Raw genomic sequence first — 105,033 nt, forward strand, 5'->3', positions numbered from 1 at the left:
ATATTGAGCATGACGGCTCCTGCCATCGCTGCTACATCCTCTACTTCCTCATGTGCAAATGCCATAAATGGCGAGGCGCCCAGCGCCAGCAATCCATTGGCAGTAAAATTCGTAACGACAACATTGGTAATATTGTGAACAAGCGGTTGACGCTCCCGTACCGTTCGCAAAAAAGACATTCTATTTCCTCCTTCAGATGTTTTACAATACAAACAAACGCAAAAAGACCCACCGTTCTCCCGTAAGAGACAGGTGGGTCGTATCCTTTCACTAGAAACCGCCATATCATGATCACAATGGCTGTCTGTTGCATGAACGAATCGATGTTCCACTTCCCTCCGCTGGTATCATCCAGATCAGGTTCCAAGGGTCCGGAACAATATTCCGTCTCAGCCGTCAGGCTCCCCTAGTGAAATGCGTATAACCTATGCAGTTTGATTGTGTCTATGCTAGTTGTTGCACGTTTACCATATCACGCTCATGATCATTTGGCAAAAAAGGAATTGAGTACGATACTCAGATCATCCAGTGCTGCCACTGTGTCTGTGCCGCTTCGCGCTCGGCAAGCCATTGGCGCGTATGATCCAGCAGTTCGCGGCGATGTGGACCGGATGAGTACGTATGATCTGCCTGAAAAATAATCTGCTTATCACAGCGACCTTCCGTCCGTGTCCAGAATTCCTTTTGGTATAGGAACGAATAGTCGACCGGAATCACATCGTCTCCTGTGCCATGCACGACCAGCACATCGCCAGTAAACCGGCGTGCTTCTTGGAACGGTTGGAAGTTGCCCAACGATTCAAAATAAGCCGGCGTGAACGTATAACTCTGATGATCTGCTTCCCCTTGAATGACCGCCTGCTCATACGTTTCGCGACCGACGATTTTGACAATATCGTTAAATGGATGACCGACCGCCGACCAGAGCACCAAATGATTCACGCGGCGATCCCGCACCGCAGTCAGCAGCGCTACCGCACCACCCAGACTGTGACCGAGCAATGTTACACGCGTTGGATCAATATCATTGCAGTTGACGACATAATCCAATACGGTACGCGTCTGCTCAACCATGGACTCAATGCCCTGTTGACCATATTGACCACCACTCTCACCGCAACCCGCATAGTCAAAACGAACAACCATGTATCCGTCTGCTGCCAGTTCGCGCGCACTGCTGACAAACAGGCGATCTGTACCGATCCGATTGCCGATAAACCCGTGGCAGATCACGACCAGCGGTGTTCGCCCTTTACCCTTGCCTTCCGACTTGTGCTCCTGCGCCGGGTAATGAATACTGGCTGCCAGATCTACATCATGATGACGAATCGTAATATTCCGTTCCATGGTAATTCCTCCTTGTCTGTATGGTTGCTGCATGAGGCATGGCTTCATCAGCGCTCCGATATCCATTTCCTCTATTGTTCTATCTGTCCATCTACATGTCAGCTACACAACGCAAAGTGCAAACTAAATGGACAATTTCATTTAAAATTAAATAATTCCGATATGTTTAGTAAGTTTTATTTATATTCCTATAATATCATTTTGCCGAGTGAATTGTCAATCTCGCGAAAGTGTGGCAAAATAGTGGTTTCCGGGTTGATCGGTACATGCGTGCAAGTACGATTGCAAGCGCTATATGTATCAGATGCAGAGCGCCCTGCGCAGGGCATCATAACCTGCGACATATCCCGTGTATTCCGGGTAATAGGGAATATACATATCCTGCATATCAGGTATGATCCGCATGTTCGTCCGTAGCATTCAATGTCAGACGACAGGCGGTTTAACTATCATAAAATTCTAATGAGAAATGGAGGAACAGCTATGAGTACAGTGCGTCATTTGGTCAAAGACATCAATGTGATCCGGGATCAGCTCAATACGGAAAATCTGAACTATTATGATGATGTGATCGTCTATGTTCGAGATGCACGAATCGAGCGCCAATCCGGCGAAGAATTGCTGCTGGAAATGGGACAGCATCTACTGGATGCACAGAAACGGAAGCAGAGCGCCTTACAGCTGTTCGGCAAAGACTCCGACACGTATGCCACTCAGCTGATAGAGAATTTGCCGGAGCGCCGGCAACTCAGCAAACCGATGTATTATATTATGATCGTCTGGATCGCGCTTACGTGGGTATTTCTACTGCAAGCACTTGCCGGCTTTTTCAAAATCAACGTCAGTGGCACGGGTGTCGTCGGCGAGATCAGTCTATCGACGCTTGTACTGGTTGCCGCTGGTGCGATTGTGCTGGTGGAGCTGGTCACGCGTGTAGCGAATCAGCCAGTAGAAAAGAGTGATCTGGATCGTCCGCGTATGCAGATCAACGCGCGTTCTGTATTGACGTATGTGGTCATTCTGGTCGCTATTATCGTGGTCGGCAACTATTTGCGTAATGTGATGCCAGTCGTGGTCATTTCGCCCTGGATTAGCCTGATCCTGTGTATTATCGGTATTCTAGGTCAAAAGTTTATTTTTATGCGCCGCTAACGAATGATCTCTTCCATACTACGAATGATGAAAAGGCACGCTGTCGCTAGATTGTGACAGCGTGCCCTTTTTGATTATGTGCGTGCACGTGCAGGACGGAACTCGCGCCATAACAAATATAGAAAATACGGCGCTCCGATCACCGCCGTTACTAGCCCTGCCGGAAATTCTACCGGTGGTGCCAGAATACGCCCGATCATATCGGCAAGCAGCACAAGCGCTGCACCAACTAGTGCCGTAACTGGAATCAATATGCGGTGTCCCCGGCTGACTAGTCGCCGTGCCATATGTGGACTGACCAGCCCAGCGAATCCGATCATGCCCGCCGCTGCGACCGAACCGCCAGCCAGCGCAATTGCGAATCCGAACAACAATAATCGCACCGGCTCCAAACGCAAACCAAGCCCGCGCGACGTCTCATCCCCTAGCGCCAGTATATCCAGCCGCCGCGCCAGTACCCATGTTACTGGCAACGCTAGCCCGATAATAGGTAGCGACTGTATCACCTGATCCCAAGTGCGCCCCCATAGCGATCCATTTAACCATAACAGCACGGTACTAGCATTTGCCGCAAACCGAGTCACGAGCAGTTGAACAAGTGTACTGCCGCACGCGCTAACCGCAATGCCGACTAACGCCAATCGTACGGGATCAATACCACCGCTATACGACAATCCGTACACTAACATTCCACCGACGAACCCACCAATGAGCGCCGCCAGTGGTGTCACCCATACAGGCTGACCGGGCGGCAATATTAGCACAGTCAGCACCGCACCTAGCGAAGCTCCGGCAGAGATGCCGAGCGTATCCGGTGCTGCAAGCGGATTGCGTAGTAACGCCTGTGTGATCAAGCCCGATACTGCCAATCCGCTGCCAACTAGAATCGCGACGACAATTCGTGGCAAACGGTAATGTAGCACAATATACCTTTGATCCGAATCGCTTCGCCCTGTCAAAGCTTGCAGTATATCCAGCCAGCCGATTGATACCGCCCCTACCTTGATGCTCAGCAGACTTAGTAGCAGAACGAGCAGCGACAACATCGTCAATACCATCACATTACGCTTCATGCCTGCCTCCTGCTCTGGCGCCGTGCCAAATAAACAAAATACGGTGCTCCGATCAATGCGGTCACGATACCAACCGGTGTTTCCGCCGGAAAATTCACAAAGCGCGAGCACACATCTGCCATCGTTAACAGAATGGCGCCAAGCAATGCACTAAGCGGCAATAGACGGCGATAGTCCGTTCCTAACAAATAGCGCGCGATATGCGGTACGATCAAGCCAACAAACCCAATCGGTCCCACAACAGCTACCGCCGAACCTGCCAACAGTACAACAATCAGCGTCCCGATCAACCGCACTGTCCAGATTCGTTGTCCAAGTCCACGCGCCATCTCCTCACCGAGACTGATCAGGGATAACGAACGTCCCAGAAACATCGCTGCCAATAAGCCGATCCCACAGCAGATGGACAGCACATACACCTCATCCCACTGCACCCCCGCCGCCGAACCTGCTAGCCAGAATAATAGACGCGATGCTGATTCTTCGTTGAAGATCAACAGCCCTTGTGTAAATGAAGATAGCAGCGCCTGAATCACTACACCGATCAGCGCCATGCGAATATCAGCACGTCCGCCGCGAATCGCAGCACTCATGCCTACGATCAGCAACACAGTCAGTAATCCACCTGCGAATCCCGCCGCTGATAATCCCAATCCATTGATTGCTGGAAAATGGATCGTACAGAGTACAATTACAAACGACGCACCTGCATGAATACCGAATACACTTGGTGATGCCAGCGGATTACGCGTGAGTGCCTGCATGATGCACCCTGCCACGCCAAGCGCTGCCCCAATGAGCAGCACCGTCAACATACGCGGTACACGTAAAATATGCAGCACAACATGGTCTTTGATCGTTTCCGAATTATTCAACACATATCCGGCAATGCTTGACCAGCCAATCCATGCTGGTCCGATCATCAATGACAATAGGGCAAATATGAACAGCAGCACTCCCGCCGCTGCAAAGCAAAACAATGGCAAGCTGTAGATGCCTGTCCGTTTTGCCTGACTGTCGGTACGATTGCTGCTGCTCATCATGTATAGCTCCTGTTCATTTTAGAAATAACCTGCTGCTTCGTCCATAATGTTGTTCAGTGCAGGCAGACTGCGCTGTCTCGACCATGTTGCCAGCTCCACCTCGTGTGCTTGACCATGTTGTACCGCTTGTAACTGATTCCAGAGCGGATTATCCTTTTGCGCGTCCAATACGGAATCGTTATCTTCATTGATTAAAATAAGCAAATGCTGCGGATCTATCGCCATCAGCTGTTCGGTCGTCATCAACTGGCTAACTTCCGCATCGTCTTTGAGTGCATAATCCAGTCCGGCTGCTGCCAAGAATGAACCGTGAAACGAAGACGTCGTTCGTACTTGGAACGAATTGCTCTCCTCTTCATCCGGTGCGATGATCAGCACGGATTGTCCTTGCTGCACCGCTTGGCGTAGCGTATCCATTTGCTGCTTGTGGTCGTTCAACAGTGTCTGCACATCCTGCTCCTTGCCGAGTGCGAGTCCGATTTGTTCAGTGGACTGTACAATCTCGTCGTAATTAGCAGTGTCATTTTTGAAAACGATCGTCGGTGCAATCTTAGACAACTGATCATATACATTGGTGTGACGGCTTGTATCGGCGATGATCAGATCAGGCTTGAGCGTACGAATCACTTCCAGATTCGGCTCAGAGCGCGTACCTACCGAGGTGTAGCCCTCAATATAAGAAAGGGTATCCTGTGGGAAACGCTCCGGTTTGTTATCGTCCGCTACACCGACAGGCTTGACCTTTAATGCGGCAACCGTCTGGGTAAAACCTTGCTCCAGTACGACGATGCGCTCTGGGTTTTCTTTGACATCGGTGGAACCGAGATCGTGCTGAATTGTGCGCATACCGTTCTCGGCTGTCGCTGTTGCACGTTGTGCCGACTCATTGCCGCTAACGGCACTGCCGGTTGTATTCGGAGCCGCGGATGAACAGGCACCCAGCAACAGACTGAAGCTGAGTAGCAGCATCCATACGGCAGAACGCCGCGAATAGTTATACATCATGTGAGAACCTCCACTGCTTTTTTCTTTTTGAGAATTATTATCAATATAGACATCATTCCCAATCGCAGCAATGGAGAAATCAGACTTACCAGATGGCATATTCGGACGACGCTGCTGCTGACGGTATAACACAGGCGCTAGCCCGCTGTACTTTTTGAACATTCGGCTAAAATGATACACATCATCGTACCCGACACTACGTGCAATCTCCTGTACACTGAGTCGGCTTACTGTCAGCAATTCACAAGCACGCTCCATCCGCAAATGCAGTAAATACGACGATGGACTTTGCCCAATGCCTTGCTTGCGAAATAGACGCGATAGATGACGCGTACTGCATCCGAGACAATCCGCCAGTTCATCCATCGTACATGGCTCTGTATAATGCTCTTCCATATAACGCATCGCCTGTGCAACGGGATCAAGCATATGCTGCTGGTCTTCGTTGCCAAGCTGATGCAGAATCTCGTACATCATTTGCCCGAATAGCGCGTGCACCCGATAGAGATGCAGTGCATCACCAGTACGCAGACTATCGTACATATGCAGGATGCGATCTCGCATTACCAGCGGCTGCTCTGGTTGCAAATGATACCGTGTGCGCAGTAGCGTCAGATCGTCAGGCAACGCTTGCCCCTCTCCCCACTCCCCGTCCGGTCGGTAAAAGATCAAGTAACACGCTATGCCCTCTTCGCCCGCTCCCGGTCTCAGACTCAGCTTCATCCCTTTCCCAGCGTGCAGCAGATGAAACGGCTCAATCCGGCAAACATAATCATCCAGCACCAGTTGACCACTGCCACCGGTTACATAAATGTATCCATGGAGCGGCATCTCATACTTCGATAGCCGCTTGTTCTGTTCCAGCACTGTATATTCTATATGATCCACGCGCATGGAAATCTGATTCCACAGCGCGGTGTAACGCGCAATATCCATCCTCATCACCCCTGTTACCGCAGTCCAAATATCGATCATGCAGGCTACAACACTGCAATCTATCTCTCTTTATTCTAATGATAACCATTCTCAATAACAATGGAAAAGAATAGGAAGTACCGTACCAATTGTCCATATAGCGCAACCTGTTCCTCGATGTACTCGTCAATACAGGTGAAGGATCTTGTCCATGATGTCGCCAATTTCATGCAGTAGGCGAGCCTTTTTTGCTTGGACGTATGATTCAGGCAGCGCCGTTTTCATCATTCGGTGTCAATTTTGTTCCATTCATCGACCGGGAATATGGTTATATAACGAGAGATAATCATGTGAGTTGAATACGCTGTTCGCTGCCGCAAATCACAACCATCAAAGGAGCTGTCATTATGAAAAAAGCAAGTCTTTTGCTGGCGAGCCTGATGCTGATCGCCATTTTGTCCGCCTGTTCGGGTACATCGGAAGCACCTGGTACAACAACACCGGAAGCTACCGAAAATTCGGGCAACACCGCCCCTGAGACAGGCACGACCACCACACCAGAAAGCACGCCATCTGCTGAAGAAGCCAAAATCATCGCCAATAAGCAGCTGGTACTGAATATGTATAACGATATTTTAAACGGTCATCAATTGGACAAAGCCGACCAGTATCTGGCGGAAGATTATATTCAGCATAATCCGTACGCCGCTACTGGACGTGAAGGCTTCGTATCGTTCTTTACGCCATTTATCAAAGAAAACCCGGATTACAAAGTCAATCTGCGCGGTATGATCGGTCAGGGCGATCTAGTCGCTGTGTTCACGACACCGGACACGTCCGCTTCGACTCCATCACCGGGTACGACTGAATCCAACGAATCGTCCAGCAACACGGAATCGGCAGCAAGCACCTCAGCTTCTACAGCTGTCGCACCGGGCGCTGTCGTAGACATTTACCGAATTGCCGATGGTAAAATCGCTGAACATTGGGACGTATCGCAGTCCGCTGGCAGCACTACCGATAACGCATCTCTGCAAAACCTGCTGCCTTCGGCATCAACCGAAGCCAAACTTGCCGACACAGATCGCGCAACGGTAGCTGCAAACGCCAGCTTCGTAAGCAACTTTGTTAACAGCTTCTTCAACGAACACAACACAGACATCGCCAACGAAGCCGTCAGCGAAAACGTCACGCAACACGGCTCCGATATCCAAAACGGTCGCAGCGCCCTGATCAGTCACTATCTGACGCAGTTCCGTTCCAACCCGAATAGCAAAGCAACCGTAAGCAACACGATTGCCGAAGGCGATCTCGTTCTCGTACACAGCCATATGCAAACTAGCGACACCGACCGCGGCAACTCTGTCATCAACATCTTCCGCGTCGATAATGGTCAAATCGCCGAAATGTGGACTCTGTCTCAACCTGTCCCAGAGAAATCCGCTAACGACAACACCATGTTCTAAATAAGCACAGGACACTACTTGAGGCATATGGTTGCATCTTCAGTCTATGCCTTTATATTGCAACACAACAATGCAAAACACCTGCTAGTTTTGAGGCAGGTGTTTTGCGTTGTTATTAGCTCAATCCCAACCATTGCACCAGCTCAAATCCCAATCCTGCCAAAATGATCGAACCTAGCAATCCTGCGACAAATGGACGTAGCCCCATCCGACGAAAAGTAGCCAAATGGACATTTAACCCCAATCCAGCCATAGCCATACCAATCAACAGATAAGCAATATCCACCATATGATCTGCCCAGGCTTCAGGCAAGATGCCTAGCGTATGCACCCCACTTGCCAGCAGAAATCCTACAATAAACCATGGAATCGGAATATCTCTCCAGCTCGCCTGTACTGCTTGTGCATTGACTTTGCGTTCTCTCGCATTCGTCCAAATTCCTATCAAAATCGCTACCGGCACTAGTAACGCTACACGTGTCAATTTTACGATGACTGCCAGATCGACCGATGCCTGTCCGGCAGGTGCCGCTGCTGCAATCACATGAGCAATCTCGTGCAGCGTCGCTCCGGCAAATATACCGTACCCATTAGCGCTCAACCCAAGCCATGGATATAATACAATGTACATCAATGTAAACAACGTACCTAGAATCGCTACTGTAGCAGCGCCAATTGCTGTCTCGTCATCCGTTGCCTTCATTTGGGGAGCAATCGCCACTACTGCCGCGGCTCCACAAATTGCCGTTCCGCAAGCGGTCAGCACGCCTAGCCGATGTTCTACTTTGAAGCAACGAGCAATGCCATAGACGACGGGAATCGTAACCGCAATATTGATAACTGCAATTACCAACACTTTCGGTCCGGCATGAACAATATCCAGCAGATTCAACCGCATCCCCAGCAAAATAATCCCATAACGCAACAATCGTTTGCTTGAAAAGGAAATGCCTTCATGCCATTGATTAGGAATTCCAATCGTACTTCTCCAGATCATACCGATCAAAATAGCAATAACCAGTTGTCCCATTACACTCAAAAAAGGAAAACCAGATATATATTTGGCGATGCCAGCAATGAGTAACGTAATGGCTATACCTAGAATCCATCCTTTATATTGACGCGGTTTCGTGAGATATTGTTCACTTGTATGCATCCTGTTCACTCCTATTCTCAACTTACAATCATGCCTCTGCTTATATTCACTATAAAAGGCACCAGTCAGAAAGAGAAATACGCATCTGCTATTTCAATGATAAGTAAAACTTATGATTACATTGCGATGTAGCACGAAGCGATGTACGATGAACAACATGAGATAACGTTAAGGAGTGATGGCATGATTGTCGAGACATTGCGTGTATTTGTTACCGTAGCTGAACAGTTAAACTTCTCACGGGCAGCAGAATTGCTGAATTTGTCGCAACCGGGTGTGAGTTTGCATATACGGAATTTGGAAAATGAATTCGGAGCAACACTCATGCACCGTTCTCCCAAAATGGTCAAACTCACTGAAGCGGGTGACATTTTATATCGTCGTGCCAAAGAGATTCTACTGCTTCATGAAGCTGCCAAGCAGGATATTATGCGACTGCATGATAAAGTGACCGGTTCCCTACACATCGGTGCAAGTTTTACGATTGGAGAGTATGTCTTGCCACGTATGTTGGCAACGTTTGCGATGAAATATCCGCAGGCAGATATCGAATTAACGATTGGCAATACAGCCGAAATTATTCAAGCGGTTCAGCATCAACGACTGGATCTAGGTCTGGTTGAAGGGGAAGTTTGGCTGTCTTCACTTCATATTCGCCCTTATGCAAAGGATGAGATGATCATTATAGCTGCTGCCAATCATCCACTAGCTGCGTTGCGCGTTGTGGACACCACTAATTTGAACAATCAAGTCTGGGTGTTGCGCGAGCCTGGATCAGGTACACGTGCTTTTAGCGATCGTCTTCTGGATACTACTGGTTGTACGCCGAAGAAAACGTATGTATTCAATAGCAGTCAAGGTGTCAAAGAAGCTGTTCTTGCCGGTTTGGGCATCTCCATGCTATCCAGATGTATTGTGCAAAAGGAGCTTGAACATGGAGAATTGGTAGAACTTGTAGTCAAAGGCATTCAGCAGGAACGGAACTTTTCTTTGATCACGTCTCCAGAAATGGCATCAACACGAGTTCATGAAGTATTCATCGAACAGTTATTTCCCTCATCATTATGATTCTTTAGTAACATAAAAAATGCTCCTTCTTTGTCCGATGTTATATATAGACAACCTTTAACAAAGGATCAACTCACACAAAAAGGAGCTTTCGAAGACATGCAACTGAGACGTATCCGTAATCTAATCATAGTCATGCTCTACATATCGATTGCCTTCGTCGTTGCCTTCTATGTGTTGAGCCTGAAATATCCTCACGCTTCGGCATTCTCGTATGAAACATGCCGGGCGACCTACGATATGCAGGACGACCTGTTCCAGACCTTGAACGGCGATGCACCGGAAGCGGATCAACATATCGCATCCGCCGCTGAACTTCCTGTCGTCAAATCCGTATCTAACGGCAAAGCGAGTCACGTCGCGGTGCTGATGTACCATTATGTCGTACCGGAAAAATACAATGTCGAACCGAACAATGCCCGGATTAATCTGGAAGCATTTGAACAGGGTATGAAATATTTACATGACGAAGGCTATCATACCGCCACACTCAAAGAATTGGAGCAATATGTACGCGGTGAAATCGAACTTCCAGAGAAGACGGTCGTGCTTACCTTTGACGATGGCTATCAGAATAACGTGATTTACGCTTATCCGGTTCTAAAAAAATACGGCTTCCACGCCAACATCTTTATCGTCGGTACCAAATTGACTGCCAAAACGCAAACATTCGTACCAACTGCCAAAACAACCATTTCCCGCGCCGAAATGAAAAAAACCGCAGACGTATTCGATTACCATAGTCATACGTATAATCTGCATTACAAAAGTCTCGTGCAATGCGCTGAATACTATGTGGCTGGCAAAGACGGCAATCGGTTCAACCACGATATTGATCTGATGAAAAGCAAAACCGGGATCGACACACCATATTTCGCCTATCCATATGGCGAATACAACCCACAAATGATCTACGACCTGAAAACACACGGGTATCGCATGGCATTCACCGTTCGCCCCGGCTACGTCCATCCCGGCGACGATCTGATGTATTTGCCAAGATTGAATGTCACCTCTACGACCACGGTCAAGCACTTACTGAGCTTGCCGGATGTGGATGATAAGAGTCTGGTTAAGAAGAAACAGTAAATATATATCCACCACGTCCCGACAGAAACGGTGCTGCTTCCAAGCATCGCTGTCGGGGCTTTTTTCGTATTCTGTATTTTGCAATTTCAGCGGGATTCACTCAAAATAGAAGGAAGCGGGTAATACGTTAATACATGCCACCGACACAGCCGACGAAAGTCTACAGGGACAAGCAGTTCTGCATCACATTGCTTATCGTCCTTGATGTCTCTGTTAATGGTCGGTACGCAACCATTGCCCAGGAGGATTTCCCATGACAATCGGCGAATGCCTGAATATGCTGCACGATAGTGTGATTCTAATCGATCTGACCCGTCCCGGTTATCCAACCTTGACGGTCAAACAATTGAAAAAGACGCTGCCGCTAGATGAGGACGGGTACGAAGTCCGTCTGCGCAGCTTTAATTTTGGTCGGACCCAGAAACGTTCCATCGCCAGAATCGACGGACCTAATTTGTGGAACGAAAGTTAACGCTGGTTTTTACACAGCGTTAACAATAACGGGCTATACTGGCTACATACGATGAAATGTTGCAGCATTCGACATTGCTGGTTCTCTGCTGCACCAACCTCTAGCACTACAACCCGGCAAATTCAGGAATAAAATCATGAACCGGAGGCATTATGGAAAACAAACATGGACATCACCAAGCGCAAGCAACTTATATTAACCGGGATCTCAGCTGGATCGAGTTCAATACCCGCGTTATGGAAGAAGCGCAGGATACCGATACACCGCTGCTGGAACGAATCAAGTTCCTCGGTATCGTTTCCCGCAATCTGGACGAGTTTATGAGTGTACGGGTAGCCGGTATCCGCAACCAGATCAAAGCTGGATATACAAAAAAGGATTTTACCGGTTATGCACCCGCTGGATTATACAAACGATTGACCAAACGCGTCGAGAAAATGGTCGCCCAGCAGTACCGTACATACCGGGATCTGTCGCGTCAACTTGTGAAACAGGGCATTATGCTTACTCACTATAACGATCTGAGTGCCACCCAGCGTAAAGCGGCGGATACGTACTACCATGAAGTGATCTATCCGGTATTAACGCCGATGGCGGTTGACCAGAGTCGTCCGTTTCCCCTTGTACACGGATTAAGCGTCTATCTGTCGGTCGTGCTGGAGCATCCGAATCTCAAGGCATTGGAATCGGAAGAAGGCGAGGCGTATTATTTTGCCATTATTCAGATTCCATCCAATCTGCCGCGCGCCGTCGTGCTTCCGCATCGCCAAAATAGTAAAAAGCAGCAATATATTCTGATTGAAGACTTGATCTGCCAGCATATACAGACGTTATTCGGCGGCTATACGCCGATTGCGGTCGATGCCTTCCGTCTGACGCGGAATGCGGATCTCGATATTAACGAAGAAGATGCCGAAGATTTGATGGAAGAGATCGAGAACCAGCTGCGCAAACGTAGACGCAGTGCGCCGGTTCGATTGGAGATTCAGAAAGATTTCCATCCGTATGCACTTGCCCAGCTGTTAGAAGAATTTGATGTTAGTGAAGCGGTATACGAGATTGACGGTCCGCTGGATCTGGGCTTTTTGTTAAGCTTTTCTGATTCGATTGTTGGACGCGATTCCCTGCGTTACACGCCGGAGATCCAGCGCTATGCGCCAGAGTTTCCAGAAGGCAGTGAAACTGACTTTTTCAGTGTCATCAAGGAACGGGATGTGCTGCTGTACCATCCGTATGAATCGTTTGATGCGATTAGCGATTTTATCGAACAGGCGGCGGATGATCCAGACGTCATGGCGATCAAAATGACGCTGTATCGAGTTAGCGGCAAGTCATCGCTAATCCATTCACTCGCTCGCGCCGCTGAATCCGGCAAGCAAGTCACGGTTGTCGTGGAACTGAAGGCACGTTTTGATGAGGAGCGCAATATCGTATGGGCGCGCATGCTGGAAAAGGCAGGCTGTCACGTCGTTTACGGTCTCGTTGGATTGAAGACGCACGCCAAAGTCATTCTCGTCGTACGCCGCGAAGGTGCCGCGCTGCGTCGGTATATTCATATCGGTACAGGCAACTACAACGCCTCCACCGCCAAGCTGTATACAGATGTCGGTCTGCTCACCGTCAATCCACAGATCGGCGAGGATGCGTCGGAAGTGTTCAATCATATTACCGGCTACACGGAAACGCATGACTGGCAAGCCGTTGCGGTCGCGCCAAGCACGATGATGAACAAATTCGTCGAGCTGATCCGCCGCGAAGCTGATCATGCACGGGCAGGCAAACCGGCACGCATTATCGCCAAGATGAACTCGCTCTCCAATCAGCAGATTATCGACGAGCTGTATATGGCATCACAAGCTGGTGTGCAGATTGATCTGATCGTGCGCGGCGTCTGCTGTCTGCGTCCGGGCGTACCGGGACTCAGTGAGAATGTGCGCGTTCGTAGCATCGTGGATCGTTATCTGGAACATTCCCGCATCTTCGCCTTTGACAACGGCGGTGAGCAGGAAGTATGGCTGGCAAGCGCGGACTGGATGACTCGCAATCTGACCCGCCGGGTCGAGTTAATGTGTCCACTGTTCGATAGAAATGCAAAAGCCGCCGTGCTCAATATTCTGAACCTTATCCTTGGAGATAACGTCAAAGCCAGAATATTGCTGCCCAGCGGCAATTATGAATTTTATAAAAATGGAGAACCGCCGCTGCGCAGCCAGTTCAAGGCATGGGAGATCAGCTCCTGGAAACCGTACGTACCACCAGCCGCACTCGGACATCCCACTCCTTCTCCAAATCTTTAACAGCTTCCGTAATTTCAACAACTTCCATAGAGGCTTCGGTGCGACATTGAATGGTCAGCTCGAAGTCTCTTCCTTTGCGTACGGCTTGCATACGTTCCACCGGCTGTGTTTCGCTCGTGTCCATCGATGCTGCCAGTTGCAACAAGGCGCCCAGACGACGAATACGCTCCTCATCATTCGGATGCAGGATATCGGCATATTCGACCGAAATGCGTCTTTTTTTAATTTTTCCTTTGCTGCCAAAGATCGCGATAAAGGCAACCAGTACCGTTTCCCGGTGATCCAGCCCTGCTAGTGCGCGTGTCGTCAACAGGTAGCGGGTATGCTCCTCGTAATCATGGTAGCTCACCTTCATACCCACCTGATGCAGTAGAGCTGCTGTACGTAGCAATTTGACATTCCACGGATCATCCAGCCCTTCGCCCAGCGCCTGATATAGCTGCACCGACAGATCAGCGACTTGACGCAGATGACGCTGGCGTGGCAACGGCTCGCTGTCCAGTACCGATTCAATCTCGTATTCCAGCACATCGTCCAAGACGGCATGCTCTTTGCCACGTTCCCATTCAAAATACAGACCGTCGCGTAGACCGCTACCACTGATCACATAGTGCGCACACTGCATATGACGGAACAATGTTCGCAAAATGATCGTGCCCGGCACGATAATATCCGTACGGTTTTTGCTCAGACCAGCGATACGTTTGCGTTCTTCATTGGTCATGGACGGCAACTGCTGATAATAATAATCCGTATCTTCTGCTTGCAGCTGGTATTGATGAATCTGCTCCATCGAATATTTGCGTTTGCGCTGATGCATTTTACCAATCGCACGGATCGTACCGCCTAGACCGACCATCGGCAGCCCAGGATGCTGGCTGATCCACGGATGTTCGTTGGCTGCTTTCATCACCATCGTTTCCAGTCCCGATATTGCTTTCTCGTCCCAGCGTCCTTCCTGCTTGCCGCCGAAGCGGACATTCATATTGACCGCACCAAATGGGAATGACACGCTGGAGATGCGTTTACGCTCCTGAAACAGCGTAATCTCTGTACTACCACCACCGATATCGATAATAAAGCCGTCCCGAATATCGATCCGGTTCACAACGCCAAGAAAGCCATAATGACCTTCCATCTCGCCCGGCAGCAATTCGATCGCAAGTCCAGTTTCCTGATTCAAATACTGGATCACTTGCTCGCCATTGACTGCATTGCGAATCGCCGCTGTTGCCACCGCACGAATCTCGCTTACTTCATATGCCCGACTAACTTCAGCAAACTGGCGCAGCACCGGTACGATCTGGCTGACCGACTCCAGTGGCATCACACCTTCCGGTGTAACGATAGCGCTCAGTCGCGCCGATTCCCGGCATTCTTTCAGTACTTTAAAGCCCATACCGCTTCCATTCTCATAAATGACCAGTCGAATCGAGTTAGACCCGATATCCATAATGCCGACACGGCTTTGCTTCGATGAATTGTGCATAGTATCCTCCTGTCTCTGCGGGCTTGGCAGGGTGCCATGTGTGCCTCCTGTCGATAGTCAGGCTGGATGATTCCGTACCGTTCTGCTCATCCCTCATGCTATTGATACCCAAATACTGTCCATGTTCTACAATGAATCACGGTTACAGTCTATCTTAATTGGCGCGGGTATACAATACAATGGCTTACCCCCACTTTCCGATGTGCAAACACTTGCAGTAGCAGTGTATGATAGGAAAACAATCAAATGAGGGTAAATACTATTGTGCAAAAAGTGCCATAATGATGATGTCATTGCATACGGCTCTGTATATGACACTTTATGTATTTGCTTCAACACAGTACCATTCGCGTCAAACCGTCTAACGTACAGCCTAAGACAACCGTAAGTGTTCCTTTCGTCAAGTACGGGATAGACGCGTCAATTCTAACCATGGATACCATACTGGACCGGTTATTTTACAGGAGGATTATAGAAATGAATCTCATATTCGATGTAGATGATACGTTGTACGATCAGCTGGAACCGTTTGGAGAAGCGTACCGGCATACGTTCGGTAGCTACAATTATGGCTGCTCACTGGATGATCTGTTCATTCGCAGTCGATTGTATAGTGATGAGGTGTTTGAGCAGGTCAGTCGTGGCGATATGACCGATCAGCAGATGCATATTTATCGGATTACCCATGCCTTTGCCGATCTCGGAATTGATATTCCAGAAGACGAAGCGATTAGCTTTCAACAGTGTTATGCGGATAATCAGCAGCGACTACGCGTCGATCCACGGATGGAAGAAGCATTGAATTTTGCGCGTGATCAGGGGCTACGGATCGGAATTATTACGAATGGTCCTGCTCAGCATCAGGCGGACAAGGTGCGGCAACTGCGTATGGAGCGCTGGGTACAGCCGCAGGATGTGTTCATTTCTGGCAAAGTCGGCATCGCCAAGCCTGATCCGGGCATTTTCCGTGTCGTCGAGCAGGGCATGCACATTCAGCCGTCCGATACGTATTATCTCGGCGACTCATATACTAACGATGTCGTCGGCGCCAAGCAGTCAGGCTGGTATTCGATCTGGATCAATCGCCATCAGCAGACTATTCCAAGTGATGCGGAGTTCCAGCCGGATTATGTGGTGGATAAGGACGATAGTGTGCTGGATGTGGTGAAGACGATTTGGGCGAAGACGGCAGGGAAATAAGCGTATGTTCCAGTCGTTCCAGCCACCTACAATCACATAGGAACATAAAAAAGAACCGGAACGCATTGTTCCGGTTCTTTTTGCACAGTATGGTCTCTATGCACAATAATTTACCATCTTTACCGTTAAAAGTCTAATTTTTAGAGAAAGTTACTGACACGTACAGTCAGAGATGAGGCATATGCAACGAAATATTCTGCTTCTGTTCTACCTATTATACGATGTCGTAGCTTACGTCTCCATCAGAATCCATTTCTCCAAATCCTGAACAAAACTGCGCATCTTACGCGCATACTGCCGATCGATCTCACCGCTTTCGTACAATTCCTGTACCGTATCACGCTGATTTTGCACCGCGCTAGTGATCAGGTTGAGCTTATTCTCATCCAGGGTAATATCCGGGGCGATCTTTTCGTTAAAATACTGGATGGAGCTCATAATTTTGCGATAACGAGAAATGACTTTCTCCGCTGCTTCCTCATTCTGGTCAGTCATGCGACTGCGAATCGCCTCAATCGCTGCCGGACAGGATTGCAGCTTGAGATGCTTGAGCATGCGGATTTTGTCCAGTTTGCTGATCGGAACGGCTTCGCTATCAGGCTGCTCGTCGTTCTCCGCATCTTTGGCAGGACCAATTGGTACGGGTACGTGCATCGGCAGCATCCCTTTCCATTTGTCCACACATTCGGCAATCCCTGTATCCATCCGATCAGTCAACACATTCTGAATGCGATCCAGCCGGTATTCAAATTCCATCGCCAGCTCTGGCGTAATCTCACCGTTATCCCGCATCTGACGTGCCACTTTACGCTCCGCCTGAATCGCGGTCATGTACATCTCAATCTCCTGCTGATTCAAGTTCGCATCGTGCAGTAGCGTTGCTGGCTGCAAGCTATTCTGCTTGAACATGTACTGCGTAATGTCCGAGATTAGCATTTTGGCAGCATCACGGTTAGAATCATTTGTACTGGATTCGACCGATTGCACAGCCGCAGACAGAATTTTCATCCGAATCTGGTCTTCGGCAAATTTGCGCCGCATCTTGTTCTGCCCTGCAACATCTGCTGGTGTCATCTCCGTCGCCTCTGGTGTAGGAGACAGTAATGGCAGCAGCAGACTTGCCAGCACCAGTGACAGCAAAATCACGCCTGCGGCGATGAACAGAATCAATTCCCGCTGCGGAAATGCCGAATTGTCATCCAGCACATACGGAATCGAAAAGGCAGCCGCCAATGTTAGCGCGCCCCTCACCCCCGATAAGGACGTTAACAAAATCCCGCGTACATCTGGACGTTTATCATCCATCTGACGACTCATGACATAACGAACGTTCCAATAACAATAAATCCAGATAAATCGCAGCACATACAGGAGCAGCGTAATGAGCGCCACATAGCCTAATACCAGCCCATTATTGAACTCTGGATTGGTGAAAATGCTGCCCATCACTTCTGGAATCTGCAACCCGAGAATCATAAATACTAATCCGTTCAGCGTATACACAATGACCGACCATGTACTTGTCGAGACAATCTGCATTTTGAGCTGTACCGATTCGGCGCGATCCTTTTCCATCGCATAGACGATACCACCTGCGACGACTGCCAGGATACCAGATACCCCTACTTCCTCCGCGAGCAAATAAATGACAAACGGAGTCAAAATCTGCCACAGCACATGGACGGTAATATCCTCCATCCCCCATTTACGCACCATCACCTGACAGCGAATGAGCACAAACGATGCCAGCGTTCCAATCGCCAAGCCGCCCAGCGCAACCAGCAGGAAATTCAGAGACGCCTGCCAGAGGGAAAAGGTGCCTGTTACCATAGCGGCAACCGCAAATTTGAACGCAACCAGTCCGGAAGCGTCATTCAGCAGTGATTCGCCCTCCAGCAGCCGATGAATCGAACCCGGCAAATGAATCCGTTTCGCCAATGAGCCGACCGCTACCGCATCCGTCGGCGACAAAATCGCCGCCAGCGCAAATGCAGCCGGAAGCGGAATACTTGGGATCAGATAATGGATCGCATACCCGCCGACAATGACGGTCACAAATACCAAGCCAAACGCCAGCAAAATAATCGGCACCCGCAGATGCCATAGCTCATTGCGCGGCGTCTGACGTGCATCGTTATACAATAGCGGCGCGATAAACAGCACCAAAAATAGCTCCGGGTCCAGCTCCACCTTTAACCCGAATAAGGCAACCCCGATTCCAAGTACAATTTGGAATAGTGGCACCGGTACAAAGGGGACTAGCCGATTCAGCACGTTGGAGATGCCGATAAAAAATAAAATAACAAGCACTGCAATAAAATGCTCCATAGCTCTCCCCTTTCGATAATGGCGGAAGATTGCCCCGCCGATCAACACAGCATTCAGCCGGTTGTCAGGTCTATCTTTATTTTACCATGCTAGGCAAGTAGAGAAACGGATGCTGTATAGGTTTGCTTTTCTATGTATACTATAATTAAATAAGTATCGAAATATGAATGTAATCTCTACTGAAAGGAGCAAGTATTATGACCCTTCATTCCAATATATCCAATGTTGCCGTCATTCTGGGCGAGCCTTCACGTGCCAATATGCTGACCGCGCTGCTCGACGGACGATTTCATACTGCTGGCGAGCTGGCTCATGCCGCCTCGATCACACCGCAAACTGCCAGCTTCCATCTAGCGCGTCTGAACGAGCAAGGCTGGGTCAGTATGGAAAAGCACGGTCGTTATCGCTACTATCGTTTATCCAGCCGTGAGATGGCGCAGACACTAGAGCAATTCCTCGCCATCTGCCCGGTGCCAGAAGTGCGCTCGTTAACACAATCCCAGCAAATGGATCGGCTACGCTACGGACGTACTTGCTACGATCATCTGGCAGGGCAGCTAGGTGTGACGCTGACAACGGCGCTGGTGCAACACGGGCATCTAGTAGCTACAGATGGCGAGTTTGAGATTAGTACGACAGGAGAAGACTTTTTTGCTAGGCTCGGTATGGATGTACCGCAACTGCGACGCAAACGCCGCGCTTTTGCCCATGCTTGTCTCGATTGGAGTGAGCGTCAGCATCATCTGGGCGGTGCACTTGGATTCGGGCTGCTGCATCTGTGTCTGGATCATGGTTGGATTGAACGCGTGCCGGGCATTCGAGCGGTAACGGTGACTGGCGCTGGGCAGGCTGCGTTTGATCGGCATTTCGGCGTGCAGCTAGATGTTCGTTAAGCAAACGTTGGACGGATGATTCGACGCTAATTTTCAACACCAGACATTACAAAAAGAGCAGTACGGCGAATCATTCTCCGTCCTGCTCTTTTCGTCGTTCGTCGCAAATTATCGTTTATCTCGCCAAACTAGTTAACTTTGCATCACGGGTAATCAACGATCCCCTTCTCCTTGCAGCTGAGGTACTTCCCTCGTGCCAAAGCGTCGATTCACCAAATAGATCCCCGCCAGAATACATATGCCGCCTGTAATCAGCGACGGATACAAAGACTCACCCAGCAGCAACCATCCAGTCAATACGCCGAAAAACGGTGCCAAAAACAGAAAGGCACTCGTACGCCCCGGATCACTGTTTTGCAGTACATAATACCAGCCCGCAAACTGTACAATCGAAGACATCAGACTCAGCCATAACAAGATCAAAACCGACGCACCTGTCCAGATGAAAAACGGCTGCTCCAACAACGGACTACACACTAACAAAATCACGCCACCACCCAGCATCTGGTACGCCGATAGCACCCATGTGTTCAACCCGCTACCCCAGCGGTTCACAAGCAGTGTCGCCGTCGCCCAGGATACCGCGGAAGCCAGACCGAACACTAGACCGATCTTCCATTGCAGCTGGGCACCGACCGTAATACTCACCCCGATCAGCCCCAGCAGCACACCGATCCACTGATACCACCGATAGCGCATACCAGCAAACAAGGTGCCAAACACGACCACCAGCAGCGGATTGGTAAATGTCAGAATCGACGATTCCCCTGCCGTAATCGTGCGCAAACTAATAAACACACAGCCCATCACCCCTGCCGTCTGAAAAGCCCCGATCAGCAGCATCTTCCCCCAGTCTGCCGCGTTGTTCGGATGTTGCTGACGCAGCACACGCACCAGCACCGCCATAATAAGCCCAGCAATGAGAAAGCGTACACCTGCCAGCAGCAGTGGCGATGCGTACACCAATCCCATTTTCCCGATAGCAAACGATGACCCCATCAGGAAGGTAGTCAATACAATCAATACCAGCATGTGAATCCGATTCATCTATTTCTCTCCTTTAGTTATGCTTCAGCAGACGCATCATGCAGCTGCCGAATAAGCATCATTCCGCATCACATAGATGGTATGTCATTACCCATTTATATGTTGCAAACGTCATATTTGCTACGCGCTGACATGATTATATCGTGAGACATCTTCAGCGGTGATCGAAATGTGGATTACATTGGGCTAGAAATCGTAAAATACGAGAAATATGTAGCTTTTGCTCTGATACAACGCAGAATAGCTGTATGCTCCGCGTTTTCAAGATTCTATACACACACAGGTATGTCGTATTTGCAGTGTTCTGCGGACTTCAGAGATGACATATTGTGCTGGAATGCTTCCTATGACAATATGATATCGAAGAAACCGTAATGATCTACCTCAACTATTGCATAGGCATACGAATGTATTCACCGATTGAGTAACGGAAATCTACCAATGATCAAGGAGTGAAGGTATGTTTTTGACAGAGCAAAAGATCACATCCCGTCTGCGTGAGCTGGACGGTTATCGTTATCGGGAAGCCATTATATTCTCTTCTTTTCAGGCGTTGGAAGACGAAGGTCAACAGATTCACGGAGCGGCACCGCAGCCGGACGAACAATGGACAACGATGAATCTGGGCGATAGCTGGAGCGGACGCGACCGCTATTTATGGCTCGCAGCCAGTGTAGATGTACCTGCACAATGGCAGGGCAAGCAGATTCTCGGACGTTTTCATTTTGGCAAAACAGGTGGTGGCACCAATTCCGGCTTTGAATCGTTGCTGTATGTGAACGGTCAGCCGTATCAAGGTGTGGATTCCAATCACATGGAGGTCTTTCTACCGGATACCGCTGCCGGACAGACCCAGCAGTTGACCTTTCGTTTGTGGACGGGGCTGGAAGGCGGCGGACAACCACGCTTGCAAACACATGAATTGAAAACAGCCGAACTGTGCTGGCTGGATGAAGCAGCGGACAATCTGTATTATACCGGCATGACGGTCATCGAGACGGTTGCGGTGCTGGATGAACATGCACCAGAGCGCGCCGATCTGCTGCGCGCGTTGGATCGTGCCTTTCGCCTGATCGACTGGACAGAGCCGGGATCAGAAGTATTTTATGAGAGCGTTTCCGAAGCGAGCGAACGATTAGAACAGATGGTTAGCGAAATTGGCAAGCATTCTTCGGTCAAGCTGACGGCGCTTGGTCATACACATATCGATGTCGCTTGGTTATGGCGACTCAAGCATACACGTGAAAAGGCGATTCGTTCCTTCTCTACCGTTATGCGGCTGATGGACAAGTTCCCGGAATATGTCTTTTTGCAAACTCAGCCACAATTGTATGACTATGTGAAGCAGGATGCACCAGAGCTGTATGAACAGATCAAGCAAAAGATTGCCGAAGGTCGCTGGGAAGCAGGCGGTGCTATGTGGCTGGAAGCGGACTGTAACCTGACTAGCGGCGAATCGCTGACTCGTCAGCTGCTGCTCGGTACGCGCTTTTTCCGTGAAGAGTTTGGCGTGGAAAATGACTATCTATGGCTACCTGATGTGTTCGGCTATAGCTGGGCATTGCCGCAGATTTTGAAAAAGTCCGGCATTCATACGTTTATGACGACTAAGATTAGCTGGAATCAGTACAACCGGATGCCGCATGATACCTTTCACTGGCGCGGCATTGACGGTTCCGAAGTGTTGACCCATTTTATTACAACGACTGAGCCATGGTCAGAGCCAGGCTCATGGTTTTACACGTATAATGGTCAACTCGTACCGAAGACGATCAAGGGCAGCTGGGAAGCATATCGTGACAAAGAAATGAACCGTGAGCTGCTCGTCTCATATGGATACGGCGACGGCGGTGGTGGCGTCAATCGAACGATGCTAGAAATGCGCCGACGGATCGACCGGATGCCGGGCTTGCCACATCTGGATACGGGCACCGCAGGCGATTATTTCCGCCGCTTGCAGGATACGGTGAACAATACCGACAGCTATGTGCACACTTGGGATGGCGAGCTGTATTTGGAATACCATCGCGGCACGTATACAAGTCAGGCATACAATAAACGTATGAACCGCAAGCTGGAATTATTGTATCGGGAAGCGGAATGGCTTAACGTCTGGCAAAGTGCTACCAGTACAGATTGGTCATCCTATCCGCAGCAGCAATTGAATGATGGCTGGAAAATCGTGCTGCGCAACCAGTTCCACGATATAATCCCCGGTTCGTCTATTCGCGAGGTGTATGAGGACAGCACCGTGGAATATGCAGAAGCATGGCAGATCGGCACCGATGCGCTTCGGCAGGCACAGCAGACGCTAGTTACAGATCATACCGATGCCGCCCAGTCGTCAGCTTCTTCAACGTATACTGTCTGGAATTCTGCTCCATGGGCAAGCGATGGTGTGCTGGTCATTCCGGCGCATACAGAGGCGCAAACCGGCAGTTGGACAGATGCTAACGGCAATGCACTGTCTGCCCAGCTCAAGCATGATCATTGGGTCGTGCATGTAAAGGAAGTACCTTCCCTTGGCTACACGACGATCACACTGGATTCTGCTACAGACACGCCGGAATACGCGTCTCCATTTACGGTAGAGCAACAGCGCGTTCTGACACCATTTTACGAGTTGGAATGGAATGAATATGGTCAATTAACAAGACTGTATGATCGTCAGGCAGACCGTGAGGTGCTAGCAGATGGAGCCAAAGGCAATGTGCTGCAATTGTTCGAGGATAAGCCGCTGAATTTTGATGCGTGGGATATCGATATTTATTATCAGGAGAAAATGAAGGAAGTACAGCAGCTCACCCATACCGAAGTGCTAGAAACCGGCATGCTGCGCACGGTGATCCAGTTTGTATGGAGCGTAGGACAATCGACGATTCGCCAGCAGATGATTGTATACGCAGATGACCGCCGCATTGACTTTGTGACCGAAGCCGATTGGCAGGAACGTCAGCAATTGTTAAAAGTCGCATTCCCGGTCAATGTGCGTTCTACCGAAGCGACATACGACATTCAGTACGGCAACGTGAAGCGCCCAACCCATTGGAATACGAGCTGGGATACCGCACGCTTCGAATCGGTTGGTCACCAGTGGGCAGACTTGTCCGACCGCGGCTATGGTGTCAGTCTGTTAAACGATTGCAAATACGGCTACGATATCAAACATAATGTGCTGCGTCTGTCGCTGATCAAATGCGCCATCCACCCAGACATAGAAGCCGATCAAGGGCATCATGAATTTACGTATTCCCTACTGCCGCATGAAGGCGACTGGTTGCAAGGTGGTACTGTACCTGCTGCATGGGCGCTAAACAGCCCGCTTCGTTATAGCGAGGGCAGCGCAGCTACTCCCACTCGCTCGTTGTTCACGCTGTCTCATACAACCGCCATGATCTCTGCCGTCAAAAAAGCGGAAGACAGCGGTCATATCATCCTGCGTGTACACGACTACTCTGGCAGTCGTCAACGTCTGCAACTGCATAGCGAGCTCGGTATTACGAGTTATCGCGAGTGCAATCTGATGGAGAAGCCGGAGCAGGAAGATTGGACACAAGCAGACAGTATCCAGTTTGTACTGGAACCATACGAGATCCAGACATTCGAGATTCAGTTGGATGACAAACGCTAGATACTAATAGCATCAGATGTGATCAGCGTTTCGCAATTTGAGTATAACAACAAGCACCGACATTCTTTTCAACAAGGAAAAGAGCGTCGGTGCTTGTTATTTGTTTTGTTATATATATTGCTGCATTCCATACACTGTATCTCTGCTCATACCCACTCCACTTAGCCCAATGGTTAACTCAATTGCATTGTGGATATACAGGTATCGTCATTGGCAAATGTCGAGATGGTCTGCTCCGCCGTTTTGCCGTCTTGTTCTACCTTGACGGTATATGTATCATTACGCGGCAACCATAGATCGATAAATCCGTTATCGCCGGACACCTGCTTCTGTTGATTCATCATGATGGTGCCGGATGAATCTGTAATCGTCAGCACAAACTCCTGATTTGTCAGCTCACCCTGACAGCCAGTCAGACTGTGAATCTGACAATCATGCGTCTGCTGAAGATAGGGCGCAATCGAAACGAAATATTCATCCTGTGGCAAATCATACTGGGTTTGCTGTCCATTTGCCGTAACCTGTAATTGATATGATGTGATCGATGCAGACTCCACTTCCTTGCCTTCTCCTTGCTTGCTGCTAATCTGCTGTACCAGCTGCTTCACTTGCGCAGGAGCAAGGGAAAGCGAACTCACTTTTGTCGGTGTATGCGATGCGGCTGGTGTACCGGAACTGCATGCAGTCACAACCGCTAACAACAGAGCCGCGGGTGCAAACATAACAATAGAATAGCGCTTCATCTTCATGTTCCTCCTTATCATTGAGGTCAAACGAAACTTTTTCGTTTGATTGGCGTTTTACTTATAGCTTACATACAATGTAATTCATTACTATACAAAAAGAAGACTTTATCTATCACATATAGCACGTTTCAGCATCAAGATGCGTGCCGTTTGCTGGCTCCTGTCTACTATAGCGAACAACAACTAGTAAAGGCTGTTACATTTGGCATAGTCTGGTTTATGCCTTCTCACACACTTTTCACATATATTTCTGATATAACTAAAAAACGAAAACCGGTACAATGGCTGCGGCTGTCCGCCGATAAACATGTATGAAACCAAAAGTCAACCGCCATCCTGTTACTATTCTTCAGCCGGAATGTAACTTTTCGCACAATCAATTGTTTTAAGATAAATGAGGATTGGCGCCGCAACGCCGTTTGCTGCCCGTATATTAACATCAAAGGAGACATACCTAAAAGCATGCGTAAGCCTTGGAAAAAGTATATGTTCGCCCTGCTGGCGATGCTGCTCGTCGTCTATGTGCTCGGGGTGAATTTCCCCAAATCTTCGGTTGTAGCCCACAAAATATGCAGTTCATGGGTCGCCGCCAAAAATGAAGCCTTCTATCTGGAGCATCGCGATGTGCTGGATCAACGCAATGTCGCGCTCGCAGCCGATTATGTGGTGCCACAAGGTACTGCTGACAAGGTGCCTGTGCTCATGTATCATTACATCGTTCCGGCAAAATACAACACAGAGCCGAATAACAATTCCATCATCAATCTGGAAGCGTTTGAGAAAGATATGCAGTATCTGCATGACAACCACTACCATACCGCGACCTTGCAAGAACTGGAGCAATACGTCGATGAGCAAAAGACACTGCCGGAGAATACGGTTGTACTTAGCTTTGACGACGGCTACCAGAACAATATGATCTACGCCTATCCGATTATGAAAAAGTACGGCTTTCACGCAACGATGTTTGTCGTCGGCTCCAAAATCCAGTCAACGACGCAAACGTTCAATCCGTCCAAAACGAGCTATGTATCGCGTGCCGAGATGAAAGAGAGCAGCGATGTATTTGAGTTCAACAGCCATACGTACAACCTGCACTTCAAAGCTCCACTTCATTGCGGTGACGATTATGCCGCAGGTATGGATCAGGACAAATTTATGGCAGATGACAAAATCATGCGCGCGCAAGCAGGCATTGACACACCATATTTTGCTTATCCATTCGGTGACTTCCGAATGCAAATGATCTATGCGCTCAAAGAGTCTGGTTACCGGATGGCGTTCACCGTCCACCAGGGCTTTGTTCGCCCCGGCGATGATCCATATCAGTTGAAGCGTCTGACCGTCATTTCCACCACCAACCTGCCGGAACTGCTGCATATGGATCACGATCCTGACGGCTCAGCACCGGTCGCATTTTAGCAAAATATAACACTATACTCATCATATCTCTCATCGCAAAAAGCCTCTTTTCCTGTGCAATTTGGCAACCCTATAGGGTATACCTGTTGCATATGGAAAAGAGGCTTTTTATATTGTATACATCATTTGTATGGAAACAGATACAACTGCATCAACGATTCGCTACCGCCGGAATATCTGACGCATTGGATGCTTCCTGTGGACGATCCAGCAGACCGCCTGCACCGTAATCAACGAAGTTTTTTATAAATTGCAATGCTTCGGCACGAGTCAACGACTGATTTCCTTTAAACGAAGATACCGTCGCCTGCCCGGCATCGCTACCGTTCGCCAGCCCAAATGCCAGCAGATAGCGAATCGCATCGTCGCCACTAAAATTCACACCGTCCGCTGCCGAGATCAGCTCAGCGACTTTGGCACGGGTAATGACTTTGCTGCGGGAGGATAGATCGGTATAGCTGGATACCGGATAACGGAGCGCTTTGGCGCGAACATAATAGGGAGATGCCCAGTTGCCTTTGCTGCTCGCGGTCACTTCCGGTTCATACGAACGGATGAGCATTGCCAGAAATTCAGCTTCTGTTACCGTCTTGCTCGGCTTGAAGGTGCCATCTGCATACCCTTTGACCAGACCGGCGTTGACGCCCCATTCAATCGTATCATGTGCCCAGTAACTGTTCGATACATCGGAAAAGAGCGTTCCGTCCGCCGCCTGTGCTTGCTGAGCTGGCAAGGCAACGGTTATGGTGAGTAACAGGCACAGACTAAGCAGCAATCCTGCCAGTGTTTGTTTATTCATGATTGTACACCTTTCCTCATCTAGCGGCATGCCGTGATGAATGATCTTATCGGGTAGTAAATTGCAGAATGAGCGGGTTGGTCAGTGCATTGGATTGATCGGTATTGGCGGATGCTTTGCCTTTCACGCCTTTTTCCAGTACAACGGTGTACGTCTGACCAGAGCTGAAGCTACCGGTTGTTGGCGTAATGAAGATACGATTGAATTTTACATCCAGCTTCACATTGCCTATGGCGTTGCCGCTGCTGTCCAATACGATGACATTGTCCGTATTGATCGTCGTTGGATCGATATATTTGTACTGACTGTTCTGCGTAGCAACTTGCAAGCTAATGCGGACAGGAACGGTATTCGGCAAGCTACTGCGTGTCGGTAAGTCTTTGATACCGAGACTTTGCTTCAATTGCGACAGTTGCTTATTGAAGCTGGCATCGTTCAATCCACGACCGGCAAAACCGGCTTTGATCACATCTGCGGCTTTGCCAGATGTTTTAGCGTTGCTTAACTGCTGCTGCGCCTTCTGTGTCGGTGTGAGTGATGCGGTTGGTGTCTGAGCGGCAGGTGTAGTTACGGTAGCTGGGCGTGGTGCTGCTGCACCGCCTCCTCCACCACCGCCCCCGCCTCCGCCGCCACCAGCAGCAGGTACAATTGCTACTTGATCTGTCGGTGCTGGGGTAGTTACGACCGGTACAGCTACAACAGGAGTCGGTGTAACGACTGGCGTTGGTGTGACCGTCGGTGTCGGTATTGTATTTACGGATTCAGTCGGGCTATTGCTTGGCGTATTCGCAGATGATTCCAGTGCAGACGTTTTTGCACTTACACTTTTACCTGCGGATTCATTGCCTTTTTGGTCAAATGTTTTCATTGTAAAGCTGTATATAGTATCTGGCGTTAATCCTTGCGCGGTATATACATTGTTTTGTACGGTTTGAACAAGCTGGCTGCTGCTGTCATAGACATGTACACCGGCAAAGTCGCTATCCGCTGGATTTTGCCATTTGAATGTAATCGTGTCGGTGCCGATCTGACTTGCTTGCAGCTGACTAACTTCGCCCGGTGCCGTTGTATCCATTTTCGGACGGAAGGTGACAAAGCCATATCCATATTCGTTATCCCGTCCTGCTGTTCCAAGATCGACAGCGTAATCCTGCAACTTGCTACGCAGTGCCGATGCGGATAAGGATGGATTTTCCTGCTTCAAAATCGCTGCCATCGCAGCGACATGTGGCGCCGCCTGTGATGTACCGCTAGCGATTGCATATCCGTTATTCAAATAGGTGGAGATAATATCTACACCCGGTGCGGCTACTTCTACTTTGGGACCAGTTGAGGAAAAGCTACCGCGTTGCAGATTTTGATCAACCGCTGCAACTGCGATCACGCTGCTGTATTTGGCAGGATAGTTGACCGTATCTGTACCAGAACCGCTGTTGCCTGCTGAGGCGATGACAATGATACCGTCCTGATACGCTTGATCCAGCATATTGTGCAGCAACTGGGAATCATATTCCGTACCAAGCGATAGGTTAATCACATTCATATGATTCTGGATCGCCCAATCGACGCCTTCCAGCACATCCTGTAGATTCCCTTTGCCATCCGAACCCATCGCTTTGATCACATATAGCTGTACGCCCGGTGCCATACCAGTCACCTGACCGTCATTATTGTGAGCGGCGATAATACCGGCGACGTGTGTACCGTGCCCATTATCGTCGGCATAAGAAGTCGTATAATCGACTGTCGATACACCGCCAGCTACCGTCAATTCGGAGTGCGACGCGATACCGGAATCGATAACAGCAACCTTGATGCCGGAACCATTATAGCCTTTTGCCCATTCCAGATTCGGTTGCTCTGCTTGGTAATTCCAACGCGATTGTTCATTGGCATTTACCGGATCGGTGCTTGCCAGCGGCGTAATCTCGTCATCTGTTAATTGAAAGGGAACATTGCGTTCCACATAAGCAATATTCGGGTCATTGACCAGATCGTTCAGGTCAGCCTGCGTCACGGTTGCTGATACAGCAGGCACTGTCTCAAATTCGTGCTGTACTTCTACGCTTTGATCCAGCACGGCTTCTTTGCCGTCCTCGTTTTTGTATACAACGATAACATCCTGCTCCGCACCTGCGGCGAATGCCTGATTCGGTCCGTATGCCGATGTCGTGCCAACGAGGCAGGACACGGTAAATAACGAAGCGATCCACAGAGTCATTGTCTTTTTCCTCATGCTGTTTGTTTCCTCCCATCCGGCTTGAACGCAATACGTATTGCTGCCGGTCTATATAGTGGATGGTGCTGTGGATAGCTGGAATGTCGCCGCCCTGCAAATGGATTCGGTACATAAAGAACTGGTATATAGAAAAGAGGATGCTATCTTTCTCCGTAATCATTCGAGTTTATTCGACAAGCTAACTTAGTGAGATATATCGGACGTGTATCTGGCTTTATGTATAGCAACTATAAAAAAATCCCCCTTTTTCACAAAGGAGGATGGGAATTTCTATTTTGTATACAAACATTATCATATCGGTATTCAAATTACATACATATGACAATTGGGGCGTGCATTAACCGCGTTTTACTTCCGTACCTTCAAATACTTTAACATCCAGTGGTGCTGCCGCAAATTGCTGCATATCCTGAACGAATTTCTGGAAATGAGCAGTACCATTATGCGCTTGAATCGCTTCATTGTCTTTCCATTCTTCTACCATTGTGAACAGGTTATCCTGCTTCACATCGCGTTTCAGTACGTAGCTAATATTGCCTTCTTCGGCTTGGGATGCTGTCAATAGCGCATCCACTTGTGTGAGAAATTCATCTACTTTTTCCGGTTTGATCAGCATATTGGCATGAATAATAAACATAGGGTGGTTCCTCCTCATCGGTTATCAACTGTATGTTGCTTACTTTATATAGTATAGATCATTTCGATCTAAAAACCAAACGCCGCCTTATTCAGCACATTGCAAGCCGTATTCTTCACATGAAAAATAGCCCGGCAGCGGTTGAAGATCAACCATTCTACCGGGCATATCTGCATCAGATCAATAGATTGAACAGATTCGGATCGCGGTTCAACTCTACATAGCGAATGCCGTGATCTTCCATACGCTGAATGAGTGCACCGTAGTCATCCGGCGAACTCAGCTCAATACCGACCAATGCCGGTCCGTTCTCTTTGTTGTGCTTTTTCGTATATTCAAAACGAGCAATATCGTCATTCGGACCAAGTACCTTTTCCAAAAACTCACGCAATGCGCCTGCACGCTGCGGGAAGTTGATCGTGAAGTAGTATTTCAAACCTTCGTAGATCAGGGAGCGTTCCTTAATCTCCTGCATCCGGTCGATATCATTGTTACCGCCACTGATAATACAGACAATCGTCTTGCCTTTGATCTGCTCACGATACATATCGAGCGCAGCAATCGGCAATGCGCCTGCCGGCTCGGCAACAATCGCATTTTCGTTATATAGATCAAGAATCGCGGAGCAGACTTTGCCTTCTGGTACTTTGACCACATCGTCAAGTACTTCGCGGCAAATGTCATACGTCATCTGACCGACCCGCTTCACAGCTGCGCCATCGATAAACTTGTCGATCTCATCCAGCGTAACGACTTGATTTTGTGCAATCGCTTCGCTCATGGATGCCGCACCAAGTGGCTCTACGCCAATCAGACGTGTGGACGGGCTGATCGTATGAATATATTTGCCAACGCCAGCTGCCAGACCGCCGCCGCCGATTGTAATAAACATATAGTCTGCTGGACGATCCAGACTTTCCATAATCTCCATGCCAACTGTACCGTTACCCGCGATAATATGCGGATCATCAAATGGATGGATAAAGCTCATATTGTGCTCGGTGCATGTTTTGATCGCTTCCGCATAAGCATCGTCAAACGTATCACCGATCAGAATCACTTCCACATTGGCACCACCGAACTTTTTCACCATTTTGACTTTTTGGTTCGGGGTTGTGCTTGGCATATATACTTTGCCGCGAATATTGAGCTGACGGCACGAAAAAGCGAAGCCTTGTGCGTGGTTACCCGCACTTGCGCAGACGATTCCTCGTTCCAGCTCGTCAGCGGACAAGCTGCGAATCCGGTTGTACGAGCCACGAATTTTGAATGAGCGTACCATCTGCATATCTTCACGCTTCAAATACACATCACATTCGTACTTCTCGGACAATGTGACATCGCGCTGCAGCGGAGTGCGTACAATAACATCGCGCAGCACATGATGTGCCCGTATAATATCCTCCATGCCGACTGTTTGCGAATTGTGTTCCTCCGTTGCTTTCATTTCTTTTCTCCTCACTCCAGACGCCCATCCCGTCATGTTTCGTTTTATTGTCAACGCTGTGTACCGTTGGACTTAATCTGTACTCATACTACATGCTGTCAGAAACGGATGCAATTGAATATTACGAATTCTGTCATTTTTCTAAAGTACTCCTATGTATGTGTAATTTCAAGTACAGGTTGTGTGTCGGCTATGGAATCAGTCCCGATATGCAAAACGTATACAAAAAAGCCGCCCTGTTCCATCCAGTGCGGCAAAAGACTTCATTCCACTACGATGACGTCTACGCCCATCTCTTCCAGCTCGTGAATCGCCTCTTCTGGAAGCTGATCGTCCGTAATAAAACGATGCAGATCCTCCATGCCCATAAAACGGACAAGCGACTTGCGGCGAAACTTGGAACTATCGGTCAGCAGAATCAATTCGTCGGAAATCTCGATAATTTTCTTTTTTAATTGTACATGTGCTTCAGACGGTTCCGTTAGTCCCCGCGTCAGATCAAAGCCGTGGCACGAAAACAGAAACTTGTCGACATGATAGCTCTCGACCATCTTCTCGGCATGAATGCCCGTATTCGCCATCGAATCCCGATCCAGATAACCGCCGATCAAAATCACATTAATCTCTGTCTTCGGCACCAGTTCATTGGCAATCGCCAGCGAATAGGTGAGTACGGTCAGCGGACGGTTCGGCAGCTGCTTCACCAGATGCAAACAGGTTGTGCTTGCATCCAGAGCGATAACGTCACCCGGCTGAATGAGCGACAGTGCATGTTCCACAATCGCCTTTTTCTCTTGAATATTTTGAGTCTCCCGCTGAACTGCTGGAGATTCGTATTGTTCACGGTTGCGGTTGAACACCGCGCCACCGTGCGTACGCACAACGATTCCTTCGACTTCCAGACGTTCCAGATCACGCCGAATCGTCTCCTCGGTCACATTGAATCGGCGGCTCAGTCCAGATACACGGACTGTTCCTTCCGCTTCAAGAATTCGCAGGGTCTCGAGTTTGCGTTGTGCTGCGGATAATGCATCTTGTCGCCTCGGATTTTTGCTGCTCATTGAGTACACCTGGCCTTACTATATATATTGTCAATCGGGTCTGCAAGCTTCGGATTTTGGTGGAAACATCAGTGTAGAATACAATTGAGGCATGCAACAATGAAATATAGGCTACATGCAGTCGAAAAGGTATTGCGATTCCAGTATCTTGCTTGTATATTCCGTTCTGCCTACAGAAAGATCATTGGGCATGAGAACAGCATGTAAACGCTTATGGTTTTATACCTGTTATGATTGCACGTCTGCAAAATGTTCATATATTTCAATATACCGTATTTGGAGTTTCGTCACAATAAAAAAGGACGTATTCTCTTATTTTGACTTTGGATTTCTTTAATCCATTCCATTTATTACATTAATTGGTTATGAAACGTTTCGATTGACTGCTACAAAGCAAGAGACAATGGGAATCCACTTCGCGATTGTACTCTGACCTTACTTCATACCTCTAACCAACCTATAACAAAGCCGCACTTCTATATATACAGAGTGCGGCTTGTCCGATTCATACTATGACACATGCAATCTTTCTCTTTTGACAACTAATATTTAAACGATCCGACTTAGAAAATGCGCTACAAATCGCTCTGCATCTACATCCAGCGCTACATCAATACGCGGTCCATCGCCAGCATGAACACCAGTCGTTTTGCCCAAAATAGTAGCGTCTCCGCACTCCACATGCACATGATACGATTCCGTCTGCACAAAGCTGGCATCAATCGCGGCCCCCACTGCAAGCGGATCATGGAGTGCACAGCCACGACCGTCGGGAATAAAGCCTTTGTATGCTTCCATATAAAAGTCGGTCATATCCGCGAGAAAATTCGCCACCTTGCTGTTCGTGCTGCGCCATTGCTCCAGATGTGTAGCAGTCAGCAGTGTACGCATCGTGACATCCAAGCCGACCAGCGTTACTTTCAAGCCAGAACCAAACACGAGCGCTGCCGCATCTGGATCGGAATACGTATTCGCTTCTGCATACGGCGTCACATTGCCGGGTACAGTCACTGCGCCGCCCATCATAATCAGTCGCTCCATATGCTCTGCAATACGTGGCTCCAATTGAAGCGCGCGGGCAATATTGGTCAGCGGACCGACTGCAATTACCGTAACTTGACCCGGATTATCCATCACCTGCTGCACGATAAACTCCGGTGCAGACAATACTTCCGCCTGACGTGCAGACGGCTCACGATACTGATTGCCAATCCCATCCTCGCCGTGGATATGACGGGCAAATGGCTTCGTATAATCACGACTCAGCGGCTTCCCTTCGCCTGTATACACTGGCAACGGACGCTCCAGCTGATCCAATACGACCAGTGTATTGCGCGTCGCTTCTTCAACGGTAATGTTACCGAATACCGTCGTCATGCCCAGAATGTCCAGTTCTGGCGAATGGACAGCGTATGCAATAGCGAGCGAGTCGTCGATTCCGGTATCTACATCTAAAATAACTGATTTTTTCATCTGTCGATCTCCTTATCTTTATATATGGTTGTTTCATATAATACGTTGGTCAGCAGTACAATGACAATATCTGAATTTAAAATCGTAGTTGGGCTGCATATTGATAACGCTTCCGGCAGGTTATGTGCCACAATATACAGCATATTCCTCAAATTGCATTCATTCCAGCTTCACAGTACTATAGTCAACCAGCCATTTTTTTTGTAGAATAAGAAGACATGTGATGTGAGACATTTAATGTTACATACGATGTGCATGCAATATTACTCTTCCGTCAGATTGGAAGAACTCCATCGATGATCATCACAATCGAAATTACGGAGCAAACGAAATGGAGGATATTATGAAGAAATCCAGGTTGATGTGGCTATCCATGGCTTTCCTTCTTGTTTTCGGAATCTGTACAGGTAGCTTCAGCCCCAGTGCATCCGCCCAATCCACAGAAGGCAAGACGTATCTAATTGGAACGGATATTACGTTCGCACCGTTCGAGTTCCAGCAGGACGGTAAATATATCGGGATTGATATGGATTTACTTGCTGCAATCGCACAAGATCAAGGGTTTAAATATGAAGTTAGACCTTTAGGGTTTAATGCTGCTTTGCAAGGACTACAATCCAATCAGTTGGACGGTATGATTGCAGGAATGAGTATCACAGATGAACGTAAGCAAACTTTTGATTTTTCCCAGCCTTATTATGAATCAGGCGTTGTTATGGCTGTCGGACAAACTAGTGACATCAAGTCGTACTCTGATTTAAGTGGAAAACGTGTAGCTGTCAAAACAGGTACTGAAGGATATTCATTTGCAAACTCTATCAAAGATAAATACAACTTTACCTTAGTGCCATTTGACGACTCTGTTCAAATGTATCAAGAAGTAACTTCAGGTAATTCGGTAGCTTGCTTTGACGATTATCCTGTTGTTGCCTATGCTATCCAACAAGGTTTACAACTCAAAACTGTTACCGATAAAGAAAAAGGATCTCCGTATGGATTTGCTGTGAACAAAGGTAAAAATCCTGAATTGCTACAAAAATTTGATGCTGGTTTGGCTAATTTAAAAGCCAATGGCGAATACGATCGCATCGTAGCTAAATATTTGGGTGATACTAAACCTGGTCAAGAATCTACAACCGCCCCGCCTGCTAAAAATCAATTACAGATTATGAAAGAAGCTTTACCTGAATTGATCAAAGGTTTGGGTATGACGCTATTATATACAGTTATGTCACTATTCTTTGCTTCTATTTTTGGTCTAGTATTCGGTTTTATGAAAGTCAGTCATAATAAATTAGCTCGTACCATTGCAACGATCTTCGTTGATATTTTCCGTGGTATTCCTCTGCTTGTATTGGGCTTATTCATTTACTTTGGTCTGCCTTATGCATTTGGGTTCCAGATGCCACTGATTGTTGGTGCAGTATTAGCACTCAGTCTGAATGCTGGTGCATACGTAACTGAAATCATACGTGGTGGTATTCAATCAATTGATAAAGGGCAAATGGAAGCAGCCCGCTCACTTGGATTGCCTTATCGCAAAGCCATGATTAAAGTTATCATTCCACAAGCAATCAAAATCATGATTCCTTCGTTTATCAACCAGCTCGTCATTACGCTGAAAGATACGTCGATTATGTCTGTTATCGGTCTAGTTGAACTAACTCAATCCGGTAAAATTATTATTGCTAACAACTACCAGTCGTTTACCATTTATGGCATGGTCGCTATTATGTACTTGATTGTTATCACTATCTTAACCAAAATTGCAGATCGTTTGGAAAGGAGAACACGCCGTGGGTAAAATCGAAGTCACTAACCTCAAAAAGAGCTTTGGCTCCAACGAAGTACTGAAAGACATTAACATGCGCGTCAACGAAGGCGAAGTTGTTTGTGTCATCGGTCCATCTGGTTCTGGTAAAAGTACACTGCTGCGATGTATGAACAAGCTGGAGGAAATTACCGCTGGTCGCGTCGTGGTCGATGATTACGATATTAGCGACAACAAAACAGATATTAACAAAGTTCGCGAAAATATCGGTATGGTGTTTCAGCATTTCAACCTGTTCCCGCATATGAATGTAGTTAAAAATATTACTTTTGCACCAGTCGAATTGAAAAAGCAGTCCGAATCCGAAGCTAGAGCAACTGCACTGAAGCTACTTGATCGTGTCGGATTGTCTGATAAAGCAGAAGCGTTCCCCGGCAGTCTGTCCGGTGGTCAAAAGCAGCGTGTGGCGATTGCACGCGCACTGGCGATGAACCCGGATATTATGCTGTTTGACGAACCAACATCCGCGCTCGACCCAGAAATGGTCGGCGAAGTGCTCGGCGTTATGAAAACTCTCGCTAGTGAGGGCATGACGATGATGATCGTGACGCACGAAATGGGCTTTGCCCGTGAAGTGGCAGATCGCGTGATCTTTATGGATGGCGGGTATATCGTGGAAGAAGGTTCTCCAGAGCAAGTATTTGGCAGTCCGAAGCATGAACGGACGATTAGCTTTTTGGAGAAGGTATTGTAGGATTGTAGATATAGTAGTAGAGTATGTAGCTGTTAAATATTCATTTTGTTCATGTTAATCACGATAAATAAAAGCCTAAGATCAGCATATGATTGTTGATCTCGGGCTTTTATTGTATGTTTGCAGTTTAGTTGCCATGTTCGAAATGCTTGCATAATTTCTTCTAGATACAGGAACCCCCAGCAACATGAAAACTAGCGTGTCCCAGATTAATATATCTATAAGTGAATAAAAATTAATAATATTGAATATTTATTCTAATTAGCGTACACTCTAGTTTATGTATTACATCAACATACTTCCACAACAAAGCAAGCTACATACAGGAGGAGCAACGAATGAATATTAAGATTCGTCAAACAACAGAAGAAGATCTACCCGCAGTCACAACTCTCATGCAGGAATACATCGGCGATTTCTACAAAAAGCCATTACCTGCTACCGAGCAGTTGCATCACTTGATTCGTACTATGGTCGCAGGTCAGCATGGAGTTCAATTCATTCTGGAGCAAGACGGCAAAGCGGCAGGCTTCGCCACGTTATACTTTTTATTCAGCAGCATCAAAGCGTCTCCTGTTACGAACATGAACGATTTGTACGTAGCGGAGCATTTGCGCGATACCGAAGCAGAACAGCAGTTGTTTGATGCGTGTCTCAAGTATACGCGAGATCATCACTTTGCGCATATGGCGTGGGTAGCTACGCCGGATAATGTGCGTGCTCAGCAATTTTTTGAACGGAACGGATGCACCCTTGTACCGTGGGTCGATTATATGATTCAATAACATAAGTGCATACCAAATGGCAGCGATATATGAATATTGTATGCATACATCGCTGCCGTTTATTGTATTCTTTCTTCCAATCAATAATAGGTAACAGGAAAAATATTCAATTGCAGCCTTTCACTTCAGAACGATGGAATCCGAAAATAGTCATTCCAGAAACTATATCAATGATACCGCCAGCGATTCAATCTAGCAAAATTGCCCGATAATTCAGCGCTTCATCCACAATCTGCTCTGCCGTCAAGTCCCGCTCATCCCAGAAGATCAGATTGCTCACCTCTGGATGCGGCACCTGCCGCCGCAAAAGCTCCAACCACTCGTCCTGCTCACCCTCGCTGCCTTCACCATCCATAATACGCTGCACCAGTGCAATAAGCTGCTCCCGATCAAGCTGTTCCATAGTAGCATTCAACCTCCCGCGCCATTCAGTTTGGATACTCTACTGGTTTTGATACTCTCCTATCCCATATTCATAGCGTGTAGTGACTAATGTAACAGAATCGAGAGTTTTTTTTCGTGGCGAATTATTGTCATGCCTTCCCCAACCATTATCATTTCGCTTCCCGTTCCAGCGTAATCAACAGTGCCTGTGTCAAAATATCCACACCCGTAAACATCGCATCACGGTTAAAGCTCATCTTCGGATGGTGTAGCCCGGGACCAAGATCGCAGCCCAGACCAAGCATCGTACCTTTCACATGTGGTTTACGAATCGCTACCTGATGGAAATCGTCTCCACCAGTTGTCAGCAGTGCTGGAGAGGTATTGTCCGCACCGAGTATGGCAGTGATCGCTTCCGCCATATATTGCTGCGCCTGTTCATCCACTTTGGCGGCAGCCAGCCCGTGTGCGATTTCCAGTTCTACATCTGCACCGTATCGCATCGCTACACTGTCTACGACGCGTTGTACATGTTCGGTCAATTCTTCCATCACTTCGTTTGTCTGGGCGCGTGTATCTAGCGAAAATTGAGCATTGCCCGGAATAATATTGCGCATCTCCCCCGCGTGCAGACTCGTCATCTTCACCGAATGCGGAATACGCGGATCCATATGAATACGCCCCAGCTCATTAACGATGGATGCCGCTACTTCAATGGCATTGATACCAAGATGTGGACGTGCACCATGTGCGTCATCGCCGCGAATCGTACCCTTCACACCGCGACTGGCTCCATGGACAATTGCTGGTGCCGCTTTCCCATCCGGCAGCTCCTGAATCGGACGCAAATGTACGCCAAAATAGAAATCCATATCGTCAAAAACACCTTTTTCTACTAGCGCAATCGCCCCCGCACCGATTTCCTCAGCAGGCTGAAAGACAAAGCGAATGGTTCCTTTCGGCAGTTTACCTTTTTCCTTGAGCGCCATCACTGTACCCAGCACCATCGTCATGTGTGCATCATGCCCGCAGGAATGATTCGCGCAATATTCACCGTCGACCTCCTGCCAGAGCGCATCCATATCTGCTCGTAATCCAATCACCGGTTGACCAGAGCCGATCTCGCCAATAATGCCCGGGCAATCGTCAAAAGTAGTCACCCGGCAGCCCAGCTTCTCCAGCCATTGCTTGATATATGCCGCCGTCTTCCATTCCTTCATGCTCAATTCAGGATGAGCGTGTAGATGTTCAAATACTTCCGTCAATGTAGCACGTAACTGTTTATCTGTCGCGACTGTCATACGAGATCATTCCTTTCACTATTCATCTTCATATTCGTATTCAACCAATACATGCTTATCCAGAACATCTCATTTGCTTCAGCAGATCGTTTATGGAATATAAAATTTATTAATATGCTGCTCCTCAATCTGCTTCACATTGCCTTCATTCCGGTTCGCAATCTCCATGATGATCGCATTCAGCAACGAGAAGATCACCGGCGACATCTGGATAATCGAACGTGAAGGCAGATCTAGCGTGAATACAAGATCAGCATGCGGAATCACCGGCGCTGCCTTGTAATCGGTAAAAGCAATCACATATATGCCCTTCTTCTTCGCTTCCTCCGCAATCCATAATGGCTCCATCAGATACCGGTAAAAGGAAAACACAACGACTACACTCTGCTCGTTCAAATAATTCAAATGAATGTTCTCCTCTGGACGATACAACCGACAATTGCCCTTGATCGAATTGAGCGAAAAGGACAACCAGTGTGCCATCGAAAAGCCAAAGTTCAGACCAGTCACCAGCACCTGATCTGCATGATCCAATCGGTCAATCGCCGTCTTCAGCTGTTCTTCCGATAGCGATTTTGCCACCTTATCAATGTTTACCTGATCCAGCCGCATCGCCTGCCGATAATATGGCAACTGTTCATCCTGAGTTTGCCCATCTGTTTGCAGATCATGCACATCGGTATAGATGTTGTATACTGCCTGACGCACATCCTGCTGCAACTCGCTGTACCCCTGATATCCGAGCGAGTAGCAGAGCCGTACGACCATCGTCTCACTGACGCCCAACGCTTCGCCAACCTTTTTGGCAGACTGAGCGGCAAAGATCGTCGGATCATTCAGCAGGGCATCCGCTACTTTTTTCATACCTTTCGTTAATGACGCATATTGTTCAGCGATACGATCCTGATATGATGTCAGCATTTATCACCTCGATTAAAGTTTTTAATTCAAAAAATGATTGAAATGAAGGAAATCCTTTATTATGATATAGCATAACACCAGAACGGTTGTAAGAAAAGTTGGGACATGTGCAAATTACTTTACATGAACCGACGTAAATTACCAGATTGTAATATAGCTATTACCAGATATAGTACATCCCTTGTAAGCTGGCTATGCTATGTAATATAACTGCAATATGACCGCCTACAATTTGTAATTCACTTGCCTGCATCATTCCATGCTTGCTCATACCTTTATGTATGTTCGCGTTTGTTGAAATATACACCTTTATTCCTGAAGGAGGAAATGTTTATGGATACTCCCCGTCACTTGGATACGGCACCACCTGTTGCACCATCACCACAAAAGAATCGGCTCAAAATGCCGGATGCGTACGTCTTGCTGTTTCTGGTAGCACTCGTCTGTGCAATTGCTACGTATATTGTCCCTTCCGGTGCATTCGACCGGGTCACAAACGATGAGATTACGACTACCGTACCGGGCAGTTACCATGCGGTTGAGCGTTCGCCGGTTACATTTGTCGGCTTCTTCTCAGCTATCGCCGAAGGCATGGCAAACGCTGGACCGATCATTTTCCTGATCCTGTTCACCGGTGGAGCAATTGCCGTACTGGAACAAACAGGCGCAATTACTGGCATGGTGCACAGCATCGTTAACAAATTCCGTGAGCGGCAATTTCTATTTATCCTCATCGTAGCTGCCATCTTCTCCATCCTCGGCACCACCGGAATTGTCGTCAATTCCGTGATCGGCTTCATTCCGCTCGGTATCATCGTCGCCCGTGCGCTAAAATGGGATGCGATGCTGGGCGCGGCTGTCATCTATCTCGGTACATATGCAGGCTTTAACTCCACTCTGCTCTCCCCGTCACCGCTGGGCATTTCGCAAACCATCGCCGAGCTGCCGTTGTTTTCAGGTATTGGATTGCGTACAGTCATCTATATCTGCTTTGTCGCAGCGACCATTGTCTACTTGGCATCCTATGCACGCCGATTGAAAAGTGACAAAGGCAGTCTGCTCGGTAGCGACTGGTTTCCCAGCAAAGCGTTGGTAAGCGACAATGAGGATAGTGAGAATGTTGTTTGGACAGGTAAACAGAAGCTGATTATTCTTGTCACCGCACTTTGTCTCGCTGGTTTCTTGGTCGGTACGTTTCAACTCGGTTGGGGCGATAAGGAAATGGCGGGAACCTTTATCCTGATTGCCATCATCGCTGGGCTGATCGGCGGCATGGGCGGCAACGGTATCGCCAAAACATTTATCGGTGGCTGTCAAAAGCTCGTCTACGGTGCATTAATCTGCGGTATGGCACGATGTATCTCAATTATTCTCGACGATGGAAATATTCTGGACACGATTGTCAATGGACTCGCCAACCTGCTGCAAGGGCATGGTCCGATTTTCGTCTCGGTTGGTATGTATCTGGTGAGTGCTCTGCTGCATTTCCTGATCTCCTCCGGCTCTGGCGAATCCGTCGTGTTAATTCCAATTCTAGCGCCGCTCTCCGATCTGCTCGGCGTCACTCGTCAGGTGACCGTGCAGGCAGTAATGATGGGTGAAGGCGTTGTGAACTGTCTCAATCCGACGTCCGGTGTGCTGATGGCGATTCTGGCAGCGACGGGGATTCCGTATACCCGCTGGCTAAAATTCATGTGGCCGCTAGCGCTGACGTGGTTCTTGATCGGACTCGCTTCCATTATCGTCGGCGTGCTGATCAAGTGGGGACCATTTTGATTGCTGGGCGGTTCATCCAAAGATAAACACTCACAATCATAGCAGCCAAGTTCTGAGTTCTGAGTTCTGAGTTCTGAGTTCTGAGTTCTGAGTTCTGAGTTCTGAGTTCTGAGTTCTGAGTTCTGAGTTCTGAGTTCTGAGTTCTGAGTTCTGAGTTCTGAGTTCTGAGTTCTGAGTTCTGAGAAAAGTATACGTAGTTCAATATGAATGGCAATCAAAATGTTGTTATAGACTGAACTGTAAACTTGTTCAGCATTCATATACTAGTGTGCATGATTTAGTAGTTACAGCAAAGAGCCTTCTTACTAGCAGAAGACTCTTTTTGGGATACTGCGCAATTAGCAAGAATTATTCGTTCGGATTGCTGTCACTTTCCCACGTGTAAGTCGTTTCCATCTCGACCTCGGCAGTACTGGTGGTGGACAATACGACTCGATATGGCGTTGGCGGGATATAGATCATGTCCGTCGGAACACGGTAGTATACACGAGCCGAACCGTTGAGCAGTTTCACTTGCAGCGGGTCCCACTTTTTCGTAGAGAAATTGTATTTTTCAATCGATACAATCATCTGACCATTCTGCTTGACGTTCAGACCAACATAGCTATCACCGGATGAGTTGTATTTTGCTGCAACAAAAGCTCCGTCTTTCTTAGTCACTGTAAAATAGTCAAACGTCGTGTCTGATGTGTCCTGCGTCGTGAACCCGCCGCCTCCACCTTTGTTGGCTACATTGCCGGATGGTAAAGTAGATGCTGCATTTGCGGTTTGCGCTGTTGTTGCGATTAACAGTGCACCTGTCAGCAATAAAGTACAATATCGGGATAATTTCATTAATATGTCCACTCCTTTTATTGCCCGAAACCATGTCAATCTCTCGGGTGAATCTGTAGCTATTCGAACAAACCTGAAGTGCTCACCTCCCTTCCAGGCTTGATCGGCAATGATGCAAGGTTCCTTTTTATGTAATATGAAATCGGAATTTCTTTATACTATACTTTGATTTTGCTGCTGTGTATAATTTAGTGTCTTATGTTGTTTTCGTAATAACGCTGGATCTGGATCACTTGGAATTATTTTCATTTATAAAAAAAGCCAGTTCATTTTGCAGCAAGGACGCATCCTTTTGCAAAATGAACTGGCTTTGTGTATATAAAAAGGCAAACATAACAAACTAGTTACAACTAATCAATTGATTTTATACTCAATAAGAATCTCAAAATCTCCATTTGGACAAAATACACCTGGATGTCGACCACTATTTTTGTCAAAGAACATAAGATTTCCACCGCATTTGGGACAACTTACTTTCTCGCCACTCATTGCTTTTTGTCGTATTGTTTGCATTAATTCAATTTCTTTCAATACTTCATCGTGACTTCTTTTCATAGCGCACTCCTTTCTCAACGGTAAGGCAGTTCAGGATAATTATTTTTAACCATTTTGATAATTTCTTTTATCTCACTAATTTTTTGCTCGACAAGAAGCCTAACAGTGTTCCCCCACCAGCTACTATCGATCGGCTACCGACAACTGCTGTCCCGTAATCAGATCGACACCGGTGAAATACTTCCTAAATCCCTTTCACGGTGCCTACTTCCGGTAACGCATCGACTCCGTAGCTAAACCCACTTTGCCACCATGTCGCTCTATCTGCACTGAGTCCAAATGGATCAATATACGATACCGGATTTCCATTCATATGCATCTATAAATTAATCATCGAGTCTTATATGATCATTTAATTAATAAAATAAAGAATAACCTTAAAGACATGTAGTCAATTTAAGGTTATTCTTTGGTAGACTTGCTATTGCTGATTCGATCTTTTATCTAAACCCAAATTTTCAGTTACATTATTTTTCTTGTAGTCAATCATGATTTTAAAATCTTTATTAGGGCAAAAAACACCAGGGTGTTTTCCACTACCTAATTGGTTAACAATAAGCAGTTCACCACACTTGGGACAGTAAACTTCTTCTCCAGCCATAGCTCTATCGGAGATTTGTTGTAGAAGTTTAATCTCTCTTAAAAACTCGTTTTTATCCATATTTCCGCTCCTTATCTGTAAGGAAGTTCCGAATAAAGTCTATTCACCTGATTAATAATATTACGAATCTCTCCAATTGATAAATTGGGATTTACATGTTTAGACTCTCTCATATATACTATAAATTCTTCTCTACGAGTGTGAATTTCTGAGTCGATTTTATTGTGGATAACTTCATGTATAATTGTCTGTGCAGTCTTTTGTAAAGATTGTGTATTGGCCACATAAACAACAGATTTACCACTTCCAAATGCTTCCCCATACAATCCGCTCTTTTTACTATAATCTAATAAGATTCTAATTTTATTTTCTTCAATCAAGTCCAATGTTTGTCTTCCAATTTCCGATCTTCTAAGTTCACGATATAAATTTTTAGGAGCAATTCGTTGACCATTTAAAGCAAAGTCGTTTACAAACATCTCACTAGGTCTAGCATGTTTCGTTTGTATAGCCTGCAGGTCTATCTTTCTGAGATTCCCAATCAACCAGGCTTCGCCATCAATCGTTTCCTTAACAGCCACTTTACCGCCTGGCAAGAAGATTAACAGTGTTCCTCTACCAGCTGCAATCCGATTTGGCTACCGATAATTGCTGTCCCGTAATCAGATCCACACCGGTCAATACTTCCTGAATCCCTTTTACAGTTCCTACTCCCGGTAACGCATCGACTCCGTAGCTAAACCCACTTTGCCACCATGTCGCTCCATCTGCACTGAGTCCAAACGGATCAATATACGACACCAGATTCCCATTCACATACGCATACCGGTTCATCGTCAGTCCATTGTCGATACTTCCTGTCAGCACATCATGGTTTATGGAGCGCTTGATCTCTGGATTGTAGTACCGTGTGTGATTTGGTGCAAACCCTTGAAATCTGGCTAAATCTAGTCATGTATTTTTACAAATAAATATCGGAAGACTCACTATGTGGAACACAGTCCTCGATATACTTTAAAAGAGATTCTACTTCTGAAATATTTTTAAAACGAGCAGAGTCAATCGAACTTAGTAACTCCAACAATTGACTATCATACATTTCGCCAGCTAGAGGGTATATCTACAAAAGGGACAAATAATTCATCACTTTTTAAGCACAGAAATAATTCAAAGTTAAATCAAATAGAAATAAGAAGTCTACCCTAATCAATTATAAAAAAAGTAGATTATAGCTTGATAACTATAATCTACTTTTTTAACAGATAATTGTTTCTATACGATTTTAAAAAAAATTTATAAACGATTACATAATTTATAGAATCACTCAAAAAATTCATTTAATGAAATGCTCTATTGTGTTAAAACTCAATAAACACTTTATATTTACCAATCGATCTCTTCATACAAACGCATAATCATATTTTTATCAAATTCATTTAAATCCTCCAAAGAAATCTTATTATTTATTTCATCAAGTTTGATAAGAGTTGCTAAAGCTAAGTCCCCTATTTTATAATAACCAATCAATTTATCTTGAGGACTTCTTCTTAAAGACAGATCATTTAACCTGTCTAACATGTTTTGCGTATAATATTTACTTTTACCGATATAAGTCATTGTGTGATATAAGATCACAGGGTTATTTTCTTCCAAAAAAACCTCCAATTCTTCAATCGAACAATTGCCTTCATTAATTCTTTTTACAATATCCATGCTATCTCCTTTATTCATTTTAAGTGACTAGTTAGTAAAGCTCTCTCTTGTAGATAATTTTCAAATAATATATTTGCAATATCTTTACGTCCTAAATCTTCAGCTATTTTTATTTCTCTTAAATAAGCATTTAACTCCATCTTAACACGATTAATAGTTTGAAAATGAAAACTCATACCACGAAATCCTTTATTCAAGTCATCAGCATATCGATTCATCGTAAGTCCATTGTCAATACTTCCTGTCAGCACATCGCGGTTAACGAAGCGCTTGATCTCTGGATTATAATAACTGCTCAAAACATTTTTGACATGGAGCTAAAATAGGATTAGTAGATACCCACTAACAATCAGTTTAGATTCGACTGATAAAAAAACCTTGAAAGATATTGCGTCTCTCAAGGTTTCTACACTTATATTTCTTTCTTTTTGAAATGGTTAAACATAACCAAGAGATATTCTTGCAATTTATCTGGTTCATCCCAGAAGTCAGCAATCAATCTCAATCTTCTTTTCTACTTATTGCATAGGCAACATCCCACTTAAGAACTCATTAAAGTGTTCCAATAATGTTCCTGTTTCTAAAAAACAGACAACAACATTCTGCTTAAAAATATTTCTCATTTAATATTTTTAAGCATTGATCCATTTATAAGTACCTCTAGTTGCTCAAAAGCAGCTTTTTCAGTAATTTTTTTAGCTTGATCTAATCAAATCGTTTGTATATGCGTATCCATGATTATCTAATCCCCAATTCTAATTTCAAAGTTGGATTAAATTCAACGATCTTACCTATATATCTGCTTAGACGTTTTATTTATGCAAAGTAAACATAACATCGATAGGATTAGCATTTCCAAAAAAAGAGTGATACAGTTCGTTTGCTTTCACTGGGTTTAAGCAATTATGTTTTTCGAATTCATTTCCTAATTGCTTTAATAAGTCTACTTCTCTAGAATCAAGAATTTTGTCTTGAATTAGAGTATTAGAATCATCAGCATAGTACCATCCTTTGTCCAAGATTGCGGATTGAGCAGAAGAATAAGCAAACTTGATTGCGCCAATTTCTATATATTCATCTAAAAACGGGTGGACAATTAATAAGAATGTCGAAACCAAAAAAGATCGTTTATGGATATGTCTTCGTATTCTCACCTTTTCGTAGATAATTTCACAATCATCAGGGGCTTCCTTTAAACAAATTGTAGATAGAGTCAAAATAAGTAATGCCTGTTCTTCTTCTACATGGTCTACTATTTTTTTGAATATTATTTTCTCTTCTATCCCCATATTACTCATGTTATCTAAACAGCGCACTGCTTCTGCTACATCAGTTTGTTGCATAGAAATCAATCCAATATATTCGTCTAATAAAGATTCTTGAACATAAAAGTAAGGATATTCAACAAGAGTTTCGATATATAATGCTCTATATTCTTCATGAATAGATTCTTTTAACAATAGCAGTTCTTGAAATTGTTCTTCTGTAAATAGATACATCATAGTTTCTTTTATAAGTTTAAGTACACCAGCCATAATATTGTAATTTTGGTTAGCGATACTTTCTCTTAACAGTTGTAAAGTGGAGTGTATCATAAGATTCCTTTCGAGATTTTTTATAAAAGCCTTTCTCCTATAAAACATTCGAAGAAAGGCTTTTATAATCATTTACATTTTCCAGAAAATATAGTTCCGACTATACTTTTATTGCTCCTAGCAATAATGGATTGAAAGATTCCGGCCAAATAGTGTTCTCATCATAAACAGCATTAGTAAATACTGCATCTGAAATTCTTTTACAAAGCATAACCGCTCCTGCAAGATTTGCATCTGTAAAATCAACACTCCAAACATCAGTTTCTTTTAAGGTAGCTTTGGATAAGTTACTACCTTTCAAGTTTGCCGCCGCAAGATTAGCTTTAGTAAGATCACAAGACTCCAAATTGGCAAATTCTAAATCTGAAGTCATTAATAGGGCTGATGTCAAAATTGCTTGGCTTAAATTAGTATTCTTAAGTTGTGCACCTCGTAAATTTGTTCGGGATAGATTAGCTCTCTTTAAACTTTGATTATTTAGAATAGCCCTGTGTAAATTTAAGTCATTCAAATTGGCTGCTTCAAGTGAATCGATATTCAATTCAATAGAATCGTTAGAAACAAAGTTTATAGTAATTATGCTACTCATCCTTTCTAATCTTAATGATTTCCCCAATCAAATGAGTCAATTTTCAAATCTTCCCAATTTATTATATTTTCTTTTTTTCCTCCGGGATATGGAGTTGTTGGGATTTCAATTCCCGCTACCCTACTAGAAATATATCGATGATTACCATCTATTATTATAGTTCCATCAACTTTAACAGGTGGTGGGACCTCACCATCTGCTAATCTATTGACATAGCGATTTATTGCTGGTAAAGACACTGCTTTTTGTTGTGTTTGTAATGTCGCTCCCCGCATTGCATCTTTAATGTGCTGCTCAGTAACTTCCAGACCTTTTTTCCAAGAAGAATCATTATTATCTTTGCTATACAACATAGAACCAATATTATCGCCTGCCATAGGACGATCTAGTCGTGGAGCAATTTCAACAGCCTTCTCAATATTATTAACACGTAATTTACCAATCAACCAGGCTCCGCCATCAATCGTTTTCTTGATCGCTACTTTCCCGAAAATCTTTCCGCCTGGGATGCCGATACTTAGGATTGTTCCTCCACCTGTCGCGATCCGATCCGCTACCGACAACTGATGTCCCGTAATCAGATCCACACCGGTAAAGACTTCCTGAATCCCTTTCACAGTGCCTACTCCCGGTAACGCATCGACTCCGTAGCTAAACCCACTTTGCCACCATGTCGCTCCATCTGCACTGAGTCCAAACGGATCAATATACGACACCGGATTCCCATTTACATACGCATACCGATTCATCGTCAGTCCATTGTCAATACTGCCTGTCAGTACATCGCGATTCACGAAGCGCTTGATCTCTGGATTGTAGTAACGGGCACGCATCTGGTACAAACCATTGGCATCCGTCTGTACACCGTCACGTCCATTGTACTGGAATGGTTGTTCACTTGCACCGGTGTGCTCCAGTTGTTCTCCATAGGTATCGTAGGTGTACGTATCGGTAACTTGACCTTTGTTGTCGGTCAAAGCGATCGTACTACCGCGCATGTCGTACTGATACGTTTGGTAATTGCCACTGGCATCTTCGCGACTGATGAGTCCTTGACCGTAGACGTACCATGCTTGCGGTGTGCCGGAAGCGTCGGTTTCCATCAGCACTTGCGACAGAACGGCATGTGGATTGATGATCTGCTTCGTCGTCACACCGCTCACGGTCATAGAGTTACGGTTGTTTTCGTTATCGTATCCGTAGCTTAAGCCGCCGGCTTGGATCAGACGGTTGCGAGCATCGTAGCGATAGTCTTGCATACTACCATTCAGTGGACCATGCAGCATATTGCCTTCGGCATCGTATTGGACTGCTTGTCCGTTAACGGTAGCCAGACGGTTGTCTGCGGTATACGTCAATTGTAAATCGCCATACAATCCGTAGCTGTCTTCGGTAACAGTTGTTGGTTCTGCTGTATTGGTTTTACCGTTAGCAGGTTGATTCGTATCATTCACAGTATTGCCATTAGCATTTTCAGCATCGGCATAATCCGATTCGGTATTATTGCCGTTTGCTGCGGAATGATTATATACATCCTGCTGGACGCTGGCGTTGTCTTCCGTTTGTGCAGCTGTAGCGGATAATCCGCTTTGGATCATGACGTCTTCCAGTTCTGGTGACAGACCTGGACCGTATACGTCGTAGGTTACGCTATTGAGCGGGCTTTGGACTTCGCCGCCCTCTTCTTGAATGACGTTACCTGCGGCATCGTAGGTATAGCTCGTTTCGACCATAACACTGCCATCTGGGTTCAGCACGGTCAGGCTAGTCAATTGTCCAGCGGCATTGTACGAACGGGTTTCTTTCGTTCCGTCTGCACGTGACGTGGAAGTTAGGCGACCGTTGGCGTCGTAGCTGTATGCCGTTTTGCGTCCGTTCCAATCGGTGACGGTGGACATATGACCGACGGTATCGTACGTGTAGTGTACTTTTTTGCCGTCTGGATAGGTCAAAGTCGTTAATTGTCCAGCCGCATCGTAGCTGTAGCCGATGGTATTGCCGTCGCCGTCAGTATATGTTTCGACGCGGTTGAGGGCATCGAATGTGCGGCGTAGCACCTTGCCGTCGCTGCCTGTGACGGACAGGATGTTTCCATTCTCGTCGTACTGATATGATACGTTGCCTGCTTGGTCGGCAAACTGGATCAGGTTGCCTGCGGCATCGTAGGTGTAGTTCGTATTTCGTCCATTTTTGTCGGTTTCTTTGCTCAACAGCCCGACGGTATTGTATTCATACGTATGACTGCCGCCTGCGGCATCTTTTTCATTCGTCAGACGACCTAGCAGATCGTATTGATATTGTGCCTGATTTCCATTGGCATCCATCATGGTGGTGATCTGTCCGAATGCATCCATTGCTTGTGATGTGTGCCCTTGTATGGCATCGCTGACGTCGGTCAGTTGACCCAATTTGTCGTAGCTGTAGTTGGTTTTACGGTTCAGCGGATCGACGGATTGGGTGAGCTGGTTCAGCTGGTTATATGCACTTTTGTACGTGTTGCCGAGAGCATCGGTCATTTTCACCGGATTGCCAGCGGTGTCGTACTCCACGGTGTACATTTTGTTGTTGAGTGCATCCCGTGCTTCAGTTGGACGACCGAGTTTGTCGTACGCATACCGGATGCTGGCACCCTGCGCATTGGTTTCGCTGAGCAGTTGACCGGCTTTATCGTAGGCAAAGACGGTTTTGCGATTCAGCGGGTCGGTCACACCGGTCATGCGTCCTTCGGCATCGTATTGGATACCGATTTTGCCGCCCAGTGCATTGGTCATGCCTGTCAATTGACCGTTAGCATCGTAGGTGTAGCGGGTCACATTGCCTTTGGCATCTGTCACACTGGTCAGGTTGTCGTGACCGTCGTACGTGTAGCTGTTCTTATGATTCAGCTCGTCGATAACAGACGTCAGTTGATCGTTGTCATTGTAAACGATACTCGCTGTATTGCCTGCGGCATCCGTCTGTGTCGTCATGCGACCAGCCTTGTCGTAGCCGATGAGTGTGGCTTCGCCAGTGGATTGAGTGACTTTGTTCAATCGGAAACCGTCGTAGCTGTACAGCGTTTTGCCGCCACGCGGATCGGTTGCCGAGGTGAGCAGTCCCTGATCGTTGTATGCGTAGGTGATACTTTGACCTTCTGGGTTGGTTGTCGTCAGCAGTCGTCCCTGATTGTCGTAGGTGCTCGTAATGCTGCTGCCATCTGGTCCGGTTGCTTTCAGCAAATTGCCAAGACCGTCGTAGGTCATGGTCATAGATTGACCGGACGGGTCGGTCACTTTGACAACATTGTTTTTGTCATCGTAGACAAAGCGTGCCGTCTGATTCAGCGCATTGGTAATGCTCGTACGGTTGCCCTGATTGTCGTACGTGTACGATGTCTGACCTTCCAGTGCATCCTGTACTTGAAGAAGCTGATAATTGGCATCATGGACACGCTTCTGTACGTTGCCGTTACGGTCAGTAATGGTCGTTGTGAATCCATTATTATCCTGACTGTAGGACAGCGTCGTCTGATGACCATTAATACCGTCGGTTTGTTTCAGGATACGTCCTTTGCTGTCGTAGCTGTTGGCGAACACTTGCTGACCATCCAGCTTGCCAGTCAGAATCTGATGATTTTTGTTATACGTGTATTCATCTTTGATTCCATTGGGAGATGTCAGGGTGATGAGTCGTCCAGTATCGTCGTAGGCAAAGCTTGCCTTGCGTCCCGACTGATCTGCAACAGAGCTGATGCGTCCGGCAGTATCGTAATCCAGTACGAGTTTGGCACCTGTTGCCGGTTCGATCACACCAGAGATTTTGCCGCTGGCATTGTATTGCATATTCAATGTGATGCCGCCAGAATTGCCCATCGATTGCAGCTTGCCATCTTTGGAAAATTGCAAATTCGTACGGTCGTATCGATTTAGGCTATAGCTGCCGTCTTTGTTTTTGAGCAATTGATCATTACGTACCGCCTTCTGGCTGGACACATAACTACCGTCTGCCTGACGGGTAAAGGTATTATACCGGAAATCGTTCCAGTATAGATTGACGCTGCCGTCTTTGGCACTCTCTTGCAGGCGCATCGCATAGTTATGACTCCAACCTTTGCCCATCGCGCCATTGCCTTGCAGTAGAGAATAATATTGTGCCTGGAATGGAATATCCAGACTGCCATGTGCGGACAGCATTGTTTTGTTAATGATCTGTGCGCCAGTCGATGTATCAATCGGATCAGCGTAGAACGTTTGCGGATCATAGCTGCCGGGATCAAGCGAGCTGACCGGCTGACCTGTCGGCGGCGTTGGTGTCGGTGCAGGGATGACCGGATCGGTCGTTTCTTCCCAGCGGAATAGACCGTATGGACTGTATACGTCTACTGTTTTGCCGCTTGTATTGCGTACGATTGCGGTATTGCCACCACCGATAGAAACGGGACCATTGCCCGGTTGCTCGGCTGCTTGTTCAATCCAATAATGGAATGTACCGTTGACTGTCAACGTATGAGCTTTGTTGGTCACATTCAGTGATTTGAGCATATTGGCGGCACCCAGACTGTAGACAGACAACGCTTCATGCTCAGCATCGACAAAAGAGAAATTGTCTTTGTTCGCATTGACTGTTGTTGCTGCGGTCTGGCGTGCAGTCAGAATGGCATAGCCACCAGATGGTACGGTAACGGAAGTTGCGGTACTCAAGCGCTCGTAAGAGGCGTTCGGTTCACCGGAAGCATCGTATACGGCGACATCGTACGTGCCATCTACACTCAGACGAGCCGTTCCACCGGAGTTGTTGACTGCTTTCATACTTTGTCCGTTGTTGAGCGATTTGATCAGCAGATCATTGCCCTGCGTGATGCGAATCGCTTCCGTTGGAGCGTAGACGGTCACTGGTGCAGTATCGACGTTAGTCACGACGATGCGCACGGATGGCTGCAACGTATGCGTACTCACGGTAGTACTGTCGTTGCTGCTAGTCATCGTACCCGCTGCATTATACAACTGGTACGCATGCGTTCCGTTCACCCGCAGATTGAATGCACCTGGCGAAATGTTACGAATTGAATAGCTTTCGCCGGGTTCCAGCGTTTTGACGGTTACTGGTCGCCCTTCCACATTACTGATCTGGAAAGCATCGTAGGAACCGGAAAGCTTCACTTGCTGATCCGCTGCACCCGAGATAACAAAGCGGTCGCCTTTGGATAGTGCATGTACTGTTCCGGTATCGGCAACTGCATAATCTTCTGGATTCCCACTCGCTCTATAGCGAGCATAATCATATGTGCCTTCGGTATACAGATTGGCTGGAGACAGTACATTTTGTACCAATGCAATCGTGCGCTGCGAATCTACATTCATCGTAAAGGTAACCGGATGTTGACGGTCTTTGAATGTAAATGACTCGTACGGTGCATAGACGATCATGTCTTCGGTATCGTTATTTTGAATACCGATGCGTCCACCAGAAGGCAATTCTTGCGTGGACACGCCATTTACCCGATACGTATATGCTGTTAGGCTGCCATCGGCTCCATAACGAGCCAGACTGTATGCGCCTGTCAGACGTACGGATGAATCCAAAGCTTCGATATTGCTGGCATCCATATATTCGCCAACTTGCAGGGTACGCTTGATGAGTGCCGGGTTGGTTCTATTTTGGATATCAAAGGCATCGTAAGGTCCTTCGATGATCGCAGGCTGCGTCGTATCAGAGCCTGTTACTGCCAGCTTATAGCCTGCGGATACGGCTTTGAGCTTACCGTCATTCATCAATTGTAGCTCGTCGACCTCACCACTTGCTTTGCGTTCTACATAATCGTAAACGCCGCCGATGGAATACAGACTGAACGACTTGTCTGTCGTATTGGTCAGATTCAGACTTTGCCCATTAGTCAGCGTTTTGCGGAACGTGACAGGAGTGGTGCGTTGGTTATCGGTAAATAATTCGTATGCCGCGTACACTTCAATTGGTTTCTCGTCCGTATTCATCGCAGCTAATCGCTGACTTGCATCTACGGAACGGTAGCCCGTTGTCGTCTGTCTGATATAACTGTTCGGTTTGCCCGCAGGATCATAATCCATCAGATCGTGACGACCAGTAAAATAAACCTGCTCAGTGCTTGACGCTTTGTTAACAAACTCCAGACTCTGGTTGATGGCAAGCTGCTTGATCAGGAGTGCCGGATTGGCGCTGGATTGTACAGCCGTGACATCATATGGCGTTAACAGCACAAATTGACTATTCCCAGAATTGGTCAATGTGGCACGTTCGCCGCTATAAAATGGCAACGAGATTTGCGTACGGTTATGATCCAGCGAGCGCAGCGAATTGTCCGCTTTGTAGCTAGCCTGATCATAGGTGCCTTCTGTATACAGATTGAAATTGCCTGGACTGTTGTTAGACAGTTTCAAACTTTGCCCAGCGTTCAAATATCCTTTGTACAATGCTGGTTCGGAGCGATTGCTCCAATCGAAAGCATCGGCTGGACCATAGACGGTCAGCGGAGTATTGTCGCTGTTGGTCACAATAGCCTTTTGCTCTTTGGTGACGGTATGCGTATCGGCTTTGATCGGATTGCCAAAGCTAGCGACACGATTGTCAGCCTGATCGTATACGACATAATGATGCTGCCCGTCCGCTGTCACAGGGAACGAATAACGGGAAGTATTGACTGCTTTGATCGTCTGTCCCGATTCCAGCGTACGCTTGAACGTGATCGGCTGGGTACGGAAAGAGAATCGGAATGCTTCATAAGGAGCATAGATCAAATCTGTCGTCGTGCCGACGTTGGTAAACGCGACACGTTCACCGTTAGCCAGTTGGAAGTAACTATTTTGATGATAAGAATCGTATTTGATAATGCCCAAGCTATCATAGAACGCGTAATCATAGCGTCCATTTGCTTGAATGGTTGCGTTATTATGTGTCAGATTGCTTGCTTCCAGTGAACCGCCGGGTGGCAGATTGTAGCGATATAACGCCGGATTGGCGGAATCGGAAATCTGGGTCTGCTCCTTCGGAACCTTGATCGTGATAGATGTGGAGCTGCTCGGATTGGTAAATACAACCGTATTGCCGATTGGCAGCAAATAGTTGGACAGCGTGCTGCCATTATCGTATTCTGCTACATCGCCGGATGCGTCGTATTCGGCATGCTCGTATAGTCCGTTCATCAAGAGCTTGATCTGATCGCTGGAGCTATTTTTCACTTTGATGCTGGCGTTAGGAGCCAGCGTTTTGGTGACCATTGGCGGCTCAACCTGCGTTGTTGTGTCAAAGGCGGGATATGCGCCCGATACCGTGATTGGCGTAGCGGAAACATTAGTCATGACAAAGCGCTGACCCGCTCGGACGAATTTGCTCGTCGTTTTGGTTGTACCCGATGACGATAATGAACCATCTTCATCGTAAATCATAAATTCATACGAGACTCCGCCATCCATATATACATAATAGTTATTGGCAGTTTTGTTGGTCGCTTGTACCGACGTATTTGGAGCCACATTGTATCTAAAATCAGCAGGAGTATATGAATATATAGTACGAATTACTTTTCTCGCACCAAATATATCGTACGTTTTGGAATCACGATTCGTAACAATCATTCTTGTACCTGCATTTAGCGTCTCTACACCACCAGAAGCATTACGTGCAAAAGATGTTGGTACATAGTAGCCGTTACTGTCAAAATGGATATTGGCATTTACTCCGCCAATTCGTATACTCTGGCTTCTCGCCGAATCCATATTCTCAAAAATATAGCTTCCACCCGGCGTTAAAGTAATCCGTTCAAGCGCGTGAAAACTAATTGTGTACACTTGAATTTGTTTACTTTTGGCATCAATGGTCATATTGGAACCAGAAAGGTTCGTGATCTCAATCGTATAATCTTTTGGGAAATTCAGTGTTGTTTTTCCTGTATCTTCGTTGTAAGATGCTACGTCGCCATTTGCCATATAACGAGCATATTCATATGACGTTCCATCCAGATAAATAGACATAGCCGCAGTATAAGAATGTGTAATGGTTACACTTTGCCCTGCACCTAATGTATAAGAATTGACAAGCGCTGCCTCGGCAGATGGTTGTTTGAATATGAATAAGGAAACAACCAATATCGCTGCTAATGCTACTACTTTTAAGCAATTTCTTATATTCATCACTGACTGCCCCCTGCCTTGCTGAAGGTACGGTCAGCAAAACCGGCTTTGGCGTGTCCGTTCGCCTTCAGCAGCACGATTTGCAAATGAACGCGTGCTTTGACAGCGCCAGATGGGGCGGTCAGCTTGGCATTATAGCTAGTCCAGCCAGTATTTTGTCTCAAGTTAAGCAGATTGTCGTAGCGAATCAAGCGTTTGTTGCCATCGTAATAATTGACGATGACCTGCACGACCGCGTCCTTCATCTCATCGGTCTTCACCCAGCCCTCGTACGTATAGCTTGTACTACCCTGAACCGGGATATCGCGGTAAATGTTAGCTCCACCACTACGCTTGGCGTCCAGCGTAATCAGTTGCGCGGTCAGATTGCTATTGCTTGGCTCATACACGTCAGCTGCAACGGTCGACGATGTATCACCATATACATTTTCTACTACAGACGGTGCATAGGTAACGTGAGTATCATTGGAAACATTAGCTGTTGTCGTCTCGTATTGGGCTTTCATGCCTTTGGTCATATACGCAGTCCATCCGGAAACGATATTGCTTTTCTGTACAGCAGGTTTGCTAGTCGACGTCACACTGAGCAGGTTACCACCATGATCGTACGTATACGTCGTTTGTTTACCGTCTTTGTCTACCGAGGTGACCCGGTTCAGATCGTCATAAGTATAATCGGCTGCATAAGCAGACGCGCTGGCGGTAAGAACAGATAGTCCTACGAGTATCGCTGCCAGCGATTTCCATCGTAATCGTGCTAAATTCAAGTGCATTCGCTCCCTTGTCCATTTCTGGCTATTCCAAGGTTACGTGCTAGCTTCTATGGACAGACGTGTCCCTTGCTTGCTTTGGATCCCTCCGTTTCTGCTTGTTTTATCCTTTTCCAGTCTGGTCAAACTTCAATTGGGAAGCTGCGTGAAAAATGATGGGTGACAGCACACTCTGTTGCTGCCTTCGTTAAGAAGCTAGCGTAACAATCTCTATGTATATTGGAAAGCCTAACCCTTTTATCGGTATAATCACCAAAAATTTTAATTTTTAGGTGGGTAAATGAAGAATATGAGCCATTTGTATCATGTTTCGCCGCTTCCCCTTCATGAGGAATCCATAGCAAAAAGCCATTTACATGGATGGCAGAATGGAGCTGCATCATAGAGAGTACTGTGCCACAGTATCTATATGAGCAGAACATTCAACTACACCATGTAAATGGCGATTTCATTATTTATCCAATTACAGCTAATGAGCAATCGGACTCATGACATGACCCCAAAATAATGCTAGCAAACAATAACATCAACCTTGTTCAACCAGTGCTTTGGCAGCGATATCGCTACGCTGATGCTTGCCTTCAAACGTAATCTGCTCCGCCTGTGCGTAAGCGTTGGCACGCGCGGAAGCAATATCGTGACCTAGACCGACAACGCCGAGAACACGACCACCGTTAGTGACGATCTCGCCATTGCTACCTATACCTGTCCCTGCATGAAAAACAAGTGCCTGCTTGGTATCGATCTGATCCAGTCCAGAGATCGGCAAACCCTTCGGATACGATGCCGGGTAACCGCCAGAAGCAAGAATGACGCATACTGCTGCTTCATCACTCCACTCAATCTCGATATCTGCCAGCGTACCGTTCACGGTTGCCAGAAAAATATCTAGTAGATCCGTCTTCAAGCGTGGCAGCACCACCTGCGTTTCTGGATCGCCAAAACGGGCGTTAAACTCGACCGTCTTCGGCTTGCCATCCGGGGTGATCATCAGACCAGCGAACAATACGCCTTGAAATGGACGACCTTCCGAGACCATCGCATTGGCAGTTGGAATGATAATGTCGGCAATCGCTTCGTCGATAATCTGCTGATCAATATGCGGCAATGGTGAATAGGTGCCCATACCGCCAGTATTGGGACCTTGATCATGATCATAGACGGGCTTATGGTCTTGAGCGGCAGGCATCACACGCACGGTTTCACCGTCGACAAAGGCGAGGATCGACATCTCCTGCCCTTCCATAAACTCCTCAATAATGACGCGACTGCCTGCTTCGCCAAATACTTTATCCTGCATAATCGCCTGTAGCGCATCCACGGCTTCATCCATACTGCGTGCGACAGTAACGCCTTTACCAGCTGCCAGACCATCCGCCTTGATAACGATAGGAACGGGCTGCTGCTGCAAATAGTCCAGCGCTACTTCGTATGTGTCGAACTTGGCATACGCGGCGGTAGGGATATTGTATTTGTGCAGCAGGTCTTTCATAAAGGTTTTGCTGCCTTCGATAATAGCGGCATTTTGACGTGGACCGTAGACCGGAATGCCGCGCGCTTCGAATACATCGACGATACCGTCAGCAAGTGGATCGTCTGGACCAACGACAACTAGCCCAACCTGCTTGTCAGCAGCAAAATCAGCTAGTTTTTGAAATTCATGTACAGAAATCGGTACACACTCGGCGATTTGCCCGATACCTGCATTGCCTGGTGCACAATAAATGTTGTCGGTTTGTGGACTTTGGGACAGCGACCATACGATTGTATGTTCACGTCCGCCGCTGCCGATGACGAGAATATCCATAATGTCACACTCCGTTCGTGGAAATAGGGATGCTACTTGATCAGTGTTTAAAATGGCGCACGCTGGTGAACACCATCGCGATGCCATGCTCATTCGCCGCTTTGATCGACTCTTCGTCTTTGACCGAGCCGCCCGGTTGAATGATCGCGGTAATGCCTGCTTGCGCTGCCGCTTCCACTGTATCGCCCATTGGGAAAAAGGCATCCGATGCGAGAATGGCACCTTTCGCTTTGTCGCCAGCTTGCTCGATGGCGATTTTGGCAGCACCGACGCGGTTCATCTGACCTGCACCAACGCCGATTGTCATATCATCAGCTGCGAGGACAATTGCATTCGATTTTACATGCTTAACGACTTTCCAGCCGAACAGTAATTGCTTCATCTCTTCCGCTGACGGTGCGCGCTCAGTGACGATGTTCAGATCAGCTTCGGTAATAGAATGTACATCACTCTCCTGTACGACCATACCGCCTTCCACCTCAGTCACGATCTGTTGCGGTTTGCGATCAGCAGACGAGGAGAATTCGCCCATTTTGAGCAGGCGGATATTTTTCTTCTTCGTCAAAATCTCCAACGCTTCTGGTGTGAAATCGGGTGCCAGCACGATCTCTAAGAAAATCTCGCTCAGCGGCTGCGCCGTGTCCGCATCGATCACGCGGTTGGCTGCTACGATGCCGCCGAAAATGGAAGTTGGATCAGCGCTGTACGCTTTGTTGTATGCTTCGGCAATGGTAGAACCTACGCCTACGCCACATGGATTCATATGCTTGACGGCTACAACCGCCGGTTCGGTAAATTCTTTGACGATCTGGAGTGCAGCATTGGCATCGTTAATATTGTTGTACGACAATTCTTTGCCATGCAGCTGCTCTGCGGTGGTCAGCGTGCCTGCCGGAGCCAGTGGCTTGCGGTAAAAGGCGGCGCTTTGATGCGGATTCTCGCCGTAGCGCAGATCTTGAATTTTCTCATACGTCACGGTATACCGTTCAGGGAACGGCGTTTCCAGCACTTCTGCTAGATAATCGGAGATCAGGGAGTCGTAAGCCGCAGTATGACGGAATACTTTGGCAGCAAGCTGCTTGCGCGTATCCAGCGTCGTATCACCTTCACTGCGTACTTCGTCCAGTACAGTTGCGTAATCGCCTGCATCCACTACAACCGTCACAAAGGCATGGTTTTTGGCAGCACTGCGCAGCATCGTTGGACCGCCGATATCAATATTTTCAATCGCGTCTTCGTAAGCGACATCCGGCTTGGAGACCGTCTCTTGGAATGGATACAGGTTTACAACGACGAGATCGATGTAGCCCAGCTCCAGTTTCTGCATTTGCTGCTGATGCTCTTCACTGTCGCGAATTGCCAGCAGACCGCTATGTACAGCCGGATGCAGTGTTTTCACACGTCCGTCCAGAATTTCGGGGAACCCGGTCACTTCGGAAATACCGATGACGGGCACGCCTGCATCAGCAAGCAGATTTTTGGTGCCACCAGTGGAAATGATCTCTACACCTAGTTGCGATAATTCGCGGCAGAAATCGACTACACCTGTTTTATCGGATACGCTGACAAGCGCACGTTTGATCGTCATGATTGAAAATTCCTCCTTTGTAGTGGAAACAGAAATCGTTCATTGACTAGCTATCAGTTTGGGCAAATATACAGGTATATCTTGCTCCACATAACAAGCCAGTCCCCTATACGTTATCAAAAGCTTCTCGCAATCCTCTATTCACTGCTCTACGATGACATGTCTGCCATCTTCGGCAAGTCGTACTTTACCAGCAGCAATCTGCGAGACGACGCGCGGGTATAGCGTCTGTTCGATCTTGTGAATCCGTTCTGCCAGCGTCTCCGCCGTATCATCCGGGTGAATATGTGCAGGCTGCTGGGCGATGATCGGCCCCGTATCCATACCGTTATCGACAAAATGAACTGTAATTCCGGTCAATTTCACACCATAATCCAGCGCCTGCCCGATCGCATCCTTACCGGCAAAAGCAGGCAACAGTGACGGATGAATATTAATCATCCGTCCCATGTATGGATTCACCATCGTCGGCGTTAGCAAACGCATATAGCCCGCCAGCACGATCAGGTCGATATCTCGCTTCGCCAATTCGCTCAGAATATCCAGTTCGTACGCTTCCCGACTGTCATATTCCTTCGGCTGAAAGACAAACGTATCTATCCCTGCCTGCTGCGCACGCTCTACGACCGGTGCTGCCGGCTTGTCGCATACAAGCAGCTGAACTTCCGCAGACCCCAGCAATCCGCTGCGCTGCGCATGCACAAGCGCCTGAAAATTACTGCCCTGACCGGACGCAAATACCGCGATCTTACATACGTTCATTATATATCCGCTCCGGTAAAGGTGACGATCTTCTGTCCTTCCGTGACGTTACCGATGAGATAAGCTTCTTCGCCCTGTTCTTGTAGCACGCTCAATGCCTGCTCCGCCTGTTCCGCTGGAACGACAATCACCATACCGATCCCCATGTTAAAGGTTGTGAACATATCGCGGTTGCTAATGCCGCCCTTCGCTTGCATCAATTGGAAAATCGGCAGAATCGGCCAGTTTCCATATTCGATATCTACATTTACATCATCCGGCAACATCCGTGGAATATTCTCGATAAAGCCGCCACCTGTAATATGCGCCATGCCTTTGACCTGTACCGCTTGTTGCAGCGCAAGACACGACTTCACATAAATGCGCGTCGGCTCCAATAATACATGTCCCAGCACGGCGTTATCCAGTTCTGCTACCTGTGCTGTCAATTCATAACCGCCGTCTTCCAGCAGCAACTTGCGCACAAGGGAAAATCCGTTACTGTGTACGCCACTTGATGCCAAGCCGATTACGACATCACCTGCTGCGATATCGCTGCCCGTAATGACTTTCGGCTTATCCACGATACCTACTGTGAAACCAGCGATATCGTATTCACCTTCCGAATACATGCCCGGCATCTCCGCTGTCTCGCCGCCGATCAGCGCACAACCGGATTGACGACAACCGTCCGCAATACCGGAGACGATCGCTTCAATCTTTTCGGGAATGACCCGATCACAGGCAAGATAATCGAGGAAAAAGAGCGGTTCTGCCCCTTGCACCACGATGTCGTTTACACACATGGCAACTGCATCGATCCCGATCGTATCGTGCTTATCCATCGCAAAAGCGAGCTTCAGCTTCGTACCAACACCGTCTGTACCGGAAACGAGTACTGGCTCCTCGTACTTATCCTTATTCAGTCCAAACAGCGCACCAAAGCCGCCGAGGTCTGTCATCACTTCCGGGCGAAACGTCGTTTTGACATGCTTTTTCATCCGTTCAACCGCTTCATTGCCTGCCGCGATATCGACACCGGCATTTTTATAAGCTTCTGACACTGTGATCGCACCTTTCGTATGTTGAAATATTTGCGGAGTTGGGGGTGGAGGGGATGGGGTGTTCTGTTGCTACAGCGCTGCGGGAATGGATCGTTCGGGCTTCGCCGTTGCAGACCGGCTTTTTCCGAATGATGACAAGAGTCGTAAAAAGCCGGTCCGCAAATGCTCCGCCCGGAACGATTCCATTCCCTCCGCTACGTGCAACGATCACCTTCCCCCTCCAAACCCAAGCTCCGAACTTTGGGTGGGGTGGTAATGGGAAGAGATTGGTAGAGATTAGAGATTAAAGATTTAGAGAAATAGGATTAGAGAATAAACAGGAAATAGTTAGAGATATAGGACTAGAAATGACTCGTTTGAGAATGGTGGAATTGACTATATCTCTTGGTCGGTTATATTGATGAGTCGGTTTGATTGCTGTGATTGTTTTGGTTATTTTGTTGTTGGAGATTGTGTTGATTCCGTGCTATTTATAGGTTTAGACTCCGTATCCGGTATTCTCTTTGTATTGGTCGTGTTTGGTCAGGATGTTGGTTTTGATTATAATGTATCATCCTTATCTTTCCCTACTGCCCCAACCGATCTAACGAATTCGCTATTGGAATAGGATGGGGAGAGTGTGGAGCGGAGGGGAAGGAAATAGGCTATAGATCGCCTTTGAAATCGGGTGCCTTCCTCTACAAGGGGTTATCCAATCCAAGGCACCCGATTTCAACCCGCGATCGGCAGCCTATATCCTTCCCCGGAGCGGTGCCACACCAATCCCATTCCCTATTCCACTCAGCGTAATTCCATTAGCACCCACATCCGAATTGTTCTTCGCCGCCGAAGTCCACTTGAGTTGGGTAGTCGTTGTCAAAGCACGCCATGCACATGCCACCTTTGTAGTCGCCACGATTATCGCCAGCAACTGCTTCGATCAAGCCGGTATTGCTCAAAAAGGCGAGTGAATCGGCGTTGATCTCCTGACGGATTTCTTCGACGGTTTTGGATGACGCGATCAGGTCGCGGCGATCCGGGGTATCGATGCCGTAGAAGCATGGATTTTTGAAAGGTGGTGAGGTGATTCGCACATGTACCTCGGTCGCTCCTGCATCGCGCAGCATGTTGACGATCCGGCGCGACGTGGTGCCGCGTACGATGGAATCGTCGATCATTACGACGCGCTTGCCTTCCACGACACGGCGGACAGCGCTCAGCTTCATCTTTACACCCTGCTCGCGCAATTCTTGACTAGGCTGGATAAAGGTACGTCCGGTGTATTTGTTTTTGATCATGCCCAGCTCGTATGGAATGCCTGTCTGCTCGGCATAACCGATCGCGGCGGAGATACTGGAATCCGGTACACCGGTCACAAGATCCGCATCGACAAACGATTCGCGCGCCATCACGGAACCCATTCGTTTCCGGGCAGAATGCAGGTTGGAGCCATTCATATCGCTATCCGGGCGGGCAAAATAAATATATTCCATCGAGCAGAGTGCTTTGCGCTGCGGCTGTTCGATATATGTGTCTTCTTGTAATCCGTCTTCGTTCAATACGAGCAATTCGCCCGGCTGTACATCGCGTACCAGTTCAGCACCAATCGTTTCCAGAGCACACGTTTCGGAAGCGAAAATATACGCGTCGCCCAGTCGTCCCATCGTTAGCGGACGCAATCCGTTCGGATCGCTGGCAACGATCAGTTGTCCGTTCGTCATTACCATAAAGGCAAATCCGCCTACGATCCGGCGGAACGCATCCTTCGCCGCTTCCACCAATGGCTTCGGCGAACGAGCGATTAGATGCGCAACCACTTCGGTATCACTGGTCGTTTGGAAAATAGAACCCATTTCCTCCAGCTCGCGCCGAATTTGCGGAGCATTGACGATATTGCCGTTCGTCGCCAGTGCCAATTCGCCTGCACGGTAACGGAATACGAGCGGCTGAGCGTTGCCCAGATGACTGCTACCGCTAGTCGAATAGCGTACATGACCGACAGAGATGTCGCCGGTCAATCCGCTCATAATATCCTTGTCAAACACTTCCTTTACCAGTCCCATTCCGCGATGGTAATTAAACTGGGTGCGGTCGCTGACGCAGATACCGCAGCTTTCCTCGCCACGATGTTGAAGGGCGTGCAAACCATAATAAGACAGGGAAGCGGCCCCCGGGTGTCCGTAGACACCGAAGACGCCGCATTCCTCTTTTAACGTATCAAAAATATCATTGGGTCCGGTTCCCTGATTATAATAGTCGCCGGTCCACAGTTGATGCTGATTTAATTCATCAGACATGGAATCGCATCCTCCCAGACCTGACGAAGTGATTTCACTTCTTCTGTCAGGACTTGTTTGCCGTCCACTTGGATTTGTAGTTGTTGTTCCTGTGTCACCGTACCGATACGAGTGATTGGTACACCAGCAGCTTGCAATTGACTTTGCAGTGCATCTGCTTGCTCCGCGGTTGCCGATAGCAAAATGCGGGATTGGGATTCGCTGAACAGCAGCAGATCATTGCGCAATCCGCCGGATGTCAGTTCAAGCGCAGCGCCCAGTTTGCCGCTAATACATGATTCTGCCAGTGCAACCGCCAAACCGCCTTCAGACAGATCATGTGCAGATTGTACCAGACCAGCTTGAATCGCGCCCAGTACGCCGTCCAGCAGTTGTTTCTCAATAACCAGATCCAGTGCTGGCGGACGACCTTCGGTCTTACCATGCACGATATGCTGGAATTCACTGCCGCCGAGTTCGGCTTTCGTTTCGCCCAGCAAGAAGATGACGTCGCCATTCTGCTTGAAGCCTTGTGTTGTAATATGATCGGTATCGTGAACGAGTCCAACCATGCCGACAACCGGTGTCGGGTAGATGGAGCCGCGTGTATTTTCATTGTATAGACTGACGTTACCGCCAATAACTGGTGTTTCCAGCGCGCGGCAGGCCGTTGCCATCCCATCAACGGATTGTTCCATTTGCCAGAAAATTTCTGGTTTTTCCGGGCTACCAAAGTTCAGGTTGTCCGTGATGGCGAGCGGCTCGGCGCCAGAGCAGACAATATTACGTGCTGCTTCGCTGACCGCGATTTTGCCGCCCACTTCCGGGTCAAGGTAGACAAAACGGGAGTTACAATCGGTCGTCATCGCCAGCGCTTTGCGTGTGCCGTTCACGAGTACAACTGCCGCATCCGAACCAGGGCGTACCGCTGTACTTGTGCGTACCATGTAATCGTACTGGTCATATACCCATGCTTTGCTTGCTACTGTTGGCGAAGCCAGCACGGATCGTAATGCACCGGACAGATCGGTCACTTCGTCATAAGCAGCAGTGTCGATAGATGCCATTTGCTCATAATAAGCCGGAACCGAGGATGGCTTGTTATAGATTGGGCATTCGTCCACCAGTGCATGAACTGGCATGTCGCCAACAAGCTCATCATGATGGAACAGCTTCAGACGACCATCGTCGGTGACTTTGCCGACTTTGGCGCAGATGACACCCCAGCGTTCGAAGATTTCCATCGCCTGTGCTTCGTCCTTCGGCTCAACGACGAACAGCATACGCTCTTGCGATTCGGACAGCATCATTTCGTACGGGGTCATGCCTTCTTCACGCTGCGGCACCTGATCCAGATACAGCTCCAGACCGTTGCCCGCTTTGCTCGCCATTTCCGAACTGGAGCACGTCAGACCAGCTGCACCCATATCCTGAATACCGAGTACGATGCCGGTATCGATCAGTTCGAGACAGGATTCCATCACGAGCTTTTCCATAAATGGATCGCCGACCTGCACTGCTGTTTTGCGCGCTTCGGATTCTTCAGTCAATTCTTCGGAAGCGAATGTGGCACCATGAATGCCGTCGCGTCCGGTTGGTGGACCGACGTAGAAGACCGGATTACCGACGCCCTTGGCTACGCCGCGCTGGATTTTGTCATGATCGATCAGACCGACGCACATTGCATTGACGAGCGGATTGCCTTCATAGCTCTCATCAAACATAACTTCGCCGCCAACCGTCGGAATACCGATACAGTTGCCGTAGCCAGCGATCCCAGCCACAACATGCTCAAATAGATATTTCACGCGTTCGCTCTCCAGCTTACCGAAACGCAGGGAGTTCAGCGAAGCGATCGGGCGCGCGCCCATGGAGAAGATATCGCGGATAATGCCGCCCACGCCAGTAGCAGCGCCTTGATATGGCTCAACGGCGGATGGATGGTTATGACTTTCGATTTTGAAAACGACTGCCTGGTTGTCGCCTATATCGACGATCCCTGCCCCTTCGCCCGGTCCCATCAGGACACGCGGACCATCGGTCGGGAAACGTCTCAGCAGCGGTTTGGAATTTTTGTACGCGCAATGTTCCGACCACATTACACTGAATACGCCGATTTCCGTGTAGTTCGGTTTACGTCCGAGGAAACCGCAGATCAGATCGAATTCGGTGTCCGAGACACCCATTTGTTGATACAGTTTCTGTTCTGCGACTTGCTCCGCCGTCGGTTCCTTAACGGATGTTTGCTGCGTCATGTTGATCCCTCCAGGCTTTCAAAATAGATGTGAACATTTTCTTGCCGTCTGTCGTACCAAGCAGTTCGTTAACCGCGCGCTCTGGATGCGGCATCATGCCGACTACATTGCCACGTTCATTGCTGATGCCCGCAATATCGTGCAAGGAGCCGTTTGGATTCTCGCCATATTGAAAGACGATCTGGTTGTTGCTTTTCAGCTGTTCCAGCGTCGCTTCGTCGCAGTAGTAGTTACCTTCACCATGTGCAATCGGGATGATAATCTCTTCGCCTTGCTCATAATCCCGTGTAAATGGCGTTTGGTTGTTCGTTACCGTCAATACGGTATCATGACAGCGGAATTTCATCGATTCATTGCGCAGCAGCGCGCCCGGCAGCAGATGTGCTTCGGTCAGAATCTGGAATCCGTTGCAGATGCCGAGTACGTATTTGCCTTGCTTGGCAGCTTTGATGACTTCTGCCATGACCGGTGCAAAACGGGAAATGGCGCCGCAGCGCAGGTAGTCACCATAAGAGAACCCACCCGGAACTAGAATACAGTCATACGCAGACAGGTCTGTCGCCGTGTGCCATACATAATCAACCGGCTCGCCCAGCGTTTCTTCTACCGCTTTGAAGCAGTCGATATCACAGTTGGAGCCAGGGAATACAAGTACCGCAAATTTCATGGGATTAACCCTCCAGTTCAAATCGGTAATTTTCAACGACCGTATTGGCAAGCAGCTTCTCGCACATTACTTTCAGGCGCTGTTCCGCTTCTTCGCGGTTGTCGGTGTCCAGCTCGATCTCCATAAATTTGCCGATCCGCACGCTTTCCACTTCATTAAAGCCGAGTGTATGCAGAGCGCCCTGTACGGTTGCTCCCTGCGGGTCGAGTACGCTTTCTTTGATGGTCACGTGGACTGTCGCTTTGATCATGGGTGGTGTTCCTCCTTAGTGGTGGGTGAGCGTTGAATTTTACTTGGTTTTGTTTGGGTGGATCAGGGTGGTGGGGCGGACTGTTTGATTGGGTGAGAGTGTCCGCTCCGGGAAGGGATAAGGAGACGGAACTCCGGTGGAGCCGCGGGAATCTTTTGGATTTGGATAGAATGAAGATTCCCGCCCCTCCAAAGCTGTAAGATATTTTGCTTTCGCAAAAATCACTTCCCATTGAACCCCGTGTTTGAAAATCACAAACACTGTAAGTCGTTCCTTTTCCCTTATTCCCTTCCCTACGCTCCGCGCTTCCTTGTTATATAAGAAGTGGCGCATACGTCCTGATCCTACCGGCAAACGGTACTGGTGTAACCATTCATGTGTTGAAGGTGTAGCAGTTGTAAAAGATGAAGAGCAATTACTTTAAAACCATTTTAGAGATTGGTTTGTTAAAGGCGGTTCTTATTTCGTTTTATGCTTGTGTACTGCATATGCTTCGTACAGTACTTAAAGAATCAATGCATATTGTGATGCAAAATTCGGTGTTTGAGTTGTACCTTTTTCTTATCTGTACTGGCTAGAATTGTATGGAGTGATTCATTGGGATTTGCTTGTTCACTTCTTTATTTCTGCGCTATTCTCTACTTGTGTGCTGTCTCGCTCTTGCTCCGTTTGTTGATGAACGGGCTACGAAAGTTTGGAGCCGGTTAGTTTTTCGTAGATGGTGAGGTAGCGGGTGGATGTGGTTTGGACGACTTCGGCTGGTAAGGGGGCTGGGGGGCTGTTTTTGTCCCAGTCGGTGCTTGCCAGGTAGGTGCGTACCGGTTCTTTGTCCATGCTGTCGATTTCGATGTCGAGTGCATAGTTTTCTTTTGCCCAGAAGCGCGAGGAATCCGGGGTGAAGATTTCGTCGATCAGGATCAGTTGTCCGTCGATCAAGCCGAACTCGAATTTGCAGTCGGCGAGGATGATGCCGTGCTGTTGGCATTGCTTGCGCGCGTATTCGTACAGCTGGATACTTTTATCGCGTAACTGTTCTGCCAGTTCTTCACCGACCTGTTCTTGCATTTGGGCAAAAGAAATGTCTTCGTCGTGACCGACATCGTTTTTGGCAGCTGGGGTAAACAGCGGCTCTGGGAATTGATCATTTTTGCGCAGACCTGGTGGCAGCGGGATGCCGTTAACTTCACCTGTTTGCTGATACTGACGCCAGCCGCCGCCCGTGATGTAGCCGCGAACAACGCATTCGATATCAATCCGCTCCGCTTTGCGTGTGACCATGATCCGGTTGCGCAGAGCGTCGGGATCGCGCACGATGTCACCAAGAATATCTACATCGATATGCACGACATGGTTGTCGAGCAGTTGCTTCGTTTCGCCGAACCAGTAGGCGCTAAGACGATTGAGTACTTCGCCCTTGTGCGGAACTGGCGGTTCCAGTACGTAGTCAAATGCAGATATGCGGTCGGTAACGACGATGAGCAGATGCTCGCCCAGATCATACAGCTCACGTACTTTGCCTTTGTAGATCAGCGGTGCGTCGATCAGTTCCGCTGCCGTAGATAATGCCTGTGCTGTCATGTCATCTTCCCTTTCCCCTGTGTAGTGGTCGCTCAGTCCAAGCCCAGCTTTTTGAAAATGGTATCGACGTGCTTCAGATGCCATGATGGATTAAACGCGTCTTCGATCTCGTCCGCACTCAGCAGCTCGGTAATCGCTGGCGTTTCCACAATGATGTCTTTGAAGGAGCGTTGTTCTTCCCATGCCTGCATCGCGCGTGGCTGTACCGTATCGTACGCTTGCTCACGGCTCAGTCCTTTGTCGATCAGCTTGGTCATCACACGACCGGAGAATGGTACACCATACGTACGTTGAATGTTGCGCTGCATGTTTTCCGGGAACACGGTCAGGTTTTTGACGATATTTCCAAACCGGTTCAGCATGTAGTTCAGCAGCATCGTTGCATCCGGCAAGATGATGCGCTCAACGGACGAGTGCGAGATATCGCGTTCATGCCACAGAGTGACATTTTCATAAGCCGATACCATATGACCGCGAATGACGCGCGACAGACCGGAGATATTTTCCGAACCGATTGGATTGCGTTTGTGCGGCATTGCAGAGGAGCCTTTTTGACCTTTGGCAAAGGCTTCTTCTACCTCGCGGAATTCACTCTTTTGCAGGGCGCGCACTTCGGTAGCAAATTTGTCCAGCGATGTGGCAACCAGTGCCAGTGTCGCCATGTATTCGGCGTGACGGTCACGCTGCAACGTCTGCGTGGAGATCGGTGCCGGTTTGGTGCCCAGCTTGCGGCATACAAACTCTTCAACTGCTGGATCGATATTGGCATACGTACCAACCGCACCGGACATTTTGCCGTATTGTACATTGTCTGCTGCATGGCGGAAACGCTCCAGATTGCGCTTCATTTCCTCATGCCACAGCGCCATTTTCAGACCGAATGTCGTCGGCTCGGCGTGTACACCGTGCGTGCGTCCCATCATCGGCGTGTTTTTGTATGCCAGCGCTTTGTCCTTCAAAATTTCAATAAAATTGATAATATCGCGTTCCAGAATTTCGTTTGCCTGGCGCAGCAGGTAGCCGAGTGCGGTATCAACTACGTCGGTGGAGGTCAATCCGTAATGCACCCATTTGCGTTCCTCGCCTAGACTTTCGGATACGGCGCGAGTAAAGGCGATCACATCATGACGCGTCTCCTGCTCGATTTCGTAGATGCGATCCATATCAAAAGTAGCATTGGCACGCAACTTGGCTACATCCTCGTGTGGAATAACACCGAGATCTGCCCATGCTTCGCAGGCACAAATCTCCACTTCCAGCCACGCTTTGAATTTGTTCTCTTCACTCCAAATATTGCGCATTTCCGGTCTGCTGTAACGTTCAATCATGGTTTTATTTATTCCTCCATATGTTGGTTTGCTCTATCCAGTTCAGAGCGTCTTCCCTATTATGACACAGCACATTGATATGTCCCATCTTGCGTTTGTGCTTGGCTTCTTCTTTCCCATATAAATGGTACTTCGGGATCACGTTCAGCTGTTCTGCATTCTCATCGGCTGCCAGCATACACTCTACAACGTCCGGCACATGCTCGCCGAGAATGTTCACCATCACGACTGGTGTATGCAGTTCGGTACTGCCTAGCGGTAATCCGCAGATTGCGCGCACATGCTGTTCAAACTGCGACGTCGCGCATGCTTCCATCGTATAATGCCCGGAATTGTGCGGGCGCGGCGCTAGCTCATTCACGTACAGCTCACCGTTCTTCGTGCAAAATAGCTCCACCGCCAGCAGTCCGACTGCATCTAGCGATTGTGCAATATTCACCGCCATCTGACGCGCCTTCTCTTGTACCTCGTCCGGCACTCGCGCTGGTACGATGGACAGGTGCAGGATGTTGTCCACATGGATATTTTCCGCTACTGGGAAGGTCTGCACTTCGCCGTTGGAGCTGCGTGCCGCAATGACCGACAACTCGCAGTGAAAGTCGATAAATTGCTCTACCACCAGCTCCGTGCCTGCCTGACTCAATTCGGCAAAAGCGGTCGCTGCCTGCTGCTCGCTGCGAATGACGAACTGCCCTTTGCCATCGTATCCGCCCATTGCTGTCTTCATCACGCATGGTGTACCGAAGCGACGTACCGCTTCTAGTGTTTCATCAGCACTATTCACCTGCGCATACGGTGCTACTGTCGCTCCAGCAGCTTCAATCGCCCGCTTTTCACGCAAACGATGTTGCGTCGTATACAGCAGCTTGCTGCCCTGCGGCACATACGACTGCTCTTCCAGCAGTGCCGCTACGCCAGCATCAACATTTTCAAATTCGTACGTAATCACGTCCGCCACTGCCGCTAACCGACTCGCTGCTTCGGTATCGTCATAATGCGCGACAATCTGCTTGCTCACTTGCCCACATGGCGCATTGTCCGCCGGATCAAGTGTCACAAAGCGATAACCAAGCGGTGCGCCCTGCAATACCATCATGCGTCCCAGTTGACCTCCACCGAGAATTCCGATCATCGATCCCGGTGGAATCAAACGTCCGTCCCGTGTGCCTGCTTCTGTACTCATAAGCTGTCCTCGCCCAGCGTGGCGCTCGATTCCAGCACTTCCTGCTTGATGCGCTCACGTCGCTCATTGACCCGCTCCAACACTCCACGGTCAAATGCACCAAGAATCTGCGCTGCCAGTAGTCCGGCATTGGTCGCGCCCGCTTTGCCAATCGCTACCGTTGCTACCGGAATGCCACCCGGCATCTGTACAATCGACAGCAGCGAATCTAGCCCGTTCAGCGCCGCCGATTTCACTGGCACACCGATTACGGGAAGCAGCGTCTTGGAGGCGATCATGCCTGGTAGATGCGCCGCACCGCCCGCTCCAGCGATAATGACCTTGATGCCGCGATCTTGCGCTTCTTCAGCAAATCGGAACATGAGATCCGGCGTACGATGCGCGGATACGACCTGCTTTTCATAAGAAATATGCAGTTCATCCAACACCTGACAAGCATGCTGCATCGTTTCCCAATCTGACTTGCTCCCCATTACAACAGCGATCTGTACCGTCATCATATAACCTACTTTCTGTAAAAGAATGAATCTTGCAGGGTATGACTCTATTCAGCATATCATCCGCCTGTTTGCGCAATGTTAGCCTGCCCAAAGTATTTGCAAGACATACACAAACGCTTTTGGGCAATAAAAAATCCGCAAACCCAGGCGAAAATCAATTGATTTTCAGGATTTCCGGACTACAGAGCGCATGACAGATGACAAGCCGTACGTCTGCATCCCACCGTCTTCGTCATGTTCATAACAAGTCGGTAAGGGCGCAGCAGCACAAGCAATCCACAGCAATAGCCAAACATTCGACTCCCCATGGTCATCCTTCGCTCTCGTAGTCCGAAAATTTAAGGTCTTCGGGTAGATACTTCCGGGCCATATCCCCGGCGTTATACGAGCACAATCACAATTCACGTTATTCATAAGCTTCATTACACAGTGTACCAATCCGCTACACAGTATGTCAACTTAAAAGGCGAACGTTACATTCTTCACATTTTTCATTGTTCGTATTTTGGACAGTTTGTATCCAAGATAGATGCCCACCAACGATTAAAAACACAAAAAAGACGCATAGTTACATCCTTCCCCCTATATAGAAGGCAAGAAATAACTATACGTCGTATAGAATCATACATTTCCAAGCTATGCTGGATGATACATTTCGGCTCTGCATTGTATCGTGCAATGCTTCATCTAGCGCTATTACGCTTTGAACATCGACCGGTTCGCCGGATGTGCTACTTGCATAAATACATTTTTCAGCTGAACAAACCTATTTGGTCTGCCCAGATGCGACACCTTGCTTTTCTTCGACAGGTGCCATACCATAGCCCGTATTCAGCATATCCGTAATGCTGCGAATCGAAGTCAGATTGGCAACCGTCAGATCCTGATCGCGAATCTGAATGTCGAGCTTGTTCTCTAGACCGACGATCAGATCAATCGTAGTAATGGAATCCAGCCCTGCTTTGTTCAGATCATCTTCGCGTCCCACTTCTAACTTGCCTTCGAAGATTTCGTTCAAGATGTCTACAACCGTCTGCTCCGCATCATGCTTCAATACAGATTGTTGCACCAGCGTAGTACTCTGGCTTTGCCCTTTCTGTACAGCTACACCAGTCTGCTCGTCAAACGAAGGCCAGAGCGAACGATCGCGACCATGACGATCCAGAAACGCTTCTTTCCAGCGATCCGTGCCAAAGGCAACACAACCGGAGTACAGCTGCTCTCCCTGCTCATCCGCAATGTCATACTTGCCGCACAGCACATCTTCGCAATAGTTAAACGAAGCAATCGAGCTTTCCTGTCCAGTTGTACGCACCGCAGCCAGCTCGTACTTAGCGTTGCTGACCATCTGATACGTCCCCTTCGTCTTCACATCCTGACTGAAAAAGAACGGGTCAGTCGCGGTTTCGATTTTGCCGTGCAGACCGATCCGGTCGAATAGCGCCCACACATCGTGCATGATGTTGTCACGCGTCTCCGCTACCCACTGCTGATCGCCGACAAACACAATCTCGCGCATCGTAAATTCGGTACGACGAAACGCATCTTTACGCCAAGAGATCTCATTGCGGAAACAGCGCCCTTTGGCGGTCAATACTCGACGTTGACTGCTACGGCTGCCCTGATGCTCCTCATAACAGTGATAACAAATGCACGGCTGCAAAATCTCGCCCGTCGGCACCAGCGATTGATGATGCGAATGACTGAGCGCTTGTTGGCGGAATTCGTTGATATGTTTATAGTTATGCGGCACGGTTGCCGTACCGATAATATTTTGCGGAAAATTGATATGATACTGATTGCGCACCATATTGCTTTTGCCAAAGGTAGACGGATATTCACGTAGCTCCGCTCCATGACGACGCGCGATGTCGATAAAGGCACGATCCAGTTGCTCTAGCAGCACAATATCCGTTTCGTCCAGATAAGGAGCAGCAGGCAGTGACGGAACCGGTTCGGCGCGATGCTCTACGGTATCGTCATTCAGATTATCGCGAACGACAGTTTTGCCGATTACGCGCGTCTGCGCCAGGCTGGCACACAGCTCATCATAATGCTGCTCCAGCTCTTGCCGCTTTGACGAGTCTTCGTGATCCAGTATTACCCGAATGATGCTGGACTGTATATCATAATCTACTGCGGTGATTTCTTCCGCCAGATAGGGCACCCGTTCCATCAACAAATCAATTTTGCCGATCATCTTGTCCGATACATGCAGCAGTATTTCCATCAGGACTGCTCCTCTCCGATTCTCCATGGTTGTCTTTTGTCTCATGCTCTTATTGTATGATTAAACCGTTCACGCAAACGGAATAACATCTGTATTCATTTTAGAACCAAATATTGGATAATAAAATGAAGCCCATTCCACTGCTGCGACAGGATTCACAGGTTTTTTTTGAATATTTATTTTTCTTTTCCAAGATGTCATCGTACAGCATGTCATGTTATTTTATCGGCAAGTGAGGGCAAAATAAATAGTACATAGGTGTGACGAATATGCAAAAAAGCCAGTATTCTTCCTAGGAAAAATACCAGCTTTTACAGCCCCGCCATATTCAGGATAAACCGTCAGCGATCCCCACGGGAGCAGGCGGAACTTATTTGACAATCAGCACCGGAATACGCGCGTTCTGCACGACGTTGTGGCTGACACTACCGAGTACAAATTCACGGATACTGCCCAGACCACGACTACCAATGATAATCACATCAGAATTGTGATTTTCGGCGAATTCCAATACGCTCTGTGCCGCCGAGCCTTGAATCATCTCTACATCGAACTTGTTCGTGATGCCGGATTCCTCCAGACGGCGCTTCGCTTCTTTTGCCGTTTGCATCGCCATCTCGTACAATTCCTCATTGGATGTCGTTGGCACTGGTACGATCCCCTCGCCCATAAAATAGCGTGGGAAATCAAACACATGAATAGCGTCGATATGTGCTTCAGGATTGGCGCGCGCCAGCTCCACCGCGCGACTCAGCGCTTTGTTGGATGCCTTCGAACCATCATAAGCAAGCAGAATATTGGAAAATAACATGTGTGTTCCCCTCTCTCTCGGCTATTGCCGTTATCGTTCCTGCCACTCTGCCCCGCAACGAAGCAATATACTTTATGTAGTGGGACATCTGGTGACTACGTTTCTTCCTACTGTTATATTACCCGAAACGCTTTCAGGATGAAACGAATCCACCATTTTCTAGTGTTCATCTGCGTGATTCCAACATTATGCTCTGCTTAACTTTCTATTCATTTTTTCTTCATACAGCGGTTGTATAATAAGCCCTACATTTACAACGGAGCCTGATCGGCTGGACGCTTTGTCGTCCCCAGATGATTCCGCTACAGGGAGGATTGCCATGAACCGCAACCAGCTTCATCACTTTCTGCTTGAACACAACACGCGCCCTGCGCCTGATTGGAACGAGCTGCTTCTCCGGTATGAGCCGGAGCATACAACGATCAAGGGACAACAGGTGTATTGGTTTGATTGGAATCTGGATACGATGAATACGCCGATTCAGGACAGCATCGTAATTGCCCAGCATATACCAGGTTCTTTTATGCCGCTTCATATGCATCATTATATTAAGCTTATCTATGTATACCGTGGGCAATGCCGGATTGCGCTGCAACACCATAGCGATCTGGTATTGAGCGAAGGCGATCTACTGCTGATTGACAAGCAGACACCGCATGCTATCCGGGACATCTCCGATGAGGATATTGTGATGGACATCAAGCTGAAGCAGGATTATTTGTCCTCCGGCTTTTTGAACCGGTTTGCTAACAAAAATACAACTTCGCAGTTTCTTATTCATTCGCTAATCGACAATCGCCGTGCCAATAGCTATCTGCATTTCTCGTTTCATCCAGAGTCCAATATTCGCGAGACGATGGAGCGCATTCTGTGCGAATACTTTGAGCGTGACTTCTGTTCTGCCGATCTGATCGACTCGTATTGTTTTGCACTATTTACGGAGTTGCTACGCTATAGCGGCACCGGGCGTCAGCGCAGTATGCAATTGCAGCCAAAGGATGCGCTAGTGTTGGATTTTCTCCATTATATTGAGCAGCATCATCGCGAATGCAGTCTGGTCGAGATGGCGGAGCATTTCGGGTATCATCCGAATTACATTTCTGCCTTTTTGAAAAAGGAAACCGGGCGTTCATTTATGGATCTGTTGCAGATTGAACGATTGAACAAAGCCGCACTGTATCTGACGCATTCGGATATGCCGATTCCTTCCATTGCCGAGGAAGTTGGATATTCCAGCGCTTCCTTTTTCCATAAAAAGTTCAAGGAGATGTTCACGTCTACACCAAGTCATTATCGTGAGCAGGCACGCATGTAAGCCGATCCTTGATACTGTTGGATGATATAGATGTAGATATACAATGGCATAGATATTTTCGACAAATGTAGGAAATACAAGCTTGATACACAGCCCAAAGAGCCGATTCGATGTCATCTCATCATGACGCCGAATCGGCTCTTTGGGTACGTACAACAACGATTTACATCAACCAGCGATACCATACATAGCCGTATACTAGTATATTCAGCACCAGCAGTGCAGGAATACCCAGTCGAAAGGATGTATGCTTGGTTTTATGACGGCGGGTGTACATGGCGAACCATGCCCCTGCTGCGCCGCCGATTGCAGCGAGTGTAAACAGTGTCTTTTCGGGAATACGTTCACGGGTACGGCGGCGGGCGGCACGGCTTTTGTCTACAGCCATGACGCTATACGCAATCACATTGATTACGAGCAGCCAGCCCCAGAAGATTGGCTCTATCATCAGTATAGCTCCTTACCTGTTCGGCATGTTCGTCGTTCCACTTGGGCAACGTTGCCGTTTCTTGTATAGTATCGCTTCACCATGCCGCTGGGAAACAATCGCACAGCGACACTATCTAGCGATACATACAACAACTGCAATAGACTGCGATACACCAAGCGAACTATGAACAGTATACCCGCTCTGCGAAAACAGAACAAACGCCGAATGACGACCAGACCGGAACGATTCGTTACTCCGCTCGGAACGAGAACAATGTACTCTGGAAGTCGCCATATTGCTCCTGAATGACAATCCCGTGATGCATCAGCTCATCGCCATAGTACAGCTCCTCAGCTACCCCGTTAATGCTCATCCGGTAACGAATCTCAGGCTCCAAGCCAGTCAGCTTCAGACGACGCAAGGGCGGATTCGGCACACTCAACACTTGGAAGTAACCAGCAAACGCTTCACTACGATCCGCCGATACGAACATCCAAGCCGTATGGTTGCCGTCAAACGGACTGAGCAATCGGTAAAAGTCACCAAACTGAATCAGCTCACGCAGCTGCTTGTACTGTGATACCTGCTCACGCACTTCCTGCTTCTCTTCGTCGGTTAGCTTGGTCAAATCCAGCTCATAACCAAAGTTGCCTGACATCGCGACATGCCCGCGCGTGGCAAACGATGTAATCCGTCCCACCTGATGATTCGGCACTGCTGATACGTGCGAACCCATCGCACTCGCAGGATAGACGACACTCGTGCCGTACTGGATTTTCAAACGCTCTACTGCATCGGTATCGTCACTTGTCCACGTTTGCGGCATATAATACAGCATCCCCGGATCAAAGCGACCGCCACCGCCGGAGCAACTTTCAAACAATACATGCGGGAAAGCAGACGTGATGCGTTCCAGTACATCGTACAATCCGAGCATGTAGCGATGCGCCGTCTCACGCTGACGTTCTGCTGGCAGCAACGCCGAACCGATCTCCGACATATTGCGGTTCATATCCCATTTTACATACGTAATCGGTGCTGAGGACAATACGCTGCTAATCGAATCCACGATATAATCGCACACATCGCGGCGCGACAGATCGAGGATGAGCTGTTCGCGTCCCATCGTGCGGCTGCGATCCGGCACATGCAGACACCAGTCTGGATGAGCACGATATAGATCGCTGTCCGGCGATACCATTTCCGGCTCAAACCACAATCCAAATTGCATACCTGTATCTACAATATCCTGTGCCAGCTGACCTAAGCCTTCCGGCAGCTTGCGACGATCCTCTACCCAGTCCCCCAGCGAAGAACGATCATTATCCCGATGCCCGAACCAACCATCATCCAGTACGAACAGCTCGATACCAAGCTCCTTGCCTGCTACCGCAATCTGCTTGATCTTCGGCGCATCAAATGCAAAATACGTCGCTTCCCAGTTGTTGATCAGAATCGGACGCACCTTGTCCCGATGCTCGCCGCGGCTGAGGCGTGTACGATACAGTTTGTGATACGTGCGCGACATGCCGCCCAGTCCGGCGTCCGAATGCACCAGCACTGCTTCCGGCGTCTGGAACGTATTGCCCGGCTCCAATTGCCAATCAAAATCAAACGGTGACATCCCGATCTGCATCCGTGTCGTGCCAAACTGCTCCACTTCCGCCTGCGCGATAAAATTGCCGCTGTATACGAGACTCATGCCGTACACATTGCCATGCTGCTCATTCGCTCCATTTTCCAGCAGTGCAATAAATGGATTATGCTGATGACTGCTCGACCCGCGCTTGCTCTCCACCCGCTGCAAGCCTGGTGCCAGCTTACGGTAATGCATATGCCGCTCACGCACCCATGCACCCGACAGATGCAGCAATTCAAAGTCCGCATTACCAAAGTCCACACTGCTGCTCAGCGCTCGCTCTATCGATACCGTCTGCTTGCCGTTATTCACGATGCGCGCCGAACGTGTGATGGCATTGAATTCATGGAAAACGGTATACGACAACACCGCTTCCAGCCCAGTCAGCTCGTCCTTGAGTGTTAATTCTAGCGTATCCGCTTCGCTATCCTGCTCTACATACGTCGCAGGCAGCCCATCCAATCGCGGTTTGCCAGCATAAATCTTATGCCCCGCATAATGCAAATCACTTAACGTTGAACCATTGTCCAATGCAATCTCAAAGGCAGGCTCCCGATAATCCCCGCGTCCATACCCCGGAAACTCCTGCGGCAAGGTGTCAAATGAAAACGTAAGATCTTCGCTATGATAATTGGGGCTGAATGAGCAACGCTCAATCCGGTGCAACAGACTCCCGATAGAAGGCTGACGCAGACGCGGACCCCAGTACAGATGAGCCGGATGCAGATTATGAATCAGTTGAATGACATAACTTGTTGTGTTTGTTTGTAAATGAAAGGTTTGCTGTTGTTCGTTATACAAAATAGGCATAAGTGGTTCCTCCTGCATGCTATAAAATCAGACTATAACGCTTACATTTCAATTGTAATAGATATTTCAGCAAAAAAAATGGCATGATCCATTCATTTCATGTATCCTTGCGTTCATTTGTATCGGTATAATGGATAAATATCCATTACCGGAACCCATCTAAGGAGGAAACAGAATGGCTCTCAGCGTGCTCGACGAACTTCAGTTGCAATATCGGCAGCTGTCCGCCAAGGAGAAGGAAATTGCCGATTACGTCATGCGCAACAAGCACTCGATCCAGAATATCAATATCCGCGACCTGTCGGCGCTTACCCATGCGTCGATGTCGACGATCACCCGCTTTTGCCGCAAGATCGGCTTTGCCAACTTTGTCGATTTCAAAATCAATCTCAACCGCGAGGCAGCACAGCCACGCGACGAGATGAACGTCTTTGCCCAGACACAGCACATTTATAACGAAATCATCAACGCCACTGCTGAAATGATTCAGCCGGAACTCGTACAGCAAGTCGTGGACCGGATCAAACAGGCACGCCGCGTATACGTTTACGGCGTCGGCAGCTCCAGCCTGTCGGCACTGGAATTTAAATACCGACTGATGCGCATGAACATTACGATTGATGCGATTAGCGATTCGCATATGATGCGGATGAACGCCGCATTGATGGATGAACAGGATGTCGTGATCGGGCTGTCCAACTCCGGTCACACAGACGAAGTGACCTTTGGGCTGCGAACCGCTCGGCAGCAAGGTGCGTATACGATCGGTATTACCAACTTCGACCATACCCCCTTTACCGAGACGATTGATCTGTGTTTGTTCACACCGGGATTGCAGCGGGTTGGGGATGTGCAGTTTGTGAACAGCCAGCTGGCGATTATTTATGTACTAGATATGATCTCTATGCTGCTGTTGGAAGACGAAACGATGCAAAACGCTCGGCAGCAGACGCTGGATGCGCTGTACCGGATGGAGAAGGAATAGAGCTTCCATTTATTTGTAGTTGTTTTATTCAAAATCAAATCAGTAAACGAACAAAACATTATTTTCATAAATATTTAAAAAGCGAAGGCAAAGCAACCGATTGGATGCTTTGCCTTCGCTTTTTTAGGTAGACCCATTTACTTTAATAACGACTCAATCGACTGATCTAATGGTGTTAACTGATCTCCAACAAGCTTTTCCAAGTCATTCGTTGTATTCTGGAACATCCCGTCTGCAATTGCTTTGTGAAATACGTTAACAAGTGATTCTGCATGAGCTTCTTTTACGCCCGACTCAATTAGTTTTTTAATCGTTATATGATTAGAAGCTTCTTTATAAGGAATTTCTTTATTTACCACGTTTGAGAGTATAGTAGCCAGTTGTGGGAAATTTATAAGTTCTGATCTGACAAGCTCATAAATTTTGCCTTCATGTCCTTTTTGCGTTAGTACAGTTGCGTTAGCCAAAGCCAAATCTTTGCGAAGCACATAGTTGAAACCTTTTCCATTGGTTGGAGAAATCAATTCTCCATGCTGTACAGCTGCATGTAGATCTGGATAAATTTCGTCCAAATACGTACCGTTTCGCATAAAAGTGAAAGGAAGATTTACTGCAAGAATGGAATGTTCTGTTGCCAAATCAACGTCTTCCAATCCATAGGTTTTTAGTTCTGGATTCGCTACTCCTACAAAAATGACATGATTGACTTCTGCTGCTTTAGCCGCCATCACAACATTATGATTTTGATCTAACCGTTTTGCGTTATCCAATTCTAATGAGGATATAAACAAAAGCTTATTCACTTGTTGGAATGCTATCTTCAAAGCGTTTAAATCTTCGTAATCAGCTACACGAATTTCAATTCCCTTTTCTGCTAAAGGTTTTGCTTTCTGTTCATTTCTAACCAAGGCAATAATCTGCTCTGCGGGAATTCCTTTCACATTCAGAAGATGATCGATTGTCCATCCTCCTAGCTTTCCTGTTGCACCTGTGATCATTATCTTATTCATTTATATACACCTCGAATTGAATATTATTTTGCCAAAACATAAAAAACATTTCTACTTACTTAACGTTAAGTAAGTATATTCTAATCAATCCTTTTTCGTTTGTAAAGTTCAATACTGGGAACGATAGGGATTGTATGTATACTGAACGAGCGGTAAGATAAAATATATATTATATTAACGGAGGATTTTGCTTTGAATACGAAACAAAAAATTTTAAAAGAGAGTATTAAACTTTTTGCTGAACATGGATTTGAAGGAACTTCCATGACCAAAATTGCAAATGTATTAGGTTTTACTAAACCGGCGTTATATGCTCATTATGATAATAAAGTTGCTTTGTTTGAAACTTGCCTAGATACGATAGCCGGTGAGCAAATCGAATTCATCCAAAGTACGCTAGACAATCCAAACCATGATACGGTAGAAAAAAAGTTGTATCACGTCATTAAAGATTGCAAATATGCTCAAGAAAGTCATGCTTTTTTATTTTACAATCGCTTCTATCTTCTTCCACCGCAGGAATTAAAGCAGCAAATCCAAGCCAAATTGGATGACTCAACTCAACAATGGGTGAACTTATTATCGACTACAGTGCAAGCAGGTATTCAATCTGGCGAAATCGATAATACGCTTACTATGCATGAAGTCGTAAGTAGTTACGTTTGTATTTTAAATGGAATCGGTTTTGACGACAGTTCCAATCAAAATATAGATCATATTTGGAAGATTTTTTGGAAAGGTATTCGGGCTGCCTAAGTGAAGTTTTTTCCTATTCATAAGAGCTTGCTCCAACATAAAACAGCATCATGGTGCAAATAAACCAAGCAAAAAAGAGCTGACTCCCAGCAGGGATGTCAGCTCTTTTCTTTCATTTCATATGATGCACACTTGTCTATCCATTGCACAAGGTAGCATAATACTTGCCTTCTACTCCCTTACTACCGATGCCGACTGAATACGGTTCATTTGATCAATAAACCGCTCCGTGATCTGCTGCGGACGTGTAATCGCGCCGCCGACCACCACCGTATACACACCCAGCTCCAGACAACGTGCCGCCATCTCCGGCGTCAGAATATTCCCTTCCGCCACAAACGGCGTTTTAATCTGCCGCAGCATCTCTTTTAAAATGGCAAAATCATGCTCGTACACCTTCTGCCCCTGCGTATGCTCCGTATATCCGACCAATGTCGCCGAGATCAGATCAAATCCCAACTGCTCAGCAGCCAATCCTTCCTCTACCGTCGATACATCCGCCATCAGCAGCAACTGTGGGTACTGAAGCCGAATCTGACGTACCAGTTCGTCCAACTTCATCCCATCCGGGCGTGGACGCTGCGTCGCATCCAGAGCGACGATCTCGCAGCCGGTCGCTGCCAGCTCGTCGATTTCCTTCATCGTTGGCGTAATAAACACCGGATGATCGCCATAATTCCGCTTCACAATGCCGATCACCGGCAAATCCACCTGCTGGCGAATCTCGATAATATCTTCCGCTGAATTGGCGCGGATGCCAGCGGCGCCGCCCTGCTTGGCAGCAAGCGCCATTCTTCCCATAATAAATGAACTGTGCAATGGTTCGTCCGGAAGCGCCTGACAAGATACGATCAGTCTGTGTTGTAAGCCCAGGGAATCCAGCTCCATACGTCAATCACTCACTTTCCATATATTCTTCGATTTCGTTTTTGATGACACTCACCTGCGGGCCGTAAATGACCTGCACGCCGTTGCCGTTAATCAGCACGCCCTTCGCACCGGTTGCCGGGAACGCTTCCTTGTTCACCTGCCCCGGATCGTATACCGATACCCGCAGACGGGTCGCACAACAATCGAGGTCTTTGATGTTAGTGACACCGCCAAGCGCATTAAGGATCGTGACCGAGCGCGTTGCCAGGGCGATTGCTCCTGATGATGCAGCAACACCAGGTTGCGTTTCACTGCTATCGCTTGCCGCTGTCCCGTCTGCCAGTACTGCATTGTCATCTTCACGCCCCGGCGTTTTGAAGTTGAATTTCACGATCAGGAAACGGAAGGTGAAATAGTACAGGCAGAACCAGACAGCGCCAATGATCGGCACATAGATCCAATTCGTTTTGGCTTCCCCCTGCAAAATACCAAACAGGATAAAGTCGATCAGTCCGCCAGAGAATGTCTGTCCAATCGTAATCTGGAACATATGCGCTAGCATAAATGCCAGACCGTCAAACGCCGCATGAATAACATACAGCACTGGTGCTACGAACAGGAATGAGAATTCCAGCGGCTCGGTAATTCCTGTGAGGAAGGAGGTCAGCGCCGCCGACAGCATCAGACCACCGACTACCTTTTTCCGTTCGGGACGTGCGGTGTGATAGATTGCCAGCGCCGCACCGAGCAGACCGAACATCATCGTAATAAAACGACCAGACATAAAACGCGATGTACCGATAAAGAACTTTTGCGTAGTTGGATCGCCAAGCTGAGCGAAGAAAATATTTTGTGTTCCTTCATATATCTTACCAGATACTTCCAACGTTCCGCCAAGCCCTGTTTGCCAGAATGGCAGATAAAAAATATGATGCAATCCCAGCGGTCCCAGCATACGTAGGAAAAATCCGTAAAATAGCGTGCCCACATACCCGGTTGCATCGACGATACCGCCCAGCTTCGTAATGCCGAGCTGAATCGTCGGCCAGATCAGAAACAGCAATAAACCGACGAAGATCGCTGCAAACGACGAGATGATGGGAATGAAGCGCGATCCGCCGAAAAAGCCGAGAAACTGCGGCAGCTCAATTTTGTTATACCGGTTGTGCAGCGCCGCTGTCACCAGACCGATAATGATGCCGCCAAGTACACCCGTTTGCAGCGATTGGATACCGAGAATCATGCCTTGTCCGGCTGCTGCCGCATTGTCCTCTGCTAATTTGCCAGCATTGATCAGCATCGCATTGATCGAAGCGTTCATCACGAGATAGGCAAGTGCTGCTGCCAGACCGGCAGTACCTTTATCTGACCGTGCCAGACCGACCGCCACCCCGATTGCGAAGATTAACGCCAGATTGTCAAACGCTATACTGCCCGCACTGCTCATCACTTTGAAAATTTGCTGTAGCCATTCAATCTGTAACAACGGATAGGTGCTGACCGTGTTCGGATTGGATAATGCTCCACCGATTCCCAGCAGCAAACCTGCTGCTGGCAATACAGCAATCGGTAACATGAACGACTTGCCAAACCGCTGTGCCTTTTCGAAAAACGTTTTCATCTGTGCCCACCACCTGAAAATATTTTCTTGTAAATATATATTAAGAAAACCATTTTCGTCAATGGATATGTTATGTATTGGTACGTTCTTTTTTTAAAATTCAATTTCAGGTTTTGCTGCCTTGTTCGTTTCATTGTGCAACTGCTCACCAATCAGGTGCCAATCTCTGTTGCCTTGCTGATCCTAATGCTATGATAATCGTAATCTGACATCACGGGAGGAACTGATCATGCTTACCGCCGCTTTTATCGGCTTTGGCAATAGTGTTGTGAACTATCATCTACCTTATCTGGCGCATAGCCAGCATGTAAACGTGAAGCGCATATTTCGCCGCGAGGAAGACCGGATCGGCGATACCGAGCGTGAATTGGACTACCCAGAATTGCAATTTACAACTCATCTGAATGATGTGCTGCACGATCCCGATATTCAGCTGATCGTCGTCTGCACGTATGTGGACAGCCATGTGGAGTACGCACGATTGGCGCTAGAGCACGGCAAGCACGTACTCGTGGAAAAGCCCTTCGCAGCTACACCGCAGGAAGCACAGCAGATCTTCGATCTCGCCAAGCAGCGTGGCTTGATCGCGATGGCGAATCAGAATCGACGGTTTGACGGCGATTTTCTCACTCTGAAACAAGTACTGGATAGCGGCAAGCTCGGGCAGTTGGTAGAGCTGCAATCGCATTATCATTATTTTATGCCAGATCGCATTCAGCCCGGCTTCATGATGCTGCACGGATTGGCTGTGCATACGATCGACCAGTTGTATTCCTTGTTCGGACAGCCCGAGCATATTCATTACGATGTGCGCAGCGCTCGTTTTCCCGGCGAATCGGACGATTATATCGATATCGATTTTCATTACGGTCATTTCAAGGCAACTGTCAAATGCAGCTTGACTGCCCGTCTGGATTATCCCAAATTTATCGTGCATGGCGACCGCGGTAGCTTTATCAAATATAGCAGCGGGCATCAATCCCAGAGCAGCAAGCAGCCGGGACGTACAGTGGTGCAATTGGAGCAAGAACCAGAGCATAACTGGGGCAAGCTAGCGTGGATCGACGAGCAGGGACGACCGCAAGAGCAGCTCGTTCCATCCGAAATCACCGACTATAGTCTGCTGTATGAACAGCTGTACCGCGCCATTGTACACGGTGAAGCCAAGCCGGTTCAGGATGAAGAAGTACTATCGGTACTGCGCATATTGGAACAAGGCGTTGAAGCAGCCAAGCAGCATGTTCCTGCACGATAAGCGTTATGATTTGTAAACAGCTGATTCCCTTTTCGTTTCCACCAAGTAACAACAGGTATTTACCATCATTGCATAGCTACCATTTCGACCTGTCTGTTCATCCATTGCACATATGGCAGTGTCCATTCATCTCAATCATTCATTTTCAAAGGAGATTATAGTATGACCACGAATCCAACTACTATGAAGATCGGTGTCATCGGCACCGGAAGTATCGTCGAAGCATTTTTGTCTGCATTATCGCAAGTGAATCATGCTACCTGTACCGCTGTATTTTCACGCAAAGAAACGACCGCTCGTCCACTGGCGGACAAATATGAGATTCCGCACATCTATACCAATCTGGATGAGATTGTGTCTAGTTCAGAGCTAGATTGGGTATACATCGCTTCGCCCAATAGCCTGCATTTTGAATATGCACGTCTGGCGCTGCAACACGGCAAGCATGTCATTTGCGAGAAGCCGTTTACGTCTAACGCACACGAATTGCAGCAACTGATCCAACTCGCCAAGGAAAAGCATCTGTTCCTGTTCGAAGCGATCACCAATATCCATTTGCCCAATTATCGCTGGATCAAGGATAATGTGCATCGTCTCGGTTCTATTCGTATGATCCAGTGCAATTACAGCCAGTATTCACGCAAGTATGATCAGTTGCTCGCTGGCGAGACACCGAATGTATTCAATCCCCAATTTTCCGGTGGCGCGTTGATGGATATCAACCTGTACAATGTGCATTTTATCCTCAATCTGTTCGGTACGCCGCAGCAGCTCAGCTATACTGCCAACAAGCATGAGAACGGCATTGATACGTCTGGAGCGTTAGTTATGCAATACGACGGTTTCACCGCATCAGCTGTCGGCTGCAAGGATACACGCGGTATGAACTTCGTGCTCATTCAGGGCGAGCAAGGCTATATCCATGTAGAAAATGGCGCCAACGGCTGTCGTAATGTGCATCTGCATATCGGTGATAACGACGAGCAATACAATGTGCAAACGACCGACAACCCACTCTATTACGAGCTGGTCGATTTTGTCGATATGTTCCAAAATGATGATTATGAGCAATGCTACCAGCTGCTCGACTATAGCTATACCGTCATGCAAACACTCGATCGTGCACGTCAGGATGCCGGGATTGTATTTGCAGCCGATTCAGCACAAGCAACAGCAAGCAGCAACTAAGCATTCCTATGTATAACAAAAAAGGATGATCCCGCTCCAGGCGATCATCCTTTTCTTATTCAGTCTTACCAAAACACCGGAATCGTCAGCAGCATAAGCTTGTATGTAGCATATCCATACAATATTTCTCTGCCATGTCTTATCCATCCTCATAAAATTCACAACGTCTCGTCATCACTCCTGTCGGCTACTAGTTCCATATCTTCCGGCATCGTCCCCGCATACAACACATCAAACAAATACTGTGCCGACATCATCGAATACATTTTCCCCAATGTCCCCGGGCGCTGCGCATAGGTGTATAGTGTATAATCGCTCAACTCTGCTAGCGGCGAGCCATCCACCGTCAGTGCCACGATGCGGCGACCGTTACTTTTCAACGTACGGGCAATATCGAGCATGCTGCGATTGCGACCTGTATGGGAAATGATAAACGATAGCGTCGACGGGTCGATATGCGGGCTGGACAAATAATGATGATTGGCATTATTTTGCGCAATCGCTGTTACACCAATCTCATTCCAGCGTGCGCACGCCAGCTCTGCCGTATAATAATTGCTGTCACTGCCATAAATATCAATCCGCCGCGCTGCCTTGATCCAGTCCATTACCTTTTGCATGACCGCCGGAATACACATGCGCTGCGTCTCTATGAGCGCTTCATCATACACGCTGGAAATGGTCTGTAAATGCCCTTCCACTCCCGCCGTCTGCATCGTTTCTGCTACACCATGCTGACGTTGCTCTGGCGACAACTCCAATGCCAGCTTCAATTGAAAATCAGGATAGCCGTTCAACCCTAACTTTTTGCACAATCGGACAATCGTTGACGCACTCGTCAGCGTCAATCGTGCCAGCTGCTGCGCATTCTGTTCAAACACCGCTTGCGGCTGCTGCAAAATATAGTCCACCACATGCCGCTCCTGCGCGGTTAAATTTTGCGTATATTTCATCGTTTTCCATAACGTCATGATGTTCGCTCCTGCCGGATACAAGCGGAATAGAATCTGTCATTCCTTGCTTTGATCCTCTTCTGTATCTATGATCATCTCTGTACTGATGACCATCGTATATTCTCTACTGTTACTATAGCAAAAAACAGCACAAAAAAGCAGACAGACACCATTTCCTAGTGCCTGTCTGCTTTCTTTCTAGCTATGAGTGAATGTGTATGGAGAATGTACTTTTCGTTTAGCACGTTCACTGAGTTGTTTTGATAAAACACTTGCAATGGAGTGCTTACGAGTTACTATTTTGCGCTTAACGCTCTATTTATCAGCAATTTTCATATCATTCAACATCTTATCGCTGAAACCGAACAGCCATGTCAGTGTAAAGGCAATCGCCATCGCGACCACATTGCACAAAATGTACAGCGGCAGCTCCGAATTCAGATAGAGCAGCGTACCCGGCAACACCGTAATCGCCATACCAGTTCCGGCAAGATGGAACAGCGAAGCGAGGAAACCGCCACCTGCGCCGCCAATCAGCCCCATAATAAACGGCTTCATATAGCGCAGATTCACACCGAAGATCGCTGGCTCGGTAATACCAAGGAATGCGGAGAACGAGGAAGGTAGTGCCAGCGCTTTCAGCTTCGTATCTTTCGTTTTCAGACCGACAGCGAGACAAGCAGCTGCCTGTGCTGCCATCGCACACGTAATAATCGCATTAAACGGATTCACACCTGTACGTTCCAACAGTTGAATTTCTAACAGATTGAAAATATGATGCACCCCGGTTACAACGACAATCTGGTGCAATCCACCGATCACAATACCTGCGATACCATACGGCAGATTCAGTACAGCAGTTGTGACATTCAGCACCACTTCTTCAAGCGAGTGAAACACAGGACCAATCGCGAACAGACCGAGCGTAATCATAATGAGCAACGTCAGAAACGGCGTCAAAATCAGATCAAGTGATTCAGGAATACGCTTACGTAGAAAACGCTCCAGCTTCGCGCCGAGCAGACCAACAACGAATGCCGGAATTACCGAACCTTGATACCCCACTACAGGAATGAAGCCAAAGAATCGAAGCGCTTCCGCAGAACCGTCAGCAACCGAATACGCATTGGGCAATGCCGGGTTGACGAGCATCAGACCGAGAATAATACCGAGTACCGGACTGCCGCCGAAGACGCGGAACGCCGACCATGCTACCAATGCAGGCAAGAAAGCAAACGCCGTATCCGTCAGCACCTGCGTGTACAACAGGAAGTTCGGTGAGATATGATCCTTGGTCATCCCAAACAGCGCCAGAATCTCTGGCTGCGTTAACAGTCCACGCAGACCCATAAACAGACCCGTTGCCACCAGCACCGGAATGATCGGTACAAACACATCGCCAAACGTACGAATCGCCCGTTGAAATGCGCTGCCCTGCTGCTTCGCCTGACTTTTCACTTCTTCCTTACTGGAGCCGTCCATCCCCATCTTTTCCATTTCCTCATAAATCTGATTGACCGTACCTGTACCGAAAATAATCTGATACTGTCCAGAATTGAAAAAGGCACCTTTTACTTTATCTATGTTTTCGACCTTCTTTTGGTCGATCTTTTCCTTATCGTTGACCATAATGCGCAAGCGTGTTGCACAATGGGCAAATGAAGAGATATTGTCTTTTCCTCCGACTGCTTCCAGTACGTCCTGGGCGATTTCATGATTTTGCGCCATTCTTGTTCATCCTCTCATCTGCATCCCCGCCAGTGACGGGGATGATTTCACAATGTAAAGCATATGGATTTGATAGCAAAATTATTCAGCCGGATACTCCCATTTTTCAGCATACAGCTCCACCTGTCCAGCCTGTACTGAAAATACAATATCCTCACTGTCCGGCTGCGGGAAAATACGACTCGTCAGCACCGCTTCCCCGTCATTCACAAACACCTCAATCGACGATACATCCACGAAGATGTGCAGCTGATGCAGTTGTTGCTCCAGTAGGACCGAGCGTGTCGTTCCGTAAGCTTCCGCCAGCGGCTGTCCCGATTCGGTTCGATCCAACGTTAGCATTCGAGATGCGGCATTATACAGCAGTACCGTTCGTTCATGCTCACTTGCACGCAGCTCCAATCGGAATACCGCTTGCTGCCCCACTGCATCCAAGTAACCAAACGTACATAACAGCTCATACGCTGTACCGGCAAATCCGCCATACTGTCTACTGCCTGCATCTGCCGTCAACACATCGCGCAGATCATGGTGCTGTCCTCGTCGCAGCGCTAGTTCAGGCACCGGACGTTGCAGCAATATCCCATCGCTTCGCAATTCCAACTCGCGTGGCAATGTCAGCGCATGCGCCCAGCCCTGATTGTCCGTCGGATAATCAATATCTGGCAGACCCATCCAGCCTACTAGCACGCGGCGACCATTCCGTCCTTCCGCTGTCTGCGGTGCATAGAAGTCAAACCCGTGATCCAGCTCATGAAACGCTCCATGTTCAAAATGCAGATCCGGCAGCGCCAGTGGCTTACCGACCATATAGCCAGATTGATAAATATTGCGGTACCGCTCTCCGTCAGGCTCTATCCCCTGCGGACAGAACAGCAATACCGCCTGCCCATTTTGCTCAAAATAATCCGGGCATTCCCACATGTAGCCAAAGGACGGCAATTCCGTTTGCAGCTCACCTACCCAGTTCCAGTTACGCAGATCAGGAGAGGAATAAATAACTGCTGTACCTGTAAGCTCCTGACGCTGCGCCCCGATCACACAGTAAAAGGTATCGCCGTCCTTCCACATTTTCGGATCACGATAATGATCTGTATAGCCTTCCGGTACACCGCCGATGACCGGCTGCTCCAGCTTGCTCACCTCATCAGCCGCATTCATCACCGCCAGACATTGATACGGATGTCGCTGCCATTGCTCATCCCGCGTATTCCCCGTATACATCAGATACAGCTTGCCATCATGCTCTAGCCCGCTGCCAGAATACGCACCATGCGAGTCAAACCAATCGCCCGGCTTCAGCCCGATTCCGCAATCTTCCCAATTGACCAGATCGTTCGATTTCAGATGATACCAATACTTCATCCCATGATCGGTTCCCAAGGGAAACCACTGATAAAACAAATGATACTGCCCGTTATAATAAGCAAATCCATTCGGATCATTGAGCAGCCCGATACTAGGCTGAATATGATAGCGCTCTCGCCAATGACATTGCGATACCAATTCACGTAGCTGTTCCAGCTCCTGCGGCTCCACCTGCTCCAGCAGACGGTACTTCTGTTCGTTCGTCATTTTCATAAGCTGCTTCTCCATCATCTACGGAACCGGTTCCATTTCTATTAAAAATAAATGTCCCCTCTTCACTCACCGCTAGTTTATCTCCATTCTAGCTCAAGCAAATCCACAAAGGAACCGGTTCCAAATTAGTGTAAATAACAACTGATTCCCTCGCGGAAGTCAGCTATCATTTACTGCAAACCATTTACACAAAATGTTTGCAGAATCTATTCAGTTATTACGTGATATACATCTACATTGCAATCCGCTATATCAGAAAATATATTCTATATCTTCCTCTATCAACGCTTATACCATTATTCTTTGTCCAAATCGCATTCCGTGGAACCGATTCCAAAGTTATTATAAATTCTTTGATCAGCATTTGTCAACGCTTTCTCGCTCTAATAATTCATAATCCATAACCGTTACCATCTGTACATGCTGACGATGAACGAGTCGTACAATATCTTGAGCCGCGATTTTACCGGCTTCCTGATATGGATAACGAATGGTTGTTAGCGCCGGGTGCACAACTTCGGTCACATCATAACCACCGAATCCAGTTACCGACAGCTGCTCTGGTACAGCAATCCCGTGCTCATATGCCGCCTTCATGACACCAAGTGCAATATTGTCGGTAGCACACACAATGATCGACGCATCCAATCCTTGTTTTAACAATTCCAGTGCATCCTGACGCGCATCCGACATCCGAAAGCTCGTTTCGTAATACTGTACCTGACAACCATCTATCTCTGCCACTGCGCTGGCAAACCCCTGCTTGCGCTTCACTCCAACAGCGATATCCTGCTCCGTTACACCGAGATACGCGATTCGGCGGTGTCCCTGATGAAGCACATACCTGCCTAGCTGATAGCCCGCTTCATAATCGTTATGGATCAAACTATGAATATGCTCATGCTGTTGACCGACGAGCAGCACGGGTATGTTACTCGACTCAATCGCTTCCAGATGTTCATCCGTAATGCGCGCAGCCAACAAAATAATACCAGAAATCTTCTGCCGTGCCAGTTCATAGATCGCTTCAATCTCACGATTCATATCCTGACTTGTATTGGTGATCAGCATTCGGCATCCTTGCTTGCGTAGCTGATCATCAATGCCCATCAGCGTATGCGACGTTGCAAATGAATCCAGACGCGGTACAATCGTACCGATAATGTTCGCCGTTTTGGCTTTCAGACTTTGCGCAAATGTATTAGGCACATAGCCGGTTTCCTTGATGACTTGTTCAATTTTGTTCCGGGTGGCTGCACTGACCGATCCGCCATTTAAATAACGGGAAACAGTACTTTTGGCCACACCGGCTATCATGGCAATATCTGAAATGGTCTTACTCATCTGTGCCTCCAAATAAGGACGCTCCTGATAGAGCGTCCCGTTTACACGCAATAATCATATTGGGATGAAGCCGGCAACAATGGGGCTGCGACGACGGTATGATGATTCTGATATTACGGATCGCCCAGCTTCTCGTTGTTGCAAACCGCAGCATGTTTGTACATGTATATATACGACTTCAACCTGCCCAATCCCTGCCATCTTCGCAATACAGGTTCGTATAATTACTTTTTATTTTCCAATGCCGCTTTGAGCAAATCGCCCAGACTCGAACCAAATTCTTCCTTCTGCTCAAATTGCTTCACCAGCTTCTGCTGCTCTCGTTTGTTCGGCGGACGTTTGCCTCCATCAGCGTTCAACTTTTCGGTGATCCCGCAACCAAGACATTGCACGTATTTGCCCGCTTTGCCATCCTTCATCTCCATCTTCTTGTGGCATTGCGGACAACGACGGTTCGATAGTTGCTTTTCGTTGGAACGTCGGTATCCACAATCATCTGCCGGACATACGAGAAACGTACCGCGTTTCCCCTTTTTCTCCAGCATCCGTGTTCCGCAATCTGGACAATGACTATGCGACACATTGTGCGGCTTGTACTCTACTTCACTCGTTTGCACACCTTGAACGAGTGACCCAGCCATCTCACGAATCCCCTGCAAAAATGAACCCGGCTTGCCCTGTCCACGCGCAATCTTCTCCAACTCCTGTTCCCAGCGAGCCGTCAGTTCCGGCGTCCGTAACTCCGGCGATACCAGTTCGATCAATTGCGTGCCTTTACCGGTTGGATGCAGATGATTCCCTTGACGCTCAATCGTATCGGATGAAATGAGCTTTTCGATAATGTCCGCCCGTGTAGCCGGTGTGCCCAGCCCATGCTTCTCCATCCGGGATAGTAGCGCCGCCTCAGTGTAGCGCTTCGGTGGTAACGTACGACCTTGCTGCACGAGTGTACGACGAATCATCAGCGTATCGCCCTGCTTCAATTCCGGCAATGTTTGCGTATTCTCCTGATTCGTACGCTCATTTCCAGATGCAGCTTCATTTGCTTCATCCTCGTCATCTTCTTCCCACTGATCGCCATACACAACCCGCCATCCGCTATCCTTGACCGTTACCCCTCTTGCATGAAATGTCTGCCCAGCCGCTTCGCCACTCATTTGCACCGTGTCATAACGAGCCGACGGGTAAAAGAGGCTAATAAACCGCTTCGCAATCAGATCATACAGCTTGCGTTCGTCTGCCGTCAGACTGTTCAGTAGTAACGTCTGTTCCGTCGGAATAATCGCATGATGATCACTCACCTTGCTATCATCCACAATACGACGCGTAATAGGAAGCTTGCCACGCAGCAGCGGACGCGCCAAGGCTGCATATGGGCCAACCGCTACACTGGATAAACGCTCTTTCAGCGTATCCGTCATGTCGGATGATAGATAACGTGAGTCCGTTCGCGGATACGTTACCAGCTTGTGCTGCTCATACAGCTTTTGCAATACATTGGACGTATGTTTGGCGGAAAAGCCCAAGCGACGGTTCGCATCCCGTTGCAGCTCAGTCAGATCATAAGCAAGTGGATGAGGCTCCTGTCGTTCGCTCTTTTTCACTTCTGTAATGCGCAAGTGTTTACCTTCCAGACTGTGCTGCAATTGCTGAACTGTATCCGGTTCAAACATACGCCCGTCTCCATTGCAACCGCGCCACTGCATCTTAAATGTATCCAAATCGAGCTGAAGCGTCTGATAATCCTGTGAACGAAACTTCCGAATGTCTTGCTCGCGCTGCATAATCATACCAAGAGTAGGCGTTTGCACACGTCCCGCCGACAACTGAGCATCGAATTTGCAGGTCAATGCACGCGTAATATTCAGTCCAATCATCCAATCCGCTTCTGCCCGGCAACGCGCCGATTCATACAAACGATCAAATTCCCGCCCCGGACGCAAACGGCTAAATCCATCTATGATCGCCTTATCCGTCTGCGACGAGATCCACAACCGTTGAAATGGCTTGTTCCAGCCTGCCATTTGCATAATCCAGCGCGCCAGCAATTCCCCCTCACGCGCCGCGTCCGTTGCAATGATCAGTTCTCCTATATCCTGTCGCTTCATCAGATGTTGAACCGTTTTATATTGCTGCGCACTTTCACGCAGCACTTTAAGCCGCATCTTATCCGGCAAAATAGGCAGATCTTCCAGATTCCACTTTTGATACTTTGGATCATAATCTTCCGGCTCTGCCAATCCAACCAGATGCCCCAGCGCCCAGGTCACAATATACTGTGGACCTTCCAAATATCCTTTTTGCTTCTGTGTGCTGTTCATTACACGGGCAATCTCTCTGGCAACAGACGGTTTTTCAGCTAGTACAAGCTTTTTCATGTATGTCATGTCTTCCTTTCTTGGATACAGATAACCTTCGATCACTATGGAACAATCGGCAATCGCCATAGAATGACGTGTCACGAATATTGGATGCTCTACATCTACTATCGAATCACGTGCAATCACTATCATCGTCTACTAAATGTAACATAACTACTAACCAAATTGCAGATTACGGACAAGTCACTTTGACAGTAACTGCTATGTATTCCCAAATAAAAGTGAATACAACTCTATTGACATGTAAACAATACTAACAATAAAATAAACAATTAATCACATATCATACTTATTTTTATGATTAAAGGAGTGAGTCAATGATACATAATCCATTATCCACCTCATCCTCATCGTCCCATTTCAAGCCGCATAAGAGCATAATCTCCCTACTTCTCGCCTTGGTGTTCGCTACTACCACGCTATTCCCTGTACATACTGCCACTGCACAAGCTGACCCTAGCCCTGGCGCTGTTCAGCCTTATAATGTAATGGAAGCTACCATATCCGACATGCAGCAATCGCTACAAGCAGGTACCACCACCTCAGTTGAACTGGTTCAACAGTATCTTAAGCGCATTCAGCAGTATGATGATCAAGGAATCAAATTGAATGCACTTTTAACGATCAATCCACAAGCACTGCAAATCGCCGCCAATCTAGATCGCGAGCGTCAGACCAGCGGTTCACGCGGACCACTTCATGGCATTCCCATTATCGTCAAAGACAATTTCGATACTGCCGACATGCCCACTACCGCAGGCTGTGTCTGTCTGCAACATTCTATACCAGATCATGATGCCGAGATGATTGCCAGACTCAAAGCTGCCGGTGCCATCATCCTTGCGAAATCCAATCTGCACGAATTCGCCTTTGATATTACGACGTCCAGCTCCCTTGGCGGGCAAACGCTGAATCCATATGAGCCCCATCATTATCCGGGTGGTTCCAGTGGTGGTACAGCGGCAGCGATTGCAGCCAGCTTTGCCGCCGCCGGACTGGGAACCGATACGGGTGGCTCGATCCGCATTCCGTCCGCTTTTAATAGTTTGGTTGGCATTCGTCCAACTATAGGGCTAACTAGCCGTGACGGTATCATTCCGCTGGCGCTTACGCAGGATGTCGGTGGACCGATGGCGCGTACCGTAAGCGATGCTGCATTGCTGCTGGATGCAACTGCTGGTTATGATGCCGATGATGTAGCTACCGCCTATAGCGTCGGTCATATCCCGTCTAGCTATACCGACAGTTTGCAAACCGATGGATTGCAAGGTGCACGAATCGGTGTTGCGTATGAGTTGTTCGGTTCATCTGCTGCTGAGAAGTCTGTCACAGAAGTCGTATATGGTGCAGTCCACGATATGACACGTCTGGGAGCCACAACCGTACCGATCCAAATTCCACATTTGGAACAGATTATGAAATACCCCAGCCTTAGCGGATATGAATTCAAATTCCAGCTCAATGATTATTTGAACAGCCTTGGCGACGATGCACCTTATCATAGTCTGGATGAGATTTTAAAATCCGGTCAATTCATGCCTACTCAGCAGGAAAGCATGTCCAAACGCAATGCGCTGCAATCACTGGATACCCCAGAATACAAAGACATCGTGCTGAACCGCACCAAAGTCACTCGCGATGCGCTGCTACAAGTAATGGCAGACAATGACCTGGATGCCATCGTCTATCCGACAACGACCGAACCAGCAGCCGTCATCGGTCAGGAACAACATGCAGGCGATAACAACCGGCTCAGCCCTTTTTCCGGTTTTCCCGCGATTACTGTACCCGCAGGCTTTACCGATAATCAGCTTCCCGTAGGCATCGAATTTCTCGGTCGTCCCTTTGACGAAAGCACCTTGATCCAATTATCCTACAGCTATGAGCAAGGCACCCATAACCGCAAAGCCCCACCTTTGACACCTTAATATTTAATCATACTCATACTACTCTTCATACCTTCAAGACCTCAAGACCTCAAGACCTCAAGACCTCAAGACCTCAAGACCTCAAGACCTCAAGACCTCAAGACCTTCCATATTATCAACACTATTAATACCTTTAATGCTTTCAATAAAGTTACCAATCTCAAAATTCTCAATCCGCTTAAATACCATGAGCACCCTCATTATCTTCCAAACCGTAACGCTGTCCCCAATACAAAACACCTTCAAAATGACATCCATATCCAGCGATAAGGGTTACCATTCTTGAAGGTGTTTTAGTGTACCTCACATTATTTATAACTTTCCCCTGACAGCCACTACAACTCTAGAAAAGTCGAACTTAACTCTTGCCATACGTATCATCTCTGCCCATACTTGGTTCAATCCAAGCATGATATAACTCCCTCTCCAAAGCTTCTACTTTCAGAGAATTCCCATCAGACGCAATCAGAAAAAATCCATCAAATACGTTTCCCTCCGTGGAATGCGCCGCTCCAATAATTCCACAGCTTCCGCTTTGCCACCAATCTTCTCCCATTGGTGCAATTCCACTGGACGCTTATACCCCATCAATATCGATGTTAGCGCTTGAATGTCCAGCTGCACTCCACTGTATTGTTGAATATCATCCTGCACACCGTCTGGCAACCCATCGTGCCGAACAACCTGCGCGTGACCATCTTCATTGATTAGCACATCCCAGATTCCTTGATTCCATTCACAAATCGAGTCCTCTACATCTATCCGAATATTTTCCACAATGCCCTTTTCAAAAGGATACTGCTCCACAAAATCTTTGACACTCACAATACGCGCCATAAAATAAGGTACAATCTGCTGCTCAATCCGCGGATCATGTAGCAAGTATGGCAACGCATCATCCGCTGGCGCCTGTAGCTTCACCTGATCCACCATCGAATCATGATTCGCAATATACGTCCACAGCGCGCGTCTTGCCTGCTCATCCAGATACACCAATTCGCGAATATTCAGCTCTCGCTCCTTGACCGTATAGAGCACATACCCTCTCGCAGCTTCATGCTCATCGTAATACACCGCCGTTTTCAACCCTTCCGGCTTTAACACCGCAACTTCCCACCGGTTCGCATCGCGTACCAATGTACCGTTATAACGACTGGCATACTGCGCATACACCGAAGCTAGTACTTCCTGATCTTGTATGCCTCGCCGAATCTGTCCTTCTGTCTGCACTTTCTTTGGTAATAATGCAGTAGGAATACTATACTTTTTATACTCAATATATAATTCCCAACCGTACTTACGATAAAAAGGAAAATAGAACGGATGCAAAAACGACACCGTCTGCCCTGCTTCCTTCATCCATTGCAATGTATGGCGAAGCAGCTGATCCACCAACCCCTGACGCCGATGTTCCGGCCAAGTCGATACACCCGCAATACCACCCATCTCAAACACCTGTCCATTTATGTACGTTTGCATCGGCAGCAACGTTAATTGCGCCTGCAATTCCTCCCCTTCAAAAGCTCCCCACACCCGTTCCGGCTTAAACGTCTTCCGTAACTCTTCCTCCCGCTCCGCCGATGCGTCATACTGAAAAGCATACATCGACAACTCCAACTTCTGCTCAAAATCCTCATCCCGCAATTGCCTAATATCCACCTTACTTCACCTCATTTTAAAAGATAGCCAAACCATAGCACAAACCCCAACCCCATCACAACATAATCTGCACCTATTTCTCAAACCAGTCATTCCCATTTACAATTATCCAATTCCCGTTGATCTACTTTTTATTCATCTATTTCTCATTCATCTCCTCCGCTTCTATCTCTATCTAAACGTATACTTCATCCCATCATCCATATCCATATCCATATTAATATGGACACACCTGCTTGTACTCATACTTACAATTAAATTTGCACCTGCATCTTTAGCTTTATATTTACGTATATTCACACTTGTAAATAAAACTATGACTATAACTACGTCTCTATTTACAGTTACACTTACATCTACATCTACATCTACATCTACATCTACATCTACATCTACATCTACATCTACATCTACATCTACATCTACATCTACATCTACATTCATTCTGAGCTTCTTACCAAATAAAATAAAACATTATATTTCGGTCTCCCAGCCCCATAAAATATCTCCAATTATTTTCACTCACTACAACTATCTATCAAATACATATATAAACCCATTTACAAACCTCTTACTCTACATTATATTTAATATCAAGATCAATTTTAGTACCAGATACTAAAACTAAGTACTAAAAAATCATCAAAACTATACAACAAAATAAACTATCCAAACCAATACACAACAATACACTAATGCGAAAACAAACTATTTCCAGCAATAACAATTAAAATTCAATATTTCATATTTAACGCTTTCATACTGACTCCCATACCTTTATCATTAAAAAGAAATCTTTTGCACGCAAACTATTAATCACACGAGGTGACCCGGATGACTTCATCTACCGCACGTATCACAGCCCTCGGAACCTATGTTCCGGAAAAAAGACTAACCAACAACGATCTTGAACAACTGGTCGATACTTCAGACGATTGGATTGTCCAGCGCACCGGCATTCGCGAAAGACGCGTAGCCGCTCCAGATCAATTCAGTTCCTCTCTCGGTATTGAAGCCGTCCAAAACATGCTATCTCACTACAATGTAACTATCGAAGATGTCGATCTTGTACTAGTCGCAACGACCACATCTGACTATGTATTTCCAAGCGTAGCCGCCCAGATTCAAGCACACTTCAAAATCAAACGTGCTGGCGTATTCGATCTCAATGCCACCTGTGCTGGTTTTGTATATGGTCTCCATATGGCAAATAGCTTTATCACCTCTGGTCTACACCGCAAAGTTTTGGTAATTGCTAGCGAAACGATGACCAAAACATTGGACTACACCGACCGCAGCACCTGCATCCTGTTCGGCGATGGCGCTGGAGCAGCACTGGTTGAGTATGATGCACATCAACCAAGTTTTATCGATGTCTTTATGGATAGCGACGGTGGTGGTGCTCACCATGTATACCGTAGCGGTTTATCCACTGAAGTAAACAACAACCCAATGGAAGGCAACGGCAAAATATTTCAAAATGGACGCGAAGTGTACAAATGGGCAGTTCGCACCGTTCCACAAGGAATCCGCCAATTGCTACAAAATGCCGACAAAACGATATCCGACATAAACTGGTTCGTACCTCATAGCGCCAACCTAAAAATGATCGATTCCATTTGCGAAAAATCCGGCATTTCTCCCCAACATACATTAACCAGTGCCGAATGGTACGGCAACACATCATCCGCCTCCATTCCACTTGCTCTACAACAAGGCTTACTAGACAACAAAGTCCAAACCGATGATACTATCCTACTCTACGGCTTCGGCGCAGGATTAACCCAAATGGGAATGCTCATCCGCTGGAATCCCAACCTAAAATAAGCTTGACCATATATGAAAGATACAGCACACAGTACACAAAATGATGAATCATATATAATGACAAGTCACTTACAATGATGAACAAAACATGATGAACAAAACATGATGAACAAAACATGATGAACAAAACATGATGAACAAAACATGATGAACAAAACATGATGAACAAAACATGATGAACAAAACATGATGAACAAAACATGATGAACAAAACATGATGAACAAAACATGATGAACAAAACATGATGAACAAAACAAAAAGAGGATGTCTGATGTTAACATCAGACATCCTCTTTTTTTATAAAGCGGGTGATGGGAATCGAACCCACGCTACCAGCTTGGAAGGCTGGAGTTCTACCATTGAACTACACCCGCGAACCAAAAGTTAAGGCTACATACTATCTTACGATCATCATAACAATAAGTAATTGACGATCTAACAGCATATCAAGCCCAAAACAAAAGCACCATTCATTGAAACTCAAGAAGCTTAAAGCTTCTTACACTTCCAACCCGGTACTTACCTAAAATGTATATGGAGCGGACGACGGGAATCGAACCCGCGACCCTCGCCTTGGCAAGGCGATGCTCTACCGCTGAGCCACGTCCGCATAAAAATGGTGCGGTCGAGAGGACTCGAACCTCCACGGGGGTAAGCCCACACGGACCTGAACCGTGCGCGTCTGCCAATTCCGCCACGACCGCATACTAAGAAATAAAACTATTCCATCTACAAAATGTAAATGGTGAGCCATGAAGGACTCGAACCTTCGACACCCTGATTAAAAGTCAGGTGCTCTACCAACTGAGCTAATGGCTCTCAATAAAAAATCAAATGGCAGGGGATACAGGATTTGAACCTGTGCATGACGGAGTCAAAGTCCGTTGCCTTACCGCTTGGCTAATCCCCTATAAAATATAGAAGAAATGGGGCGATCGACGGGAATTGAACCCGCGAATGTCGGAGTCACAGTCCGATGCGTTAACCCCTTCGCCACGACCGCCATGATATACAATTTATTATCTTATTCGAAAAATAAAATAATGGTGCCGGCGAGAGGATTTGAACCCCCGACCTACTGATTACAAGTCAGTTGCTCTACCAACTGAGCTACACCGGCATAATTTAACTTCAAAACTGATCTTACTTGTTTCCCCAAAAGGGAATACGCTTGGCAACGTCCTACTCTCCCAGGACCCTGCGGTCCAAGTACCATCGGCGCTGGAGGGCTTAACGGTCGTGTTCGGGATGGGTACGTGTGGAACCCCTCCGCCATCATCACCAAACGTGCAGATGTGTTAATCACCTGAAAACTGAATCCGAAACGATTCATCGCGTGTTTAGAATCTTGGATAAGCCCTCGACCGATTAGTATTGGTCAGCTCCATGCATTGCTGCACTTCCACCCCCAACCTATCAACCTCGTCGTCTTCAAGGGGTCTTACTAACTTGGGAAATCTCATCTTGAGGGGGGCTTCACGCTTAGATGCTTTCAGCGCTTATCCCGTCCGCACGTAGCTACCCAGCGATGCTCCTGGCGGAACAACTGGTACACCAGCGGTGCGTCCATCCCGGTCCTCTCGTACTAAGGACAGCTCCTCTCAAATTTCCTACGCCCACGACAGATAGGGACCGAACTGTCTCACGACGTTCTGAACCCAGCTCGCGTACCGCTTTAATGGGCGAACAGCCCAACCCTTGGGACCTACTTCAGCCCCAGGATGCGATGAGCCGACATCGAGGTGCCAAACCTCCCCGTCGATGTGGACTCTTGGGGGAGATAAGCCTGTTATCCCCAGGGTAGCTTTTATCCGTTGAGCGATGGCCCTTCCATGCGGTACCACCGGATCACTAAGCCCGACTTTCGTCCCTGCTCGACTTGTAGGTCTCGCAGTCAAGCTCCCTTTTGCCTTTGCACTCTTCGAATGATTTCCAACCATTCTGGGGGAACCTTAGGGCGCCTCCGTTACATTTTAGGAGGCGACCGCCCCAGTCAAACTGCCCACCTGACACGGTCCCCGTACCGGATCACGGTACTAGGTTAGAACTCAGATGCGATCAGGGTGGTATCCCAACGGCGCCTCCAAGGAAGCTTGCGCTCCCTCTTCCAAGGCTCCCACCTATCCTGTACAAATCGCACCCCAGTTCAATATCAAGCTGCAGTAAAGCTCCATGGGGTCTTTCCGTCTTGTCGCGGGTAACCTGCATCTTCACAGGTATTAAAATTTCACCGGATCTCTCGTTGAGACAGCGCCCAAATCGTTACGCCATTCGTGCGGGTCAGAATTTACCTGACAAGGAATTTCGCTACCTTAGGACCGTTATAGTTACGGCCGCCGTTTACTGGGGCTTCGGTTCATAGCTTCGCCCGAAGACTAACCACTCCCCTTAACCTTCCAGCACCGGGCAGGCGTCAGCCCGTATACTTCGCCTTGCGGCTTCGCACAGACCTGTGTTTTTGCTAAACAGTTTTGCTAAACAGTCGCTTGGGCCTTTTCACTGCGGCCCCCTCGTGCTATTCACACTACCGGGGCACCCCTTCTCCCGAAGTTACGGGGTCATTTTGCCGAGTTCCTTAACGAGAGTTCTTCCGCGCGCCTTAGAATTCTCTTCTCACCTACCTGTGTCGGTTTGCGGTACGGGCACCTGCTTCCTGGCTAGAGGCTTTTCTTGGCAGTGTGAGATCATGACCTTCGCTACTGTAAGTTTCGCTCCCCATCACAGCTTGACCTTAGAGTGTGCGGATTTACCTACACACCAGTCTCACTGCTTAGACAGGCATCCATCAGCCTGCGTCACTACCCTCCTGCGTCACCCCGTTGCTCATAGCGGCTTTCGGTGGTACAGGAATTTCAACCTGTTGTCCGTCGACTACGCCTTTCGGCCTCGCCTTAGGTCCCGACTTACCCTGAGAGGACGAGCCTTCCTCAGGAACCCTTAGGTTTTCGGCGGATCAGATTCTCTCACTGATCTTTTTTTCGTTACTCATACCGGCATTCTCACTTGAATGATGTCCAGCGCTCCTTGCGGTACACCTTCAATCCTCATTCAACGCTCCCCTACCCCTGATACAGATGTATCAAGCCATAGCTTCGGTGGTGTGTTTAGCCCCGTTACATTTTCGGCGCAGAGTCACTCGACCAGTGAGCTATTACGCACTCTTTCAATGGTGGCTGCTTCTAAGCCAACATCCTGGTTGTCTGGGCAACTCCACATCCTTTCCCACTTAACACACACTTCGGGACCTTAGCTGATGGTCTGGGCTGTTTCCCTTTCGACAATGGACCTTAGCACCCACTGTCTGACTCCCGGAATAAAGTCTGCGGCATTCGGAGTTTGACTGAACTTGGTAACCCTTGCGGGCCCCGCATCCAATCAGTGCTCTACCTCCGCGACTCACCTTCCGAGGCTAGCCCTAAAGCTATTTCGGGGAGAACCAGCTATCTCCGGGTTCGATTGGAATTTCTCCGCTACCCCCACCTCATCCCCGCATTTTTCAACGTGCGTGGGTTCGGACCTCCAGTACGTGTTACCGTACCTTCATCCTGGACAGGGGTAGATCACCCGGTTTCGGGTCTACGTCCACGTACTACAGTCGCCCTATTCAGACTCGCTTTCGCTGCGGCTCCGGCTTCTCACCTTAACCTTGCACGGGAACGTAACTCGCCGGTTCATTCTACAAAAGGCACGCCATCACCCATAGATCGGGCTCTGACTTCTTGTAAGCACACGGTTTCAGGTTCTATTTCACTCCCCTTCCGGGGTCCTTTTCACCTTTCCCTCACGGTACTGCTTCACTATCGGTCGCTAGGGAGTATTTAGCCTTACCAGATGGTCCTGGCAGATTCATACGGGGTTTCACGTGCCCCGCACTACTCGGGATCCGTCTCGGAGGGAATATACTTTCAACTACAGGGCTTTCACCTTCTACGGCGGGCCGTTCCAGACCTCTTCATCTACCATATTCCTTTTTGTCACTCCAAAGAGACGTCCCACAACCCCAAGAAGCAAGCTTCTTGGTTTAGGCTGTTCCGCGTTCGCTCGCCGCTACTGACGGAATCACTCTTGTTTTCTCTTCCTGAGGGTACTTAGATGTTTCAGTTCCCCTCGTCTGCCTCTACACATCCTATGTATTCAGATGTGAGTCACTGGAGATGAATCCAGTGAGGTTTCCCCATTCGGACATCCCCGGATCAAAGCTTGCTTACAGCTCCCCGAGGCCTTATCGTTGTTCGCCACGTCCTTCGTCGGCTCCTAGCGCCTAGGCATCCACCGTGTGCTCTTACTAGCTTAACCTAGTTGGTGGTCTTCTTATCAAAAGAAGAACCTATCTTACTCTTCGTTACCGATCCTGTTTACACAGTGTTCAGTAAGAACAGTCTTCTAAAACGCGATGTTTCGTTTCGGTATCCAGTTTTCAAGGATCAACATATTACATTGATGAAAGTTATATGGTGGAGCCAAGCGGGATCGAACCGCTGACCTCCTGCTTGCAAGGCAGGCGCTCTCC

Annotated in this window: 78 protein-coding genes, 8 tRNA genes, 2 rRNA genes, 1 pseudogene and 2 riboswitches (2 of these 91 only partly in view); of the genes and pseudogenes, 21 read left to right on the top strand and 68 right to left on the bottom strand. The window is 47.7% G+C overall.

Annotated features, from left to right (window positions below):
* Both thiM and ACE3MZ_RS19860 read right to left on the bottom strand, forming a co-directional pair.
* Window positions 1-179, bottom strand: the start of a protein-coding gene (thiM, locus tag ACE3MZ_RS19855) for a hydroxyethylthiazole kinase (RefSeq protein ID WP_411343831.1). 655 nt of this gene lie to the left of the window's left edge; the window shows 179 of its 834 coding nt (coding positions 1-179); it begins with the start codon at window positions 177-179; its stop codon lies beyond the left edge, outside the window.
* 137 nt (window positions 180-316) lie between these two features.
* A riboswitch (TPP riboswitch) is annotated at window positions 317-418 on the bottom strand.
* Window positions 419-516: 98 nt separating this feature from the next.
* Entirely contained in the window at window positions 517-1,347 is an 831-nt protein-coding gene (locus tag ACE3MZ_RS19860) for an alpha/beta hydrolase (RefSeq protein WP_411343832.1), read from the bottom strand.
* Window positions 1,348-1,830: 483 nt separating this feature from the next.
* Between ACE3MZ_RS19860 and ACE3MZ_RS19865 the strand changes: the two genes are divergently transcribed.
* The gene (locus tag ACE3MZ_RS19865; protein ID WP_411343833.1) at window positions 1,831-2,499 is read left to right on the top strand and encodes a DUF1129 family protein; all 669 of its coding nucleotides are present in this window, start codon (window positions 1,831-1,833) and stop codon (window positions 2,497-2,499) included.
* Between the two features lie 74 nt (window positions 2,500-2,573).
* Here the strand turns inward: ACE3MZ_RS19865 and ACE3MZ_RS19870 are convergent, their stop codons facing one another.
* The 3 genes from ACE3MZ_RS19870 to ACE3MZ_RS19880 are packed head-to-tail and all read right to left on the bottom strand — an operon-like array spanning window position 2,574 to window position 6,556.
* Window positions 2,574-3,572 (bottom strand): FecCD family ABC transporter permease, encoded by a 999-nt coding sequence (locus ACE3MZ_RS19870; protein ID WP_411343834.1) that lies wholly within the window; start codon window positions 3,570-3,572, stop codon window positions 2,574-2,576.
* Entirely contained in the window at window positions 3,569-4,615 is a 1,047-nt protein-coding gene (locus ACE3MZ_RS19875; protein ID WP_411343835.1) for a FecCD family ABC transporter permease, read from the bottom strand. Before ACE3MZ_RS19875 ends, ACE3MZ_RS19870 begins: the two co-directional genes overlap by 4 nt.
* Before the next feature lie 18 nt (window positions 4,616-4,633).
* Window positions 4,634-6,556: an ABC transporter substrate-binding protein gene (locus ACE3MZ_RS19880; RefSeq protein ID WP_411343836.1), complete on the bottom strand. Its 1,923-nt coding sequence runs from the start codon at window positions 6,554-6,556 to the stop codon at window positions 4,634-4,636.
* A 386-nt stretch (window positions 6,557-6,942) separates the two neighbouring features.
* On the opposite strand from ACE3MZ_RS19880, the gene ACE3MZ_RS19885 reads away from it, so the two are divergent.
* Complete coding sequence (locus ACE3MZ_RS19885) at window positions 6,943-8,001, top strand: ester cyclase (protein ID WP_411343837.1); 1,059 nt, start codon at window positions 6,943-6,945, stop codon at window positions 7,999-8,001.
* Window positions 8,002-8,116: 115 nt separating this feature from the next.
* On the opposite strand, the gene ACE3MZ_RS19890 is transcribed toward ACE3MZ_RS19885, so the two are convergent.
* Window positions 8,117-9,157, bottom strand: a complete 1,041-nt coding sequence (locus tag ACE3MZ_RS19890; RefSeq protein WP_411343838.1) for a YeiH family protein — start codon at window positions 9,155-9,157, stop codon at window positions 8,117-8,119.
* Window positions 9,158-9,340: 183 nt separating this feature from the next.
* Here ACE3MZ_RS19890 and ACE3MZ_RS19895 point away from each other — a divergent pair, with 183 nt between their 5' ends.
* The 4 genes from ACE3MZ_RS19895 to ppk1 all read left to right on the top strand — a co-directional run bounded on the left by ACE3MZ_RS19895 (window position 9,341) and on the right by ppk1 (window position 14,083).
* A complete protein-coding gene (locus tag ACE3MZ_RS19895; RefSeq protein ID WP_411343839.1) occupies window positions 9,341-10,225 on the top strand; it encodes a LysR family transcriptional regulator in 885 nt (294 codons plus the stop codon).
* Between the two features lie 99 nt (window positions 10,226-10,324).
* Window positions 10,325-11,314, top strand: coding sequence for a polysaccharide deacetylase family protein (locus ACE3MZ_RS19900; RefSeq protein WP_411343840.1), 990 nt, complete (start codon window positions 10,325-10,327; stop codon window positions 11,312-11,314).
* A 253-nt stretch (window positions 11,315-11,567) separates the two neighbouring features.
* Window positions 11,568-11,786, top strand: coding sequence for a hypothetical protein (locus ACE3MZ_RS19905; RefSeq protein WP_411343841.1), 219 nt, complete (start codon window positions 11,568-11,570; stop codon window positions 11,784-11,786).
* Between the two features lie 152 nt (window positions 11,787-11,938).
* Window positions 11,939-14,083, top strand: a complete 2,145-nt coding sequence (gene ppk1, locus ACE3MZ_RS19910) for a polyphosphate kinase 1 (RefSeq protein WP_411343842.1) — start codon at window positions 11,939-11,941, stop codon at window positions 14,081-14,083.
* Here ppk1 and ACE3MZ_RS19915 read toward each other — a convergent pair.
* Entirely contained in the window at window positions 14,016-15,572 is a 1,557-nt protein-coding gene (locus ACE3MZ_RS19915) for a Ppx/GppA family phosphatase (protein WP_411343843.1), read from the bottom strand. The genes ppk1 and ACE3MZ_RS19915 overlap by 68 nt on opposite strands.
* Before the next feature lie 477 nt (window positions 15,573-16,049).
* Between ACE3MZ_RS19915 and ACE3MZ_RS19920 the strand changes: the two genes are divergently transcribed.
* On the top strand, window positions 16,050-16,772 hold the full coding sequence (locus tag ACE3MZ_RS19920) for an HAD family hydrolase (protein ID WP_411343844.1): 723 nt from the start codon (window positions 16,050-16,052) through the stop codon (window positions 16,770-16,772).
* Window positions 16,773-17,003: 231 nt separating this feature from the next.
* Here the strand turns inward: ACE3MZ_RS19920 and ACE3MZ_RS19925 are convergent, their stop codons facing one another.
* Window positions 17,004-19,100 carry a Na+/H+ antiporter gene (locus ACE3MZ_RS19925; protein ID WP_411343845.1) on the bottom strand — a complete coding sequence of 699 codons (2,097 nt, stop codon included), beginning with the start codon at window positions 19,098-19,100 and terminating at the stop codon, window positions 17,004-17,006.
* 197 nt (window positions 19,101-19,297) lie between these two features.
* Here ACE3MZ_RS19925 and ACE3MZ_RS19930 point away from each other — a divergent pair, with 197 nt between their 5' ends.
* Window positions 19,298-19,993 carry an ArsR/SmtB family transcription factor gene (locus tag ACE3MZ_RS19930; protein WP_411343846.1) on the top strand — a complete coding sequence of 232 codons (696 nt, stop codon included), beginning with the start codon at window positions 19,298-19,300 and terminating at the stop codon, window positions 19,991-19,993.
* A 153-nt stretch (window positions 19,994-20,146) separates the two neighbouring features.
* On the opposite strand, the gene ACE3MZ_RS19935 is transcribed toward ACE3MZ_RS19930, so the two are convergent.
* Window positions 20,147-21,040: a DMT family transporter gene (locus tag ACE3MZ_RS19935; RefSeq protein WP_411343847.1), complete on the bottom strand. Its 894-nt coding sequence runs from the start codon at window positions 21,038-21,040 to the stop codon at window positions 20,147-20,149.
* A gap of 460 nt (window positions 21,041-21,500) precedes the next feature.
* On the opposite strand from ACE3MZ_RS19935, the gene ACE3MZ_RS19940 reads away from it, so the two are divergent.
* Window positions 21,501-24,671 (top strand): alpha-mannosidase, encoded by a 3,171-nt coding sequence (locus ACE3MZ_RS19940; RefSeq protein WP_411343848.1) that lies wholly within the window; start codon window positions 21,501-21,503, stop codon window positions 24,669-24,671.
* Window positions 24,672-24,844: 173 nt separating this feature from the next.
* Here the strand turns inward: ACE3MZ_RS19940 and ACE3MZ_RS19945 are convergent, their stop codons facing one another.
* Window positions 24,845-25,414: a CueP family metal-binding protein gene (locus tag ACE3MZ_RS19945; protein ID WP_411343849.1), complete on the bottom strand. Its 570-nt coding sequence runs from the start codon at window positions 25,412-25,414 to the stop codon at window positions 24,845-24,847.
* A gap of 465 nt (window positions 25,415-25,879) precedes the next feature.
* Between ACE3MZ_RS19945 and ACE3MZ_RS19950 the strand changes: the two genes are divergently transcribed.
* Window positions 25,880-26,839 (top strand): polysaccharide deacetylase family protein, encoded by a 960-nt coding sequence (locus ACE3MZ_RS19950; RefSeq protein ID WP_411343850.1) that lies wholly within the window; start codon window positions 25,880-25,882, stop codon window positions 26,837-26,839.
* 151 nt (window positions 26,840-26,990) lie between these two features.
* On the opposite strand, the gene ACE3MZ_RS19955 is transcribed toward ACE3MZ_RS19950, so the two are convergent.
* The 6 genes from ACE3MZ_RS19955 to ACE3MZ_RS19980 all read right to left on the bottom strand — a co-directional run bounded on the left by ACE3MZ_RS19955 (window position 26,991) and on the right by ACE3MZ_RS19980 (window position 34,495).
* Window positions 26,991-27,638 carry an S-layer homology domain-containing protein gene (locus tag ACE3MZ_RS19955; protein WP_411343851.1) on the bottom strand — a complete coding sequence of 216 codons (648 nt, stop codon included), beginning with the start codon at window positions 27,636-27,638 and terminating at the stop codon, window positions 26,991-26,993.
* Window positions 27,639-27,684: 46 nt separating this feature from the next.
* On the bottom strand, window positions 27,685-29,874 hold the full coding sequence (locus ACE3MZ_RS19960; RefSeq protein WP_411343852.1) for a S8 family serine peptidase: 2,190 nt from the start codon (window positions 29,872-29,874) through the stop codon (window positions 27,685-27,687).
* 340 nt (window positions 29,875-30,214) lie between these two features.
* Window positions 30,215-30,514, bottom strand: coding sequence for a putative quinol monooxygenase (locus tag ACE3MZ_RS19965; RefSeq protein WP_411343853.1), 300 nt, complete (start codon window positions 30,512-30,514; stop codon window positions 30,215-30,217).
* 175 nt (window positions 30,515-30,689) lie between these two features.
* On the bottom strand, window positions 30,690-31,961 hold the full coding sequence (gene ilvA / locus ACE3MZ_RS19970) for a threonine ammonia-lyase IlvA (RefSeq protein WP_411343854.1): 1,272 nt from the start codon (window positions 31,959-31,961) through the stop codon (window positions 30,690-30,692).
* 263 nt (window positions 31,962-32,224) lie between these two features.
* Window positions 32,225-33,022 carry a DeoR/GlpR family DNA-binding transcription regulator gene (locus ACE3MZ_RS19975; RefSeq protein WP_411343855.1) on the bottom strand — a complete coding sequence of 266 codons (798 nt, stop codon included), beginning with the start codon at window positions 33,020-33,022 and terminating at the stop codon, window positions 32,225-32,227.
* Between the two features lie 549 nt (window positions 33,023-33,571).
* Entirely contained in the window at window positions 33,572-34,495 is a 924-nt protein-coding gene (locus ACE3MZ_RS19980) for a nucleoside hydrolase (RefSeq protein ID WP_411343856.1), read from the bottom strand.
* Window positions 34,496-34,838: 343 nt separating this feature from the next.
* Between ACE3MZ_RS19980 and ACE3MZ_RS19985 the strand changes: the two genes are divergently transcribed.
* The 3 genes from ACE3MZ_RS19985 to ACE3MZ_RS19995 all read left to right on the top strand — a co-directional run bounded on the left by ACE3MZ_RS19985 (window position 34,839) and on the right by ACE3MZ_RS19995 (window position 37,805).
* Complete coding sequence (locus tag ACE3MZ_RS19985) at window positions 34,839-36,299, top strand: amino acid ABC transporter substrate-binding protein/permease (protein WP_411346864.1); 1,461 nt, start codon at window positions 34,839-34,841, stop codon at window positions 36,297-36,299.
* Window positions 36,292-37,020: an amino acid ABC transporter ATP-binding protein gene (locus ACE3MZ_RS19990; protein WP_411343857.1), complete on the top strand. Its 729-nt coding sequence runs from the start codon at window positions 36,292-36,294 to the stop codon at window positions 37,018-37,020. Before ACE3MZ_RS19985 ends, ACE3MZ_RS19990 begins: the two co-directional genes overlap by 8 nt.
* Window positions 37,021-37,358: 338 nt before the next feature.
* The gene (locus ACE3MZ_RS19995) at window positions 37,359-37,805 is read left to right on the top strand and encodes a GNAT family N-acetyltransferase (protein ID WP_411343858.1); all 447 of its coding nucleotides are present in this window, start codon (window positions 37,359-37,361) and stop codon (window positions 37,803-37,805) included.
* A gap of 187 nt (window positions 37,806-37,992) precedes the next feature.
* Here ACE3MZ_RS19995 and ACE3MZ_RS20000 read toward each other — a convergent pair whose 3' ends face one another.
* From ACE3MZ_RS20000 to ACE3MZ_RS20010, 3 genes are all read right to left on the bottom strand, one after another.
* The gene (locus ACE3MZ_RS20000) at window positions 37,993-38,208 is read right to left on the bottom strand and encodes a hypothetical protein (RefSeq protein ID WP_411343859.1); all 216 of its coding nucleotides are present in this window, start codon (window positions 38,206-38,208) and stop codon (window positions 37,993-37,995) included.
* A 151-nt stretch (window positions 38,209-38,359) separates the two neighbouring features.
* Entirely contained in the window at window positions 38,360-39,490 is a 1,131-nt protein-coding gene (locus ACE3MZ_RS20005; protein WP_411343860.1) for a M20 peptidase aminoacylase family protein, read from the bottom strand.
* A gap of 90 nt (window positions 39,491-39,580) precedes the next feature.
* Entirely contained in the window at window positions 39,581-40,411 is an 831-nt protein-coding gene (locus ACE3MZ_RS20010; protein ID WP_411343861.1) for a MurR/RpiR family transcriptional regulator, read from the bottom strand.
* Window positions 40,412-40,744: 333 nt separating this feature from the next.
* Here ACE3MZ_RS20010 and ACE3MZ_RS20015 point away from each other — a divergent pair, with 333 nt between their 5' ends.
* On the top strand, window positions 40,745-42,187 hold the full coding sequence (locus tag ACE3MZ_RS20015; RefSeq protein WP_411343862.1) for a YfcC family protein: 1,443 nt from the start codon (window positions 40,745-40,747) through the stop codon (window positions 42,185-42,187).
* A gap of 348 nt (window positions 42,188-42,535) precedes the next feature.
* On the opposite strand, the gene ACE3MZ_RS20020 is transcribed toward ACE3MZ_RS20015, so the two are convergent.
* The 27 genes and pseudogenes from ACE3MZ_RS20020 to ACE3MZ_RS20150 all read right to left on the bottom strand — a co-directional run bounded on the left by ACE3MZ_RS20020 (window position 42,536) and on the right by ACE3MZ_RS20150 (window position 75,242).
* Window positions 42,536-43,021: a hypothetical protein gene (locus ACE3MZ_RS20020; RefSeq protein ID WP_411343863.1), complete on the bottom strand. Its 486-nt coding sequence runs from the start codon at window positions 43,019-43,021 to the stop codon at window positions 42,536-42,538.
* Between the two features lie 354 nt (window positions 43,022-43,375).
* On the bottom strand, window positions 43,376-43,576 hold the full coding sequence (locus ACE3MZ_RS20025) for a hypothetical protein (protein WP_411343864.1): 201 nt from the start codon (window positions 43,574-43,576) through the stop codon (window positions 43,376-43,378).
* Between the two features lie 184 nt (window positions 43,577-43,760).
* Window positions 43,761-43,895 (bottom strand): hypothetical protein, encoded by a 135-nt coding sequence (locus ACE3MZ_RS20030; protein ID WP_411343865.1) that lies wholly within the window; start codon window positions 43,893-43,895, stop codon window positions 43,761-43,763.
* A 102-nt stretch (window positions 43,896-43,997) separates the two neighbouring features.
* A complete protein-coding gene (locus ACE3MZ_RS20035; protein ID WP_411343866.1) occupies window positions 43,998-44,237 on the bottom strand; it encodes a hypothetical protein in 240 nt (79 codons plus the stop codon).
* Window positions 44,238-44,248: 11 nt separating this feature from the next.
* Complete coding sequence (locus ACE3MZ_RS20040; protein ID WP_411343867.1) at window positions 44,249-44,758, bottom strand: hypothetical protein; 510 nt, start codon at window positions 44,756-44,758, stop codon at window positions 44,249-44,251.
* Between the two features lie 34 nt (window positions 44,759-44,792).
* Window positions 44,793-44,978, bottom strand: a complete 186-nt coding sequence (locus ACE3MZ_RS20045) for a pre-toxin TG domain-containing protein (protein WP_411346865.1) — start codon at window positions 44,976-44,978, stop codon at window positions 44,793-44,795.
* Window positions 44,964-45,095 (bottom strand): annotated as a pseudogene (locus ACE3MZ_RS20050) (RHS repeat-associated core domain-containing protein); the annotation flags it as partial. The gene ACE3MZ_RS20045 and the pseudogene ACE3MZ_RS20050, both read right to left, overlap by 15 nt.
* Window positions 45,096-45,560: 465 nt before the next feature.
* Window positions 45,561-45,890, bottom strand: coding sequence for a hypothetical protein (locus tag ACE3MZ_RS20055; RefSeq protein ID WP_411343868.1), 330 nt, complete (start codon window positions 45,888-45,890; stop codon window positions 45,561-45,563).
* A 14-nt stretch (window positions 45,891-45,904) separates the two neighbouring features.
* On the bottom strand, window positions 45,905-46,066 hold the full coding sequence (locus ACE3MZ_RS20060; protein WP_411343869.1) for a hypothetical protein: 162 nt from the start codon (window positions 46,064-46,066) through the stop codon (window positions 45,905-45,907).
* A 636-nt stretch (window positions 46,067-46,702) separates the two neighbouring features.
* Window positions 46,703-47,557 (bottom strand): hypothetical protein, encoded by an 855-nt coding sequence (locus ACE3MZ_RS20065; protein WP_411343870.1) that lies wholly within the window; start codon window positions 47,555-47,557, stop codon window positions 46,703-46,705.
* A gap of 28 nt (window positions 47,558-47,585) precedes the next feature.
* Complete coding sequence (locus tag ACE3MZ_RS20070) at window positions 47,586-48,074, bottom strand: pentapeptide repeat-containing protein (protein WP_411343871.1); 489 nt, start codon at window positions 48,072-48,074, stop codon at window positions 47,586-47,588.
* A gap of 11 nt (window positions 48,075-48,085) precedes the next feature.
* Window positions 48,086-56,215: an RHS repeat-associated core domain-containing protein gene (locus tag ACE3MZ_RS20075; protein ID WP_411343872.1), complete on the bottom strand. Its 8,130-nt coding sequence runs from the start codon at window positions 56,213-56,215 to the stop codon at window positions 48,086-48,088.
* On the bottom strand, window positions 56,215-56,982 hold the full coding sequence (locus tag ACE3MZ_RS20080) for an RHS repeat domain-containing protein (RefSeq protein WP_411343873.1): 768 nt from the start codon (window positions 56,980-56,982) through the stop codon (window positions 56,215-56,217). The genes ACE3MZ_RS20075 and ACE3MZ_RS20080 overlap by 1 nt, the downstream gene beginning before the upstream one ends.
* Window positions 56,983-57,511: 529 nt before the next feature.
* A complete protein-coding gene (gene purD, locus ACE3MZ_RS20085) occupies window positions 57,512-58,792 on the bottom strand; it encodes a phosphoribosylamine--glycine ligase (RefSeq protein ID WP_411343874.1) in 1,281 nt (426 codons plus the stop codon).
* 40 nt (window positions 58,793-58,832) lie between these two features.
* Complete coding sequence (purH, locus tag ACE3MZ_RS20090; protein ID WP_411343875.1) at window positions 58,833-60,380, bottom strand: bifunctional phosphoribosylaminoimidazolecarboxamide formyltransferase/IMP cyclohydrolase; 1,548 nt, start codon at window positions 60,378-60,380, stop codon at window positions 58,833-58,835.
* Between the two features lie 141 nt (window positions 60,381-60,521).
* On the bottom strand, window positions 60,522-61,142 hold the full coding sequence (gene purN / locus ACE3MZ_RS20095) for a phosphoribosylglycinamide formyltransferase (protein ID WP_411343876.1): 621 nt from the start codon (window positions 61,140-61,142) through the stop codon (window positions 60,522-60,524).
* Window positions 61,142-62,185 carry a phosphoribosylformylglycinamidine cyclo-ligase gene (gene purM / locus ACE3MZ_RS20100; RefSeq protein WP_411343877.1) on the bottom strand — a complete coding sequence of 348 codons (1,044 nt, stop codon included), beginning with the start codon at window positions 62,183-62,185 and terminating at the stop codon, window positions 61,142-61,144. The genes purN and purM overlap by 1 nt, the downstream gene beginning before the upstream one ends.
* 794 nt (window positions 62,186-62,979) lie before the next feature.
* Window positions 62,980-64,461: an amidophosphoribosyltransferase gene (gene purF, locus ACE3MZ_RS20105; RefSeq protein WP_411343878.1), complete on the bottom strand. Its 1,482-nt coding sequence runs from the start codon at window positions 64,459-64,461 to the stop codon at window positions 62,980-62,982.
* A complete protein-coding gene (gene purL, locus ACE3MZ_RS20110) occupies window positions 64,446-66,695 on the bottom strand; it encodes a phosphoribosylformylglycinamidine synthase subunit PurL (RefSeq protein ID WP_411343879.1) in 2,250 nt (749 codons plus the stop codon). Before purL ends, purF begins: the two co-directional genes overlap by 16 nt.
* Window positions 66,673-67,362 carry a phosphoribosylformylglycinamidine synthase subunit PurQ gene (gene purQ / locus ACE3MZ_RS20115; protein WP_411343880.1) on the bottom strand — a complete coding sequence of 230 codons (690 nt, stop codon included), beginning with the start codon at window positions 67,360-67,362 and terminating at the stop codon, window positions 66,673-66,675. The genes purL and purQ overlap by 23 nt, the downstream gene beginning before the upstream one ends.
* A gap of 4 nt (window positions 67,363-67,366) precedes the next feature.
* Window positions 67,367-67,612, bottom strand: coding sequence for a phosphoribosylformylglycinamidine synthase subunit PurS (purS, locus tag ACE3MZ_RS20120; RefSeq protein ID WP_367064498.1), 246 nt, complete (start codon window positions 67,610-67,612; stop codon window positions 67,367-67,369).
* A gap of 684 nt (window positions 67,613-68,296) precedes the next feature.
* Window positions 68,297-69,190, bottom strand: coding sequence for a phosphoribosylaminoimidazolesuccinocarboxamide synthase (locus ACE3MZ_RS20125; RefSeq protein ID WP_411343881.1), 894 nt, complete (start codon window positions 69,188-69,190; stop codon window positions 68,297-68,299).
* A gap of 32 nt (window positions 69,191-69,222) precedes the next feature.
* Complete coding sequence (gene purB / locus ACE3MZ_RS20130) at window positions 69,223-70,518, bottom strand: adenylosuccinate lyase (RefSeq protein ID WP_411343882.1); 1,296 nt, start codon at window positions 70,516-70,518, stop codon at window positions 69,223-69,225.
* Window positions 70,519-70,522: 4 nt separating this feature from the next.
* On the bottom strand, window positions 70,523-71,701 hold the full coding sequence (gene purK, locus ACE3MZ_RS20135) for a 5-(carboxyamino)imidazole ribonucleotide synthase (protein WP_411343883.1): 1,179 nt from the start codon (window positions 71,699-71,701) through the stop codon (window positions 70,523-70,525).
* A complete protein-coding gene (gene purE, locus ACE3MZ_RS20140) occupies window positions 71,698-72,198 on the bottom strand; it encodes a 5-(carboxyamino)imidazole ribonucleotide mutase (protein WP_411346866.1) in 501 nt (166 codons plus the stop codon). The genes purK and purE overlap by 4 nt, the downstream gene beginning before the upstream one ends.
* A 309-nt stretch (window positions 72,199-72,507) precedes the next feature.
* A riboswitch (purine riboswitch) is annotated at window positions 72,508-72,609 on the bottom strand.
* Between the two features lie 358 nt (window positions 72,610-72,967).
* A complete protein-coding gene (locus ACE3MZ_RS20145) occupies window positions 72,968-74,431 on the bottom strand; it encodes a phosphopantetheine-binding protein (RefSeq protein ID WP_411343884.1) in 1,464 nt (487 codons plus the stop codon).
* Between the two features lie 370 nt (window positions 74,432-74,801).
* Window positions 74,802-75,242 carry a universal stress protein gene (locus ACE3MZ_RS20150; protein WP_367064505.1) on the bottom strand — a complete coding sequence of 147 codons (441 nt, stop codon included), beginning with the start codon at window positions 75,240-75,242 and terminating at the stop codon, window positions 74,802-74,804.
* Between the two features lie 319 nt (window positions 75,243-75,561).
* Here ACE3MZ_RS20150 and ACE3MZ_RS20155 point away from each other — a divergent pair, with 319 nt between their 5' ends.
* Window positions 75,562-76,557 (top strand): AraC family transcriptional regulator, encoded by a 996-nt coding sequence (locus ACE3MZ_RS20155; RefSeq protein WP_411343885.1) that lies wholly within the window; start codon window positions 75,562-75,564, stop codon window positions 76,555-76,557.
* A gap of 163 nt (window positions 76,558-76,720) precedes the next feature.
* Here ACE3MZ_RS20155 and ACE3MZ_RS20160 read toward each other — a convergent pair whose 3' ends face one another.
* Both ACE3MZ_RS20160 and ACE3MZ_RS20165 read right to left on the bottom strand, forming a co-directional pair.
* Window positions 76,721-77,005 (bottom strand): DUF1294 domain-containing protein, encoded by a 285-nt coding sequence (locus ACE3MZ_RS20160; protein ID WP_411343886.1) that lies wholly within the window; start codon window positions 77,003-77,005, stop codon window positions 76,721-76,723.
* Between the two features lie 232 nt (window positions 77,006-77,237).
* Window positions 77,238-79,436, bottom strand: a complete 2,199-nt coding sequence (locus ACE3MZ_RS20165; RefSeq protein ID WP_411343887.1) for an alpha-galactosidase — start codon at window positions 79,434-79,436, stop codon at window positions 77,238-77,240.
* Between the two features lie 175 nt (window positions 79,437-79,611).
* On the opposite strand from ACE3MZ_RS20165, the gene ACE3MZ_RS20170 reads away from it, so the two are divergent.
* Complete coding sequence (locus ACE3MZ_RS20170; protein ID WP_411343888.1) at window positions 79,612-80,421, top strand: MurR/RpiR family transcriptional regulator; 810 nt, start codon at window positions 79,612-79,614, stop codon at window positions 80,419-80,421.
* A gap of 137 nt (window positions 80,422-80,558) precedes the next feature.
* Here the strand turns inward: ACE3MZ_RS20170 and ACE3MZ_RS20175 are convergent, their stop codons facing one another.
* Window positions 80,559-81,431 (bottom strand): NmrA family NAD(P)-binding protein, encoded by an 873-nt coding sequence (locus tag ACE3MZ_RS20175; protein ID WP_411343889.1) that lies wholly within the window; start codon window positions 81,429-81,431, stop codon window positions 80,559-80,561.
* A gap of 192 nt (window positions 81,432-81,623) precedes the next feature.
* Between ACE3MZ_RS20175 and ACE3MZ_RS20180 the strand changes: the two genes are divergently transcribed.
* Window positions 81,624-82,187: a TetR/AcrR family transcriptional regulator gene (locus ACE3MZ_RS20180; RefSeq protein ID WP_411343890.1), complete on the top strand. Its 564-nt coding sequence runs from the start codon at window positions 81,624-81,626 to the stop codon at window positions 82,185-82,187.
* A 171-nt stretch (window positions 82,188-82,358) separates the two neighbouring features.
* Here the strand turns inward: ACE3MZ_RS20180 and ACE3MZ_RS20185 are convergent, their stop codons facing one another.
* Window positions 82,359-83,075 (bottom strand): N-acetylmannosamine-6-phosphate 2-epimerase, encoded by a 717-nt coding sequence (locus ACE3MZ_RS20185; RefSeq protein WP_411343891.1) that lies wholly within the window; start codon window positions 83,073-83,075, stop codon window positions 82,359-82,361.
* A 7-nt stretch (window positions 83,076-83,082) separates the two neighbouring features.
* Window positions 83,083-84,678, bottom strand: a complete 1,596-nt coding sequence (locus ACE3MZ_RS20190; RefSeq protein ID WP_411343892.1) for a maltose/glucose-specific PTS transporter subunit IIC — start codon at window positions 84,676-84,678, stop codon at window positions 83,083-83,085.
* A 229-nt stretch (window positions 84,679-84,907) separates the two neighbouring features.
* Between ACE3MZ_RS20190 and ACE3MZ_RS20195 the strand changes: the two genes are divergently transcribed.
* Together ACE3MZ_RS20195 and ACE3MZ_RS20200 are read left to right on the top strand one after the other, a co-directional pair.
* Window positions 84,908-85,933, top strand: a complete 1,026-nt coding sequence (locus tag ACE3MZ_RS20195) for a Gfo/Idh/MocA family oxidoreductase (RefSeq protein ID WP_411343893.1) — start codon at window positions 84,908-84,910, stop codon at window positions 85,931-85,933.
* 183 nt (window positions 85,934-86,116) lie between these two features.
* On the top strand, window positions 86,117-87,121 hold the full coding sequence (locus ACE3MZ_RS20200) for a Gfo/Idh/MocA family protein (protein WP_411346867.1): 1,005 nt from the start codon (window positions 86,117-86,119) through the stop codon (window positions 87,119-87,121).
* A 158-nt stretch (window positions 87,122-87,279) separates the two neighbouring features.
* Here the strand turns inward: ACE3MZ_RS20200 and ACE3MZ_RS20205 are convergent, their stop codons facing one another.
* The 5 genes from ACE3MZ_RS20205 to ACE3MZ_RS20225 form a co-directional block, all read right to left on the bottom strand.
* A complete protein-coding gene (locus ACE3MZ_RS20205) occupies window positions 87,280-88,092 on the bottom strand; it encodes a MurR/RpiR family transcriptional regulator (RefSeq protein ID WP_411343894.1) in 813 nt (270 codons plus the stop codon).
* A 297-nt stretch (window positions 88,093-88,389) separates the two neighbouring features.
* Window positions 88,390-89,802, bottom strand: coding sequence for a sucrose-specific PTS transporter subunit IIBC (locus ACE3MZ_RS20210; RefSeq protein ID WP_411343895.1), 1,413 nt, complete (start codon window positions 89,800-89,802; stop codon window positions 88,390-88,392).
* Between the two features lie 81 nt (window positions 89,803-89,883).
* Window positions 89,884-91,383: a glycoside hydrolase family 32 protein gene (locus ACE3MZ_RS20215; protein ID WP_411343896.1), complete on the bottom strand. Its 1,500-nt coding sequence runs from the start codon at window positions 91,381-91,383 to the stop codon at window positions 89,884-89,886.
* Between the two features lie 357 nt (window positions 91,384-91,740).
* On the bottom strand, window positions 91,741-92,727 hold the full coding sequence (locus ACE3MZ_RS20220) for a LacI family DNA-binding transcriptional regulator (protein WP_411343897.1): 987 nt from the start codon (window positions 92,725-92,727) through the stop codon (window positions 91,741-91,743).
* Between the two features lie 224 nt (window positions 92,728-92,951).
* Window positions 92,952-95,105 (bottom strand): DNA topoisomerase III, encoded by a 2,154-nt coding sequence (locus tag ACE3MZ_RS20225; protein ID WP_411343898.1) that lies wholly within the window; start codon window positions 95,103-95,105, stop codon window positions 92,952-92,954.
* 320 nt (window positions 95,106-95,425) lie between these two features.
* Between ACE3MZ_RS20225 and ACE3MZ_RS20230 the strand changes: the two genes are divergently transcribed.
* Complete coding sequence (locus ACE3MZ_RS20230) at window positions 95,426-97,036, top strand: amidase (RefSeq protein ID WP_411343899.1); 1,611 nt, start codon at window positions 95,426-95,428, stop codon at window positions 97,034-97,036.
* A gap of 465 nt (window positions 97,037-97,501) precedes the next feature.
* On the opposite strand, the gene eis is transcribed toward ACE3MZ_RS20230, so the two are convergent.
* Together eis and ACE3MZ_RS20240 are read right to left on the bottom strand one after the other, a co-directional pair.
* The gene (eis, locus tag ACE3MZ_RS20235) at window positions 97,502-98,695 is read right to left on the bottom strand and encodes an enhanced intracellular survival protein Eis (protein ID WP_411343900.1); all 1,194 of its coding nucleotides are present in this window, start codon (window positions 98,693-98,695) and stop codon (window positions 97,502-97,504) included.
* A gap of 171 nt (window positions 98,696-98,866) precedes the next feature.
* Window positions 98,867-99,139 carry a hypothetical protein gene (locus ACE3MZ_RS20240; RefSeq protein WP_411343901.1) on the bottom strand — a complete coding sequence of 91 codons (273 nt, stop codon included), beginning with the start codon at window positions 99,137-99,139 and terminating at the stop codon, window positions 98,867-98,869.
* Between the two features lie 390 nt (window positions 99,140-99,529).
* On the opposite strand from ACE3MZ_RS20240, the gene ACE3MZ_RS20245 reads away from it, so the two are divergent.
* Complete coding sequence (locus tag ACE3MZ_RS20245; RefSeq protein ID WP_411343902.1) at window positions 99,530-100,522, top strand: ketoacyl-ACP synthase III; 993 nt, start codon at window positions 99,530-99,532, stop codon at window positions 100,520-100,522.
* A gap of 304 nt (window positions 100,523-100,826) precedes the next feature.
* On the opposite strand, the gene ACE3MZ_RS20250 is transcribed toward ACE3MZ_RS20245, so the two are convergent.
* From ACE3MZ_RS20250 to ACE3MZ_RS20295, 10 genes are all read right to left on the bottom strand, one after another.
* Window positions 100,827-100,897 (bottom strand) — tRNA-Gly (locus ACE3MZ_RS20250).
* Between the two features lie 161 nt (window positions 100,898-101,058).
* A tRNA-Gly gene (locus ACE3MZ_RS20255) sits at window positions 101,059-101,133 on the bottom strand.
* Between the two features lie 7 nt (window positions 101,134-101,140).
* Window positions 101,141-101,227 (bottom strand) — tRNA-Leu (locus ACE3MZ_RS20260).
* Between the two features lie 39 nt (window positions 101,228-101,266).
* A tRNA-Lys gene (locus ACE3MZ_RS20265) sits at window positions 101,267-101,342 on the bottom strand.
* A gap of 16 nt (window positions 101,343-101,358) precedes the next feature.
* Window positions 101,359-101,433: transfer RNA gene (locus ACE3MZ_RS20270), tRNA-Gln, on the bottom strand.
* Window positions 101,434-101,450: 17 nt separating this feature from the next.
* Window positions 101,451-101,526, bottom strand: a tRNA-His gene (locus ACE3MZ_RS20275).
* 41 nt (window positions 101,527-101,567) lie between these two features.
* A tRNA-Thr gene (locus ACE3MZ_RS20280) sits at window positions 101,568-101,643 on the bottom strand.
* A gap of 49 nt (window positions 101,644-101,692) precedes the next feature.
* Window positions 101,693-101,809 (bottom strand): 5S ribosomal RNA (gene rrf / locus ACE3MZ_RS20285).
* A 62-nt stretch (window positions 101,810-101,871) separates the two neighbouring features.
* Window positions 101,872-104,819: ribosomal RNA gene (locus tag ACE3MZ_RS20290) — 23S ribosomal RNA — on the bottom strand.
* 156 nt (window positions 104,820-104,975) lie between these two features.
* Window positions 104,976-105,033 (bottom strand) — tRNA-Ala (locus ACE3MZ_RS20295); it runs 18 nt beyond the window's last position.

The sequence above is a fragment of the Paenibacillus sp. WLX1005 genome, assembly GCF_046603685.1.
Classification (GTDB): Bacteria; Bacillota; Bacilli; order Paenibacillales; family Paenibacillaceae; genus Saccharibacillus.

Coding starts and splice junctions, on each gene's coding strand:
- ACE3MZ_RS19860 (WP_411343832.1), bottom strand. CDS start 1,347: ATGGAACGGAATATTACGATTCGTCATCATGATGTAGATCTGGCAGCC.
- ACE3MZ_RS19865 (WP_411343833.1), top strand. CDS start 1,831: ATGAGTACAGTGCGTCATTTGGTCAAAGACATCAATGTGATCCGGGAT.
- ACE3MZ_RS19870 (WP_411343834.1), bottom strand. CDS start 3,572: ATGAAGCGTAATGTGATGGTATTGACGATGTTGTCGCTGCTCGTTCTG.
- ACE3MZ_RS19875 (WP_411343835.1), bottom strand. CDS start 4,615: ATGATGAGCAGCAGCAATCGTACCGACAGTCAGGCAAAACGGACAGGC.
- ACE3MZ_RS19880 (WP_411343836.1), bottom strand. CDS start 6,556: ATGGATATTGCGCGTTACACCGCGCTGTGGAATCAGATTTCCATGCGC.
- ACE3MZ_RS19885 (WP_411343837.1), top strand. CDS start 6,943: ATGAAAAAAGCAAGTCTTTTGCTGGCGAGCCTGATGCTGATCGCCATT.
- ACE3MZ_RS19890 (WP_411343838.1), bottom strand. CDS start 9,157: ATGCATACAAGTGAACAATATCTCACGAAACCGCGTCAATATAAAGGA.
- ACE3MZ_RS19895 (WP_411343839.1), top strand. CDS start 9,341: ATGATTGTCGAGACATTGCGTGTATTTGTTACCGTAGCTGAACAGTTA.
- ACE3MZ_RS19900 (WP_411343840.1), top strand. CDS start 10,325: ATGCAACTGAGACGTATCCGTAATCTAATCATAGTCATGCTCTACATA.
- ACE3MZ_RS19905 (WP_411343841.1), top strand. CDS start 11,568: ATGACAATCGGCGAATGCCTGAATATGCTGCACGATAGTGTGATTCTA.
- ppk1 (WP_411343842.1), top strand. CDS start 11,939: ATGGAAAACAAACATGGACATCACCAAGCGCAAGCAACTTATATTAAC.
- ACE3MZ_RS19915 (WP_411343843.1), bottom strand. CDS start 15,572: ATGCACAATTCATCGAAGCAAAGCCGTGTCGGCATTATGGATATCGGG.
- ACE3MZ_RS19920 (WP_411343844.1), top strand. CDS start 16,050: ATGAATCTCATATTCGATGTAGATGATACGTTGTACGATCAGCTGGAA.
- ACE3MZ_RS19925 (WP_411343845.1), bottom strand. CDS start 19,100: ATGGAGCATTTTATTGCAGTGCTTGTTATTTTATTTTTTATCGGCATC.
- ACE3MZ_RS19930 (WP_411343846.1), top strand. CDS start 19,298: ATGACCCTTCATTCCAATATATCCAATGTTGCCGTCATTCTGGGCGAG.
- ACE3MZ_RS19935 (WP_411343847.1), bottom strand. CDS start 21,040: ATGAATCGGATTCACATGCTGGTATTGATTGTATTGACTACCTTCCTG.
- ACE3MZ_RS19940 (WP_411343848.1), top strand. CDS start 21,501: ATGTTTTTGACAGAGCAAAAGATCACATCCCGTCTGCGTGAGCTGGAC.
- ACE3MZ_RS19945 (WP_411343849.1), bottom strand. CDS start 25,414: ATGAAGCGCTATTCTATTGTTATGTTTGCACCCGCGGCTCTGTTGTTA.
- ACE3MZ_RS19950 (WP_411343850.1), top strand. CDS start 25,880: ATGCGTAAGCCTTGGAAAAAGTATATGTTCGCCCTGCTGGCGATGCTG.
- ACE3MZ_RS19955 (WP_411343851.1), bottom strand. CDS start 27,638: ATGAATAAACAAACACTGGCAGGATTGCTGCTTAGTCTGTGCCTGTTA.
- ACE3MZ_RS19960 (WP_411343852.1), bottom strand. CDS start 29,874: ATGAGGAAAAAGACAATGACTCTGTGGATCGCTTCGTTATTTACCGTG.
- ACE3MZ_RS19965 (WP_411343853.1), bottom strand. CDS start 30,514: ATGTTTATTATTCATGCCAATATGCTGATCAAACCGGAAAAAGTAGAT.
- ilvA (WP_411343854.1), bottom strand. CDS start 31,961: ATGAAAGCAACGGAGGAACACAATTCGCAAACAGTCGGCATGGAGGAT.
- ACE3MZ_RS19975 (WP_411343855.1), bottom strand. CDS start 33,022: ATGAGCAGCAAAAATCCGAGGCGACAAGATGCATTATCCGCAGCACAA.
- ACE3MZ_RS19980 (WP_411343856.1), bottom strand. CDS start 34,495: ATGAAAAAATCAGTTATTTTAGATGTAGATACCGGAATCGACGACTCG.
- ACE3MZ_RS19985 (WP_411346864.1), top strand. CDS start 34,839: ATGAAGAAATCCAGGTTGATGTGGCTATCCATGGCTTTCCTTCTTGTT.
- ACE3MZ_RS19995 (WP_411343858.1), top strand. CDS start 37,359: ATGAATATTAAGATTCGTCAAACAACAGAAGAAGATCTACCCGCAGTC.
- ACE3MZ_RS20000 (WP_411343859.1), bottom strand. CDS start 38,208: ATGGAACAGCTTGATCGGGAGCAGCTTATTGCACTGGTGCAGCGTATT.
- ACE3MZ_RS20005 (WP_411343860.1), bottom strand. CDS start 39,490: ATGACAGTCGCGACAGATAAACAGTTACGTGCTACATTGACGGAAGTA.
- ACE3MZ_RS20010 (WP_411343861.1), bottom strand. CDS start 40,411: ATGCTGACATCATATCAGGATCGTATCGCTGAACAATATGCGTCATTA.
- ACE3MZ_RS20015 (WP_411343862.1), top strand. CDS start 40,745: ATGGATACTCCCCGTCACTTGGATACGGCACCACCTGTTGCACCATCA.
- ACE3MZ_RS20020 (WP_411343863.1), bottom strand. CDS start 43,021: ATGAAATTATCCCGATATTGTACTTTATTGCTGACAGGTGCACTGTTA.
- ACE3MZ_RS20025 (WP_411343864.1), bottom strand. CDS start 43,576: ATGAAAAGAAGTCACGATGAAGTATTGAAAGAAATTGAATTAATGCAA.
- ACE3MZ_RS20030 (WP_411343865.1), bottom strand. CDS start 43,895: ATGCATATGAATGGAAATCCGGTATCGTATATTGATCCATTTGGACTC.
- ACE3MZ_RS20035 (WP_411343866.1), bottom strand. CDS start 44,237: ATGGATAAAAACGAGTTTTTAAGAGAGATTAAACTTCTACAACAAATC.
- ACE3MZ_RS20055 (WP_411343868.1), bottom strand. CDS start 45,890: ATGGATATTGTAAAAAGAATTAATGAAGGCAATTGTTCGATTGAAGAA.
- ACE3MZ_RS20060 (WP_411343869.1), bottom strand. CDS start 46,066: ATGAGTTTTCATTTTCAAACTATTAATCGTGTTAAGATGGAGTTAAAT.
- ACE3MZ_RS20065 (WP_411343870.1), bottom strand. CDS start 47,557: ATGATTATAAAAGCCTTTCTTCGAATGTTTTATAGGAGAAAGGCTTTT.
- ACE3MZ_RS20070 (WP_411343871.1), bottom strand. CDS start 48,074: ATGAGTAGCATAATTACTATAAACTTTGTTTCTAACGATTCTATTGAA.
- ACE3MZ_RS20075 (WP_411343872.1), bottom strand. CDS start 56,215: ATGAATATAAGAAATTGCTTAAAAGTAGTAGCATTAGCAGCGATATTG.
- purD (WP_411343874.1), bottom strand. CDS start 58,792: ATGGATATTCTCGTCATCGGCAGCGGCGGACGTGAACATACAATCGTA.
- purH (WP_411343875.1), bottom strand. CDS start 60,380: ATGACGATCAAACGTGCGCTTGTCAGCGTATCCGATAAAACAGGTGTA.
- purN (WP_411343876.1), bottom strand. CDS start 61,142: ATGAACGTATGTAAGATCGCGGTATTTGCGTCCGGTCAGGGCAGTAAT.
- purF (WP_411343878.1), bottom strand. CDS start 64,461: ATGTCTGATGAATTAAATCAGCATCAACTGTGGACCGGCGACTATTAT.
- purL (WP_411343879.1), bottom strand. CDS start 66,695: ATGACGCAGCAAACATCCGTTAAGGAACCGACGGCGGAGCAAGTCGCA.
- purQ (WP_411343880.1), bottom strand. CDS start 67,362: ATGAAATTTGCGGTACTTGTATTCCCTGGCTCCAACTGTGATATCGAC.
- purS (WP_367064498.1), bottom strand. CDS start 67,612: ATGATCAAAGCGACAGTCCACGTGACCATCAAAGAAAGCGTACTCGAC.
- ACE3MZ_RS20125 (WP_411343881.1), bottom strand. CDS start 69,190: ATGACAGCACAGGCATTATCTACGGCAGCGGAACTGATCGACGCACCG.
- purB (WP_411343882.1), bottom strand. CDS start 70,518: ATGATTGAACGTTACAGCAGACCGGAAATGCGCAATATTTGGAGTGAA.
- purK (WP_411343883.1), bottom strand. CDS start 71,701: ATGAGTACAGAAGCAGGCACACGGGACGGACGTTTGATTCCACCGGGA.
- purE (WP_411346866.1), bottom strand. CDS start 72,198: ATGACGGTACAGATCGCTGTTGTAATGGGGAGCAAGTCAGATTGGGAA.
- ACE3MZ_RS20145 (WP_411343884.1), bottom strand. CDS start 74,431: ATGGAAATACTGCTGCATGTATCGGACAAGATGATCGGCAAAATTGAT.
- ACE3MZ_RS20150 (WP_367064505.1), bottom strand. CDS start 75,242: ATGTTATTTTCCAATATTCTGCTTGCTTATGATGGTTCGAAGGCATCC.
- ACE3MZ_RS20155 (WP_411343885.1), top strand. CDS start 75,562: ATGAACCGCAACCAGCTTCATCACTTTCTGCTTGAACACAACACGCGC.
- ACE3MZ_RS20160 (WP_411343886.1), bottom strand. CDS start 77,005: ATGATAGAGCCAATCTTCTGGGGCTGGCTGCTCGTAATCAATGTGATT.
- ACE3MZ_RS20165 (WP_411343887.1), bottom strand. CDS start 79,436: ATGCCTATTTTGTATAACGAACAACAGCAAACCTTTCATTTACAAACA.
- ACE3MZ_RS20170 (WP_411343888.1), top strand. CDS start 79,612: ATGGCTCTCAGCGTGCTCGACGAACTTCAGTTGCAATATCGGCAGCTG.
- ACE3MZ_RS20175 (WP_411343889.1), bottom strand. CDS start 81,431: ATGAATAAGATAATGATCACAGGTGCAACAGGAAAGCTAGGAGGATGG.
- ACE3MZ_RS20185 (WP_411343891.1), bottom strand. CDS start 83,075: ATGGAGCTGGATTCCCTGGGCTTACAACACAGACTGATCGTATCTTGT.
- ACE3MZ_RS20190 (WP_411343892.1), bottom strand. CDS start 84,678: ATGAAAACGTTTTTCGAAAAGGCACAGCGGTTTGGCAAGTCGTTCATG.
- ACE3MZ_RS20195 (WP_411343893.1), top strand. CDS start 84,908: ATGCTTACCGCCGCTTTTATCGGCTTTGGCAATAGTGTTGTGAACTAT.
- ACE3MZ_RS20200 (WP_411346867.1), top strand. CDS start 86,117: ATGAAGATCGGTGTCATCGGCACCGGAAGTATCGTCGAAGCATTTTTG.
- ACE3MZ_RS20205 (WP_411343894.1), bottom strand. CDS start 88,092: ATGACGTTATGGAAAACGATGAAATATACGCAAAATTTAACCGCGCAG.
- ACE3MZ_RS20210 (WP_411343895.1), bottom strand. CDS start 89,802: ATGGCGCAAAATCATGAAATCGCCCAGGACGTACTGGAAGCAGTCGGA.
- ACE3MZ_RS20215 (WP_411343896.1), bottom strand. CDS start 91,383: ATGAAAATGACGAACGAACAGAAGTACCGTCTGCTGGAGCAGGTGGAG.
- ACE3MZ_RS20220 (WP_411343897.1), bottom strand. CDS start 92,727: ATGAGTAAGACCATTTCAGATATTGCCATGATAGCCGGTGTGGCCAAA.
- ACE3MZ_RS20225 (WP_411343898.1), bottom strand. CDS start 95,105: ATGAAAAAGCTTGTACTAGCTGAAAAACCGTCTGTTGCCAGAGAGATT.
- ACE3MZ_RS20230 (WP_411343899.1), top strand. CDS start 95,426: ATGATACATAATCCATTATCCACCTCATCCTCATCGTCCCATTTCAAG.
- ACE3MZ_RS20240 (WP_411343901.1), bottom strand. CDS start 99,139: ATGAATGTAGATGTAGATGTAGATGTAGATGTAGATGTAGATGTAGAT.
- ACE3MZ_RS20245 (WP_411343902.1), top strand. CDS start 99,530: ATGACTTCATCTACCGCACGTATCACAGCCCTCGGAACCTATGTTCCG.